General features: G+C 54.3%; 121 protein-coding genes, 1 tRNA gene, 1 rRNA gene, 1 other RNA gene, 10 pseudogenes and 1 riboswitch (2 of these 135 only partly in view). Of the genes and pseudogenes, 33 read left to right on the top strand and 101 right to left on the bottom strand.

Going from position 1 to position 112232, the window contains the following annotated elements; translation table 11 throughout:
* Positions 1–55: ribosomal RNA gene (locus A0V43_RS12470) — 16S ribosomal RNA — on the bottom strand; it reaches 1502 nt to the left of the window's first position.
* Positions 56–539: 484 nt separating this feature from the next.
* A complete protein-coding gene (locus tag A0V43_RS12475) occupies positions 540–707 on the bottom strand; it encodes a hypothetical protein (RefSeq protein ID WP_236930820.1) in 168 nt (55 codons plus the stop codon).
* A gap of 89 nt (positions 708–796) precedes the next feature.
* On the opposite strand from A0V43_RS12475, the gene A0V43_RS12480 reads away from it, so the two are divergent.
* Positions 797–1615: a protein-glutamine gamma-glutamyltransferase gene (locus A0V43_RS12480; protein WP_063193213.1), complete on the top strand. Its 819-nt coding sequence runs from the start codon at positions 797–799 to the stop codon at positions 1613–1615.
* Here the strand turns inward: A0V43_RS12480 and A0V43_RS12485 are convergent.
* Positions 1586–2494, bottom strand: coding sequence for a DMT family transporter (locus A0V43_RS12485; protein ID WP_063193863.1), 909 nt, complete (start codon positions 2492–2494; stop codon positions 1586–1588). The two genes, A0V43_RS12480 and A0V43_RS12485, sit on opposite strands and share 30 nt — an antisense overlap.
* A 117-nt stretch (positions 2495–2611) precedes the next feature.
* Between A0V43_RS12485 and A0V43_RS12490 the strand changes: the two genes are divergently transcribed.
* Complete coding sequence (locus A0V43_RS12490) at positions 2612–3289, top strand: MgtC/SapB family protein (protein WP_011232387.1); 678 nt, start codon at positions 2612–2614, stop codon at positions 3287–3289.
* 72 nt (positions 3290–3361) lie between these two features.
* Positions 3362–3434, top strand: a tRNA-Ala gene (locus A0V43_RS12495).
* Between the two features lie 231 nt (positions 3435–3665).
* On the opposite strand, the pseudogene A0V43_RS12500 reads toward A0V43_RS12495, so the two are convergent.
* Both A0V43_RS12500 and A0V43_RS21020 read right to left on the bottom strand, forming a co-directional pair.
* Positions 3666–4037 (bottom strand): annotated as a pseudogene (locus A0V43_RS12500) (DnaD domain protein); the annotation flags it as partial.
* Complete coding sequence (locus A0V43_RS21020; RefSeq protein WP_373278108.1) at positions 4037–4195, bottom strand: hypothetical protein; 159 nt, start codon at positions 4193–4195, stop codon at positions 4037–4039. The gene A0V43_RS21020 and the pseudogene A0V43_RS12500, both read right to left, overlap by 1 nt.
* Positions 4196–4445: 250 nt before the next feature.
* On the opposite strand from A0V43_RS21020, the gene A0V43_RS12505 reads away from it, so the two are divergent.
* Positions 4446–5327, top strand: a complete 882-nt coding sequence (locus tag A0V43_RS12505) for a thermonuclease family protein (RefSeq protein ID WP_063193864.1) — start codon at positions 4446–4448, stop codon at positions 5325–5327.
* 199 nt (positions 5328–5526) lie between these two features.
* Here A0V43_RS12505 and A0V43_RS12510 read toward each other — a convergent pair whose 3' ends face one another.
* Both A0V43_RS12510 and A0V43_RS12515 read right to left on the bottom strand, forming a co-directional pair.
* The gene (locus A0V43_RS12510; RefSeq protein WP_063193215.1) at positions 5527–5778 is read right to left on the bottom strand and encodes a hypothetical protein; all 252 of its coding nucleotides are present in this window, start codon (positions 5776–5778) and stop codon (positions 5527–5529) included.
* A 56-nt stretch (positions 5779–5834) separates the two neighbouring features.
* Positions 5835–6335 (bottom strand): GNAT family N-acetyltransferase, encoded by a 501-nt coding sequence (locus tag A0V43_RS12515; protein WP_128578028.1) that lies wholly within the window; start codon positions 6333–6335, stop codon positions 5835–5837.
* 72 nt (positions 6336–6407) lie between these two features.
* Here A0V43_RS12515 and A0V43_RS12520 point away from each other — a divergent pair, with 72 nt between their 5' ends.
* On the top strand, positions 6408–7607 hold the full coding sequence (locus A0V43_RS12520) for an MFS transporter (protein ID WP_236930821.1): 1200 nt from the start codon (positions 6408–6410) through the stop codon (positions 7605–7607).
* A 272-nt stretch (positions 7608–7879) separates the two neighbouring features.
* Here A0V43_RS12520 and A0V43_RS12525 read toward each other — a convergent pair whose 3' ends face one another.
* Complete coding sequence (locus A0V43_RS12525; protein ID WP_013144368.1) at positions 7880–8068, bottom strand: H-type small acid-soluble spore protein; 189 nt, start codon at positions 8066–8068, stop codon at positions 7880–7882.
* A 112-nt stretch (positions 8069–8180) separates the two neighbouring features.
* On the opposite strand from A0V43_RS12525, the gene A0V43_RS12530 reads away from it, so the two are divergent.
* A complete protein-coding gene (locus A0V43_RS12530) occupies positions 8181–9176 on the top strand; it encodes a potassium channel family protein (protein WP_063193217.1) in 996 nt (331 codons plus the stop codon).
* On the opposite strand, the gene A0V43_RS12535 is transcribed toward A0V43_RS12530, so the two are convergent.
* The 3 genes from A0V43_RS12535 to A0V43_RS12545 all read right to left on the bottom strand — a co-directional run bounded on the left by A0V43_RS12535 (position 9173) and on the right by A0V43_RS12545 (position 12879).
* A complete protein-coding gene (locus tag A0V43_RS12535) occupies positions 9173–9577 on the bottom strand; it encodes a YugN-like family protein (protein WP_013144366.1) in 405 nt (134 codons plus the stop codon). The genes A0V43_RS12530 and A0V43_RS12535 overlap by 4 nt on opposite strands.
* A gap of 275 nt (positions 9578–9852) precedes the next feature.
* Positions 9853–11202 (bottom strand): glucose-6-phosphate isomerase, encoded by a 1350-nt coding sequence (locus A0V43_RS12540; RefSeq protein WP_063193218.1) that lies wholly within the window; start codon positions 11200–11202, stop codon positions 9853–9855.
* 513 nt (positions 11203–11715) lie between these two features.
* Entirely contained in the window at positions 11716–12879 is a 1164-nt protein-coding gene (locus A0V43_RS12545; protein WP_013144365.1) for an iron-containing alcohol dehydrogenase, read from the bottom strand.
* A gap of 148 nt (positions 12880–13027) precedes the next feature.
* Here A0V43_RS12545 and A0V43_RS12550 point away from each other — a divergent pair, with 148 nt between their 5' ends.
* Positions 13028–13261 (top strand): DUF378 domain-containing protein, encoded by a 234-nt coding sequence (locus tag A0V43_RS12550; protein WP_011232397.1) that lies wholly within the window; start codon positions 13028–13030, stop codon positions 13259–13261.
* 106 nt (positions 13262–13367) lie between these two features.
* Here A0V43_RS12550 and yugI read toward each other — a convergent pair whose 3' ends face one another.
* The 4 genes from yugI to A0V43_RS12570 form a co-directional block, all read right to left on the bottom strand.
* Entirely contained in the window at positions 13368–13733 is a 366-nt protein-coding gene (gene yugI, locus A0V43_RS12555; protein WP_013144364.1) for a S1 domain-containing post-transcriptional regulator GSP13, read from the bottom strand.
* 104 nt (positions 13734–13837) lie between these two features.
* Positions 13838–15010 (bottom strand): aminotransferase, encoded by a 1173-nt coding sequence (locus tag A0V43_RS12560; RefSeq protein WP_063193219.1) that lies wholly within the window; start codon positions 15008–15010, stop codon positions 13838–13840.
* Entirely contained in the window at positions 15007–15507 is a 501-nt protein-coding gene (locus A0V43_RS12565) for an Lrp/AsnC family transcriptional regulator (protein WP_013144362.1), read from the bottom strand. The genes A0V43_RS12560 and A0V43_RS12565 overlap by 4 nt, the downstream gene beginning before the upstream one ends.
* A 54-nt stretch (positions 15508–15561) precedes the next feature.
* Complete coding sequence (locus tag A0V43_RS12570; RefSeq protein ID WP_013524508.1) at positions 15562–15825, bottom strand: YugE family protein; 264 nt, start codon at positions 15823–15825, stop codon at positions 15562–15564.
* A 154-nt stretch (positions 15826–15979) separates the two neighbouring features.
* Here A0V43_RS12570 and A0V43_RS12575 point away from each other — a divergent pair, with 154 nt between their 5' ends.
* Positions 15980–17140: a MalY/PatB family protein gene (locus tag A0V43_RS12575; RefSeq protein WP_063193866.1), complete on the top strand. Its 1161-nt coding sequence runs from the start codon at positions 15980–15982 to the stop codon at positions 17138–17140.
* A gap of 245 nt (positions 17141–17385) precedes the next feature.
* Here the strand turns inward: A0V43_RS12575 and A0V43_RS12580 are convergent, their stop codons facing one another.
* From A0V43_RS12580 to kapD, 3 genes are all read right to left on the bottom strand, one after another.
* Positions 17386–17910 carry a superoxide dismutase family protein gene (locus tag A0V43_RS12580; RefSeq protein ID WP_013524510.1) on the bottom strand — a complete coding sequence of 175 codons (525 nt, stop codon included), beginning with the start codon at positions 17908–17910 and terminating at the stop codon, positions 17386–17388.
* 55 nt (positions 17911–17965) lie between these two features.
* Positions 17966–18181 (bottom strand): hypothetical protein, encoded by a 216-nt coding sequence (locus A0V43_RS12585; protein WP_063193220.1) that lies wholly within the window; start codon positions 18179–18181, stop codon positions 17966–17968.
* A gap of 76 nt (positions 18182–18257) precedes the next feature.
* Positions 18258–18878 carry a 3'-5' exonuclease KapD gene (kapD, locus tag A0V43_RS12590; protein ID WP_063193221.1) on the bottom strand — a complete coding sequence of 207 codons (621 nt, stop codon included), beginning with the start codon at positions 18876–18878 and terminating at the stop codon, positions 18258–18260.
* 369 nt (positions 18879–19247) lie between these two features.
* Between kapD and A0V43_RS12595 the strand changes: the two genes are divergently transcribed.
* From A0V43_RS12595 to tnpA, 4 genes and pseudogenes are all read left to right on the top strand, one after another.
* Complete coding sequence (locus A0V43_RS12595; protein ID WP_060788707.1) at positions 19248–19685, top strand: hypothetical protein; 438 nt, start codon at positions 19248–19250, stop codon at positions 19683–19685.
* A 20-nt stretch (positions 19686–19705) separates the two neighbouring features.
* Positions 19706–21028 carry an ArsB/NhaD family transporter gene (locus tag A0V43_RS12600; RefSeq protein WP_063193222.1) on the top strand — a complete coding sequence of 441 codons (1323 nt, stop codon included), beginning with the start codon at positions 19706–19708 and terminating at the stop codon, positions 21026–21028.
* A 185-nt stretch (positions 21029–21213) separates the two neighbouring features.
* Positions 21214–21564: a YuzC family spore coat inner layer protein gene (locus tag A0V43_RS12605; RefSeq protein ID WP_063193867.1), complete on the top strand. Its 351-nt coding sequence runs from the start codon at positions 21214–21216 to the stop codon at positions 21562–21564.
* A gap of 895 nt (positions 21565–22459) precedes the next feature.
* Positions 22460–22864, top strand: a pseudogene (gene tnpA / locus A0V43_RS19190) (IS200/IS605 family transposase).
* Here tnpA and A0V43_RS12610 read toward each other — a convergent pair.
* Positions 22861–23739 carry an IS982 family transposase gene (locus A0V43_RS12610; RefSeq protein WP_063193223.1) on the bottom strand — a complete coding sequence of 293 codons (879 nt, stop codon included), beginning with the start codon at positions 23737–23739 and terminating at the stop codon, positions 22861–22863. The pseudogene tnpA and the gene A0V43_RS12610 sit on opposite strands and share 4 nt — an antisense overlap.
* Positions 23740–23879: 140 nt before the next feature.
* Here A0V43_RS12610 and A0V43_RS12615 point away from each other — a divergent pair, with 140 nt between their 5' ends.
* Entirely contained in the window at positions 23880–24989 is a 1110-nt protein-coding gene (locus tag A0V43_RS12615) for an RNA-guided endonuclease InsQ/TnpB family protein (RefSeq protein WP_063193224.1), read from the top strand.
* Between the two features lie 707 nt (positions 24990–25696).
* Here the strand turns inward: A0V43_RS12615 and A0V43_RS19825 are convergent.
* Both A0V43_RS19825 and A0V43_RS19830 read right to left on the bottom strand, forming a co-directional pair.
* On the bottom strand, positions 25697–25945 hold the full coding sequence (locus A0V43_RS19825) for a hypothetical protein (RefSeq protein ID WP_164834620.1): 249 nt from the start codon (positions 25943–25945) through the stop codon (positions 25697–25699).
* Entirely contained in the window at positions 25926–26084 is a 159-nt protein-coding gene (locus tag A0V43_RS19830; protein WP_164834621.1) for a hypothetical protein, read from the bottom strand. Before A0V43_RS19830 ends, A0V43_RS19825 begins: the two co-directional genes overlap by 20 nt.
* A 171-nt stretch (positions 26085–26255) precedes the next feature.
* On the opposite strand from A0V43_RS19830, the gene A0V43_RS12620 reads away from it, so the two are divergent.
* A complete protein-coding gene (locus A0V43_RS12620; protein WP_063193225.1) occupies positions 26256–26861 on the top strand; it encodes a biotin transporter BioY in 606 nt (201 codons plus the stop codon).
* A gap of 96 nt (positions 26862–26957) precedes the next feature.
* On the opposite strand, the gene A0V43_RS12625 is transcribed toward A0V43_RS12620, so the two are convergent.
* From A0V43_RS12625 to A0V43_RS12635, 3 genes are all read right to left on the bottom strand, one after another.
* Complete coding sequence (locus A0V43_RS12625; RefSeq protein ID WP_063193226.1) at positions 26958–27956, bottom strand: inorganic phosphate transporter; 999 nt, start codon at positions 27954–27956, stop codon at positions 26958–26960.
* Between the two features lie 18 nt (positions 27957–27974).
* Positions 27975–28595, bottom strand: a complete 621-nt coding sequence (locus A0V43_RS12630) for a DUF47 domain-containing protein (protein WP_063193227.1) — start codon at positions 28593–28595, stop codon at positions 27975–27977.
* Between the two features lie 274 nt (positions 28596–28869).
* Positions 28870–30363, bottom strand: coding sequence for a leucyl aminopeptidase (locus A0V43_RS12635; RefSeq protein WP_063193228.1), 1494 nt, complete (start codon positions 30361–30363; stop codon positions 28870–28872).
* Positions 30364–30546: 183 nt separating this feature from the next.
* Between A0V43_RS12635 and A0V43_RS12640 the strand changes: the two genes are divergently transcribed.
* Positions 30547–31356, top strand: coding sequence for a cobalamin-binding protein (locus A0V43_RS12640; protein ID WP_063193229.1), 810 nt, complete (start codon positions 30547–30549; stop codon positions 31354–31356).
* A gap of 17 nt (positions 31357–31373) precedes the next feature.
* Here the strand turns inward: A0V43_RS12640 and A0V43_RS12645 are convergent, their stop codons facing one another.
* From A0V43_RS12645 to A0V43_RS12660, 5 genes are all read right to left on the bottom strand, one after another.
* The gene (locus A0V43_RS12645; protein ID WP_013524522.1) at positions 31374–32012 is read right to left on the bottom strand and encodes a 3D domain-containing protein; all 639 of its coding nucleotides are present in this window, start codon (positions 32010–32012) and stop codon (positions 31374–31376) included.
* Between the two features lie 357 nt (positions 32013–32369).
* The gene (locus A0V43_RS12650; RefSeq protein ID WP_063193230.1) at positions 32370–32693 is read right to left on the bottom strand and encodes a YuiB family protein; all 324 of its coding nucleotides are present in this window, start codon (positions 32691–32693) and stop codon (positions 32370–32372) included.
* A gap of 126 nt (positions 32694–32819) precedes the next feature.
* Positions 32820–32957 carry a YuiA family protein gene (locus A0V43_RS19835; protein ID WP_013144343.1) on the bottom strand — a complete coding sequence of 46 codons (138 nt, stop codon included), beginning with the start codon at positions 32955–32957 and terminating at the stop codon, positions 32820–32822.
* 123 nt (positions 32958–33080) lie between these two features.
* Positions 33081–33584 (bottom strand): NUDIX domain-containing protein, encoded by a 504-nt coding sequence (locus tag A0V43_RS12655; protein ID WP_053915003.1) that lies wholly within the window; start codon positions 33582–33584, stop codon positions 33081–33083.
* Positions 33585–33703: 119 nt separating this feature from the next.
* Entirely contained in the window at positions 33704–34927 is a 1224-nt protein-coding gene (locus A0V43_RS12660; protein ID WP_063193231.1) for an NAD(P)/FAD-dependent oxidoreductase, read from the bottom strand.
* Positions 34928–35208: 281 nt separating this feature from the next.
* Between A0V43_RS12660 and A0V43_RS12665 the strand changes: the two genes are divergently transcribed.
* Complete coding sequence (locus A0V43_RS12665) at positions 35209–36207, top strand: NAD(P)/FAD-dependent oxidoreductase (RefSeq protein ID WP_206501566.1); 999 nt, start codon at positions 35209–35211, stop codon at positions 36205–36207.
* Positions 36208–36370: 163 nt separating this feature from the next.
* Here the strand turns inward: A0V43_RS12665 and A0V43_RS12670 are convergent, their stop codons facing one another.
* The 4 genes and pseudogenes from A0V43_RS12670 to A0V43_RS12685 all read right to left on the bottom strand — a co-directional run bounded on the left by A0V43_RS12670 (position 36371) and on the right by A0V43_RS12685 (position 38632).
* Complete coding sequence (locus tag A0V43_RS12670) at positions 36371–36673, bottom strand: LapA family protein (protein ID WP_063193233.1); 303 nt, start codon at positions 36671–36673, stop codon at positions 36371–36373.
* 208 nt (positions 36674–36881) lie between these two features.
* The gene (locus tag A0V43_RS12675) at positions 36882–37247 is read right to left on the bottom strand and encodes a HesB/IscA family protein (protein WP_060788229.1); all 366 of its coding nucleotides are present in this window, start codon (positions 37245–37247) and stop codon (positions 36882–36884) included.
* A gap of 141 nt (positions 37248–37388) precedes the next feature.
* Positions 37389–38260: pseudogene (gene dapF, locus A0V43_RS12680) on the bottom strand (diaminopimelate epimerase).
* Positions 38261–38392: 132 nt separating this feature from the next.
* Positions 38393–38632: a YuzB family protein gene (locus A0V43_RS12685; RefSeq protein WP_063193234.1), complete on the bottom strand. Its 240-nt coding sequence runs from the start codon at positions 38630–38632 to the stop codon at positions 38393–38395.
* 169 nt (positions 38633–38801) lie between these two features.
* Here A0V43_RS12685 and A0V43_RS12690 point away from each other — a divergent pair, with 169 nt between their 5' ends.
* Entirely contained in the window at positions 38802–39872 is a 1071-nt protein-coding gene (locus tag A0V43_RS12690) for an NAD(P)/FAD-dependent oxidoreductase (RefSeq protein WP_011232429.1), read from the top strand.
* A 38-nt stretch (positions 39873–39910) separates the two neighbouring features.
* Here the strand turns inward: A0V43_RS12690 and A0V43_RS12695 are convergent, their stop codons facing one another.
* Positions 39911–40264, bottom strand: a complete 354-nt coding sequence (locus A0V43_RS12695; protein WP_015375727.1) for a YuzD family protein — start codon at positions 40262–40264, stop codon at positions 39911–39913.
* 84 nt (positions 40265–40348) lie between these two features.
* On the opposite strand from A0V43_RS12695, the gene A0V43_RS12700 reads away from it, so the two are divergent.
* Positions 40349–40591, top strand: coding sequence for a NifU family protein (locus A0V43_RS12700; RefSeq protein WP_011232431.1), 243 nt, complete (start codon positions 40349–40351; stop codon positions 40589–40591).
* Positions 40592–40827: 236 nt separating this feature from the next.
* Here the strand turns inward: A0V43_RS12700 and thrB are convergent.
* The 6 genes and pseudogenes from thrB to A0V43_RS19840 all read right to left on the bottom strand — a co-directional run bounded on the left by thrB (position 40828) and on the right by A0V43_RS19840 (position 46430).
* Positions 40828–41741 (bottom strand): annotated as a pseudogene (thrB, locus tag A0V43_RS12710) (homoserine kinase).
* Entirely contained in the window at positions 41738–42799 is a 1062-nt protein-coding gene (gene thrC, locus A0V43_RS12715) for a threonine synthase (RefSeq protein ID WP_053413984.1), read from the bottom strand. Before thrC ends, thrB begins: the two are co-directional and overlap by 4 nt.
* Positions 42799–44097, bottom strand: a complete 1299-nt coding sequence (locus A0V43_RS12720) for a homoserine dehydrogenase (protein WP_011232434.1) — start codon at positions 44095–44097, stop codon at positions 42799–42801. Before A0V43_RS12720 ends, thrC begins: the two co-directional genes overlap by 1 nt.
* Positions 44098–44189: 92 nt before the next feature.
* Positions 44190–45164, bottom strand: a complete 975-nt coding sequence (locus A0V43_RS12725) for a 2-hydroxyacid dehydrogenase (protein WP_063193236.1) — start codon at positions 45162–45164, stop codon at positions 44190–44192.
* A gap of 144 nt (positions 45165–45308) precedes the next feature.
* Positions 45309–46309, bottom strand: a pseudogene (gene yutH / locus A0V43_RS12730) (spore coat putative kinase YutH).
* On the bottom strand, positions 46290–46430 hold the full coding sequence (locus A0V43_RS19840; protein WP_020753748.1) for a hypothetical protein: 141 nt from the start codon (positions 46428–46430) through the stop codon (positions 46290–46292). Before A0V43_RS19840 ends, yutH begins: the two are co-directional and overlap by 20 nt.
* Before the next feature lie 174 nt (positions 46431–46604).
* Between A0V43_RS19840 and A0V43_RS12735 the strand changes: the two genes are divergently transcribed.
* Entirely contained in the window at positions 46605–47102 is a 498-nt protein-coding gene (locus A0V43_RS12735) for a phosphatidylglycerophosphatase A family protein (protein WP_063193237.1), read from the top strand.
* A gap of 83 nt (positions 47103–47185) precedes the next feature.
* Here the strand turns inward: A0V43_RS12735 and A0V43_RS12740 are convergent, their stop codons facing one another.
* Together A0V43_RS12740 and hepT are read right to left on the bottom strand one after the other, a co-directional pair.
* Positions 47186–47956, bottom strand: coding sequence for a TIGR01457 family HAD-type hydrolase (locus tag A0V43_RS12740; RefSeq protein WP_011232438.1), 771 nt, complete (start codon positions 47954–47956; stop codon positions 47186–47188).
* Positions 47957–47980: 24 nt separating this feature from the next.
* Positions 47981–48418 carry a type VII toxin-antitoxin system HepT family RNase toxin gene (hepT, locus tag A0V43_RS12745; protein WP_011232439.1) on the bottom strand — a complete coding sequence of 146 codons (438 nt, stop codon included), beginning with the start codon at positions 48416–48418 and terminating at the stop codon, positions 47981–47983.
* A 98-nt stretch (positions 48419–48516) separates the two neighbouring features.
* Between hepT and A0V43_RS12750 the strand changes: the two genes are divergently transcribed.
* Together A0V43_RS12750 and A0V43_RS12755 are read left to right on the top strand one after the other, a co-directional pair.
* Complete coding sequence (locus A0V43_RS12750; RefSeq protein ID WP_011232440.1) at positions 48517–48789, top strand: DUF3055 domain-containing protein; 273 nt, start codon at positions 48517–48519, stop codon at positions 48787–48789.
* 58 nt (positions 48790–48847) lie between these two features.
* Positions 48848–49132, top strand: coding sequence for a hypothetical protein (locus A0V43_RS12755; RefSeq protein ID WP_063193238.1), 285 nt, complete (start codon positions 48848–48850; stop codon positions 49130–49132).
* Between the two features lie 38 nt (positions 49133–49170).
* Here the strand turns inward: A0V43_RS12755 and A0V43_RS12760 are convergent, their stop codons facing one another.
* On the bottom strand, positions 49171–49446 hold the full coding sequence (locus A0V43_RS12760; protein WP_013144326.1) for a YutD family protein: 276 nt from the start codon (positions 49444–49446) through the stop codon (positions 49171–49173).
* Between the two features lie 112 nt (positions 49447–49558).
* On the opposite strand from A0V43_RS12760, the gene A0V43_RS12765 reads away from it, so the two are divergent.
* A complete protein-coding gene (locus tag A0V43_RS12765; protein ID WP_033004697.1) occupies positions 49559–50245 on the top strand; it encodes a YhcN/YlaJ family sporulation lipoprotein in 687 nt (228 codons plus the stop codon).
* A gap of 122 nt (positions 50246–50367) precedes the next feature.
* Here A0V43_RS12765 and lipA read toward each other — a convergent pair whose 3' ends face one another.
* Positions 50368–51264, bottom strand: coding sequence for a lipoyl synthase (lipA, locus tag A0V43_RS12770; RefSeq protein WP_015375731.1), 897 nt, complete (start codon positions 51262–51264; stop codon positions 50368–50370).
* A 166-nt stretch (positions 51265–51430) separates the two neighbouring features.
* Here lipA and A0V43_RS12775 point away from each other — a divergent pair, with 166 nt between their 5' ends.
* The gene (locus A0V43_RS12775) at positions 51431–52420 is read left to right on the top strand and encodes a M23 family metallopeptidase (RefSeq protein WP_063193239.1); all 990 of its coding nucleotides are present in this window, start codon (positions 51431–51433) and stop codon (positions 52418–52420) included.
* A gap of 330 nt (positions 52421–52750) precedes the next feature.
* On the opposite strand, the gene A0V43_RS12780 is transcribed toward A0V43_RS12775, so the two are convergent.
* From A0V43_RS12780 to A0V43_RS12825, 11 genes and pseudogenes are all read right to left on the bottom strand, one after another.
* Positions 52751–53458 (bottom strand): ABC transporter ATP-binding protein, encoded by a 708-nt coding sequence (locus A0V43_RS12780; protein WP_063193240.1) that lies wholly within the window; start codon positions 53456–53458, stop codon positions 52751–52753.
* A 1-nt stretch (position 53459) separates the two neighbouring features.
* On the bottom strand, positions 53460–54239 hold the full coding sequence (locus A0V43_RS12785) for an ABC transporter ATP-binding protein (RefSeq protein WP_063193241.1): 780 nt from the start codon (positions 54237–54239) through the stop codon (positions 53460–53462).
* Positions 54214–55188 carry a branched-chain amino acid ABC transporter permease gene (locus A0V43_RS12790; RefSeq protein WP_063193242.1) on the bottom strand — a complete coding sequence of 325 codons (975 nt, stop codon included), beginning with the start codon at positions 55186–55188 and terminating at the stop codon, positions 54214–54216. Before A0V43_RS12790 ends, A0V43_RS12785 begins: the two co-directional genes overlap by 26 nt.
* A 16-nt stretch (positions 55189–55204) precedes the next feature.
* The gene (locus A0V43_RS21025) at positions 55205–55345 is read right to left on the bottom strand and encodes a hypothetical protein (RefSeq protein ID WP_442899723.1); all 141 of its coding nucleotides are present in this window, start codon (positions 55343–55345) and stop codon (positions 55205–55207) included.
* A gap of 35 nt (positions 55346–55380) precedes the next feature.
* A pseudogene (locus tag A0V43_RS12795) lies at positions 55381–56171 on the bottom strand (branched-chain amino acid ABC transporter permease); the annotation flags it as partial.
* A 15-nt stretch (positions 56172–56186) separates the two neighbouring features.
* A complete protein-coding gene (locus tag A0V43_RS12800; RefSeq protein ID WP_063193868.1) occupies positions 56187–57383 on the bottom strand; it encodes an ABC transporter substrate-binding protein in 1197 nt (398 codons plus the stop codon).
* A 609-nt stretch (positions 57384–57992) separates the two neighbouring features.
* Positions 57993–58739 (bottom strand): sporulation protein YunB, encoded by a 747-nt coding sequence (yunB, locus tag A0V43_RS12805; protein WP_063193243.1) that lies wholly within the window; start codon positions 58737–58739, stop codon positions 57993–57995.
* Positions 58740–58791: 52 nt separating this feature from the next.
* Positions 58792–59094 carry a YunC family protein gene (locus A0V43_RS12810; RefSeq protein ID WP_011232452.1) on the bottom strand — a complete coding sequence of 101 codons (303 nt, stop codon included), beginning with the start codon at positions 59092–59094 and terminating at the stop codon, positions 58792–58794.
* A 61-nt stretch (positions 59095–59155) separates the two neighbouring features.
* On the bottom strand, positions 59156–60538 hold the full coding sequence (locus tag A0V43_RS12815) for a bifunctional metallophosphatase/5'-nucleotidase (protein WP_063193869.1): 1383 nt from the start codon (positions 60536–60538) through the stop codon (positions 59156–59158).
* 20 nt (positions 60539–60558) lie between these two features.
* The gene (locus A0V43_RS12820; RefSeq protein ID WP_015375740.1) at positions 60559–61446 is read right to left on the bottom strand and encodes a sulfite exporter TauE/SafE family protein; all 888 of its coding nucleotides are present in this window, start codon (positions 61444–61446) and stop codon (positions 60559–60561) included.
* Between the two features lie 18 nt (positions 61447–61464).
* Positions 61465–62313 carry a DUF72 domain-containing protein gene (locus A0V43_RS12825; protein ID WP_063193244.1) on the bottom strand — a complete coding sequence of 283 codons (849 nt, stop codon included), beginning with the start codon at positions 62311–62313 and terminating at the stop codon, positions 61465–61467.
* Between the two features lie 185 nt (positions 62314–62498).
* Between A0V43_RS12825 and A0V43_RS12830 the strand changes: the two genes are divergently transcribed.
* A complete protein-coding gene (locus tag A0V43_RS12830; protein ID WP_015375742.1) occupies positions 62499–63131 on the top strand; it encodes a LysE family translocator in 633 nt (210 codons plus the stop codon).
* Between the two features lie 256 nt (positions 63132–63387).
* Here the strand turns inward: A0V43_RS12830 and sufB are convergent, their stop codons facing one another.
* From sufB to A0V43_RS12865, 7 genes are all read right to left on the bottom strand, one after another.
* Positions 63388–64785 carry a Fe-S cluster assembly protein SufB gene (gene sufB / locus A0V43_RS12835; protein ID WP_011232461.1) on the bottom strand — a complete coding sequence of 466 codons (1398 nt, stop codon included), beginning with the start codon at positions 64783–64785 and terminating at the stop codon, positions 63388–63390.
* 22 nt (positions 64786–64807) lie between these two features.
* The gene (gene sufU, locus A0V43_RS12840) at positions 64808–65242 is read right to left on the bottom strand and encodes a Fe-S cluster assembly sulfur transfer protein SufU (RefSeq protein WP_015375744.1); all 435 of its coding nucleotides are present in this window, start codon (positions 65240–65242) and stop codon (positions 64808–64810) included.
* Positions 65232–66452, bottom strand: coding sequence for a cysteine desulfurase (locus A0V43_RS12845; protein ID WP_063193245.1), 1221 nt, complete (start codon positions 66450–66452; stop codon positions 65232–65234). The genes sufU and A0V43_RS12845 overlap by 11 nt, the downstream gene beginning before the upstream one ends.
* On the bottom strand, positions 66449–67759 hold the full coding sequence (sufD, locus tag A0V43_RS12850) for a Fe-S cluster assembly protein SufD (RefSeq protein ID WP_063193246.1): 1311 nt from the start codon (positions 67757–67759) through the stop codon (positions 66449–66451). Before sufD ends, A0V43_RS12845 begins: the two co-directional genes overlap by 4 nt.
* 17 nt (positions 67760–67776) lie before the next feature.
* Positions 67777–68556, bottom strand: a complete 780-nt coding sequence (gene sufC, locus A0V43_RS12855) for a Fe-S cluster assembly ATPase SufC (RefSeq protein WP_011232465.1) — start codon at positions 68554–68556, stop codon at positions 67777–67779.
* A 233-nt stretch (positions 68557–68789) separates the two neighbouring features.
* Positions 68790–69152 (bottom strand): carboxymuconolactone decarboxylase family protein, encoded by a 363-nt coding sequence (locus tag A0V43_RS12860; RefSeq protein WP_063193247.1) that lies wholly within the window; start codon positions 69150–69152, stop codon positions 68790–68792.
* Positions 69153–69549: 397 nt separating this feature from the next.
* Entirely contained in the window at positions 69550–70830 is a 1281-nt protein-coding gene (locus tag A0V43_RS12865) for an IS110 family RNA-guided transposase (protein WP_063192197.1), read from the bottom strand.
* A 270-nt stretch (positions 70831–71100) separates the two neighbouring features.
* Here A0V43_RS12865 and A0V43_RS12870 point away from each other — a divergent pair, with 270 nt between their 5' ends.
* The gene (locus tag A0V43_RS12870; protein WP_063193248.1) at positions 71101–71292 is read left to right on the top strand and encodes a hypothetical protein; all 192 of its coding nucleotides are present in this window, start codon (positions 71101–71103) and stop codon (positions 71290–71292) included.
* Positions 71293–71397: 105 nt separating this feature from the next.
* Here the strand turns inward: A0V43_RS12870 and A0V43_RS12875 are convergent.
* The 12 genes and pseudogenes from A0V43_RS12875 to A0V43_RS12930 form a co-directional block, all read right to left on the bottom strand.
* Positions 71398–72251 (bottom strand): annotated as a pseudogene (locus A0V43_RS12875) (MetQ/NlpA family ABC transporter substrate-binding protein).
* Between the two features lie 14 nt (positions 72252–72265).
* On the bottom strand, positions 72266–72934 hold the full coding sequence (locus A0V43_RS12880) for a methionine ABC transporter permease (protein ID WP_020961126.1): 669 nt from the start codon (positions 72932–72934) through the stop codon (positions 72266–72268).
* Positions 72924–73952 (bottom strand): methionine ABC transporter ATP-binding protein, encoded by a 1029-nt coding sequence (locus tag A0V43_RS12885; RefSeq protein WP_063193249.1) that lies wholly within the window; start codon positions 73950–73952, stop codon positions 72924–72926. Before A0V43_RS12885 ends, A0V43_RS12880 begins: the two co-directional genes overlap by 11 nt.
* A gap of 87 nt (positions 73953–74039) precedes the next feature.
* Positions 74040–74149, bottom strand: a riboswitch (SAM riboswitch).
* 74 nt (positions 74150–74223) lie between these two features.
* Positions 74224–74571 carry a hypothetical protein gene (locus tag A0V43_RS12890; protein WP_063193250.1) on the bottom strand — a complete coding sequence of 116 codons (348 nt, stop codon included), beginning with the start codon at positions 74569–74571 and terminating at the stop codon, positions 74224–74226.
* A gap of 145 nt (positions 74572–74716) precedes the next feature.
* On the bottom strand, positions 74717–75034 hold the full coding sequence (locus A0V43_RS12895) for a thioredoxin family protein (protein WP_063193251.1): 318 nt from the start codon (positions 75032–75034) through the stop codon (positions 74717–74719).
* On the bottom strand, positions 75031–75390 hold the full coding sequence (locus A0V43_RS12900; RefSeq protein ID WP_063193252.1) for a toprim domain-containing protein: 360 nt from the start codon (positions 75388–75390) through the stop codon (positions 75031–75033). Before A0V43_RS12900 ends, A0V43_RS12895 begins: the two co-directional genes overlap by 4 nt.
* A 97-nt stretch (positions 75391–75487) precedes the next feature.
* The gene (locus tag A0V43_RS12905; RefSeq protein WP_063193253.1) at positions 75488–75721 is read right to left on the bottom strand and encodes a YusG family protein; all 234 of its coding nucleotides are present in this window, start codon (positions 75719–75721) and stop codon (positions 75488–75490) included.
* A gap of 75 nt (positions 75722–75796) precedes the next feature.
* Positions 75797–76180, bottom strand: coding sequence for a glycine cleavage system protein GcvH (gcvH, locus tag A0V43_RS12910; RefSeq protein WP_063193254.1), 384 nt, complete (start codon positions 76178–76180; stop codon positions 75797–75799).
* Positions 76181–76278: 98 nt separating this feature from the next.
* Positions 76279–76644, bottom strand: a complete 366-nt coding sequence (locus A0V43_RS12915) for an arsenate reductase family protein (RefSeq protein ID WP_063193255.1) — start codon at positions 76642–76644, stop codon at positions 76279–76281.
* Positions 76645–76709: 65 nt separating this feature from the next.
* The gene (locus A0V43_RS12920; RefSeq protein ID WP_063193256.1) at positions 76710–78494 is read right to left on the bottom strand and encodes an acyl-CoA dehydrogenase family protein; all 1785 of its coding nucleotides are present in this window, start codon (positions 78492–78494) and stop codon (positions 76710–76712) included.
* A gap of 136 nt (positions 78495–78630) precedes the next feature.
* Positions 78631–79803, bottom strand: coding sequence for an acetyl-CoA C-acetyltransferase (locus A0V43_RS12925; protein ID WP_063193257.1), 1173 nt, complete (start codon positions 79801–79803; stop codon positions 78631–78633).
* Positions 79804–79829: 26 nt separating this feature from the next.
* The gene (locus A0V43_RS12930; protein WP_063193258.1) at positions 79830–82217 is read right to left on the bottom strand and encodes a 3-hydroxyacyl-CoA dehydrogenase/enoyl-CoA hydratase family protein; all 2388 of its coding nucleotides are present in this window, start codon (positions 82215–82217) and stop codon (positions 79830–79832) included.
* 182 nt (positions 82218–82399) lie between these two features.
* Between A0V43_RS12930 and A0V43_RS19210 the strand changes: the two genes are divergently transcribed.
* Complete coding sequence (locus A0V43_RS19210; RefSeq protein ID WP_015375753.1) at positions 82400–82549, top strand: YuzL family protein; 150 nt, start codon at positions 82400–82402, stop codon at positions 82547–82549.
* A 227-nt stretch (positions 82550–82776) separates the two neighbouring features.
* On the opposite strand, the gene A0V43_RS12935 is transcribed toward A0V43_RS19210, so the two are convergent.
* Positions 82777–83694 carry a proline dehydrogenase family protein gene (locus A0V43_RS12935; protein ID WP_063193259.1) on the bottom strand — a complete coding sequence of 306 codons (918 nt, stop codon included), beginning with the start codon at positions 83692–83694 and terminating at the stop codon, positions 82777–82779.
* A gap of 164 nt (positions 83695–83858) precedes the next feature.
* On the opposite strand from A0V43_RS12935, the gene A0V43_RS12940 reads away from it, so the two are divergent.
* Together A0V43_RS12940 and A0V43_RS12945 are read left to right on the top strand one after the other, a co-directional pair.
* The gene (locus A0V43_RS12940) at positions 83859–84116 is read left to right on the top strand and encodes a hypothetical protein (RefSeq protein ID WP_063193260.1); all 258 of its coding nucleotides are present in this window, start codon (positions 83859–83861) and stop codon (positions 84114–84116) included.
* A gap of 15 nt (positions 84117–84131) precedes the next feature.
* Positions 84132–84467, top strand: coding sequence for a spore coat protein (locus A0V43_RS12945; RefSeq protein ID WP_020755111.1), 336 nt, complete (start codon positions 84132–84134; stop codon positions 84465–84467).
* A 214-nt stretch (positions 84468–84681) separates the two neighbouring features.
* Here the strand turns inward: A0V43_RS12945 and A0V43_RS19845 are convergent, their stop codons facing one another.
* From A0V43_RS19845 to A0V43_RS12970, 6 genes are all read right to left on the bottom strand, one after another.
* Positions 84682–84822 (bottom strand): hypothetical protein, encoded by a 141-nt coding sequence (locus A0V43_RS19845; protein ID WP_164834593.1) that lies wholly within the window; start codon positions 84820–84822, stop codon positions 84682–84684.
* A gap of 96 nt (positions 84823–84918) precedes the next feature.
* On the bottom strand, positions 84919–85131 hold the full coding sequence (locus tag A0V43_RS12950) for a hypothetical protein (RefSeq protein ID WP_063193261.1): 213 nt from the start codon (positions 85129–85131) through the stop codon (positions 84919–84921).
* 232 nt (positions 85132–85363) lie between these two features.
* Positions 85364–86743 (bottom strand): adenosylmethionine--8-amino-7-oxononanoate transaminase, encoded by a 1380-nt coding sequence (gene bioA, locus A0V43_RS12955; RefSeq protein ID WP_063193262.1) that lies wholly within the window; start codon positions 86741–86743, stop codon positions 85364–85366.
* Positions 86733–87449 carry a dethiobiotin synthase gene (bioD, locus tag A0V43_RS12960; protein WP_063193263.1) on the bottom strand — a complete coding sequence of 239 codons (717 nt, stop codon included), beginning with the start codon at positions 87447–87449 and terminating at the stop codon, positions 86733–86735. Before bioD ends, bioA begins: the two co-directional genes overlap by 11 nt.
* Positions 87450–87453: 4 nt before the next feature.
* Positions 87454–88017, bottom strand: a complete 564-nt coding sequence (locus A0V43_RS12965; RefSeq protein WP_013144290.1) for a biotin transporter BioY — start codon at positions 88015–88017, stop codon at positions 87454–87456.
* 177 nt (positions 88018–88194) lie between these two features.
* Positions 88195–90027: a pyruvate kinase gene (locus A0V43_RS12970; RefSeq protein WP_236930824.1), complete on the bottom strand. Its 1833-nt coding sequence runs from the start codon at positions 90025–90027 to the stop codon at positions 88195–88197.
* A gap of 400 nt (positions 90028–90427) precedes the next feature.
* On the opposite strand from A0V43_RS12970, the gene A0V43_RS12975 reads away from it, so the two are divergent.
* A complete protein-coding gene (locus A0V43_RS12975; protein WP_013144288.1) occupies positions 90428–90991 on the top strand; it encodes an FAD-dependent oxidoreductase in 564 nt (187 codons plus the stop codon).
* A gap of 136 nt (positions 90992–91127) precedes the next feature.
* On the opposite strand, the gene A0V43_RS12980 is transcribed toward A0V43_RS12975, so the two are convergent.
* The 9 genes and pseudogenes from A0V43_RS12980 to hpaB form a co-directional block, all read right to left on the bottom strand.
* Positions 91128–91595, bottom strand: a complete 468-nt coding sequence (locus A0V43_RS12980; protein ID WP_063193870.1) for a flavin reductase family protein — start codon at positions 91593–91595, stop codon at positions 91128–91130.
* 267 nt (positions 91596–91862) lie between these two features.
* Positions 91863–92510, bottom strand: coding sequence for a GntR family transcriptional regulator (locus A0V43_RS12985; protein WP_015375765.1), 648 nt, complete (start codon positions 92508–92510; stop codon positions 91863–91865).
* 39 nt (positions 92511–92549) lie between these two features.
* The gene (gene hpaE / locus A0V43_RS12990) at positions 92550–94061 is read right to left on the bottom strand and encodes a 5-carboxymethyl-2-hydroxymuconate semialdehyde dehydrogenase (protein ID WP_063193265.1); all 1512 of its coding nucleotides are present in this window, start codon (positions 94059–94061) and stop codon (positions 92550–92552) included.
* 16 nt (positions 94062–94077) lie between these two features.
* Positions 94078–94464: a 5-carboxymethyl-2-hydroxymuconate Delta-isomerase gene (locus A0V43_RS12995; protein ID WP_063193266.1), complete on the bottom strand. Its 387-nt coding sequence runs from the start codon at positions 94462–94464 to the stop codon at positions 94078–94080.
* 17 nt (positions 94465–94481) lie between these two features.
* Positions 94482–95219 (bottom strand): fumarylacetoacetate hydrolase family protein, encoded by a 738-nt coding sequence (locus A0V43_RS13000; protein ID WP_063193267.1) that lies wholly within the window; start codon positions 95217–95219, stop codon positions 94482–94484.
* Entirely contained in the window at positions 95216–95998 is a 783-nt protein-coding gene (locus tag A0V43_RS13005; protein WP_063193268.1) for a fumarylacetoacetate hydrolase family protein, read from the bottom strand. Before A0V43_RS13005 ends, A0V43_RS13000 begins: the two co-directional genes overlap by 4 nt.
* Positions 95999–96017: 19 nt before the next feature.
* Positions 96018–96944, bottom strand: a complete 927-nt coding sequence (gene hpaI / locus A0V43_RS13010) for a 2,4-dihydroxyhept-2-ene-1,7-dioic acid aldolase (protein ID WP_063193269.1) — start codon at positions 96942–96944, stop codon at positions 96018–96020.
* A 129-nt stretch (positions 96945–97073) separates the two neighbouring features.
* Positions 97074–98057, bottom strand: a complete 984-nt coding sequence (gene hpaD / locus A0V43_RS13015; protein WP_063193270.1) for a 3,4-dihydroxyphenylacetate 2,3-dioxygenase — start codon at positions 98055–98057, stop codon at positions 97074–97076.
* A gap of 285 nt (positions 98058–98342) precedes the next feature.
* Positions 98343–99820, bottom strand: a pseudogene (gene hpaB / locus A0V43_RS13020) (4-hydroxyphenylacetate 3-monooxygenase, oxygenase component).
* Positions 99821–99975: 155 nt separating this feature from the next.
* Between hpaB and A0V43_RS13025 the strand changes: the two are divergent.
* Positions 99976–100890 (top strand): annotated as a pseudogene (locus A0V43_RS13025) (LysR family transcriptional regulator).
* Positions 100891–101017: 127 nt separating this feature from the next.
* Here the strand turns inward: A0V43_RS13025 and A0V43_RS13030 are convergent.
* From A0V43_RS13030 to A0V43_RS20525, 5 genes and pseudogenes are all read right to left on the bottom strand, one after another.
* Positions 101018–101917: a manganese catalase family protein gene (locus tag A0V43_RS13030; RefSeq protein WP_063193271.1), complete on the bottom strand. Its 900-nt coding sequence runs from the start codon at positions 101915–101917 to the stop codon at positions 101018–101020.
* Between the two features lie 21 nt (positions 101918–101938).
* Entirely contained in the window at positions 101939–102175 is a 237-nt protein-coding gene (locus A0V43_RS13035; RefSeq protein WP_011232507.1) for a YuzF family protein, read from the bottom strand.
* 143 nt (positions 102176–102318) lie between these two features.
* A pseudogene (locus A0V43_RS20730) lies at positions 102319–103687 on the bottom strand (PepSY-associated TM helix domain-containing protein).
* Positions 103688–103811: 124 nt separating this feature from the next.
* Complete coding sequence (locus A0V43_RS13045; RefSeq protein ID WP_236930825.1) at positions 103812–104741, bottom strand: helix-turn-helix domain-containing protein; 930 nt, start codon at positions 104739–104741, stop codon at positions 103812–103814.
* Positions 104723–104986, bottom strand: coding sequence for a hypothetical protein (locus A0V43_RS20525; protein WP_236930826.1), 264 nt, complete (start codon positions 104984–104986; stop codon positions 104723–104725). The genes A0V43_RS13045 and A0V43_RS20525 overlap by 19 nt, the downstream gene beginning before the upstream one ends.
* A gap of 204 nt (positions 104987–105190) precedes the next feature.
* On the opposite strand from A0V43_RS20525, the gene A0V43_RS13050 reads away from it, so the two are divergent.
* Together A0V43_RS13050 and A0V43_RS13055 are read left to right on the top strand one after the other, a co-directional pair.
* Positions 105191–105781, top strand: coding sequence for a DUF6230 family protein (locus A0V43_RS13050; RefSeq protein ID WP_015375775.1), 591 nt, complete (start codon positions 105191–105193; stop codon positions 105779–105781).
* A gap of 21 nt (positions 105782–105802) precedes the next feature.
* Positions 105803–106228 carry a DUF6114 domain-containing protein gene (locus A0V43_RS13055; protein ID WP_013144270.1) on the top strand — a complete coding sequence of 142 codons (426 nt, stop codon included), beginning with the start codon at positions 105803–105805 and terminating at the stop codon, positions 106226–106228.
* Positions 106229–106677: 449 nt separating this feature from the next.
* Here A0V43_RS13055 and ssrA read toward each other — a convergent pair.
* From ssrA to secG, 5 genes are all read right to left on the bottom strand, one after another.
* Positions 106678–107028: a transfer-messenger RNA gene (gene ssrA / locus A0V43_RS13060) on the bottom strand.
* A gap of 310 nt (positions 107029–107338) precedes the next feature.
* Positions 107339–107806, bottom strand: coding sequence for an SsrA-binding protein SmpB (gene smpB / locus A0V43_RS13065; RefSeq protein WP_013144268.1), 468 nt, complete (start codon positions 107804–107806; stop codon positions 107339–107341).
* A 79-nt stretch (positions 107807–107885) separates the two neighbouring features.
* On the bottom strand, positions 107886–110162 hold the full coding sequence (gene rnr / locus A0V43_RS13070) for a ribonuclease R (protein WP_063193272.1): 2277 nt from the start codon (positions 110160–110162) through the stop codon (positions 107886–107888).
* Positions 110163–110184: 22 nt separating this feature from the next.
* The gene (gene estA / locus A0V43_RS13075) at positions 110185–110925 is read right to left on the bottom strand and encodes a carboxylesterase (RefSeq protein ID WP_033004594.1); all 741 of its coding nucleotides are present in this window, start codon (positions 110923–110925) and stop codon (positions 110185–110187) included.
* Positions 110926–110999: 74 nt separating this feature from the next.
* Positions 111000–111236 (bottom strand): preprotein translocase subunit SecG, encoded by a 237-nt coding sequence (gene secG, locus A0V43_RS13080; RefSeq protein ID WP_033008932.1) that lies wholly within the window; start codon positions 111234–111236, stop codon positions 111000–111002.
* Between the two features lie 496 nt (positions 111237–111732).
* On the opposite strand from secG, the gene A0V43_RS13085 reads away from it, so the two are divergent.
* Entirely contained in the window at positions 111733–111948 is a 216-nt protein-coding gene (locus A0V43_RS13085; RefSeq protein ID WP_063193273.1) for a hypothetical protein, read from the top strand.
* A 101-nt stretch (positions 111949–112049) separates the two neighbouring features.
* Here A0V43_RS13085 and A0V43_RS13090 read toward each other — a convergent pair whose 3' ends face one another.
* Positions 112050–112232 carry the 3' end of a carboxylesterase/lipase family protein gene (locus A0V43_RS13090; RefSeq protein ID WP_063193274.1) on the bottom strand. 1314 nt of this gene lie beyond the right edge of the window, so 183 of the gene's 1497 nt are visible here — the last part of the coding sequence; its start codon lies off the right edge, out of view — the gene reads right to left on this strand; the stop codon is at positions 112050–112052.

Below are 112232 nucleotides of genomic sequence, written 5' to 3' on the forward strand. Positions count from 1 at the left end.
TGTATTAGGCACGCCGCCAGCGTTCGTCCTGAGCCAGGATCAAACTCTCCAAAGAAAGTTGATTGGCTTTTCGGATTGTCCAGCTTCGGCCGCTATCGGCTCGCGACGCTTCGTGTCCCGCTTTGGCGGGCTAAGCCCGCTCGCGGGCCTCTCTGCGCGTTTCGCCGATAGGCAAGCGGCCTCCACTTTTCTATTACGCTTCGTTTCGTTCAGTTTTCAAGGAACAAGCTTTCGACTGTTTTGTCTCTCTCAAACAGCTCTTTTATGTTAGCATAACATCTTTTTCGATGTCAACTGCTTTTTTTGCTTCGCATCGCTGTCAAACAACCTCTTCGATCAGCGACGTTTTCTAATATACCACCTTAACTCGAAAAAAGCAATACCTTTTTTAAAAAAATTTTAGGACGCGCTGATCCATCCCCGTTCCCTCTTCTCCATCCCACAGGAAAGCGTTCTTTTCCTAAAAAAGGGGAATGAACACCGGCGCGAGTGCATACATTTTTTCTATGGCATCGCTATATAGATGCGATTGGACGCTTTCACATCGACGGCTTTTGCAGAGCGACTGGATGGACTGTCAGGCGACCGAACAACGCCGCTTCCAGCCCCACGCCTGGGTCTGTGAAGCAGGTAGTCGTTCCGTCTTCCGCCGCGCCAAGGTGCGGCGAAGAAGACGACGGTTTGCCTCGGGCGGTCGAAATAGGCAAGCGACTTTTTTCGTCAAGGACGTGGAGAACTTTTCCGTTTTGCATCTATATCGTTGTTGCGATCCTTTCATCAAGGAGGCTTCTTCACTTTGATTCGCGTGTTGTCACCAATCAACTTTGACGTTTCGAGTTCGTTTTCGCTTCCGGCCAGCGAACAACGAATCTTAGATGCCCTTGTTTCCTCGCCTAAGTTGTATACGTATGCAAATAAACACCAGCTTCGATTTGAAATCGCCTTGCGCGACCGCATTGTTCGGGCGGCGGGCGAGTTGGCGAAAAGCCGGGCGCGGTTTGCCATTTTCCGTTTTTCGCGCTGCAACAGCGATTTCTGGACGCGGGACGAGCGCGGCGGCTTCCGTCTTCGTCCAGATGTCACGGCTTCCGAAGCGATTCAGGACATTTTTGTCCATAGCGAGCGATACGCGTTTGAATGCGCGACCGCGATCGTCATCGTGTTCTACAAAGCCGTGCTTGACGTAATCGATCCAGCGGCATTCAACCGGCTGTTTGCGGATTTGCTGCTGTATGACTGGCATACCGACCGGGATCTTGGCATTCAAACAAAAAAAGATGAACACTTTCTCCCCGGAGATTGCCTCTATTTCAAAAACCCGGAATTCGATCCGCTGACGCCGCAATGGCAAGGGGAAAATACGATCTACTTGGGCGACGGGTTGTTTTACGGACACGGCATCGGCATTCAGACGGCAGACGGCATTATCGCCGCCCTCAATCGAAAGCGAAAGCAGGGGGCGACGAAATCGGCTTACCTGCTTCCCGATATCACACAAGTCGATTTCGCTTATTTGTCCCAATTCGCTCGCCGCCTCGATGAATTCCGCCTGCCGATCCGCCGCTCTTCGTTGATCGTCGGAACGTTAGGGTCCGCTACGTTCTTGCACCGTTAGCGGACCTTTTTCGCTTTTCTCCCACAAATACAGGGCGATTCCTGTTAAAATAAAAATACCGCCGATCCATTGAAACGGACGGATCGGTTCGCCAAACAGCCAGTAGGCCAAGGCGGAAGCGCCGATCGGTTCAAATAAAATCGCCATCGACACCGTCGAGGCGCTGACCCATTTGACCGCCCAGTTCATCACCGAATGGCCGAGCAGCGTTGGAATGACGGCGAGAGCGAGAAAACAAAGCCAATCCGTCAGCTGATACGCCGTCAGCGAAAGGCGAAACAGCATCGCGTACAGCCACAACACCGCCGCGCTGATGCCATAGACGATATAGGTATACGTCATCAATGACAACCGTTGGCGCACCTCTTGGCCGAACAGCCAATACGCTGTGACAAACGCGCACGAAAGCAGCGCCAATCCATCGCCGTACAGCGCTTGGCCGCTGACGCGGAAGTCTCCCCAGCTGATGAGAACGCTGCCGATAATGGCCAACACCGCGCTCCCGACCGCGCCGACGGTCAACCGTTCGCGGAAAAACAACGCGCCGCCTGCGAAGGCAAACAGCGGCTGCAGCGTCACAAGCACGACCGAGCTGGCGACGGAGGTATAGTCAAGCGATTCAAACCAAAGGATAAAATGAAAGGCAAGCAAAACCCCAGAACAGAGCGAAAATAGCCAATCGCGCCGAGAGATGCCTCGGAGTTCGTTTCGATGCTGGAGGAACAACGGCGTCATGATGACAACGGTCAAAAAGAGCCGATAAAAGGCGATCACCGCAGACGGCGCCTGCGACCATTTGACGAAAATGGCGGATGTTGACACGGCAAGCGCACCGATGAATAGAGCGGCATAAGCCTTGATGGTGCTTGGCGGCTTCATTCGTTTTCCTCCCCTTGTCTCGGTCAAGCGCAGTTCTTGGCCGCCGTTTTCACGCCGGGCGAAAACAGGCGTCATCAGGCGTTTTCTTTCATTATACCATGAACGAGGTGAGAAGCGATGATGTTTGATCCGTTCCTCAAACTAGGGATTTCCGCCATTCTCGGGCTGATCATTGGGCTGGAACGGGAATTGAAGCGAAAACCGGTCGGGTTGAAAACGTGCCTTGTCATTTCCATTTCCAGCTGCTTGCTTACCATCGTTTCGATCGAATCGGCGTACGTCTTTCCGCTCAAAGACCATATTACGATGGACCCGCTTCGACTGGCGGCGCAAATTGTGTCCGGAGTTGGGTTCCTAGGAGCGGGCGTCATTTTGCGCCGCGGCAACGACAGCATCACCGGGCTGACGACCGCCGCGATCATTTGGGGGGCGGCAGGGATTGGAGTGGCGGTCGGCGCAGGCTTCTATTGGGAATCGGCGTTCGGCGTCGCGCTTCTCATTGTCAGTGTGGAACTCATTCCGTTTTTGATCAATTTTTTCGGACCGAAGCAGCTGCGCGAAAAAGAGGTGCTGCTGCAAATCACCGTAGCGGACGCCAAAAACATTACAAAGGTCATCGACCATTTAAAACAACAGGACATCAATATCAAAACGATGCGCATTAAAGATGTTGAAGAGAATGAACATTTGCTGAAACTAAGAGCCGTCATTGACCAAAAGCGCTCGACCGCCGAACTTTACTACGTCATCCGCTCCATTGACGATGTCGTGCACGTTGATATTGAAAGCGGGTGATCAAAAAAGGATTGCAATTGTCCGCATCCATATATATAATGGGACATGGACAGATCATCCATATCCTTTTTTGGGGCATTAGCTCAGTTGGGAGAGCGTCGTGCTGGCAGCGCGAAGGTCACCGGTTCGAGCCCGGTATGCTCCATTTGCCAAACCCTTGCCGTGCAAGGGTTTTTTATTTTCGTTTCGGAAGATGGCGATGAGCCATCTCCCTGTGAACAAATTCCCAAAAGAAGCCTCCCACCATCTAAACGTGAAGGGGCGCCAGCACCAGTGAACGACCTGACTGAACTTCAAAGCGTGGGGCACACGGGAGATCGCTCGGTTCACGTCCCGTCATGAGATGAGACTGCTCGGGCTCTTACGCCCTTCGGCTTCATCCGTCCAGGTTGGTTTTGTATTTTTTCAGACGTTCCTCGAGCTCTCGGCGCGCCTGCTCAACGTCAAAGTCGTCGTCTTCCGGCTGGCTGTAATCCATCTTCAGCCAATCCGGCACGATCTCGGTGCGGATCGGTTTCCGCATCGTTCTCCCGCCATCGGATGAAGGCGGGGCGGATCGCTGCTTCATCCGCTGTTCCCGAAACGCCAACCGCGCGGCGCGCACTTCGTCCACGGTGCGGTACCCTTTCTCCGTACAATCGCGCAAAATCGTGTCCACGTACACCCACCGTTTGGCGCCGTTTTCCACCGCGATTTTCAATGCTTCCAACACCAATTCCTCGGACGCATCGTCCACCCACGCATTGATCACGTGTTGTACACCCACTTATAGCCGTCATGGACGTTTTCGCTTTTCTTGAGCCAATAATGCAGCTGCTGAACAACGATGCTTTCGTTCAACCCGATCGCCAAAGCGAGCTGCGGCAAAATGACCAACGGTTGATCATCGAAAAGCAAGTTGGACATGTCATCCTCTCCCCCTCAAACATCCTTGATTGACGAGATGTTTCCTCATCGTTCCACTTTTTTGATAAACTTTATCGTGAACGAACGCAAATCGCCTAACAGCGCGATAACGGCCATATTGGCTTGATTTTTCGCTGAAAAACGGCAAAAACCGGCATAACATGTGCGATCGTGTGCTGAAACCCATCCATTGCGGACATCCGGTTCTTGTTCAAGAGGAAGAAATGTTTTTCGAGTGGAGGGATCGTTTTTGAAACGAATGGTCATATTCTTGTTTTGTTTCCTGTTGATGTTCCCGATTTCCGCTTTTGCCCACCCTGGCGAGCTTGATGAGTTGGGCGGGCACTTCCGCGGCAGCGACTGCGTGTATTTGCTCCATGAGCCGACTGCGCTGGCGAAGCAGGCGAAAACGAAACAAGAGCTTGTCCAACTTATTCAGAAATACAACGGCAATGAACGATGCAAGCGGCATCTCACCCCAGAACGAATCGACCTGGACGGCCATACGCTGGGGAAGAAAGAAGATCGTTCTACGTTGCGCCTTGGCCGCACCTACCCGGCTGAATTGGTCGAGTGCATCGACGGCGATACGGCGAAGTTTCGCGTCAACGGCCATGTATACACGACGAGGTTTTTGTTCATTGATACGCCGGAGAGCACGATCCAAGTCGAACCGTATGGGAAAGAAGCAAGCCGGTTTACATGTTCCCGCTTGCATCAAGGGAACATTTTGCTTGAGACCGACGGAGACGCGCTGTTTGACAAATACCAGCGGCTGCTCGCCTGGGTGTGGGTCGGCAAGCGCCTGCTGCAAGAAGACCTCGCCAAAGCCGGACTTGTCGAAGACTTTTATGACTATGGCGATTACAAATACGAAGCGCGCGTCCGCAAGGCGTACGAGGAGGCGAAACGAACCGGAGCGGGCATGTACGGCAAGCGTGCCGCTGGAGAGAGGGAGGGGGCAGGGACGGAAACGCGGCCGCAGACGAAGGAAAAGACGGCCAAGACCGATCACCCGCCGGCTTTGGAGAACAAAACGCCGCTCGAACGATCCGGCCGTCCGGTTCTTTATACGCTGCTTGGCCTAGCGGCGGCCGCCGCGCTCTATTGGCTCATCCGCCGGTTGACATGATCAACGGCCGGTGATGGAACGAATATCAGGCTTTGCAACAATGTTTTTTCAAATAAAAAAAACCTTGCAGCGCCGCAGTTTCATCCCTTGAACTTTCTCACGCACGAATCTGTCGCCACCCTTCCGGGGAAAAGAAAAAGCCTGTCCCCAGCGGGCAGGCCTTTTCTTCAACGTTTTCATCTTGTGTTTTCTCTCTCCCTCATTGCCTCGGCAATAGCTCTTCAATGCCATCTCGACCGTTTTCCATCGACGCCGGCGCCGAATCGAGCCGCCGAAATCCGTATTGTTCAAGGCGCATGATTTGTTGGTCGGTCAAATCGGTGTACGCGATGACAGACGGCGTGCCGGACGATTTGTAAATCAAATTGCCGGTCACCGGGCATTGAAACGCGTCAGCGACAAATCCTTCCCCATCTTGGATCGTAAACAGCCGAATCGGCATGACGTTCATATCCTTCCCTCTTTCCGTTCATCCTCATTACTTATGACTTCCCCGCCTCCCCCATTCTATACAAGCCGTTTGCCGACAATGACCAAATCGCGTTCCACGCCGTCCAATTCCGCCACGCGCGGAAAATATCCCCATCGTTCAAATCCGAAGCGGGAGAAAAGCCGCAAACTTGGTTCATTATGCGCAAAAATAAAGCCGAGCAGCGTCTTGATCCCCAGTTCGGGCGCCCGTTCGACCGCCCGCTCGAGCAGCTTCGCCCCAAGCCCCCGGCCGCGATGCGTTTCGGCGATATAAATGCTTACCTCCGCCGTATGGCGGTACGCCGGGCGGCCGTAAAACGACTGAAAGCTGAGCCAGGCGCAAACCGCGCCGTCGTCCTCGACGACCCAAAGCGGACGATGGTGCGGGTCGTGATCCTCAAACCACGCCCGCCTGCTGTCAACCGACACAGGCTCCAAGTCCGCCGTCACCATCCGGCTCGGGATCGTTTCATTATAAATGCGGACAATGTGCGGCAAATCTTCCATCGTCGCATCGCGGATCAACCATGATTCCATTCTCATCCCCACCTTTTCTCGATAAGCATTTCGTTTCCAAAAACGAAAAAAGCAGGAGTATAATCATAACATATGGACTGGCAAAGAAAGGGGAAAGAGATGAAGCGCCAGCTTGTCGTCTATCTTGTGTCGCTCGCCGCGTTTCTCGGCCCGTTTACGCAAACGATTTACACTCCTATTTTACCAGAAGTGCGGGAGGCGTTTGCGACTTCTTCGTTTTTGATCAACTTGACGATTTCCATTTTCACGTTCTTCCTGGCGATGATGCAAATCGTCTATGGTCCGCTCACCGACCGGAAAGGACGGAGGACGGTGCTGCTTGGCGGCATCGTCATCTACATCGCCGCTTCGCTCGGCTGTTTTTTCTCAACATCCATTTATGCGCTCTTGTTTTTCCGCGCCTTGCAAGCCGTTGGCATCGCGGCCGGGTCGGTCGTCGCCGCCACGGTCATCGGCGACTTGTTCACCGGCAAAGAGCGCGGGCGGGCGATGGGGACGTTTCAAATGATGGTCTCACTTGGCCCTGTCGTCGGGCCGATCGTCGGCGGCTTTTTGGCAGAGCATTTTCCATTTCGCACCGTCTTTTTGGCGCTCGTGGCCGTCGGCGGCTTAGTTGGTGCCGGCAATTTCCTGCTGCTGAAGGAAACGAAACCGGAAACGGCCGTTTCGTCCCCGTTTCGCCTCTCCGACTTCGCTTCAGTGCTCCGCCGCGCCGGGTCGTCGATCGTTCTGCTTGGATTTGTTCAATATTACTCGCTGTATAATTTTCTCGTCTTTTTGCCCAGCATCTTGACGGATCGGTACGGTCTGTCGGCGCAGGAAAAAGGGACGGTGTACTTGGCGATGTCGTCCATGATCGTCATCGGCAGCTTCCTCGGCGGGCGCCTTCAAGGACGCTTCCCGGAGCGGCGCATCCTCTTGGCGGCATCGTACTTGACCGTGCTGTCCATTTTCTTTTTCTTGATCGCAGCCCAACGATCGCTTTCGCTGCTTGTTTTGGCCATCGCCTTGTTCGGCTTGTTTTTAGGCCTTTCGCTCCCGGTGCAAACAACTGTGCTGACGAACGTCTTTCAGGCGAACCGCTCGACAGCGATCGGCGTGTACAACTTTTTCCGCTATATGGGCATGGCGTTCGGACCGATGATCGGCAGCGCGCTGTTTGCCGTTGGAGGGTATCATCTCGTCTACGGAATGGATGATCTTCTCTTTTTCGCCTGCGCCTTGCTGTTGACAGTACGTGTTGCCCGGACGCACCGCCAATCCGCTGTCTGACAAAACGAAGCCGCTTGCCCGACATGTTGTTCGGCAAGCGGCAGATTTCCTCGTCTTTCGCTCCATCAACGTTTCATCTGATGTCTACGTCCTTGCATCGACTCCTTCTGATTGTCGTCTGAAAAGCCGTCTTGTTCACGAAACAGACGGCGAACAACAACCGTTTTCTTGCGGGCCGCCCGGACGCTTCATGCCGGAAAACGCCTTTACTCGAACCAAGCGCGCTCGGGAAACGCAAGAAGGCTCCCGCGCTGTCAGCCGGCCTCCCCTTTTCACTCCCGCTCTTCCGTCAATTCCGAAACCGGCACATCCCGGCGCTCATGAAGCCGCCCGTCGCGCAAATGGACGGTCGCCGTCTGTTTTTCTTCATCATACCCGTCAATCCATACCGATACGCCGTTGTAATACACCGGAATATCGGCAGGAGAAGAAACGATTTGTTTGACACGGTTCATATCCATGACCACTGTCCCCTTTCTCTCATGTTCCGTTTCCTAGTATGGGAAAAAACAGGAATGTTTATGCAAAAACGGCTCACACTAAAAAAAGACAAAAGCAAAAGAGGGGTGGACGATGAAAACAAGAAACGTGCTGTTATCGTATTGGCGCTGGCCGCCCGTGCTTCGCCTGTTTGTCTCGGCGAGCGCGTTGATCGTGTTGTTTGGCGCGCTGATGCGCTTCATTGAACCAGAGACGTTCCGCACGGTGTTCGACGGCGTGTGGTGGGCGATCGTGACCGCGGCGACAATCGGCTACGGCGACATCGTCCCGAAAACGGTCGCCGGAAAACTCGCGGCCATTGGGCTTATCATCCTTGGCACCGGCATCCTCACTGCTTATTTCGCTTCCGTCTCCGCCGCGGCCGCCGCCCGGGAAACCGCCTTTACAAGCGGCCAGCTCCCGTATACAGGGGGCGGCCATGCAGTGATCGTCGGCTGGAACGAGAGGGCGCGCGAGGTGCTCTTTCGCCTCTCGCGGCACGACGCCTCCATGCGTTTCGTCCTCATCGACGCCACCGTTCCGTCCCACCCGCTTCTAGACGCGCCGGTTCATTTCATTAAAGGAACGGCAAGCGACGATGCGGTGCTGGAGAAGGCCAATATTCAAGAAGCGCGTTTTTTGCTCATCACCGCCGATCCGCATAAAGCGGAATCGGAAGCCGATAAAGATACGATTGTCACGCTGCTTGCCGCCAAAAGCCTCAACCCGTCGGTGTACGCCATCGTGGAAATCCTAACGGGCCGAAACGTCCAGAACGCCTTCCGCGCCGGGGCGGATGAGGTGATTCAGACAAACTTGCTGGCGAGTTTCGCCATGGCTGCCAGCCTTCGCTCGCCGGGCGCCGCCAGCGTGTGGGAGACGGCGCTTTACCGCCTGGACGGACAGACGCTCTGCCTTCTCGAACCAGACGAACAGCAAATCGGCCAGCCATTCGCCGCCGTTCAACAGCAGCTGTTCAAGCAAAACGTGACGTTGCTTGGCGTCATCCACGGAGATCACGGAGCGATTTCCGTTGCACCGGACCGCCCGATTCAACAAAGCGACCGCCTGTTTGTGCTTGCCCCTTAATCGAGCAGGCGGCGCTCCAGCTCTTGGACAAGCGCCTTTCCGACGGAAATGTATCGCTCGGGTACGGTCGCATCCGGGTCTTGCGGCTCGGCAAACTGATTGAATGAGGCGCTGATGTTGCCGACATCGGCGAAATCATCGATGCCCCGTTGGTATTTATGCGCAAGCAAAAACGGCCGCCCAAGCTCCACCGTCGTTCCGTGCGAATCAAGCTGCCCGTCGACCGCCCGAAACGGCACGCGCAAAAACTGGTAGCCCGCGTCATCGGCGATTTTGTAGTCGAAATAGCCGTGATCGTAGTCCCACCCGCCGCCGATTGTATATCCCATTGGTTTTAATTGCTCTTCCAAATGGTACAGTTGAAATTGTTTCCCTTCCAAACGCGATGGCATTTCAATCATGCACAATCCCTCCTTTCTTTTATCGTTTCCCGTTTGGCAGGGATTATTTGTCCGCGGCAGCTTCAGACGCTTGGCGAAAAACGGCAGGGAGCAATAAACCCTCGTCCGGGCATTGTGAGGCCGGACGATCCGGTATGTATAACAAAACACCTCTTCCCCCGCAAAAGGGAAGAGGCGCTTTTTCCGTCGTTCCGTCCGCCGTTTCGGGCGCGACTCGGGTCGAGCCGCGAGTCATCTCCTCCGAGAAAACAGCAGCTTGGCGATGGAACACGTTGTTATTTCAACCGTTTCTCCAGTTCTTCCTTCAGCTGCTCATAGCCTGGTTTGCCTAAGAGGGCGAACATGTTCTTTTTGTATGCTTCCACTCCCGGTTGGTCAAATGGATTCACCCCGAGCAAGTAGCCGCTCATGGCGCATGCTTTTTCAAAGAAGTAGACGAGGTAGCCGAACGTATATTCATCGAGCTTCGGCAACGTGATGACCAAGTTCGGCACGCCGCCGTCCGTATGGGCGAGCAGCGTCCCTTCGAACGCTTTTGTGTTGACGAAATCAACCGTTTTTCCCGCCAAATAGTTCAGTCCGTCAAGGTCGTTTTCTTCGGCTTCAATGATCAGCTCATGACGCGGTTCTTCCAGCTTCAACACTGTTTCAAACAAATCGCGGCGCCCTTCTTGAATGTATTGGCCGAGCGAATGCAAATCGGTCGAGAAATCAGCGGAAGCCGGGTAAATGCCTTTTTGATCCTTCCCTTCGCTTTCGCCGAACAGCTGCTTCCACCATTCGGCGAAATAGTGCAGCGCTGGTTCGTAGTTGACGAGCAGCTCGATCGTTTTCCCTTTGTTGTACAAAATGTTGCGGATGGCGGCGTATTGGTAAGCGGCGTTTTCCTCAAGCTCCGAGGAGCTGAAATCGTCGCGCGCTTTGGCCGCTCCTTCCATCATGGCGTTAATATCCGCGCCGCTTGCGGCAATCGGCAGCAGCCCGACCGCCGTCAGCACCGAGTAGCGGCCGCCGATGTCATCCGGAATGACAAACGTCTCGTACCCTTCCTCATTGGCGAGCGTCCGAAGCGCGCCGCGCTTGCTGTCGGTCGTCGCGTAAATGCGGCGGCGCGCTTCCTCTTTGCCGTATTTCTCCTCAAGCAGCTTGCGGAAAATGCGGAAGGCGATCGCCGGCTCGGTCGTCGTCCCCGATTTGGAAATGACGTTGATCGAGAAGTCTTTCCCTTCCAAGAAATCGATGACGTCTTTCATATACGTCGAGCTGATGTTGTTGCCGACAAAAATGATTTGCGGCGTTTTCCGCTTTTCTTTTGGCAGGGCGTTGTAAAACGAATGGTGCAGCATCTCGATCGCCGCCCGCGCGCCAAGGTACGAGCCGCCGATGCCGATGACGACAAGAACATCAGAGTCCGATTGGATTTTGTTCGCCGCCTCCTTGATGCGCGCGAATTCTTCTTTGTCATAGTCGACCGGCCAGTCAAGCCAGCCTAAAAAGTCGCTTCCAACACCGGTTTTTTCATGAAGCGAATGATGCGCGACTTTCACGGCATCGCGCAAGTATGTAAGCTCATGTTCACCAAAAAAGGCGAGCGCTTTCGAATAGTCAAAGCGAATGTGGGTCATCGATTTCCGCCTCCCCTTCAAGAATCATTGCCTTCTTTCACTTTAGCGGAATAAACAAGGGAAATCAAGCAGCCCACCTTTTTGGAAACGGATTCATTTTTCGCCATGTTCGCCGCGCCGATTTCCTTGCGTAACGTCTGGAGGGATGGTGATGCAACGAAAAAGACAGCTTATCCCAGCCATTTTTCAATTAGAGAAACCTTGTGAAATCGGCTCTCTTTTCTGATGAAACGCCGCCGATTTGCGAACAAAACTCGTTTTTCACCCGCCTTCTAGGGGGCTCAGGCTGCTCGCCTCAAGAAACGTAATCAACGTTGTGCTTTTTCCTCATTCGAGAACCATGGATTTGAGCGAGGCGGCTGTTTTTCGCGCCCTCCTCCCTTTCCACCGTCCTGCGGGATCGGGAGCACGCCCAGGCAAACCAAGAAAATAGGAAAAGCGCCAGCTCAGGCAGATTCCGTCGCCGAGCCGGCGCCATCATCGATCGATTCGCGAAGCCGCCGCATCGCCTCATTAAAGGGAAGCGCGCAAAATGGCGAGCACATCATCGCGGTTCAATGTTTTGAAACGGCCGAACTCGCCAAACGCCATCGCTTTATCGGCCATCAGCTCCAAGTTTTCCTCGCCGATGCCATAGTCCGCAAGCCGCGACGGCGCCCCGAGGCTCGACCAGAACTCGCGCAGCCGCTCGATGCCTTCAAGCGCCACATCGCGCTCGGATTTGCCCGCCGGATCGACATCGAACACACGCACCGCGAGCTGGGCGAAACGGCTGACGTTTTCATCGAGCACATGCTTCATCCAGTTCGGGAACAAAATCGCCAATCCCCCGGCGTGCGGGATGTCATACACGGCGGAAACGGCATGCTCAATATTGTGCGTCGCCCAGTCGCCGCGGACGCCCATTTGCAAGAAACCGTTTAAGGCGATCGTGCCCGAGTACATGATCGTCTCGCGCAGCTCGTAGTTTTCCAAATCGTTGATCAGTTTGGGCGCCGTTTCGATCACGGTTTTCAACACCGCTTCGCACATCCGGTCTTGCAATGGCGTGTTCGGCGTATGATGGAAATATTGCTCAAACACATGCGACATCATATCGACAATGCCGTAAACCGTATGGTCTTTCGGAACGGTCATCGTATACGTCGGATCCAAAATCGAAAATTGCGGGAACGTAAACGGGCTGCCCCAGCCGTATTTTTCTTTCGTCTCCCAGTTTGTGATCACCGAGCCGGAATTCATCTCCGACCCAGTGGCCGCCAGCGTCAAGACGACGCCGAACGGCAGGGCGCCGGTGACGGGCGCTTTTTTCGTGATAAACTCCCACGGATCGCCATCGAATTTCGCCCCGGCGGCGATCGCTTTCGTGCAGTCGATGACGCTGCCGCCGCCAACCGCCAGCAAAAACTCGACGCCTTCCCGTTTGCAAATGTCCACCCCTTTTCTTACGGTCGAGACGCGCGGGTTCGGTTCGACGCCTGGCAGTTCGATGACCTCGGCGCCAATGTTCCCCAATATCTTCATCACTTCATCATACAGTCCGTTTCGTTTGATGCTGCCGCCGCCATACACGAGCAGCACTTTCTTGCCGTAGCGCGGCACTTCTTCTTTGAGCCGTTCGAGCTGCCCTTTTCCGAAAATCAGTTTCGTCGGGTTGCGGAAAATAAACTCTTGCATATGGATGCCCTCCTTTTCCTGAATCTATTATGGCAGCGCCTGCCACCGGTTGTAAAGCCAACTGCTTTGGCGGCAAACGATGCATATTTTTCACGACTGCGATTCATCCTATAAGTTGAAAAGAAATTTTCCAAAGGAGGCAAACAAGATGGGAGCATTGCAGCGCATTGCGCTATTGTTGACCATTATCGGCGCCATTAACTGGGGACTAATCGGCTTTTTCCAATTTGACTTAGTCGCCGCCATTTTCGGCGGCCAAGACTCCGTTTGGTCGCGCATCATCTACAGCTTGGTCGGCATCGCCGGCTTGATCAACTTGGCGCTGCTGTTCAAACCGGCCGAAGAGCTTGGGCGCACTGAACCGAAAACATCGCGCACATGACGGAAAACCATTGGGACACTCACCGCCTGACGGTGGGTGTCTTATTTTTTTGCGCCTCTCCCGGCCTCAAAGCGTCATGGACTCTCACCGTTTGGGGCGCACAGGGTTATGGTTTCGGCCAATTTTCTTTCTTGGACTGCTCAATCCATTCGCGCAGTTTTTCCTTCAACGGGCGAAACCCCGACTTGAGCGGCATTTTCATGCGCATATGGCGTTTTTCCTTTTCCCCGGCAGGTTCGAGCGCCTTTAGGGACAGGCTCGCCCTCCTCGCCTTTCGATCGACGTCCAACACCTTGACCGTCACTTCATCCCCGACATGGACGTAATCGCGCACATCTTTCACAAATTGATGGGAAATTTCAGAAATATGGATCAACCCTTGCATGCCGTCCTCAAGCTGGACGAACGCGCCATACGGCTGAATGCCCGTCACCTTCCCTTTCACGATCGCTCCTCGTTTGATCGTTGACAAGCGAAACACTCCTATTGATGAATTTCGTCTATGTTTCTGTATTATAACATAGACCGACAGCAAACCCCAAAAAAAGATGTCCCGCCGACGGCGGAACATCCCAGTTACAGGCGCGCCAAAAACCGTTTCATTCGCTTAAGGGCTTCTTGCAGCTGTTCGAGCGATGATGCGTATGAACAGCGGATATAGCCTTCCCCGCTTTGGCCGAAAACGTTGCCGGGGACGACCGCCACTTTTTCTTCGATGAGCAGCCGCTCAGCAAACTGCTCCGACGTCAAACCGGTCGGCTTGATGGACGGGAAAGCGTAAAACGCACCGCCCGGCAAATGGCACGGCAGCCCGATTTCATTGAGCGAGGCGACGAAATAGTTGCGCCGCCGCCGGTAGCTGTTGCGCATCTCGGCGACATCGCGCTCTCCGCTGCGAAGCGCCTCAAGCGCCCCATATTGCGCCATTGTCGGCGCGCACATCATGGCATACTGATGGATTTTCAACATCGCCTGCAAAATCTCATCCGGCGCTGCCGCAAACCCGAGCCGCCATCCGGTCATCGCAAACCCTTTGGAAAAGCCGGAAATCAAAATCGTCCGCTCGCGCATGCCGCTAACAGCGGCCATGCTCGTGTACTCTCCTTCATACGTCAGCTCGGCGTAAATTTCATCGGCAATGACGAGCAAATCGTGTTCATGGGCTACACGGGCGATCGCTTCAAGCTCCGTGCGGCTCTGCACCGTTCCGGTCGGGTTGTTCGGCGAGCAGATGATGACCGCCTTCGTCCGCTCGGTGATCGCCCGTTCAAGGTGCGCCGGATTGAGCTGAAACTGGTCTTCGCCAGACGTGCAAACAGCCACCGGCTTCCCGCCCGCGAGCACGACAAGCGGCTCGTAGGCGACAAAACTCGGTTCGACGATGATCACTTCATCGCCCGGGTTGATGATCGCCCTAAGCGCCAAGTCGATGGCTTGGCTCGCCCCGACCGTCACTAAAATTTCTGTCTCCGGACAGTAGTCGACATGAAACTTGCGGCGCAAATAAGCGGCGATTTCTTGGCGGAGCTCCAAGAGCCCGGCGTTGGCCGTATACGACGTATAGCCTTGCTCGAGCGACAAAATGCTCGCTTCGCGAATGCTCCAGGACGTGACAAAATCCGGCTCGCCGACGCCGAGCGAAATGACGCCATCCATGGTGGAAGCAAGGTCGAAAAAGCGGCGGATGCCGGATGGTTTCAAGCCCGCAACCGTTTCCGACACGTACGTTTTTCTCGTTTGCGGCTTCATGGCGACACCACGATGCGGCGATCTTGATCTCCTTGGTCAAAGACGATGCCATCGTGTTTGTATTTTTTCAAAATGAAATGGGTCGTCGTTGAAATGACAGAATCGAGCGTCGACAGTTTTTCCGATACAAATTGGGCGATTTCCGCCATCGAACGCCCTTCGATCACGACCGATAAGTCGTAGGCGCCGGACATTAAGTACACCGATTTCACTTCCGGGAATCGGTAAATGCGTTCCGCCACCTCGTCAAAGCCGACACCGCGCTTTGGGGTCACCTTGACGTCGATCATCGCCGTCACTCCTTCGCGGCCGTCCGCCTTCCGCCAGTCAATGAGCGCCGTATATTGGACGATCACTTTCGCCTCTTCTAACTTTTTGACGAGCGCTTCCGTTTCTTCGACCGGCAAATCGATCATCTTCGCCAGCACATCGATCGGCGTTCGTGCATCTTTTTCTAATATTTCGATAATTTCCAGCTCTTTTTCGCTCAATTTCACGCAGCATCCCTCCATTTCATCGGTCGGTTTCGCCAAACCGGCCGCCTGTCGTCATCACGGGAGCGGACAGGACGCCGCTTGCTTCAGCTCAAGCAGCCGGCGGGCGAGTTTTAGGCAGTGGGGAAAAGGAATCGGCTCGTCAAAGGCGAATTCATATATGGACTGAATGCGGGCGGCCAACGTGCGGGCGTCTTCCGTCTCATACACCGCCTGGAGCACGCTGGCCGCCTCGACGTCGTAGGCGTCTTTTCCAAGGCCAAACGGGTCCCAGGCGCCGATCCATTCAAGAAGAAGCCGATTCAACTGTTGTCCGTCCATGCCGCCGCCATCCACCTTCTTTCTTGATGCTATGATATAACCCATTATAAGCCATCGATTCGAAAAAAAGAAGGGAGAAGATGCAACAATGTTTCCATTCGATGAAGGGAAAGGACCGCATCGTTCGCGTGCTGAGAAAGGAGAAGGCGCGATCATGTTTCCGTTCGACCGCGTCATCGACCGCCGGGGCACGCTGTCGGTGAAATGGGATGACGTTCATCGCGTGTTCGGCCGCGAAGACGTATGGCCAATGTGGGTCGCCGATATGGATTTTCCCGCGCCGAAAGAAGTGCAAGAAGCGCTGCGGCAACGGGTGGAGCACGGCGTGTTCGGCTACACCGTGATTCCCGATTCACTCAAAGAAGCGGTGTGCCAATGGCTTGAACGCCGTCATGACTGGACGATCGATCCGTCTTGGCTCGTGTTTGCCCACGGCGTTGTGCCGGCGGTCGCCGCCGCCATCGAAGCGTTTTCCGAACCAGGGGATCGCATCATCGTTTTTTCCCCGGTCTACCGGCCGCTGTTTGATCTCGTCCGCCGTCATGACCGCACGCTTCTGTTCAGTCCGCTGCGCCTTGAGGAAGACAACTATGCGATCGACTGGGACGACTTGGAGCGAAAGCTGCCCGATGCCAAACTTCTCATCCTTTGCCATCCACACAACCCGGGAGGCAAATCATGGACAAAAGAAGAACTCGAACGGCTGGGAGAACTTTGCCTCAAGCACGGCGTCTTCGTCCTTTCCGACGAAATCCACGCCGATTTGACGCTCCCGCCAGCCAAACACACGCCGTTTGCCTCGCTCCACCCAGAGCTGGCCGCGCAAAGCGCCACGTTCCGCGCGCCGACGAAAACGTTCAACCTCGCCGGCTTGCAGGCGGCGGAAGTCATCCTTCCCGACGAATCGCGGCGCCGGGCGTTCCGCCGCGTCCAGCAGCGGCACGGCTTTTTTACGCTGAATGCGTTCGCCATCGTCGGAGCGGAAGCGGCCTACCGCCATGGCGGACCGTGGCTTGACGCCTTGCTTGATTACTTGCGGCAAAACATCGACATGACCGCTGCCTATTTAGCGGAACACTTGCCGCCGCTCCGCGTGATCCGGCCGCAAGCGACGTATCTCGTTTGGATCGACTGCCGCGGCCTTGGCCTTTCCGAGGCGGAGCTGAAGCGTCGGCTCCTTGAAAAAGGAAAACTCGCCGTCGAATTCGGCAGCAAATTCGGTCCCGAAGGCGTCGGCTTCATCCGTTTGAATATCGCCTGCCCGCGCCCGACGCTGGAGGAAGGGCTGCGGCGGCTGGCGGCGGCGCTAGGCTAGCTTTGCGCCAAAGAAGAGCGGCCAAGCGGATGGCGAAAGGGAAAAGAAGCAGCGCCGAATCCGTTGCGGGGTTCCTCCATCCATGTAAACCAAAAGAGCAAATGAAGCCAAACGATCGTTCCTTTCCGTTCTCTGTTCTGCCAACCATGTGCAGCAGAAGCCGTGCGACCGCCAGTTTCTCGCATTTCCCATGCGAAGCGCTACCCTGGCCACGTGAAACAGGGGCCCGCGCGCGAGCCCCTGTTTCACGACGACTTGATTTCCCCGCAGGCGATCCGTCCGCCGGCGTCTCCCGCCGGCTGGGTCATGCCGTCGTCTTTCTTGGCGTGAATGACAATCGATGTTCCGTCTTTTGTAAGCAGCGAGCCTTTCTCTCCTTCTTTCAGCGTCACATTGGGCGCCGTCAGCTCGACGTTGACCGTGCCGTCATCCTTCACAATAATGTTCGGCAAATCGCCGGCATGCGCCCCCTCCGGGTGTAAAAGGCCGTGCTTTTTCCCATCCGGATTGTAATGACCGCCGGCCGATTGGAAATCGGGGGGTTTGCAGCTTCCGTTTTCATGGATGTGAATGGCGTGCTCTCCCGGCGGGAGGCCTTCCAAGTCAAGCTTCAGCCGCACCCCTTCCGCCTGTTCAGTCAACTCGATCGTACCGATCGAATCGCCGTCCGCATTGATCATCTCCACCGTCCGGCTCGTTCCATTCTCTTGGCCGCAGCCGGACAACACGAGCGCTGCAGCGAACACCACACCGTACGTTTTTCGCAACACGAACCACCCTCCAGCATCACTTGTTATCCGCCAGTATTGCCGGAGGGTGGCTCGTTTATACTCCGGGCGGCTCCTTCCGTTCCTCTCGTTTTCCAAGCAGCTGTTCTTCGAGCCGCTTCGCTTCCTTCTCCTGCCGCCGGGAGATAACGATGATGAGCCGCATCGTGAACACCGCCATCAAGAAAAAGACAGCAAACGAAATGGCTGCGGGAATGTATTCACGTTTGTCTTCCGGAAAGTACAAAAATAAATTCAGCACCGATGGCCACATAAGGAAACAACCTTTCTGCCTAAAAAATCGTCCACTTTCTATTATAACATAAAAAAGCCGCCGCCAACGCAGCAGGCTATAAAGCGAATTTTTTTCGCAGCTGGGTCAAATCAATCCGTTCTCCAATCGTCGGTGGCTTTGTCTTCGCCAAATATTTTTTGTCGTTTTCCACCAGCCGGAAAATCGTATACGCGGTGAACGCATCATCGAGCGCGCAATGGGCTTTTCCAACCGCCTCATTGCCGTACTCTTGCACCGCCTTGCGCAGGGCGGTTTGATTTTTGTTGCCGAAAAACCGCTTATACTCCATGGCTAAATCACGATGCTCGCCAGTGAATGGGAATTCGACTTGCGCGGATTGGCAGTTTTCCCGGAGCACTTTCATATCCATGCTCCCCCACGTCATCACTGTCGTCGGGCGTTCGCGGTCATATTGCCGAAGCAAGGAAACCAACTCATAAAAACTCATTCCGCGGTCAATTTGTTCTTGGGTGATGTCGAGAAACGACTTGCACCGTTCCGTGAGTTGCGGAAAGCGGAGCGGCTTCACATAGGAAGAAAATTGGCCGATGATCTGATCGTCCACAACCGCGACAAGGCCGACTTCAATAATTTCCGGGCAAAACCCGTTCGGGTTTGTTTTCGTCTCCGGCATCGTAAATTCAAAATCGAGAAACAAATATTGCGGGCTGTCCATCGTCGCTTCCCCCTTTCCGGCACGCTGCTGCCGTCCGTCTTACTATTATTATATCACGCAGAAGCGATTGTTTATTTCTTTTTTCAGAAAATGGCGAAAAAGAGGCGGATGACGGAGGAATCAACGACAGCCTTGGCGAAAAAAAGAAGGGCGGATAGACGCTTCCCATTCAAGCCAATCGTTTTTTCTTCCCCATCCTCTATAAGATCGGCGAAAAACAATCATTTCCCCTAAACCGATGGTTCTTGAGTGAAGAGAAGAGCAGCATTTATAAGGTTGATCCATTTAAGAAACGCTATTGTTGAGCCGCATTTCCTGTTAAATCACCAGACTTCTATGATATGATCAAGAAAAAAGAGGGTGGATGGAATGAAAAATGTCGTGATTCATCAGATTGTCACATGGATTTTCACCGAAGACCAACTGCGGGCGTATTGGAAAAAACAGAAGAAGAACCTTCCGTTCAGCGGGCTGACGGACCGTCAGTACATGAAACTGGCTGAAGACATGCTTGAACATTCCTCACACAGCCAGCTCGAGCAGCACTTGCTCGGCGGCAGGTGGCGTACGAAGGAGGAAGCGGAAGGAGCCATCCTCGCCGAAGACGAATCGCGCGATGACAGACATGTCGAGGTCATTGACACCGACGCCCCGGCTGAACCGAAACGGCGGATGCTGATCGATCGGGTACGCGAAATTCCTTGTCCGCATTGTTCCTTTACGTTTTACGTCCGTGAAGCCTCGAGCGAGCGCCGCGACTGGACATGCCCAGCGTGTGGGAGCGGTTTTCACGACATGACGACATAACTGGAAAGGGAGGAGTACAAATGGATCATACTGCTGCACATGTGTCAAACGTTCAGTATTATTTCGCCATTGCTGTTTTCTTGATTACATACGCTATGATCATCTCGGAAAAAATTCACCGGGCGGTCATCGCCCTGCTCGGAGCGGCGCTGATGGTCATCTTCGGCATCGTCGACACCGAGAAAGCGTTCTCCCACCATATTGAATGGGGAACGATCACGTTGCTGATCGGAATGATGATTTTAGTCGGCATCACAAGCAAATCCGGTTTTTTTCAATATATGGCCATTAAAGCGGCCAAGCTCGCAAAAGGCCGCCCGGTCCGCATTTTAATCATGCTTTCACTGTTGACCGGACTGCTGTCGGCGTTTTTGGACAACGTGACCACCGTGCTGCTTGTCGTGCCGGTGACGTTCTCCATTACGCGCATACTTCAAGTGAACCCGGTGCCGTACTTAATCTCCGAAGTGCTGTTGTCGAACATCGGCGGCACGGCAACATTGATCGGCGACCCGCCAAACATTATGATCGGCTCGGCGAACAAGCATCTCGACTTCAATGCCTTTTTGTTCAACTTGACGCCGATCGTCGTCGTGATCGCCATCATCACGGTCGCGCTGCTTGCGTTCATTTACCGAAAGCAACTGAAAACCGATCCAACGTTGATCCAAAAGCTGATGGAGCTTCGCGATGCCGACTACATTCAAGACGCCAAACTGATGCGCAAATCGGTCGCCGTGCTCGGGCTGACCATCCTTGGCTTTATTCTTCATTCCGTCATTCATGTCGATGCGGCCGTCATCGCCATGACCGGGGCGGTCGCGCTCATGCTCATCGCCGTGCCGGAGCACGAAATCGAGGATGTCTTCCATTCGATCGAATGGGGCACGATTTTCTTTTTCGCTGGACTGTTCGTCTTGGTCGGCGGGCTTGTTGACATCGGCCTGATCAAATCATTGGCGGAAAAAACGCTTGAGATCACCGGAGGCGATATTTCCACAGCCGCCTATTTCATCCTTTGGTTGTCCGGCATCGCTTCGGCGACGATCGACAACATTCCGTTTGTCGCCACGATGATCCCGCTCATTCAAGATATGGCGGTCGGCATGGGGCTGTCTCCTGACGCTCCGCAAATTGACGTGCTGTGGTGGGCCTTGTCGCTCGGCGCCTGCCTCGGCGGGAACGGGACGCTCATCGGCGCCTCGGCGAACGTCATTGTCGCCGGCATCGCTTCGCGCGAAGGACATGGCTTTACGTACGTTGATTTTTTGAAAATCGGCGCGCCGCTCACGCTCATCGCCTTGCTTTTGTCGCATGCCTATTTATGGCTGCGCTATTTGTAGCGTCCCGCCTGCGCAATGCATAAAGAAGGAGCGAAATGTGTACGAGGAACAACAAACTCAAACAATTGAACAGCTGCGCAATGCATAAAGAAGGAGCGAAATCGCCGCTTGGCTTCGCTCCTTTTTGGCTGTTTGCACATATCGTAATATCGGATTCCATTTTCGGAAAGGAGGCGCAAGCAGCCATGTTCACCCCGTTCCCGCGGATGCCGGCCGGCCCGTACCCTCCGATCGACCCGGCGCTCTTTTCCCAGTCCGCCACTACGGCGCAGACGCTGATGAACGATGCTGCCACCGTTTTGAAAAAACTGGCCGAGTCCCGTTCGTTCGCGGCCTCGGTCATGTCGGCCGCCCAAGAAGGAAAAACGGAGGAAGTGAAACGCCTCATCCGCTCGCTCGGCATCCGCTCGAAAACCGATGTGTATTTCAATCCCGACGGCATCCGCCTGACGTTGTCGCCGCCGCCCGGTTCGTTCCCGTGCTGCCAGCTTGCCATCGGCTTGCGCTGGAACGTGTTTTCGCCTTTTCACGGATAGCCTTCGCCATCGCGGCGGCGGGCGAAAAGGAAAAAACGGCCGTCAAGCAGCCTTCTCTCTTCGCATTCGCCGCTTTGGCGGCTGCCAACATCTGTTCACGACGGTCGCATCCGGCGCGACAGCGCCGCTTCCAGACGATGCACAGCGCTGGAAGCGGTGTTGTCGTTGGCGCCTTGCTGGGCCAGAAGCTCCTTTCACACCAAAACGGTTCTCGCCGCCGACCTTCGTGAAAGAAAAAAAGACAGCGATCGTCCCATCGCCGTCTGGCGCCTAAACAAACTTGCCGGGCACCAACGCCCGGCGTCCCCTTTCGTTCACATTGCGCATCCGATTACGTGCGTCGATAGATGATATCCCCGACAATGATCGTGATCAACGAAATCAACCATCGTCATCTTGACCGCCTTGTAGTCTAAAGAGCGCAACACTTGTTCTTCAAACATGTAGACGAAAAAGAACATGACCATCAGCATGGCAACAAACAAGACAAACATTTTTTTCGATTCATGGAAACCGGTTCTCCTTCATCAGAATGCATCCAACATACAGGCTTTCTCTATATTCTCCTTATAGAACGGAACAAACAGACGAATTGTCGTTCTGTCGGCCGAATCCGCCACATCCATTTTATTCGCCTTCGGTTAGGCAGGATGACTTGAACCTTTTGCATAATCGCTACTTTTTCGTTTGAATATGGTTTTTAATCTCATTTAACAATTTCATGATTTCCTCATTTTGTTGTGTCACTCTTTTTAACATCTTTCCGAAAGAAGTCTCCCACTTCTAAACGAAGTGAAAGTGGGAGATGAATTTCGGTTAGGTATAGCCTAAAATTGTCTCTTTTTTGTGTGTTATGATATAATCAGTTTTAGAAAAATGAAAGGCTGTTGTATCAATGAAATTAGACAATAATAACCATTCAGTGTTCCTATTGTATTATCATCTTGTGCTGGTTGTAAAATATCGCAGACCAGTGATTGATGATACCATATCTGACTATGCAAAAGATATGTTTGTGAGATTGGGTAAAAATTACAATATTTCCTTGGTCGAATGGAATCACGATATGGACCATGTGCATATTTTGTTCAAAGCACATCCAAATCGTGAATGATCCAAGTTCATCAATGCCTATAAAAGTGCAAGTTCTCGACTGATCAAAAAGCATTTTCCGCAAGTGAAAAGAAAACTGTGGAAAGAATATTTTTGGTCAAGAAGCTTTTGCCTGCTTACAACGGGTGGTGCGCCCATTGAAGTAATAAAAAAATATATAGAACCCGTGGTGCTAGTTGAGTCTTAACGCTCAACTAGCCCAAGAACAACAAGCGAGTAAGCCAGTAAAATACCATCCAGTGCCGTTTCAAATCCAGAAACCGAGTTCGCTCGAATCTCGGTGATCCGATACGAATCGACTAAAATCGAAAACACGGTTTCCACCACTTTACGTTTTCGCTTCATCCACTGTTTCCATGCGTCCGATTGGCGAATTCGCTGATTTTTTCGAACGGGCGTCCAAAAAGCGACTCGGTGCTCTTCGTACAGCTTCTTTTGCAGCTTTTGGCTGATATACCCTTTGTCACCGAGGTTATACGGATGTGGAATTTGCGTCATGACGGTTTCAGCGGCCACCCGGTCGTGACAAGACGCTTCGGTGACAACATATCCCATCGGAAGCCCTTGGTCGGTGACCTGCAGGTGAAGTTTCCACCCATAGAAAGTGACCCTTTTGGAAGCACAATAGCCAATATCGGCAATTCCACGGAATCGTTTGACGCGATGCATTCGAGCTGAATGACACAGCTCGATCGGCAAGCTGTCCACGACTGCATACGCATGGTGTTGCCCACGCTTGGCTAGCTGGTGCCGAATCCACTTGATCGCAAAGCTAAGCGCTCGGCAGCGACGGTTGTACCGAGAACGCTCAGGGAATAAGTCCTTGGGAAACAAATTCCCAATCACAAACCGATGCCAAGCCCGTTCGGAAGTGAAGCCCAACAACTTTCCAAGGACATGGATGGTGATGATGACTTCGTCTTTCTGTTTCAACAAATGACGATTTCGACGTTGAAGAGGAATCTGGATACTCGATAGTTGAGCCGATACAAAAAGCAAAATCGATGCATATTGTTTTTGAAGTTTGACACGATCTGTTGTAAAATGAAAGTGCTCTTGCATGGGAACCTCTCCTTTTGATGTTTGGTTGCACTTTCATTTTAAGGAGTTCCTCATGCAAGGGCTATTTTTTATGCTTGTCTGATTTTATCTAGCACCACGGGTATATAGAAAATCAAGGTATGAAGTGATGTGGTGTCGATATGGCAAACAAAGCCTATCAGTTCCGTCTGTACCCAACAAAAGAACAAGAACAACGGCTCGCCAAAACCTTCGGCTGTGTCCGTTTCGTTTACAACAAAATGCTTGAAGAGCGCATACAAATGTTTGAAAAGTTCAAGGACGATCAAGAATCCTTGAAACAGCAAACATTTCCGACCCCTGCCAAGTACAAAAAGGAATTTCCTTGGCTAAAAGAAGTGGACAGCCTTGCGCTGGCAAACGCCCAATTGAATTTGCAGAAAGCGTTTCAACACTTCTTTTCCGGCCGCGCTGGATTTCCCAAGTTCAAAAACCGCAAGGCGAAACAGTCGTACACCACAAATGTGGTGAATGGCAACATCAAGCTTTCAGATGGCTATATCAAGCTGCCCAAACTGAAATGGATCAAGCTCAAGCAACACCGGGAGATTCCTGCCCACCATATCATCAAGGCTTGTACGATCACGAAAACCAAAACAGGAAAATACTATATTTCTATCCTCACAGAGTACGAACATCAACCTGCCCCAAAAGCAGTACAAACGGTGGTTGGGCTTGACTTTTCCATGAGTACGCTGTATGTCGATAGCGAGGGTAAGAGAGCCAATTATCCTCGATTCTATCGCAAAGCATTGGAAACATTAGCGAAAGAACAGCGTAAATGGTCTCGTAAAAAGAAAGGCTCGAATCGTTGGCACAAACAGCGTCTGAAAGTAGCGAAGCTGCATGAGAAAATTGCCAACCAGCGCAAGGACTTTCTGCATAAGGAGTCGCACAAATTAGCGAAACGGTATGATTGCGTGGTCATCGAAGACCTCAACATGAAAGGGATGTCACAAGCCCTCCATTTCGGTCAAGGCGTTCATGACAACGGCTGGGGCATGTTCACCACTTTCCTTCAGTACAAGCTGGCCGAACAGGGGAAGAAGCTGATCAAAATCGACAAATGGTTCCCCTCGTCCAAAACGTGTTCGTGCTGCGGTCGAGTCAAGGAGTCTCTATCGCTTTCTGAACGGACATTCCGCTGTGAATGTGGATTCGAGAGCGACAGGGACGTCAATGCGGCCATCAATATCAAACATGAGGGCATGAAACGATTGGCGATCGTCTAATTTGTCCTCGAACCGTGGGGCACACGGGGATCGCTCGGTCAACTTCCCATCATGAGATGGGATTACCCGAGAAGCCCCCACCTCTAAGCGAAGCGTAGGTGGTGGGAGTATGTCACATCTTTGGTTGCAAAAAGAACATAGTAAACCACGAAAACGAACAAACCGATCAAAAACAATACAATCAAAACGATCTCTAACAAATTGAGTTCACCCTTTATTTATTCTGAAAAGAGTAAATCCTCCAGAAGGCTGGTGATTTAACAGAAAATGCGGTTCAATCATGCCACTTCTCAAGTTGAGAAACCTTATAAATGTTCCTCTTCTCGCCACTCAAGAATCATCGGTTCAGGGGAAATGGGTGTTTTTCACCGGCCTTCCAGGTAATTATTAATTATTTTATGGTCTGTGTGGGTTTTTCATAGAACTTTTGACGCTACCTCAGTTCCTTACCAAGTACACGTTATGGTAAACCAACTACATATTGGCTCTTCACCACAAAGTGTACTTGACAAAGAAAGACGATTATGATAGAGAAAATCAAAACAGCATTTTTCCTTTTTATACCACACATCTCTTTGAGCAACATTGCTATCATGTTTGTCTTTAAAAGTCAAGTGCATCTTTTGGTGATGAACCTACATATTTACAATTATAATTTTACTGGAAATTAAAAAAAGGAACTTTATCACCATATCAAAAATAGGTATTTATTCATAAAAATCAATAAATTCATTTTCTTCTATTCTTTTCATGCCGAAAAACCCATTGAAAAACGAGCACGGCATCCGAGCCGGCAGCATTTTATCAGAACGACAAGACCACTCTAAGGGAACACGATTGGGAGGCGGCCATCTTTTTTCGCTCGATCCCCCGGCTTTTTCGAGGCGCGGAGCGGTCCAAGACGTTTTTCTTTCCCATCCATCCGCGCCCCTTCTTTCACGCATTGCCGTTTTCATCCATGGGCTGCCGCCTCCCGATTTCGGCTGGGGTGCGCAAATCGTAGCCGTCGCCGTGTTTGCTTGTGTGGATGATGTCTTCGTTCGCCCCGATTTTGCTCGCCCGCTTCAGCTCCTCATCCGGCACGAACCGATCCATGGACAAGACCTCCTTTCACGCTCCTCGCCGCGTTGTCCGCATGAAGCGCTCGAGGAGCCATTTTTCTTATCATTCCCCTAGCCGCTTGATCATCCGCCGAAAAAAGAGGATTGACAGCCTAGCGGTTGTTCGGTACGATTTTGTTAACGAAACAAAAAAAGGGGTTTACATATGGAACGACGGAGTTCCCTTCGACCGATTGACATGACGCTCGCCGCCATGTTCGTCGCCTTGATGGCGATCGGGGCGAACATTACGTCGTGGGCGCCGTTTTTGGTCGTCGGCGGTGTTCCGATTACACTGCAGACGTTTTTCTGCGTCTTGGCCGGAGCGGTGCTCGGGCGGCGGCTCGGTGCGGTGGCCATGATTGTGTACATGCTCGTCGGACTTGCCGGCGTGCCGGTGTTTGCCAAATTCAGCGGCGGACTATCGATGATTTTCCAGCCGACATTTGGCTTCATTCTTTCTTTTATCGTTGCCGCTTATGCGACCGGATGGATTATCAACCGCGGCCCGCAGCCGGCGTCCAAGGTCCGTTTCATCACCGCCGCCTTGGTCGGCATGGTCATCAACTATGTCATCGGCACGAACTGGATGTACATGGCGTACAAACTATGGGCAGAGGCGCCGGAAGGGCTTTCGTACGGCATGGTGTGGGGCTGGATGCTCGCCCCGCTGCCAAAAGACATTTTGTTGTCGATCGCAGCCGGCGTGATCGCCCCGCGCCTTTGCCGGGCGATCGGACGCTCTTCCGCCGCGGACCGTCCGGCGGCCTGACCGAAAGGGGCCAGCCAAAACGAGAACGTTTCTGAAGCTTGCGGCATACGGCAATGAGAAAGGGTGTCCTGAATTTTTTGGGACACCCTTTTGGCATTAGAAAAACAGCCGGAGAATTTGGTATACAAATCCGGCAATGAGTGCGGAGATTGGCAACGTGATGATCCACGTCATGACAATGCGGCGGGCGACGCCCCATTTGACGCCTTTCACCCGTTGGGCGGCGCCGACCCCCATGATGGCCGAGGAAATGACGTGCGTCGTACTGACTGGCAAATGCAACAACGTGGCGGAAAAAATGACGAGCGCCGAGGATAAGTCCGCTGCCGCCCCATTGACAGGGCGGATTTTCATAATTTTTCCACCGACCGTTTTGATGATCTTCCATCCGCCGACAGCCGTCCCCAATCCCATGGCTAAGGCGGCAGAAATGCGCACCCATTCCGGCACGACATCTGAGTGGTGCATTTCGGCAGCGATCAGCGCCATCGTAATGATGCCCATCGTTTTTTGGGCGTCATTCGTTCCATGCGTATACGCCTGCAATGCAGCCGTTACAACTTGAAATAGACGAAACCCTTTGGTTGTTCTTGTTAAATTGGCGTCTTTAAATAAGAAACGAAACAAACTCATAATGACAAACCCAACACCCATCGCCAAAAATGGAGAAATAATCAATGATTCCAAAATTTTAAGAAAACCTTGGTAGTGGATTACATCCCAGCCAGCGGCGGAAATGGCTGCCCCAGCGACCGAACCGATGAGTGCATGCGACGAACTGCTCGGGATTCCGTAGTACCAAGTAATCAAGTTCCATGCAATGGCGGCGGCCAGCGCTGCCAAAATGACGAGAGAACCGTTCTCAAGGGTGAATGGATCGACAATGTCTTTCGTAATCGTTTTCGCGACGCCGGTAAAGGTGAGCGCGCCGATAAAGTTCATCGTCGCAGCCAAAATAATGGCTTGACGCGGCGTGAGCGCCCTTGTTGACACCGATGTGGCAATGGCGTTGGCCGTATCATGGAAGCCGTTGATAAAGTCAAACGCCAATGCGAAAATGACGATGCAGATCGTTAAAATCAGGATCGTATCCATAAACACAGCGTCCCCTTTTTATGCGTTGCGCATGATAATCGTCTCTAACGTATTGGCGACATCTTCACAACTGTCGGCAATCTCTTCGAGCATTTCGTAAAGCTCTTTGTATTGAATGAGTTTAATCGGGTCTTTTTGCGTCACAAACAAGTTTTTAATCGACGCGCGCAAAATTTCGTCGCACTTCGTTTCATAGTCCTTGATTTTAATGGCATGTTGGCGCATATCGAGCAATTTTTTGTTCGCAAGCAGTTCGAGGGCGTGAACAATTTCAATCGTGCTTTGATAAATATAGTCAAAAAACTTCACCATATGTTCATCGATGTCCGTGAACGAAAACATTTCAAACCGCGCCGAACATTGCTCAAACCCGTCAAGCACATCATCCATTTTCATCGCCAACTGGTGGATGTCTTCCCGCTCGATCGGCGTGATGAACGTTTTGTTTAACTGAACGACAAGCTCATGAATGAACGAATCGCCTTTCCGTTCGTACTCTTTCATGACGCGGGCGAACTCTTTTAAGTCGCTGACATTTCGAATTTGATACTCAACAAAATATTGCGCCGCTTCCTTCACATTTTCCGAAATCGTAAACAACATGTCGAAGAAAACGTCTTTTTTCGGTGAAAAAATCATATTTTACACCCTCCATTTGCGAAATCAAAATCACCGCTACTTATTGTAACAATTTACACACCATTTACAATACGACAACAAAAAACTTTACACGAAATTTACACCACATTTACATTTTGTTCGCTTTTCTGGCGAATGCACTATGTAGCATGCCAAACAAAAGCCGAAGCTATGCACGTCCGCTTCGGCTCGTTCGCTGCCGGCATACCCCGCCCTCACACTTGGCGCCTCTGCACCAAGGCAGCGCCTGTCGATCGGCCTGCCGGCGTTCGTTTTATTCAAACCGCTCGACAAACGCGATGAGCGTGCGCACCATTACGCCTGTCGCCCCAGCCGGACCGAGGTCGCCGTCTTTCTTTGCAGTCGCCGTTCCGGCAATGTCCAAATGCACCCACGGGGTGTCTTCGGCAAACTCGCCGATGAACGCCCCGCCCATAATGGCGTGCCCTTCCCGCCCCGGAGAATTGTTCAAGTCGGCGATTTTGCTGCTTCGCACCCGCTCGCGGTCGTTTTCTGTAATGGGCAGCCGCCAAATGAACTCTCCGGTTTCCATCGACGCTTCAAGCAATTGCTCAAACAGCGCTTCATTGTTCGTCATCGCGCCCGTTTTGTCCGTGCCCAGGGCGACGATCACCCCGCCCGTCAACGTGGCGACATCGATGATATAGCTGGCGCCGTGCTGTTTCGCATAGGTCACCGCATCGGCCAAAATGAGCCGTCCTTCCGCATCCGTGTTTTTCACTTCAATCGTTTTTCCCGACAAGGAGGTAATGACATCATCCGGCTTGAACGCCCCGCCGCTGATCATATTATCGGTCGCCGGAATGACGGCGAGCACGTTTTGTTCCGGCCGCAGTTCGCCGATTGCTTCCATCGCCCCGAGCACCGCCGCCGCGCCGGCCATATCGGTTTTCATGTCGACCATGCCATCGCGCGGCTTCAAACAATAGCCGCCCGTATCGAACGTCACCCCTTTGCCGACGAGGGCGATCACGTCTTCCCACTCGTCTTTTCCTTGGTATTTTAAGACGATCAGTTTGGGCGGCTGTTTCGAGCCTTGATTGACGGCCAAAAGCGCTCCCATGCCGAGCCGCTCCATGTCTTCTTTCTCCAAAACTTCATAATCAAAATCGTACCGGTCAGCGAGCTTCACGGCATAATCAGCCAAATCCGACGCCGTCAGCAAATTCCCCGGCGTATTGACAAGCGTGCGCGCCGAATTCGTCGCCTTCCCGTATACCGAGCCGACAAACAAGCTCGCTTCAATTTCCACCGCTTCGGCCGCCGTGTAGACGATGAGCGATTCGAACTGGTAGTCCGGTTCTGACTTTTTCTGCTTATACCCAGGGAATTCATACGTCGCCAAATGATAGGCTTCCGCCAAGGCGTGCGCCGCTTCGTTTCCATCGACGACCTCGGTCGTAAACGTGTCCAGCGCGACCGCCGCTTTCGTCCGCTTCGCCTGCTTCAACGCGCGAAACAGCTTGCCGAACGCTTCGCGCAAGCGCGCAAACGTCAACTCTTCTTTTTTGCCGAGACCGACGAAATACAGCCGCTTCGCCCCCATCGGCAAAAATGGATGAACGGTGGCGATGCGCCCCCGCTTCGCGGAAATATCGCCTTCTTTCTGCAGTTCCGACAGCCGTCCGCCAAGACGGGCATCGTATTCGCCGGCAAGGCCGCTCCATGAATTCGCTCCTTCAAACAAACCGATGACAAGCGCTTCATCCCGTTCCTCTGCCGACGGCAACGGTTTTACGGTAAACATCGTCTCATCCCTTTCCGTGTTGATTCATTCCCACATTCATTATAGCGAAGCAAAACGATTCTTTCGACTATCTAAATTTCTCTCTTTGCGTTCACCCAAAAAAATCAGCCGAAACGGACAGGAAATCACGCAAGGCAAGGCGAATCCGTAATCATCACGATGATGTAGAAAGGACCGACGCTGATGAGAATCGTTTCCCTTTGTCCAAGCAACACCGAACTGCTCGCCTATCTCGGCCGCCTTGGCGATGTCGCCGCCGTCGACGATTCGTCCGACTGGCCGCCTGAGGTGAAGCAGCTGCCGAAAGTCGGGCCGGATCTGCGCATTGATATGGATCAAGTCGAGACGCTCAAACCGGATCTCGTCGTCGCCTCCTTAAGCGTGCCCGGCATGGAGCGCAACGTCGAGGAGCTCAAACGGCGCGGGCTCCCGCATCTCGTCTTGGCGCCAAATTCGCTCGATGACATTGCCAACGACCTTCTTCGGCTTGGCGAGGCGCTTGGCGAAACGAAAAAAGCGGCCGAACTCGTCCGCCGCTATCGCGAGTTTCTCGCTGAATACCGCGAGCGAGCCGCATCGGCTGAACCGTCCCGCCTTTATTGGGAATGGTGGCCGCGGCCGATCTTCACACCGGGCGGCGCCAACTGGCTGAGCGAACTAAGTGAGCTCGCCGGCGGGCGCAACATTTTCTCCGACATCCCGCAAGCGAGCGTTCAAACGGAATGGGACGACGTTCTCGCCCGCAACCCGTCGCACATCTTGCTCGTTTGGGTCGGCGTGCAGACAAAAAAAATGAGCCCGAAAGCCGTCACGGCGCGCCCGAATGCCCAACAGGCCGAGGCGGTCCGCACCGGGAACATCCACATTTTAGAAGAATCGCTCTATTGCCGCCCGTCTCCGCGCCTCTTGGTCGGATTAAAAAAATTGGCGCCGCTTTTGCATCCGGCGCTGTTTCCTCCCGCCGACGACAGCGATCCGCTCCTTGGCGGCTGACGGGCGGGAGCCCTCCTTTAACTTTTCGATTCCAAATATTGCTGCCGGAACACTTGCATCGTTTCATCTTCGTTCAGCCGCTTCAACTCCTCTTCCGACAGCGTGCCGTCCCCTTTTTGGATAATGTACACTTGCACTTTCCTTTTTCCCCAATATTTATAGACATCTTCCACGGTTTCGTAATATAAATCAAGACGATGGCCTTTGATCGCCCCGCCTTTGTCGGCGACGACGCCGAATCCGTATCCAGGGATGAACAAAATCGTGCCGATCGGAAAGATCGATAAATCGGCAGCAATCGTCGAATACAGGTCGCGCTTGACGCGGACGCCGGAGTAGGTGATGCCATACTCAGGGTGATCGGGCGTTTTCCCGGTCGATTCAATGCCGGCTGTATAGCCGGTGGCGACCACTTCAACGGATGGATATTTTGACCAGTCAAAATGATCCTCAAGCCGCAAAACGGAGCGGCCCCCGTTTTTCGCGAGCTCTTTCATTCCCCAAATGGGCTGATGATCCATCGATAAAGCGCTCGGAAAGGGATGGAGGACCGTCTTCGCGTCAACCCCGGAAACGGACTCGAATGTCGCCAAGAGCGCCGCCAAAAACAGCAGCGTCATCGCGGTTCGGCGCACGAACTGCCTAAACCCATTCAATGCTCTCAACTCCTCTCACACCTCTATTTATCTCCATCCAAAATCGAAATATTCATTGCGAAGACGGCAAAAAACGAACAAGCCGCCAGCTTCATCACGTCGGTGAACGGCTTTGGCGCAAGCATCCTCGGCAACGGCTATTGCCCGACACATCCGCTCCGCACAAACGCCATCATCAGCCTGTCCGCCAAAAAGAGTCCTCACCGCAACATATACTGGACAAGCGATATCGTTTCCGGAGCAAGGATGCCGAAGTCATTGCTGAATTTTCCCTGCAAGAGGGCATGTTCTGAAAAAATCAAGCGCCGCTTCCGACGAAAAGCCAAAAAAAAAACGCCTCTGCAGGGCAGAGACTCTTTAAAACATTTGATACCCTTTCGCCCGCAGCGTGCGGATCGCCCATCCGGCGCAAAGAGCGCCGGCAAAGCCGCTTGACAAAATCAACAGATCCGCCGCCGCCAGCGAAGTGATTTTCCGGCCGAGCGCGGCGAACGCCTCGGACGGCGCGGTGAAATAGCGCGTCAACGGCACATCATCAATAATGAAAACCGCAATCAACGGAAAGCAGACCGCCAAAATCCACGTCATGCGCAAAATCATGTTCAACAAAAAACCAATGCCAAAAAACAAAACGAAAAACAATACCATCGAAATCAATACGACTGGCAAACTCATTTGCATCCGCCCTTCACCTCCCGTACACCCGTTTTCAGTGTACTGGATCGGGCGGATGACCGTCAATGTTCATTCTCTTCTTCATGATCGCCTGATTGTTTCCAAACGATGTTTCATATCCTCAGACGAACGTCAATGGTCGTCATCCTCTTCGCCATCGCTTCCCGTTCCTTGGCAACTGTAGCACGTTTCCGATCCGCCCAAAAGCAGCTGAACGTATCCATGCCCCTCGCAGTACGGGCAGTCGTTTATGGTCCATGTTTTTGTCATCGATGTTCCCCTCCGTTTCTTTTTTGTTAATATATCAAAATTTTCTGTAAAAACAAACGGCGATTCTCCCCCATTTTCGTCCGTGTAAGCGGATACATCTTTCGATCGCTTTTATTTTCTTGACTATTCTTTCAATTTCGATGATTCGAAGTAAAGGCGGTATTTCGTGTAGCCGAACGGATCGCCGGGATTGAGTCCATCATGCAGCGAAAGGGAATCAAGCGGCTCGAGCGCCAACAAATAGCGAAGCAAGCCTGATGTGTTCGGATCATTCTGAAGCGCCGTTTTGCTTAAAAACGCGGCGGCATACAGCTCATCCGTCTGCACGACGATGTCGCGCGAGAGCGGGCGCAACAGAAAAATCGCCATATTGTCGCTGATCTCCCCAGCGATGACGCCGGTGCGCAAGCCAAGAAGCGCGACCGGTTCGGCGTCGATCCCCGTTTCTTCCTTCACTTCCCGAACCGCCGCCTCATCGAGCATTTCCCCCGGCTGGACGAACCCGGCCGGCAGCGACCATTTGCCTTTTAGCCCGCTGTATTTTTTCTTGACAACGAGCCATTCCCCGCTCTCGTTTATGACCAGTCCGGCCGCCGCAATCCAAACGTTTCCTCGTTTGTTGTCCATCGTCCTCATCCTTTTCTCCCTATCTTTATGCACTGTTTGTATTTCGACAATCGAGCGGCGGATCCCTGTTTCGTTGCCATGCAAAAAGCTCCCGCCATCACGGGAGCTTTTTGGATCGATTAGAAAAATTTAAATTTGCCTTTTTTCATCACAAGCGACGAACCGCCGATCAAATACAGGGCGCGGTTGTCAATCACTTTTTTCATGAAGCTCGCTTTGGCGCCCCACAGCTTTTTGCCGAACACGACGCCGATGGCATCATCATGGCCAAGCGAGCAAACCGTCCCTTTAATATCCGGCTTAAACGGCTCCAGCTCCCCTCGTCCACGGATGAGCACCGCCAAGTTTTTCGCACACAGCTGGCCTTCTTGCATGGCGATTTGCGCCGTCGGCGGATACGGGCGGTTCGTTTCTTCATCAATCACGAGCGAACAGTCGCCGACGACGAAAATGTCTTCATGCCCCGGGACACGCAAGTACGGGTCCACTTTAATGCGCGCCCGCGCCGCTTCAAATCCAGATTCCTCGATGACACGGCTGCCGCGCACGCCGGCCGCCCAAATGACTGTGCCGGCTTTAATTTCCTCGACATCATCACCTTTGGCGACAATGATGCCATCCGGCGTGCATTCCTTAATCGCCGTGCCGATTCGAAACTCGACTCCTTTGCGCTCAAGCTGGCTGACCGCGTACTCGACGAGCTCCGGATCGAAGCCCGGCAGCGCCGTGGGCGCCGCCTCCACGCAAATGATGCGCACTTTGTGCGGGTCGATGTCATACTCGCGGCACAGCTCCGGCATCCGGTTGGCGAGCTCGCCTAAAAATTCAATGCCGGTAAATCCCGCCCCGCCGACGACGATCGTCAATCGCTCCTCTTTCTTTTCCTCTTCCGCGTTGTACGTCGCAAACTGGTATTCGATATGTTCGCGGATTTGCCGCGCGGCGTCGACATTGGCGATCGAAAATGCGTATTCCTTCAACCCTTTGATGCCGAACGTTTCTGATTCAAACCCAAGGGCAATGACGAGATAATCGTACGTCAGCTCGCCGTTTTCAAGCAGCACTTTCTTTTCATTTGGAATGATTTTCGTCACCGTATCTTGGATGAATTTCACTTTGTTCCGGTCGATGACATCGCGGATCGGATAGCGGACACGGTCATGATGCAGCGTCCCAGCCGACGCCTCATGAAGCCATGTCGTCTCATAATGGTAATCGTGCTTGTTGACGAGCGTAATGTTCGCTTCGTTCACGCCGATGAGCTTTTGCAGGCGAACGGTCGTCATCAACCCGCCATAGCCAGCGCCTAAAATGACAACGTTTGGCTTTCTCACCTGAATCACTTCCACCCTTTTTAATTTTTTTCCACACGTTTCTTATAGCTTTTGCTGCGGCCCCCGTTTTTATTGAGCAAAATTTGTGAAATACTTCACGTTCCTTGCCAAAAAAATGTCGGGAGACTGTCACAAAACGTTAACAATTTCTCCACTCATCATATTAGTCCTTTTTCTTTCCCATTTCAAGACTTTTTTCGCCGTTTTGTCCTAAAAAATTTCTTTCGTTTGGACAGCGTCGATTTATGGTAAGATAGAGTTGTGCAGCCATCCATTTCATGCAGGGAGGGATGTTGATGAAAGAAGATCGCACGATGTATGACGTCACGATCATCGGCGGCGGGCCGACCGGGATGTTTGCCGCGTTTTACGGCGGCTTGCGGCAAATGAAAGTCAAAATTATCGAAAGCCTTCCGCAGCTTGGAGGGCAGCTGGCCGCGTTATATCCGGAAAAATACATATATGATGTCGCCGGATTTCCGAAAGTGCGCGCCCAAGAGCTTGTCAACCAGCTGAAAGAGCAGATGGACCTATTTTCGCCGACCGTCTGCCTAAACGAGTCGGTCGACACGCTCGAAAAGCAGGAGGACGGAACGTTTAAACTCGTCACCAATCAACAAATCCATTATTCGAAAACGGTCATTATCACCGCCGGAAACGGCGCCTTTCAGCCGCGTCGGCTCGAAATCGAAAGCGCTTCCCGCTATGAAGGAAAAAACTTGCATTACTTCATCAACGACTTGGAGCAGTTTTCCGGAAAGCGCGTGCTCGTCTGCGGCGGCGGCGACTCGGCTGTTGACTGGTCGCTCATGCTCGAACCGATCGCCCAAAGCGTCACGATTGTGCACCGCCGCGACAAGTTCCGCGCCCATGAACATAGCGTCGAGCAGCTCAAGAAGTCCAGCGTGCAAGTGAAAACGCCGTTTGTGCCCGTTGAACTCGTCGGCGATGAACACGCCATCCGCCAAGTCATCCTCGAGCATGTGAAAGAAGGAACGAAAGAAACGGTCGATGTCGACGCCGTCATTGTCAACTACGGCTTTATTTCTTCGCTTGGCCCGATCAAAAACTGGGGGCTTGACATCGAAAAAAATGCGATCAAAGTCAACTCGCGGATGGAAACGAACATCCCCGGCGTGTATGCGGCGGGCGACATTTGCACGTACGACGGAAAAATCAAGCTGATCGCCTGCGGCTTTGGCGAAGCGCCGATCGCCATCAGCAGCGCGAAAACGTTCATCGATCCGACGGCGCGGATGCAGCCGGCGCACTCGACATCGCTGTTTTAATGGCGCTCCGTCGGGAAAACAAGCGGAAGCGAAGGGGGCGCTCGGCATTTCGCCTTAACGCCGCATCCCGACTGATTGGAGCCATTCGTATAGCCCGCCCCGTCCACACCCGTTTTTCAAGCAAAAGGCGCCCCCTCTTTGTTGGGGGCGCCTTGCTCGTGCCTCATCCCTCTCGCTCCAGCGAAACCGACTCGTCATCATGATTCCCAGCCTTGTTTTTCGTCCATTCCTCCCGCTCTCTCTCAAGCAACTTCACCTGCCGGCGCAGGCTGAACAAACGCACCCATCCGAGCATGCCGACGACAAGGCCGCCAAGGGCGGCTGAACCTAAAATGACGATAATGAGCGGCAAGCGGGTTTCGCCGACTAAATAATGGATCGTCACCTGCTCGACATTCGCCACCGCCAGCAGCGCCACAAAGAGCGCCAAGACAAGCGCCAAGATGACATTGATTTGTCCTTTCATCGTTTCTCCTCCTTTGGCGCTCCCGAAAAGGCCGATGTTGGAGCGCGGCCGTTTTCCCCAATTTCGTGAGGGAAAGACCACCCTTCCAACATTTCGCCAATCGGTGCACGCCCGCGTTTTCAACCGGCCTTCTCAAGGAGCCCGACGATCATGGCAAGGCAGGCCGTTTGCCTCTGCCGGGCGGATGGAGGTCAACCTGTCCGTCCGCTTAGCATTGCTCCGGCGTGCCGGCATTGGTCGCTGTGCGGAACGAGGAGCCGCAGCCGCATGTCGCAATGGCATTCGGATTGTTGATCGTAAACCCACCGCCAAGCAGCGACTGTTTATAGTCGATGACCGTTCCGCGCAAAATCGGCGCGCTGTCGCGGTCCACCAAAATTTTGATGCCGTGTTGCTCAAATTCGATGTCATCCTCACGCCGCTCATGGTCAAACCCCATGCCGTACGACAACCCGCTGCAGCCGCCGCCATGGACGCCGACGCGCAAGTACGCGCCCTCTTCTCCCTGCTCTTTCATCATATCTTTGATTTGAAACGCTGCCGCTTCTGTCAGCGTAATAACTGCCTCTGCCATCCATGATCCCTCCTTTAACGGTTGACACTGGCCAAACAGCTTGGCCGTTTTTCGACCGATTCGCCCGACGACTCGGATAGGGCGAATCGTCTTGAATGGCTCCCTCTTCCCTTATAGTATACCGTCTTCGCCTTTCGGTGCTCAACCGTTCCGCCCGCCTCGGTAGTAATAAACGCCGGTGCACACGGTCTCCGCCGGACCGGTCATGCGCACGCGCCCGTCGTGCCCCCATACGATCGTTAAATCGCCGCCGGCCAAATGGACGACCGTTTCCTCCCCGCGCACTGTTTTGCCGTTTAACACCGAAGCGACGACCGCCGCGCACGCTCCGGTCCCGCACGCCTGCGTCACGCCGGAGCCGCGCTCCCAGACGCGGAAATGAAGCTCGCGCTCGTTCACCACTTCGACAAACTCGACGTTCACCCCTTCCGGAAAGCGCGGATCTTTTTCGACGAGCGGGCCAAGCGTCGTCACCGGCGCACGGCGGATGTCGTCGACGTAAAAGATCACATGCGGGTTGCCCATGGACACCGCCGTCATTTCATATTCGCCCCAGCGATGGCAAACGGCTCGGCGACGACTCGTTCCGCTTTTGGTCCAACCATCGGAATGGCGCTGCGCTCAAGGCGCGGCTCGCCCATATCGACCGTCACGCTTGTCACTTCGCCATCTGCTACTGCAACACGGGCTTCGACAAGCCCGGAGAGCGTTTCAATCAAAAAGGTGCGGTCGCGGACGATGCCGTGCTCGTACGCGTATTTCGCCACGCAGCGCAAGCCGTTGCCGCAGTTTTTCCCTTCCGAGCCGTCGCTGTTAAAAATGCGCATTTTGAGTGGCGCTTTCTCCGATGGACAAATGAGAATCAAGCCATCGGAGCCGATACCTGTGTGGACATCGGCGACGCTGCGGGCGATCGCCGGCAGCTCCTCCTCGGGCAATGTTTCGCGGAACAAGTCGACGTATATGTAACTATTACCCAATCCGTGCATTTTCGTAAACGAAAAAGAACGCACATGACTCCCTCCTGAACATTTTTTGCGCTTCGCATGTATAATGGCGGCATATCCTGGGCACAATGGGAATATCCCCGTTTTTTCATTATACATTGAAGAGGATGCCGCATCGCGGACATCCTCCTTTTTTCGTTAAAACATTGGGTTTTCCTCGAGATGCCGATAAATATTTTCCACGAGCTGCTCGGGCGTTTCGCCGCTGACAAACTCGCCGTTGACGAGCGCAAACAGCGTTTCCGCGCAGCGTGTGCAATAGCTTAAGCAACTGTATTCCATGATGTCCAAGTTCGGATCCCTTTCCAACATTTCCATTGCTTTGTACGACCCGCTGGCTAAGTTGCTGATGCAAAATTCGATGATGGGCAACATCATATGCGGTTCACCTTCCTCTTCCCATCGTAGCGGTTTTCCGGCGCGGCGTCAATGGACATGCTCGTTCGATCGAGGAAGCGGAAAAATGATTGTTCTTTTGTCACAAATTCGTTATACTTTTCTATGGCATTGCCGGCTTTCGAAACTCGTCAAAAGGGGATTTTTCACGATGAGACAACTTGTATTGCTTGGCGGAGGATACGGCAATATGCGCATTTTGCAGCGCCTCCTCCCGGACGAATTGCCAAACGACATTCATATTATCCTCATCGACCGCGTTCCGTACCATTGTTTAAAAACGGAATATTACGCCTTGGCCGCGGGAACGGTCAGCGACCATCACATCCGCGTCCCGTTTCCGGAACATCCGCAGCTTGTGTACCAATTCGGCGAAGTCGTCTCGATTGATCTCGACCAGCAGCTCGTCCATTTAAAGGATGGGAGCAGCGTCCGCTACGATGATGTCGTGATCGGATTGGGCTGCGAAGACAAATACCACGGGGTGCCGGGCGCCGAGGCGCATACGTACAGCATCCAGTCGATCGATAAGGCGCGCGCCGCCTATGAAGCGCTGAACAATTTGCCGCCGAAAGCGACGGTCGGCATCGTCGGCGCGGGATTGAGCGGCGTCGAACTGGCCAGCGAACTGGCGGAGAGCCGTCCGGACTTGCACATTAAGCTGTTTGACCGCGGTGAGCGCATTTTGCCGATGTTTCCGAAACGGTTGAGCGATTATGTGGAAGGATGGTTCGTGGAACACAAGGTGGAAATCGTCCGCAACTCCAACGTCACGAAAGTCGAACCTGGCGTCTTGTACAACCACGACGAACCGGTCAAGTGCGACGTCATCGTCTGGACGGCCGGCATTCAGCCCAACCGCGTCGTCCGCGAACTGAATGTCGAAAAGGACAAGCAAGGCCGCGTCGTGCTGACGAAGCGCCATCACATTCCCGGCTATGAAAACGCCTACGTCGTCGGCGACTGTGCGAGCCTGCCGCATTCCCCGAGCGCCCAGCTCGCTGAAGCGCAAGCCGAGCAAATCGTCCAAGTGCTGCAAAAGCGGTGGAACGGAGAAGAACCACCGAGCGAATTCCCGCCGATCAAATTAAAAGGCATTCTCGGCTCGCTCGGCAAAAAGCACGGCTTCGGCTTGCTCGCCGACCGCCCGCTCACCGGCCGGGTGCCGCGTTTGTTGAAATCAGGCATTTTGTGGATGTACAAGCATCACCATGGGTATTGATAGCACAACTGACCCTTATTCGATGAAAAAGGCGGAGTTCATTCCGCCTTTTTCCCTTCCGGCGCCGACGGTTGATACCCAAATTTTTCCATTTCTGCACAAATCGCCTTGAGCCGCGGGTTGCCTTCGGCGACGACGTTTCCTTCGATCACCACCACCGGGTACACCCAATCTTCTTCGACGATCGTCTGCGCGAGCTCCCGCTTCTCCTCATCATCGGCCGGCGGCGCAAAAATGTCGACGTACGTCATCACAAACGGCTGATCCGGATACTTGCGGCGCAGCGCGGCCTCGAGCCACTCGTACGTTTCTTTCGACGACGGCAGCTGCACGCATGCCGGGCAAATGACGTCAGCCCCGTACACACAAATTTCAACCGGCTTGAATGTCATCGTTGTCACCCTTTGCAAAAGCAAAATTTATCATTAGATTTTTTTTGTCACCATGATTATAATAAAAACTAAGGAAAGGAGTCGATGGAAATGACGGATCAAGAAATCAAAGAACAAGTGCAAGAAGTGTTGGATAAACTGCGTCCGTTCCTGCTTCGCGACGGCGGCGACTGCGAACTCGTCGATGTCGAAGACGGCGTCGTGAAACTTCGCCTCCTCGGCGCGTGCGGCAGCTGCCCGAGCTCGACGATTACGCTCAAAGCCGGAATTGAGCGCGCCTTGTTTGAAGAAGTGCCGGGCGTCGTCGAAGTGGAACAAGTGTTTTAATATGAAAAATCCGAACAGCGGCCGCTGTTCGGATTTTTTTATCGCCAGCGGGGCGGCGAGCCGACGGGGAGGCTTTTGATGGGCAGCCACAACCCGCCTGATCGGGCGCTTCTCCGTTTTCGTTTCCTTCCAATTGTGCAAGGAAAACCGTCATATCGTTCGCCCGCTCCCAAGCGCGGCGGCGAAACGGCCAGGCCGCTGAACGAACTTCTGTTCGCGCTGGCGCCCAAGAAGGTTCAAGCTTCAAGCGCCAGCTTGTAGACGCAGCTGCCGCGCGGCTCGACGGAAAGACGCGCGATGTCGCACGTCGGAAAATGCGGGCGCAGCCGGCGCGCGAGCCGCTCTCCTTGGCCCGGTTCGGCAAAGACGAGCACCGTCGGCCCCGCTCCGCTCAGCGCTGCACCGATCGCTCCGTATTCAAGAGCGAGCGCCTCGGCCCGCTCGAGTTCCGGAACGAGCTGTCTCCGATACGGCTGATGGAACAGATCGGCGGCCATCATCCGGCCGGCAAGCTTCCAGTTTTTCGTGAGCAACGCGGCGACGAGAACGTTGCTGACGGCGCTCGCCTCGACCGCCCTCTCTCTCGTCCATTGTTCCGGCAGCTGCCCGCGCGCTTTTTTCGTTTCCAGTTCATACTCGGGAATAATGGCGACAAGCTCTACATCCAATTCGGGAATATGGACGACATCCACGCCCGCCTCGCGGCAGCAGCCGATGACAAGCCCCCGTACAACGAGGCGCCGACATTGTCCGGATGTCCTTCGTATCGAGTCGCCAACTCCATCTTTTGCTCGCGCGGCAACTGAAGCCCAAGCAACGCGTCGGCGAGCTCAATGCCGGCGACGACCGCCGCCGCGCTGCTCCCGAGCCCGCGCGTAAACGGAATGTCGCTGTACACATCGACCGCACAGCTTGGCAGCCGGCGGCCGTAAACGTCCGCCGTCTCCGCCGCCACTTGGTACACCAAATTGTCCGTCCCGCGCGGAATACCGCTCACTTCCGCTGTCTTTGGCGCAAACGACCACGCATCCGCCAAGCGGACGTCAAGCGTCAAATAGCGATTGACCGCGAGCCCAATCGAGTCAAATCCTGGACCTAGGTTCGCCGTGCTTCCCGGAACGACGATCTTCAACATCTCGTCTTCTTTCATGCCCGGACAACCCCTTGCAAATGCTCCAAGACAACTTGTTCATCGTTCGGCAGCACGATCGGTTCGATCGCCGCGGTCTCCAAGGCGATGGCCGGGTCTTTCAATCCGTTGCCAGTGAGAACCGCGACGACGAGGCTGCCGCGTTCGATTTCGTTCCGTTCGCGCTGCTTGATCACCCCGGCGATCGCCGCGCATGACGCCGGTTCGGCAAAAATGCCTTCCGTCCGGGCGAGCCGCTTGTAGGCGGCCAAAATTTCTGCGTCGCTCACCTCATCAATTTTCCCGCGCGACTCGCTCGCCGCCTCGACCGCTTTGTCCCAGCTCGCCGGATTGCCGATGCGGATCGCGGTCGCCACCGTCTCCGGCTGTTCAATCACCCGGTTGCGGACGATCGCCGCCGCTCCTTCCGCTTCAAAGCCGCGCATTTGCGGCAAGCCCGTTCCTTTCGCTCCATGGTACTCCTTAAACCCTTTCCAATAGGCGGTGATGTTGCCGGCGTTGCCGACTGGAATGGCGAGCACGTCCGGGGCGCGCCCAAGCTGGTCGCACACTTCAAACGCCGCCGTTTTTTGCCCTTCGATCCGGTACGGATTGACCGAGTTGACGAGCGTAATCGGCGCCGTTTCGCTCAACCGGCGCACCATCTTCAGCGCCTCGTCAAAGTTGCCGTCAATCGCAAAAATTTCCGCGCCATACATGGCGGCTTGCGCCAACTTGCCGAGAGCGATCTTGCCGTTCGGAACGACGACGAGGCAGCGCATGCCGGCGCGCGCCGCATAGGCGGCCGCTGAAGCCGATGTATTGCCGGTTGAGGCGCAGATGATCGTATGGCTTCCTTCCTCTTTCGCCTTGGCCACCGCCATCACCATGCCGCGGTCTTTAAACGAACCGGTCGGATTCGCCCCTTCGACCTTGACATAGAGCGCAATGCCGAGCTCCTCCGACAAGCGCGGCAGCGGGATGAGCGGCGTATTCCCTTCGCAAAGCGACAGCCTCGGCGTCGCCGCAGAGAGCGGCAAAAACTCGCCGTAGGCGTCAAGCAGCCCTTTCCATGCCATTACCGTTTCTCTCCTTCCACTCGATACGAGCTTTGCACCCGTTCGACGATTTCCAAATCGCCGAGCTGCTGCAAAATGTCTTCGTAGTCTTGCTGCGAAGCGTCATGCGTGACGATGACGATTTCCGCCAGGCCATCCTCTTTCAGCGGCAATTGCAAAATTTTCTCAAAGCTCACCCCGCGCTCGGAAAACAGCGTCGTAATTTTGGCAAACGCGCCGACCTGGTCTTTGACGTGAATGCGCAAAAAGTATTTCGAGAAAATTTCCGCCGGCGTCTTCAACTGCTTTTCATATTGCGGCGCGACGGCATAGCGGCCGTTGACGCCAAGGCGCATATTTTTCATCACCGCGACCAAGTCGGAGACAACCGCCGTCGCCGTCGGCAAGCTCCCGGCCCCCGGCCCGTAAAACATCGTCTCTCCGACCGCTTCGCCGTATACGTACACCGCATTGTATTCGTTGTGTACGGACGCCAACGGATGCGAATCCGGCAAAAACGTCGGCTGGACGCTCACCTCGACCTTCTGCCCGTCGCGCTGGGCGATGCCGATCAATTTCATCGTGTAGCCGAGCCGCTTCCCGTAGTTCAAGTCTTCCTCCGTCACTTGGGTGATGCCTTTCACTTGCACATCGTCCAAGTCGATGTCCATTGAAAAGCCAAGGCGGGCCAAAATCGCCATTTTCCGCGCCGCATCCAGCCCTTCGACGTCTGACGTCGGATCGGCTTCCGCAAACCCGAGCGCCTGCGCTTCGGCGAGCACGTCCTCATAGGAAGCGCCGTTTTGCGACATTTTCGTCAAAATGTAGTTCGTCGTCCCATTCACAATGCCCATGAGCTTCGTAATCCGGTCCGACGCCAAGCCGTCGACCAAGCTGCGCAAAATCGGAATGCCGCCGGCGACGCTCGCTTCATAAAACAAATCGCAGCGGTATTCCGCCGCCACCCGAAGCAGCTCCGACCCGTAGACGGCCATTAAGTCTTTATTGGCGGTCACGACATGCTTCCCTTGGCGCAGCGCCCGCAATAGCAGCTCTTTTGTCTCCTCAATGCCGCCCATCACTTCGATGATGACATCAATGTCCGGATCGTCAATCACCTCAGCCGCACTCGTCGTAAGGAGCGACGGGTCAACGGCGACATCACGCGGTTTCTGTACATCCCGGACAAGGATTTTTTTCACCTTCACCGGGCAGCCAACCTGATGCATCAACTTTTCCTGATGGTTTTCAATAATTTTGACCACGCCGCTCCCGACCGTTCCTAATCCTAACAATCCGACCAAAATTGGTTTTTCCATGATTCCCGCCCCTTCTGTTTACGTACAGTAGACATTTGTATTTTTATAGTAGACATTATAAAAGACGATCGGCCATTTGGCAATGAAAATTTTTACGAGATCCGGTTTACCGGCGTCAACGGCGGCCGTCCTTCGAGCACGGCAAGGATGTTGTCGCGCGCCAATGTCATCATGGCGCGCCGCGTTTCGTACGTGGCGCTGCCGATATGCGGCAAGGCGACGACGTTCGGAAGCGAAACGAGCGGATGATCGGCCGCGACCGGTTCGTGTTCAAACACATCCAATCCCGCCGCGGCGATCTCCCCGCCGACCAGCGCCTCATACAGCGCCTGTTCATCGACGACCGCTCCGCGCGCCGCGTTAATGAAAATCGCGGACTTCTTCATTTGCCGGAACGCCTCGCGGTTGAACAAATGGCGCGTCTCGGAGGTGAGCGGCGTCAAGCAGACGACAAAATCGCTCTCCGCCAGCAAGTCGGCAAACGGGCGGTAGACGGCGCCAAGCTTCTCTTCCGCCTCCGGACGGCGGGAGCGGTTGTAATACAGAATGTTCATGTCAAACCCCTTCGCCCGTTTCGCCACCGCCTGGCCGATGTTCCCCATGCCGACGATGCCGATCGTTTTATGATGGACATCGGCGCCCGCAAGCAAAAACGGGCTCCAGCTTTTCCATTTTCCTTCCTTCAAAAATTCAGCCGCTTCCACGAGGCGGCGGGCGGTGGCCAATAAAAGCGCAAACGTCAAATCGGCCGTCGTATCGGTCAATACATCGGGTGTATTGCAAACGAGAATGCCGCGATGGGTCGCCGCCGCTACATCAATGTTATCGTAGCCGACGCCCATATTGGCGACGACTCGGAGCGCCGAACCGGCGGACAAGACGTCTTCATCGATCGGATCAGACACCATCGGCAAGATGGCCGTCGCCCGTTTCGCCTTTTCCACGAGCACATCGCGCGGCACGGCCATATCTTCATGGGGCCACATCTCTACTTCAGCGATGGCCAAAAGCGGCGCGACCACGTCCTCGGGCAATTTTCGCGTAATGAATACATACGGCTTCGTCATGGTGCAGCCTCCCGCATCGTTTTTTCTAAATCTTATCACAACTTTGGCCGAAAAAAAACGGGAAGTTGTCCTTAGGGTTTAACGGCAGGGAAGCGGTCGTTTTTTCGTTTGGGCCAAAAAAAGCGGGAAGCTGTCTTCCCTGCGTTACGCCGGCGGCAGCCACTCGACCGCCGGCAGGCGGATGCGGTTCGAGATGCCGGCGATCTTGGCAAACGAAGCCAAAAACCGCTCGTACTCGTGCGATCGATCGAGCAAGCGCCGCAACTCCCCCTCCCGCCTTGTCCGTTCGCTCTCATCCACAGCGATATAATATGCCTCGACACATTCAAAATAGGAAAGCGGAAACAACAACCTGGCGTAAACAAGCCGCCACGCAAACGGCGACAGCGGCGCCGCATGTTCATACTCTTGAAAAAACTGCCGCACCGCCCGCTGACAGCCAAGTCCGCTCTTTTCGTACAAATGGCGCACCCATTCCGCCAAATCGCGGGCGCAATGGTCATACACCCAGTCGGTCGGCAGCTTCGCTTCTCCCCCCCAACCCACTTCGCCTCGGGGAGACGCTCATGGCAAAATGCCGCGTAATCGATGCGCCCTGGTTCTTCGTCAATCTCCGTGTCCGCCACGTATTGCACCGCGTTTTCCGCCAAGCCTAAATAATACGGGAACGATTCGATAAACAGACGATCAAACAGCGACGACGGCCCGGAAGCGAGCTTGCTCGACCAAAACGCCTCCATTTGATCGATCCGCTTCGCCCACAGCTCCCGCCATTGGCCGATGCGCCGGCAGGCGACGATCGGCCATGGACATGTTCTCCCGCATTCATGCATCACCGCCAATTCCCTTCCGAGCGAACGAAAGCGAGCCGCCGGAAGCGGAGCGCGAACGAGCGCCAACGGCTGTCCATTATAGGAAGCGATATACGTTCCGGACGTCGTTTTGACCAGTTCTCCGACGCCGTCCACTCCTTTTGCCCGCAAATAGCGGCTCATTTGCTGGCGCTCTTCCATTTCCGCTTCGCTTTGCCCATCGGCGGGAACGAGCAAAAAACGCTCCTGCCGATGCCAAAAGGCCGCATGCCGTCCGCTTCGCTCCAACCTCTCGACGCGCATGCCATACTGTTCACGCACCCATTCTTCCATCGCCGCGCCTCCTTTTTCCTTTTTGCCGAAACCAGTCATTCCGCTCGTTCCACACCTTCATCTCATCGCCGCCCCATCGATGAGCCGATTCCGCCTCCGCTCCAGCATGAAACGGCCCCATTCACGCGCCTATGCTGATCAGCCAGCGCATGGCCGCGGAAAAAGAGGGCTACTTTTTATATATGACAGCGGGCGCCAAAAAAGCCGATGAGCATTTTTCTTTATATGACGGACTGATTTATGACATGATACATATATATAGAAAACGACTTTCTAAAAGAAACAGGTGAAGTTCATGAGCGAATTCATGATGAACAATCTGGAACAAACGGCTCGGCGCTGGCTTGAGGAACGGGGGGTGACCGTGGAAAAAATTGCGGAGCTCGTTTATTACTTGCAATCAAAATATCATCCCGATTTAACGATGGAGGAGTGCATCGAAAACGTCAACCGCGTCATTTCGAAACGCGAAGTGCAAAATGCGATTCTAACCGGCATCCAATTGGATAAACTCGCCGAAGACGGTCGGCTCGATGAACCGCTGCAGTCGATCATCCGCCGCGATGAAGGGCTGTATGGCGTCGACGAAATTTTGGCGCTGTCAATCGTCAATGTGTACGGATCGATCGGGTTTACGAACTACGGATATATCGATAAGCAAAAACCGGGCATTTTGCAATATTTAAATGATAAATCGACCGGCAAATGCAACACGTTTTTGGACGACATTGTCGGCGCCATCGCCGCGGCGGCGTCAAGCCGCCTGGCGCATCGGGCCGCCAATGCCGAGTAACGCCGGCGCTGCCCATGCGCGCCCTCCATCCGCGCCGAGCAACATGAAACGCCGCCTTGCCTTTTTTGGCAAAGCGGCGTTGTTTACAAGCGGTCAAGCCATTCCAAAAGCGAATCGGCCGTATACGTCGGCATCCGTTCGTAGCGGGCGAGCATTTCTTTTGTCGTAACGCCCGTATGGACTAAAAGCGTATCGATGCCAGCGTTCATGCCGGCTAAAATGTCGGTTTCATAATAGTCGCCGATCATCAGCACGTCCTCCTTCGGGACGCCGAGCACTTTGAGCGCCTGCTCCATAATGATTTTTTCCGGCTTGCCGATAAATGTCGGCTTCACCTGCGTCGATACGGCGACGACCGACGTCAGCGCCCCGTTGCCCGGAAGCAGCCCTCGCTCCGTCGGCAAAGCGATGTCGCCGTTGGTTGAGATGAACATCGCTCCATTTCGGACAGCGAGACAAGCGACAGCGAACTTTTCGTATGTAATTTGCCGGTCAATCCCGATGACGACGACATCCGCATCTTCGCCGGCCAAGCGGAATCCTTTGTCCGCCAAGGCGGTTTGGAGCCCTTCTTCACCGATCACATACACGGAAGCATCCGGTTTCTTTTCAAAAATGTAATTCGCCGTCGCCTGGCTTGTCGTAAACACATGCTTCTCCTCCGCCGGCACGCCGAACGAACGCAATTTTTCCGCCACTTGCGCCGGTGTGCGCGACGAATTGTTCGTGACAAACAAATACGGAATGCCGCGGCGGTGCAGCTCGTTGACAAACGTACGCGCCTCAGCGATGCATTCGGTGCCGCGGTACATCGTCCCGTCCAAATCGATGAGGTAGCCGTTGTATCGTTTCAATGCATCCGCTCTCCTTTCCCGCCATCAATTGCGAAACGCCGACACCGGGCCGAGCTCGTTTTCAAGGTAAGCGCGCACCGCCTTCGGATACGCCTCAAGCGCCGGCAAATGTTCGTTCAGATCGGCGAGCAATTTCGCGTGATCGACGCGCGCATATTCGTGCACAAGCATTTTCCGATGGGCGATGAACGCTTTCAATCGGTCGGCATCCGCCGGCGAGATCACCTGTTCGTCAGCCAAAATGTCGATGATGTCGTTGTAGCTGCCTGGGTCGCGCATAATAAACCCATCGATCATGGCGTTGCCGACGTCCAACACCGCCTCGATGACGATATGAGCGATCCGTTCGAGCGCCAATTGCCGAAGCGGCTCGTCCCATCGCTCCTCGGCCTTGTAACGGTCCAGCATTTGTTCCATGTAGCTGAGCGTTTCTTCCAGTTTTTTGCGATCGACAAAATACATCCGTCATCCCTCCTCGTTCCTTTGTGCGATTTTCTGTCTCCCGTTTTCGCCGCCTGTCTGCTATGATGGACATAGACGAAAAAACAGGAGGGGCTCAAATGATGGGCGAACGGTTTTATTTATACGACGACACCGTCGAAGCGGCCGTCCGCTTCGTCAGTTTTGTCGGCGAGCGGCAGCGGTTTGATTTGGCGCTCATCGAAACGGATCGTTTTTACGGGAAGTGGCTCGTGCTCGATTTGCAAAGCAACCGCTTTGCCATTCTCGGGCGCGACGATTTGGAGGAGCCAGGCTATATCGAGCACGCTTACCAGCTTCATGAACAAGATGCCAACGATTTGCGCGCCTTTTTGGAGGAGTATCTCTCATAACCTTCCTCGGTTTCGGGCATCTTATGAAACAGCCCACGAACGAAGGAAGGTGAGACGAATGGCGGAACGGGAAACATACGCCGATTTTTCCATCGTCGAGAAACAGCGCAATTTCTTGACCGCCGAAGAGTTCCCAGAAGGGCCGTACGGCTCGCCGCGCCGCGACGACGCGCCGGTCGAAAACAAAAGCACGCCTTGGAAGGAAGGCCAGCGGTATTACAGCGCCTTCAACTACGAGTTTAAATCGTTCCACCAAAACATTCCAAGGCGCGACCCAGCCGCCCACCCGCCGCACGACGATCCGCATCAGAGCGAACAGTTTCCGTACAACGAAGGCGAATGACGAGGCAGCCGCTCGCGGCAAGCGGGCGGCTGCCGTGCTTACCGTTTCACCTTGCGCAGCACAAAATACGCGCAGCCGAAGTTGCAATATTCATACAAATATTCGGACAACGTGCTGATTTTCGTATCGTACGTCGCTTTTTGGTTATGGTCGTCAAAAAACCCGCGCAACCGGAGTTGGTTGTATCCCCAATCCCCGACAATGTAGTCGTACTTCGCCAAAATGTCCGCATATCGGGCGCGAAAGGCTTCTTCATTAAAGGCGTTTTTCACATTTTCCACCAGTTCGTAACAATGATTGTTAATGCAAATCACTGTTCTCACCTCGCCTTTCCACTTCCATCATAAACGATGCATCGCCCCCAATCAATTACTGTCATCAAACCATCATCCGTGTGCCACCCTAAAAGCGAAGGGGGTGCTGACGATGAGACGACCATGGTTGGCCGTTATGTTCGGAACGGCCGTCGCCCTAGCCGGCTGCGCACAGACGGCCGAGGACGACAACACCGATATTTACAAGCGGAGCGGCAACACGATCAATGTGACCGACCGCAACGAGCTGTACAATGAAAACGGGGTGCCCAACGGCGATGACACGCCGATGAACAACTTCGGCTACGTCCGCCATCAAAAAAGCCCGATCCTCGGCGATGCAAACGGCTATAACGACATGCCGTCCTTCAACCGCGAGAAAGCGGCTGATTTAATCAGCAAATTGTGCACCCAGCTACCGGGCGTCAAAGACGTCGCCACGCTCGTCACGGATGAGGAAGTGCTCGTCGTGTATGACGCGGACACGAACAATCGGCAGCAAACGGCCGATCAAGTGAAAAAAACAGCGCTTTCCGTCGTTCCACGCTACTACCATGTGTATGTCGCCGACAATCCGCAGCTGATGAAGGACATTGAGCGCTTCGGGCGCCTTGATTCGAACACGCGCAACATCGACCAAATTCTCGATGCGACGATTCAGCGGATGTTGAAATATCCGCAAGGGAAAAAACTAAGCGACGGGGAAAATGAAAACGGCGAAATGATCAACGAAACAAACGATGAATTAGACCGCGATTTCCGCGACGGCACGCCGCGGGCGACGAAAGCGGGGCGCTAGGGAAAAGAAACGGTCTGCCTTCTTGATGAAAGGCATGACCGTTTCTTCGCGTTCATCCGGCCGGGATGATGCTTTCAGCCGCTGAAACAACGCTTGCTTGCTTTCGCGCCGTTCGTTGGATGTTACGCTTTCAACTGCCGCGCTTTCGCCGCCTCGCTCACCTGCTCATCGGCATGGTACGACGAGCGGACGAGCGGCCCCGCTTCACAATGGCTGAACCCTTTGCTCAACGCGATTTCTTTCAGCTCTTGAAACTCATCCGGATGGTAATATTTGACGACCTTCAAATGTTTTTTCGTCGGCTGCAAATACTGGCCGATCGTCAAAATGTCGACATGGTTGGCGCGCAAGTCATCCATCGCTTCCATGATTTCCTCTTTCGTTTCCCCAAGGCCGACCATGATGCTCGATTTCGTCGGAATGTCCGGCTGCAATTCTTTCGCGCGCCGCAAAAACTCAAGCGAACGTTCGTACGTCGCGCGGGCGCGCACCCTTGGAGTCAAGCGGCGCACCGTTTCGATGTTATGGTTTAAAATGTCAGGGCGGGCATCCATCAAAATTTTCAAGTTTTCATACACCCCGCCCATATCCGACGGCAGCACCTCGATCGTCGTAAACGGGTTTTTCCGGCGGATGGCGCGCACTGTTTCGGCGAATACCGCCGCCCCGCCGTCTTTTAGGTCATCGCGGGCGACGGCGGTGACGACGACGTGTTTCAAGTTCATGATGCGCACCGATTCCGCGACGCGTTCCGGCTCCTGCCAATCGAGCTCGGTCGGCAGCCCGGTTTTGACGGCGCAAAAGCGGCAGGCGCGCGTGCAGACGCTGCCTAAAATCATAAACGTCGCCGTCCGCCGTACGGCCCAGCATTCGTGAATGTTTGGGCACTTCGCTTCCTCGCAAACGGTATGTAAACGGTTTTCCCGCATCAGCTTCTTTAAACCGATATAATTCTCGTTCGTGTTCAACTTGATTTTCAACCAGTCCGGCTTGCGGACGTGTTCTTCTTTCGTCGCCATCGTTCTCACTCCACTTGTCGATGATTGTTCATTTCTCATTATAATGAAAAGCGCAGGAAAACACAAAAAAATCGTCCATCAGACGATTTTCCTCCTTTTAACATTTATGAAATTCCCGTTTCTCCCCAAACTAAACATATGAAACAGGCGGAAAGGGGGAATACGCGTGCATCGATGGCTTGCCGCCATATCGGCGGCAGCGATGCTGTGGATCGCCGCCGGCGCGGCTTCGGCGGGGGAACAGGAAGAAGCGGTGTATGAAAAGCGAATGGAGCTGTACAAAAAGGCCGAGGCCGTTTCCTTGATCCCGTGGTATTACTTTGCGGCCATTGACCAGTATGAGCGAAACGTCCGGCAAGTGCGCCGCGACTTGCCCAAACCGACCGGCGTTCTCGGCATTTATATGAAGCCGGAAATATGGGCCGGGCCGCTGAACAAAAACCCGCATGATACAGACCCGTTCACCATCTCCCAGTTTGGAGGCCTCGGCGTGGACGGAGACGGCGACGGCTATGCGCGGGCGGATGACGATGACGATGTGATCATGGCCATGGCCCGCTATTTGCAGACGTACGGCATCGATCACCGCCATATCAAAATCGCGCTTTGGAACTATTACCAACGCGCCAAAACCGTCGACTTGATTTTAGGAAAGGCGAGAATTTATAAAAAGTATCAGACGTTGAAATTGGACAACCACGTGTTTCCGCTTCCGCTAGGGGCCAATTACAGCTACCGCGATACATGGGGGGATGCGCGCGGCTGGGGCGGGCGGCGCATTCATGAAGGAACCGACATTTTCGCCGGCTACGGCGTTCCGGTGCGCTCGACGTGCTATGGCATCGTCGAGCTGAAAGGGTGGAACAAATACGGCGGCTGGCGCATCGGCATCCGCGACATCAACAACACGTACCATTACTTTGCCCATTTGAACGGCTTCGCCGCCGATCTTCGCGAGGGGCAAATCGTCGAGCCGGGGACGATCATCGGTTCGGTCGGCAGCTCTGGCTACGGTCCGCCCGGCACGGCGGGGAAATTTCCGCCCCATCTTCACTACGGCATGTACAAAGACAACGGCTATACCGAATGGGCGTTTGACCCGTACCCGCACTTAAAAGCATGGGAGTGGGCCGAGCGGCAACAACGGCGCCGCTAGCCGCGCGGGGGCTGGCGCGACGGGGTTCTCTCCGCCAACGCCAGCCGCCCAAATAAGCGGCATGTTTTTTCAAGAGCAGAGACGTCCCGGACGCCGATGTTTCCCGTCCGTCCATCCCAGCCGGCGTTCGCCGGCCGAAACGGTCAAGAAAAAGAGGGTGTCCCAAAAGGATGGGGACGCCCTCTTCCGTCTCCATATATGCGTGCTGACCGCTTCTTTATGTTGTGCCTATCTTAAAGACAGACGGCTTTTTGGGTCAGCCTCTTTTTTTCCACGGCAGCACAACCGTCCTAAACCGCTTTCCGCTGACGTTCTTCCGCCTATCGCTTCTCAACGCCCACCCAAATACGCCTGCTTCACCTGCTCGCTCGCCTGCAGCTCGCTCGCCGTTCCCGACAAGACGACGCGCCCCGATTCAAGGACATAGGCGCGATGGGCGATGGAGAGCGCCATATGGGCGTTTTGTTCGACAAGCAAAATCGTCGTCCCCGACTCGTTGATTTCCTGAATGATGCGGAAAATCGTTTTGACCAAAAGCGGCGCGAGCCCCATCGACGGTTCGTCAAGCAAGAGCAGCTTCGGGCGCGCCATGAGCGCACGGCCGATGGCGAGCATCTGCTGCTCGCCGCCCGAAAGCGTGCCGGCCAGCTGCTTGCGCCGCTCCTCGAGGCGCGGGAACAGCTGAAAGACTTTGGCAAAGTCTTGTTGAATGCCGTCTTTGTCTTTGCGCAAAAACGCGCCAAGCTCCAAGTTTTCCTCGACCGTCATATTGGCGAACACGCGCCGCCCTTCCGGCACGTGGGAAATGCCTTGCTTGACGATCGTTTGCGCCGCCTTGCCGGCGATCGAGGCTCCCTCATACACGATGTCGCCGTTTTTCGGCCTAAGCAGCCCGGAAATGGTTTTCAGAAGCGTCGTTTTCCCCGCGCCGTTCGCCCCGATCAGCGTGACGATCTCGCCTTTGTTCACCTCAAGCGATACGCCTTTTAAGGCATGAATGTTGCCGTAAAACACATCGATTGCCTCCACTTTCAACACGTCACGACACCTCCTCGCCAAGGTAAGCCTCGATCACTTTCGGGTTGCTGCGCACTTGTTCCGGCGTGCCTTCGGCGATCAGCTGGCCGTGATCCAACACGTAAATGCGCTCGCATATGCCCATCACAAGCGACATGTCATGCTCAATCAACAAAATCGTCAACGCAAACCGTTCGCGAATGAACGCAATCAACTTCATCAATTCTTTCGTTTCTTGCGGGTTCATGCCGGCGGCCGGCTCGTCAAGCAAAAGCACTTTTGGCTGCGCCGCCAGCGCCCGAGCGATCTCAAGCCGGCGCTGCTGGCCGTACGGCAAGTTTTTCGCCTTCTCGTGCATGACGCCGTCAAGCTGAAAAATTTTCAAAAACTCGATCGCCTTTTCTTCCATTTCCTTTTCACCGCGGAAATGGGACGGGAGGCGGAGAATGGAGCTCGCGATCGAATGGCGGGCGTGCGCATGGTAGGCGACTTTCACGTTGTCGAGCACCGACAGCTCGCCGAACAGGCGAATGTTTTGAAACGTCCGGCTGATCCCTTTGTGCGTAATTTTATACGGCGGCAGTCCGTTCAACGTCTCGCCGTCAAGCATAATCCGCCCGTCAGTCGGCACATACACGCCCGTCAATAAGTTAAACAGCGTCGTTTTCCCCGCGCCGTTCGGGCCGATGAGCCCGACAAGCTCCCCTTGATATAGCTCCATCGTCACACCGGAGAGCGCCTTCAGCCCGCCAAACTGGATGCCGACGTTTTCTGCCTTAAGCAACGGTGTTTTTGCCGCCATGATTCATTCCTCCCTGCGCTGCCTTCCGCCATTTGAAGAGCGAAGATAGTTCTTTCGTCCCCATCAGCCCGGTTGGACGGTACAGCATCACCAAAATCAAGACGATGCTGTAAATGATCATCCGCGTTTCCGGATAGTTTTGCAAGAACGTCGAAACGATCGTCAGCAGCACCGCCGCCACCACCGCGCCGGATAGGCTGCCGAGCCCGCCGAGCACGACGAAAATCAAGATGTCGAACGATTTCAGGAAGCCAAAGTTCGACGGCTGAATGATGTAAAAGTGATGGGCGTACAGCGCTCCGGCGATGCCGGCGAAAAACGAACCGATCGCAAACGCCGCCACTTTGTAATACGTCGTGTTGATCCCCATGGCATCGGCGGCGATTTCATCTTCGCGGATCGAGATGCACGCCCGCCCGTGCGTCGAATTCGTGAAGTTGGCGATCACCAAAATGGTGGCAAACAAGCAGGCGAACACCCATGGCCATGTCGTCATATGCGTCACCGTCATGCCGCTCGCCCCGCCGACGTAATCGATGTTCAAGAGCGCAATGCGGACGATTTCGCCAAACCCAAGCGTGGCGATCGCCAAGTAATCGCCTTTTAAACGCAGGCTCGGCACGCCGATGATGAGGCCGGCGAGCGCCGCCGCCACCCCAGCGGTCAAGACGCCGACCGCAAACGGCAGCTGCAGCTTCATCGTCATAATCGCGGAGGCATAGGCGCCAACGGCGAAAAAACCGGCATGGCCAATGGAAAATTGTCCGGTGATCCCGATAATTAAATGAAGGCTGACGGCCAAAATGACATTAATCGCTATAAAAAAGAGGGTATTCACATAAAAGATGTTTAACGTTCCGCTTGCGATCAGCCACTCGACAACAACGAAAAAGGAGAAGGCCAGTATGACGGAAACCCAAAATCCACGCGTCCGCTTCCAAGTTGCCATTGTTCCCTACCATCCTTTACACTTTTTCTCGTACGTTCTTGCCAAACAATCCGGCCGGCCGGAAAATGAGGATGAGAATTAAAATGACAAACGCCGCTCCGTCGCGCCAAAGCGAGTAGCCGAGCCCGCTGACGAGCGATTCGATGACGCCAAGCAAAAGCCCCCGACCATCGCTCCCGGAATGATGCCGATTCCGCCCAACACGGCGGCGACAAACGCTTTTAATCCGGGAAGAATGCCCATCAATGGCTCGATTTTTGTATAATAAATGCCGAAAATAACGCCTGCCGCCCCGCAAGCGCCGAACCGATGGCGAACGTGGCCGAAATCGTATTGTCGACATTAATCCCCATCAACCGGGCCGCTTCCGCATCATGGGAAACAGCACGCATCGCCTTCCCGATTTTTGTCCGGTGAACAATGAACTGAAGAAGGACCATCAAAACGAGGGACGTGCCGAGGATGAACAGCGACTGGCTGCTGATGACAATCCCAAACAGCTCCAAGTTCCGATCCGGAAGCAATGTGCTCGGATACGCTTCCGGCTGCGCCCCGCGCAAATAAATCGTGACGTACTCAATCAAGAGCGATACGCCGATCGCCGTAATAAGCACCGCGATGCGCGCCGCATTGCGCAGCGGCTTGTACGCAATCCGCTCAATGACTACCCCGAGCACGGCGCAGGCGGCCATCGCCAACAACAGCGCCGGAACAAAGCCGACGTGAAGCATCGTCACAGCATAAAACCCGACGAATGAACCAATCATAAAGACGTCGCCATGGGCGAAGTTAATGAGCCGGACGATGCCATACACCATCGTATAGCCAAGCGCGATGAGCGCATAAATGCTGCCTAGCGAAATGCCGTTGACCAGCTGTTGAATGAGTTCCATGATTGCACGCTCCTTAACGAAAACTCGTCGTTGGCCAAAAGAAATGCCGGATGGGAGGGCGCCCCTTAGGGGCCTCCCCTGTCCACGCATCCATCCAGCCTTTTATTACGGATTCACTTTTGTTTTAAATTGCTGCTGCCCGTCTTTGTATTCCAAAATAATAGCCGATTTGACAGGATTGTGGTTTTGATCGACCGTAAATGTTCCCGTGACAAGCTGCAAATCTTTCGTTTGCGCCAGCGCGTCTTTAATTTTCACCGGATCGGCGCTGCCGGCCCGCTTAATGGCATCGGCCAGGAAGTAGGCTGTATCATAGCCAAGAGCGTTGAACGCATCCGGCGCTTTATTGTATTTCGCTTTAAAGGCTTTCACAAACTCTTGAATTTTCGGATCCGGGTCGCCCGACGAATAATGGTTCGTAATGTACGTATTGTTCAACGCGTCTTTGCCGGCGATCTCGACCAGCTTCGGCGAATCCCAGCCGTCGCCGCCCATGATCGGCACGTTCAAGCCAAGCTCGCGCGCCTGCTTGACGATGAGGCCGACTTCTTCATAATAGCCCGGCAGGAAAATGAATTCCGGATTTTTGGATTTAATGCGCGTCAGCGTCGCACGGAAATCAGTGTCTTTCGCCACATACGCTTCTTCAGAGACGATTTGGCCGCCGCCAGCTGTAAATGTGTCTTTAAATGAAGCCGCCAGCCCTTTCGAATAATCGCTCGCGCTGTCGATCAAAACAGCCGCCTTTTTTACTTTCAAGTCGTTCAGCGCAAATTTGGCCGCCACCGTTCCCTGGAACGGGTCGATAAAGCACGTCCGGAAGACGAACTCGTTCACTTTGCCATCTTTGACGGTCACCGTTTCGCTCGTCCCAGACGGTGTAATAATCGGAACTTTATTGTCATTGGCAATTTGCACTTGAGCGAGCGTGTTCGTGCTCGTCGCCGAGCCGATGATGGCGACGACTTTATCCTGGCTGATCAGCTTGATCGCGCCGTTTGTCGCTTCGGCCGCTTCCGATTTGTTGTCTACTTTGACAAGCTCCAACTTTTTGCCGTTGATTCCTTCTTTGTTGATTTCCTCAAACGCCAGCTCTACTCCTTCGGCGATCGACTGTCCATACGAAGCGACCCCGCCGGAGAGCTCAAGGTTGGCGCCGATTTTAATCGCATCGCCGCCCCCGCCTCCGCCGCCGTTTCCGCCTGAAGAACCGCCGCTTTGCTGGTTGCCGCCGCAGCCGGCCAAAAGACCTGCCGTCAGCATCAATGAGAAAAAGACACCTGCTGCTCTTTTTTTCTTCATTTCTTGTTCCCCCATTGTTCAAAATGTTCTGTCACCAGAGCGCACACCTTTCTCTGCATACTATATCGACAGAGCCCGTCTGCCTTGTGCGCTCGTCCGCCGCGCCGGATGGCGCCGCAAACTGATGCATGCCTTCCGATGCCGGCCGTTCATTCCCCTTTCAAACTGCTATGTAAATAATAAAACTATTTTCAATTTAATATAATATTACAAAATTCGAACCAACTCGTCTAGTTGTTTTCTATTTGAAAAACAAAAAAGCTGTTTCCTCTTGACAAACGCCAGAGAAACAGCCAAAGCCCCTTCGCCGGGAAGAACACTTTTTTTGCATAACGTTTCCATGTTTCTGTCAAAACCATTCCCAACGGCTGACGCGGGCATCCGTCAACCTAACGGAACTATATAGATGCAATTTGAAGCTTTACCATTTGCAGCTTTTACCGAGTATTTGGTCGACTGTCGGGTGACCGAACAACGCCGCTTAAAGACCCATATATGGGGCTGTGAAGCAGGCGGTTGTTCGATCCTTCGAAAGTCGAACGAGAACGATCGATTTAGGAAGATGACAGTCGCCGGCCTTTTAGAGGCGCGCATTGACAGCCTTTCCCACTACCGATTCGGAAGCTGGATGGACGGGCCGAGCGGGCCGCCGTTTTTGTTGTAAAACTGCGGCACTTCTCCCGGAATAAAGCGCATCACAACTGGAATATCTGTTGTCACATTGGAAATTTTCGAGGCAAACGGAATGACGACTTGGATGTCGACCGATACATGAATATCAATTTCAATAAAAAAACTGTTAATATCATAAGCTCGAATTTCTTTCGTCACTTCCGAGTCGACATTGCCAACGATCTGAAACTGCACCGGAATGCGCGGGCCGAGGTTGGCCAAGAGGGCATTATCCGTGATTTTTCCAAGCGGAATGTAATAAATGATGCCGCGGCTGTCTCCCGTTCCGGACTCGACTTCGGGAAGGACCATCCGTTCAAGCCGTCCTTCTGTCGCCGCCTTTAAGCTTTCCATCACATGATCATCCGTCTCCGATAAGATGCGATTGATCACCGCGGTGTCAAAATCGACCGACACAATTTTGCCGCTTTCGTCCTTTTGAACCGTGACCAGCTGCCGAAATTCAGGGTTGTCTTTTTGAAACTGCTGCTCAATGGCGTTATTGATCACCAAGTTAGCAATCCGCTTCGTTTCCGTTTCCGCAATCTCCATGAGCACCGGCTTAATGCCTTTATTGACAATCCAAAGGCTTGCCGCCGTCGAGAACATAAAAAAAACGAACGTCAATAAAAACACGTAGCGGAACGGGAGCGGCCCCTTCCGCACGAATCGGGGGCGCAACAAAATGAAATCCCTCCTTTACAAGCTATATGTATGCTTGCAAGGAGGGATTTTTTCACCGCATTTTCAACAGCGCCTCTCTTCCTTTCATTCCCTCTTCAATGCCGAGCTCCAAAGCGGCGACTGTCACCGATTCCAGCGGCGCCTCAAGCAGCTGTTCAATCGTGCGCACCCCGACCGCCCGCCCGGCGATAATGCCGCGGTCGCGCAATTTCTCATTCAACAGCGCCACATCGAGCGCCCCGCACATAATGTACCCTTTTTCACCCGCCACCGCCAACAAATTCGTTTTCGGCAGCTGGACGGACACAGCAATAAACGGATGCCCGTCAATGATGATTGGCTTCACTTCGACCATCGCCGCAGTCACTCTCCTTTCCATACTCCAATGTATGAAGCATGGAAAAAGAAGTGCCTGCCTATTGGGCCAATTTCCAAGCGAGAAGATCGCGCAAAAACTCCGGCATGTAATACGTTTTTTCCGCCGCCCGCTGAATTTGCGGATAAAAGTGGCCGATCGCAAACATATCGGTCGTCGCCACCTCATACGTGCGCTCGGGATTGAGCGGCTCGCCGTTGATCATAATGCGGCGGATATGCCATTGGCCGTCCTCCTCGAGCCCGGCCTCGATGTCCACGCCGTCGTACACCATTTCCCCCATCACTTCGCCGCGGAAGCCAAACCCTTTAAAACGCAAATGCTTCATCCGTTCAGTATTGGCCTCAAGGATAATCTCTTTGAGCTCCGCGCCGCGCAGCTTCACCTTGCACGGGTTGAGCGGATGCGGGCAAATGCGATGCAAATCTTTTTTCGTCACCGGTCCTCTCGCAAGCGGCGCAAGCAGCACGCCGGCGTTCACCATCCCGATGTCCGCTTGGCACCACTCACGCAAAGCGGAAGCAAGCAAATTCGCGAGCGGCGATGGGGCGAACCAGTCAAGCGGCAAGTCATCATGGAGCACGGCGACTTGTTCCGCTTCAAGCCGCGCCAAACTTTCCTGCTCAAGACAAACAAGATGGCGCTCGACCGCCTCGGAGCGGGGCAATGGTTCGACATCCACGACCGTCGCGGATGCCCTGGACAGCCGGTTTTGGTCAATCTCCAGCTTGACCACCCCAACATATTTTCCGTATTTCCCCGCCGCGCAAAGCAGTGTTTGATTCAATGTTTTTCCTTCTAGAAACACATGGTGGGTGTGAGCGCCTAAAATAATGTCCACGCCTGGGATCGTCGCAGCAATTTTTTCATCCTCATTCACCCCAAGATGGGACAGCACAACGACGCAATCGGCCTTTTGCCTCACTTCCTCCACCGCCGCTGCCAACATGTCAAACGGCGGAACGATCTTCCAGCCGAGCAGCTCGTAAAAGTGAGAAAACGGAGCGGTGGCGCCAACCACCCCAATGCGAAACGTCTCCGTCGCCGGGATGACGACATACGGAAGCGCCCAATGCGGCCGCACGCCATCGCGGCGAAACAAATTGGCGACCACGACCGGAAACCGAGCCTGTTCGTACAACGTATCCAGTTCATCATGATCAAGGGTGATCCCTTCGTTGTTGCCGATCGTCACCGCATCATAGCCAAGATCGTTCAACAAGTCCACATTCGCCTTCCCCCGCGTCGCCTCGGTAATCGGGTGCACGCGATCGAGAAAATCGCCGACATCAAACAAAAGCATCGCCTCGTTGCGCGCGCGATGCTCCCTTCTCCGTTCTGACAAAAAGCGGGCGATTTGCGGCCAATGTTCAAAATGGCTGTGCACGTCGTTCGTATGGTAAATATAAATAGTTTGCTTCAAAACGCGCGCCCCTCCTTCCATTACGCCAAACTTCCCCATACAAGCCGGGCCCCGAGCAGCACAAGCACTAGCCGCAGCACGACGACAAGCGTCCGGCTTGGCATCCGCTTATTGATCCACGCTCCGGTTTTCGCGCCGATCCATACGCCGGGAATGAGGGCAAGGGCAAACGACCATTGCACGTTTCCCATCGCGACATGGGTGAGAGAGCCGACGAGCGAGGACAAAAAAATCATCAACATCGACGTGGCGACCGCCACATGGGGCGGAAAGCGAAACAGCACGATCATCGCCGGCACCATGAGCGAGCCGCCGCCAATGCCAAACAGCCCGCCGAAAAAGCCGACGACAAACGCGATGGCGACCGCCATGAGCGGCTGATAGCCGTATGTGAACACCTCACCGTTTCGGTCCGTGTACGTTCGCACAACACGCCGTTTCCACCACGGCGCCGGCCGCGCCTGCTCCGCCGCCGTTCGTTCGACCCCGTTTTCTTTCGCCGCCGCCGTCTCGTCAGCCGAACGCTTCGTTTTCTTTTGACTGAGCGACAAAAAGAGCGACATGGCGATTAAAAACAGCCCAAAATACAATGAAAAATGAGCGGCGCTCAGCGTATTGTTCACCCAAGCGCCGATGACCGCCCCGGGAACGCTGCCAAGACAAAAGAGCAAGCCGCTTTGATAGTCGACCATTTTGTCTTTCATATACGACAATGTGGACGATAAGCCATTGAAAATAATGACGACAAGCGACGTGCCGACCGCGACCTGCGGCGTCACCGCCGACAGCCAGCCGAGCGCGCCGAAAAACAGAAGCGCCGGCACGATGATCACCCCGCCGCCAAGGCCGGCCAAGCTGCCCACCGTCCCCGCGATAAAGCCGATCAAAAAAAGCAACATATACGCCATTTTGTCTCTCCCCCCGCTTCAAAACAAACCAAGCTGCCGCGGCGCAAGGCCCGTGTACTCAATGCCAAGCAAATCGATCAATTGTTTGGCGTTGTCAGCGGCGTCGCCGCCGGAGTTGTTGTTGAACAGCACGTAAATCTGTTTTGTTTTTTGCTTTAATGTCTCGATATGGCGCGCCCACTCGCGCAGCTCGCGCTCGTTGTATCGATACAAGTAGCGGACCGCCCGCCAGTTCTCGCCGGCCGTCGCCCTGTTCCAGCCATAGACGTTGCGCCCGTGCAGGCGGATGAGCGTCTTTTCCCGGTCGGTCGGATGCAAAACGGTCGGCACCGACCCTTCCCCCGCCTGCGGCTCGTCGCAAATGCTGTGGATCCAGCCTTCTTCTTCCATGAAGCGCAGCGTTTTGTCATAAAAGCGCGGCGAAAACCACGATTGGTGCCGAAATTCGAGCGCCGCCGGCACCTCCCCCATCCGCGCTTTCACCCAGCGCAAGTACGCCACGTGCTCGCGCCGGCAGTCAAACCACGGCGGAAACTGAAACAGCACCATCGCCAATTTCCCCGCTTCCTGAAACGGCGCGATCGAGTCCAAAAACGCGGCGAACATCGCTTCCTTGCTTTCATATGGAATCGGGCCGCGCTCATGCCCGGTCATTCCTTGGTATGCCTTCACGATAAACTGAAACGACGGCGGCGTCTCGCGAATCCACTTTTCCACGTTCGAACGCGGCTGAATGGCGTAAAAGTACGAATCGACCTCGACTGTCGGAAAATGAGCCGCGTATTCCAGCAACTTGTCTTTGGCCGCAAGACCTGGTGGGTACAAGCTGTCATGATCCCCCCAGCCGGTCAGTCCGATGTAAATCATATCAATCACCAATTCGTTCGATTTCCAGCTATCTTCACTATATCATATGTGCCACCTCCAGGAAATAAAAATGACCGCCGTCCCATCAAAGAGCAGCGGCGGTTCAGAACGTCCAGATTTACAACCGAGGAACCGTTGCGATACAATGGTAACCATCGGAACATTCTGATAATGGGGGGCTTCCGATGATTCATCTGTACCCGTTTCTTCTCTTATCGATATTTTTGATTGTGCTGCCCGGCCCCGACACGGCGGTGGTGACCAAAAACACGATTTCCGCCGGGAAGATCGGCGGCTTGAAAACCGCACTAGGGGTTTGCTGCGCCTTGTTTCTCCACACCGCCGCGGCGTCGCTCGGGCTTTCCGCCGTCATCATGCAATCTGCCCTGCTGTTTTCGATCCTGAAGTATGTGGGGGCTGTGTACTTAACGTATTTAGGGGTCAAGGCATTATATGGAGTCATAAAAAAAGGCGAAGCCCTAGGTGTGGAAACGGATGTCAATAGCGGAGAAAAACAGCCCGCCTGCTTCCGGCAAGGGTTTCTCACCGATTTTTTGAACCCGAAGGTGGCGGCTTTTTTCTTAACGTTTTTGCCGCAGTTCGTGGCGCCCGGCGCGCACTCCTTCGCTCCGTTTCTCCTAATGGGGGCGGCTTATACGGCGATGACCGCGATATGGTTTTTGTTTTACATTTCCTTCATCCATTATATCAGCGACTTCATGAAGCGGCCGAAAACGAAGAAATGGATCGAAGGCATCACGGGCGCGGTGATGATCGGGTTCGGCATCAAATTGGCGCTTGAAAAAGTGCAGCGCTAAACAGGAAGACTGAGCGCGGCTGAACAGATCCGCCTGGCATGTGAGATCAATGACAGGGGAGCGCCCAAAAAAGAGCGCTCCCCTAAAAACATGCTCCCATGAGGGAGGAAATGGCCTGCAGGGCGGCCTTGACGCTTCCAGAGACCACCGGAGAGAATAAGCGCCGGCCGCTCCCTTGTTTTGCCCTGCGTCGATCATGTGGGCGTTTTGTGGGGGAAGCACCCCAAGCGAACGCTCCACCCTTGATTCATCAAGCTTACCCAATGCTTCCTTCCATCTCGAATTTGATCAAGCGGTTCATCTCGACCGCGTATTCCATCGGCAGCTCCCTTGTAAACGGCTCGATGAAGCCCATGACGATCATTTCCGTCGCTTCCTGCTCGGAAATGCCGCGGCTCATCAAGTAGAACAGCTGCTCTTCCGACACTTTCGACACTTTCGCTTCGTGTTCGAGCGACACGTTGTCGTTTAAAATTTCGTTGTACGGAATCGTGTCCGATGTCGACTGATTGTCGAGAATGAGCGTATCGCATTCGATGTTCGAGCGCGAGCCGGACGCTTTGCGGCCGAAATGGACCATGCCGCGATACGTCACCTTGCCGCCTTGTTTCGAGATCGACTTCGAGACGATCGTCGACGACGTATTCGGCGCCAGATGGATCATTTTCGCCCCGGCGTCTTGGTGCTGCCCTTTGCCGGCGATGGCAATCGACAGTGTCAAGCCGCGCGCTCCTTCGCCTTTTAAAATGACGGCCGGGTATTTCATCGTCAGCTTCGAGCCGATGTTGCCGTCGATCCATTCCATCGTCGCGTTTTCTTCGCAGACGGCGCGCTTCGTCACCAAGTTGAAGACGTTGTTCGCCCAGTTTTGGATCGTCGTGTAGCGGCAGTACGCGCCTTTTTTGACGATGATTTCCACAACCGCGCTATGGAGCGAGTTCGTCGTGTAAATCGGCGCCGTGCAGCCTTCGACGTAATGGACGTGCGCCCCTTCGTCGACGATGATGAGCGTCCGTTCAAACTGCCCCATGTTTTCCGAGTTGATGCGGAAGTACGCCTGAAGCGGCGTATCGACTTTGACGCCTTTCGGGACGTAGATAAACGAACCGCCTGACCAGACGGCCGAGTTCAAGGCCGCAAATTTGTTGTCCGTCGGCGGCACGACTTTGGCAAAATACTCGCGGAACAAGTCTTCGTTTTCCTTCAGCGCCGAGTCGGTGTCTTTAAAGATGACACCGAGTTTTTCGAGGTCTTCTTTCATGTTGTGGTAGACGACCTCGGATTCATATTGCGCCGAGACGCCGGCCAAATATTTTTGTTCCGCCTCTGGAATCCCTAATTTATCGAACGTCGCTTTGATCTCCGCCGGCACTTCATCCCATGAGCGGCCCGATTTTTCCGTCGGTTTGACGTAGTACGTAATTTCATCGAAATCGAGGCTTGACAAGTCGCCGCCCCATTGCGGCATCGGTTTGCTGTAGAAGATGTCGAGCGCTTTTAAGCGGAACTCGAGCATCCATTGCGGTTCGTTTTTCATCCGCGAAATTTCTTCGACGACTTCACGCGTCAAGCCGCGCTGGGCGCGGAAGACGGAGACGTCCTTGTCGACGAAGCCGTACTTGTATTCACCGATTTCCGGTGCTTTTTTCGCCATCTCGGTTCACCTTCCTTTAGACTTAGTGGTGATGCAGTCCTTTTTCGAGCGCTTTCCACGCGAGCGTCGCGCATTTGATGCGGGCCGGAAACTTGGAAACGCCTTGGAGCGCTTCGATGTCGCCAAGGTCGACGGAATCGTCGTACTCTTTCCCTTGGATCATGTCGGAAAAAATGTGGGCGAGCCGAAGCGCTTCTTCCACCGTTTTCCCTTTGATCGCCTGCGTCATCATCGACGCCGACGACATCGAAATCGAACAGCCTTCCCCTTCAAATTTGACGTCGGCGACTTTTCCGTCTTCAACTTTCATCGTCAAGTGGATGCGGTCGCCGCACGTCGGGTTGTTCATGTTGACATCGACGTTCGTGCCCTCAAGCACCCCGCGGTTGCGCGGGTTTTTATAATGATCCATAATGACTTGGCGGTAAAGCTGATCCAACGGATGGTTAGAAGACATGGCTGAAGTACTCCTTCGCTTTCTGTAATGCGGCGATGAACCGGTCGATTTCCTCTTTCGTATTGTAAAGGTAAAAGCTCGCCCGGGCGGTCGCCGTCACGCCGAGCCATTTCATGAGCGGCTGGGCGCAATGGTGGCCGGCGCGGATGGCAATCCCCTCGGCGTCCAAGACGGTCGCCACATCGTGCGGATGCACCCCTTCGATGTTAAACGTCACAAGCCCCGCCCGTTCTTTCGGGCCATAGACGGTGACGCCTTCGATGTCAGCCAGCCGTTCGAGCGCGTATTGCGCCAGCTCGTGCTCATGGGCGGCAATGGCGTCCAAGCCGACTTGTTCAAGGAAATCGATCGCCGCGCCAAGGCCGATCGCCCCGGCGATGATCGGCGTGCCGCCTTCAAACTTCCACGGCAGCTCTTTCCACGTCGAGTCGTACAGCTCGACAAAATCGATCATTTCGCCGCCGAACTCGACCGGCTCCATCTGCTCAAGCCATTTCTTTTTGCCATATAATACGCCGATTCCCGTCGGCCCGCACATTTTATGGCCGGAAAAGGCGAGAAAATCGCAATCAAGTTCTTGGACATCGACCTTCATATGCGGAGCGCTTTGCGCCGCATCGACGACGACGACCGCGCCGCGCTCATGGGCGATGCGGGCGATCTCCCGCACCGGGTTGATCGTCCCAAGCACGTTCGATACATGAGCAATGGCGACAATCTTCGCTGCTTCGGTGACGGTCGCCTCGACATCGCGCAGATCGATCGTGCCGTCTTCCTGCATTGGAATGTATTTTAACGTCGCCCCCGTTTGCTTCGCCAGCTGCTGCCACGGAATCAAGTTGCTGTGATGCTCCATGTACGTGATGACGATCTCGTCGCCTTCTTTGACGTTGGCGCGCCCGTAGCTGGAGGCGACCAAATTAAGCGATGCCGTCGTGCCACGCGTAAAGATGATTTCCTGCGCCGATTGGGCGTTTAAAAACCGCCGCACTTTTTCGCGCGCGCCTTCGTACGCATCGGTCGCCTTCGTCCCGAGCGTATGGACGCCGCGGTGGACGTTCGAGTTGTACTCGCGGTAATAGCGGTCAAGCGCCTCAATCACCGGCAGCGGCTTTTGCGATGTCGCCGCGCTGTCGAAATAAACGAGCGGATGGCCGTTGACGTTCTGATGCAAAATCGGAAACAACGCGCGAATGTCGTTTACATTCATGATTGAACTTTCCTTTCAATCACTTCAATTAATTGGTTTTTCACGCCTTCAATCGGAATTGCTTCGACGACCGGCGCCAAAAAGCCGTGGATGATGAGCCGTTCCGCGTCGCGTCTCGGAATGCCGCGGCTCATTAAGTAATACAATTGGATCGGGTCAACGCGCCCGACAGAAGCGGCGTGGCCGGCCATGACGTCGTCTTCGTCAATCAACAAAATCGGGTTCGCATCGCCGCGCGCTTTTTCGCTCAACATCAAGACGCGCGACTCCTGCTCGGCGTTCGATTTTGACGCGCCGTGCTCAATTTTGCCGATGCCGTTGAAAATCGAGGTCGCGCTGTCGCGGACAACACCGTGCTTCAAAATTGTCCCTTCTGTATGCTTGCCGTAATGGATGACGCTCGTCGTAAAGTTTTGCACTTGCTCGCCGCGGCTGACCGCGACCGTTTTCGTATCGCCGAACGAGCCGTCGCCGACAAGGCGGGTGATGTTCTCGGAGACCGTATTGCCGTCATTCATCAGCCCGAGCGCCCATTCGATCCGTCCATCGCGCCCGGCGATGCCGCGCCGATTGACATACGTCGTGGTGCCTTTGGCCAAATGGTCGACAGCGGCGAAAAAGACGCTTGCGTTCGCTTGAGCAAACACCTCGGCGACCACATTAACGACCGCGTTTCCTTCGCGGCTCGCCGATATATAGTTTTCGACAAACACGACGCGGCTGTTGTCTTCCGCCACGACGATGACATGGTTAAACAAGGCGATGTCGTCTTCGTCTTGAATATAGACTGCCTGAAGCGGCGTTTCAATCTCCACATTTTTCGGGACATAGACAAACACACCGCCGTTGAGCAGCGCCGCATGGAGCGCGGCAAGGCGGTGCTCATCCGGCTTGACCGCCGTCATCAAATAGTTTTTCAGCAAGTCGCCATGCTCGCGCGCTGCGGTGAAGATGTCGGTGAAAATGACGCCCTTCTCCTTCAACTCATCGGACAGCGACACATACGCCGGCGTATGGTTGCGCTGCACGTACAAATTTTTCGTTCCTTCGCCGGCTTGCATGAGCGCCTTGACCGCTTCAGGCAAGTCATCGAGGCCGGCATATGGCGCACTGTCAACGGCATGGCGTGAGAAGCCAGTGAAGTTCCAATTGTCGATTTTCGTTTTCTCCGGTTTCGGAAGCGGCAGCCGCTCCGCCAACCGAAGCGCCTCAAGGCGCCGCTCGGTCAGCCAGCCCGGTTCGCCGCGTCCGCTTGAGAACGTGCGGATGTAGGTTTCATCGAATGGGATTTTCGTTTCTGTCGCCATAGTCCTCCTCCTAACGCTTACGCTTCTTGTCCGACCGTTTCGTCTTCGATGCCGAGTTCTTTTTTGATCCAGTCGTACCCTTCCGCCTCAAGCCGCTGCGCCAGCTCCGGACCGCCGGACTTGACGATGCGCCCTTGCATCATGACATGCACATAATCCGGGGTGATGTAGTTGAGCAGCCGCTGGTAGTGGGTGATGATCAAACAGCCGAACTCGCTGCTGCGCATTTCGTTGACGCCTTTGGCGACGATTTTGAGCGCGTCGATATCGAGGCCGGAGTCGATCTCGTCCAAAATGGCGATTTTCGGCTCAAGCATCATCAGCTGCAAAATTTCGTTCCGCTTTTTCTCCCCGCCCGAGAATCCTTCATTCAAATAGCGGTGCGCCATATCCGGATTCATTTCCAAAAACGCCATTTTTTCATCGAGCTTGCGGATGAATTTCATAAGCGAAATTTCGTTGCCTTCGCCAAGGCGGGCGTTGATCGCCGCGCGCAAAAAGTCGGCGTTCGTCACCCCGCTGATTTCACTCGGATATTGCATCGCCAAAAACAGGCCGGCGCGCGCCCGCTCGTCGACTTCCATCTCGAGGACGTCCTGGCCGTCGAGCGTCACCGATCCTTCTGTCACTTCATATTTTGGATGGCCCATAATGGCCGATGCCAACGTCGACTTCCCCGTTCCGTTCGGGCCCATGATGGCGTGGATTTCCCCACCTTTGACTTCCAAGTCCACTCCTTTTAAAATTTCCTTTCCCTCCACGGCGACGTGGAGATTGCGAATCGTCAATACCGCCATGCAGCATACCTCCAATTCTCAATTGAGAGTCAATTCGCTCGCTTGTCTTCTAGCGATCGCTCATTCTCATTTTATTCTCATTACAATTTTATAACAAATGAAAACTGCCTGCAACTTCCCTGCTCTGTTTTTCACGATGGCCGTGTGAAAAACCGCATCTTTTATTTATTTTACACGAAAACCGCAAGCTTGTACGAGTTTTTGCAAAAAAAGACCCCGTTTTTTTCCGGAGTCTAGTGAGCGGTCCGCAGCTCGCGGAGGCATTCCTGCACGAGCGTCACCGCCTGGCTCATCGCCGCCCCGCCGCCAAACGCGGCTGCGACCGCGCATGCTTCCAAAATTTCCTGTTCCGACGCTCCTTCGTCAAGGCATCCTTTCGTATGGTAAATCGTGCAATACTCGTCTTGCGCCGCCAGGCTGATGCCGAGGGCGATTAATTGTTTTTCTTTTTTCGACAGCGCCCCCTCGGCAAAGCACGCTTCCGTAAACGCGTTAAACCGCTCGGCTACGTTCGGAAGTTTTTGGGTGAACGCCCCTATCCCTTCTTTGTAGCGGTGAAGGGCGGATTCGACCGATGCATGTGCTTCGCTGTTCATGATCGTTTTCCTCCCTCTAGAAATGTTGATTTATCAAGGCTTTTCGGCCCCTCAGGGGTGTCCAAAAAATATTTTTCGACAAAATCCCTTACATTCTTTTTCAGTTTTGTGGATATCTTACAGACCTAGGGTGCGCTTCGCGGCCACGGCTGGACATATTTTCCTGCCGTGGGAGGAAGCGTATTCGATGCACCCTTTGGATCTCCGCGTCGCTGATGAGGACGAACCCTCCCATGTCTCCGGGCGTCTTTGCGCCAACATTCCCTCGTTCGGTCTCGTCATCAGGCGGAGGCCGGCCAAGCTCCTTTGGGGACTCAAGGTCGAATGGATACAATCACGCCAGCTTCTCCGGTGTCATCCTGTTGTCCAACGATTCTTCCGTTCGCAGGGGGAGGCCTTAGGCCGCCCGTTGCACCTGGGACAAGACGTCCTGTTTCATTCGCTCCGCGTCAAAGGCTTGTTTCTTCGTACAAATCGCAAACAGCACATTCAACAGCTTCCGGCACAAGGCGACGATGGACTGCTTTCCGGTCAGCGGATTGACGGGGCGGGTCGTATAATACTCATGCAGCTCGCGAAACGCCTCGTTGTGCCGAATCAGCGGAATCATCGCCCGAAACAGCACCGATCGCAGCCGTTTCCGTCCCCGTTTGGAGATGTGCTTTTGCCCTTTGCGCTGGCCGGAGGAGTTCTCCTTGAGCGTCAGGCCCGCCAACTTCACCAATTGACGCGGGTCCCGATAGTGGGCGAAGCTGCCGATCTCCGCCAGCAGATCGATGATCGTGGCGTCTCCCAACCCGTCGACCGTTTTCAGCCATTGATACTCCATCGTCGTTTGAACCAACGCCTTCAACTCGGCGTCCAACGCGGCGATCTCAGCCTCCAATTGGCGGTATCGGCGGACGAGCGCGGCGATCTCAAACCGGGCCATCGTCGTCCCTTCCGTCACCCCAATCGAGTCCTTCGCGGCGTTGATCAACGCCTGAATTTTGGCCTTCTGCGGGCATTTCAGCCCTTCGCTTTGCCGGTACACCTCAAGAAGCTCCTCCACCGTCCGGCCGGCCATATCGGCTGGAAGCGGCGTCCACTCCAGCACCGAAAGCGCCGTTTTCCCCAGGTCGCGAAACACCGTCCAAAACTCTGGAAAATATCGGTCGGTCCAGCGGACGATCGCGTTTTTCACCGCCGTCTGTTCCTTGCGGAGCTTCTCTTTGAGCGTGCTCCCGACGCGCAAATCGGCTTCGATCTCGTGCAGCAGCCGGGGGACGAGGAATCGTCCGTCTTTCGCCAGTCTGGCGATGACTAGGGCGTCTTTGGCGTCATGTTTCGTCGGCAGGTTGTCATCGAGTTCTTTCGACCGGCACACATGCGCCGGATTGACCATGACCAACGGGATCTCGTGCTCCTCAAGGAAGTAGGCGAGGTTCAACCAGTAGTGCCCGGTCGGCTCCACCGCGACGATCACCTCTGACTTCCCGAACGCTTGCATCGCCTCCTGAATCGCTTCATACAGCTGGCGAAAGCCCTCTTTCGACTGGAAGATCGGGAACGATTTGCGAAGCACACGCCCCCGGTCATCCACGAAGCAGGCGTAGTGGGTTCGTTTCGCGATATCGATGCCCACCACAAGCGTTTGTTCGGTGACTTGATCAATTTTATAGTTTTGTGTACAATTCATCTGAAGTCCTCCTTGGTATGGTGAGTGATGTGTTTGACACCCCTGCATCATACCAAGAGGGCTTTTTTTGATCAAGTCCCCGGAAAAGCTCCTAACGGGAATGCTCCTTTTTTTGTTTATCCGCTGTTAGTATGCATGAAGGAAAACGAAATTAAACAACGAATGGTATTGAAAGCGTGTGGAAACAGCACCGTTTCGCCAACATCGACGGAATGTCATGATGAAAACGAATGGTTCTGTTCCACTTCCATCATCATAGGAAAGGGGGCAATGCCATTGATTCGTTGGGTTGTCTTTGCCTTAACCGCCGCTTTCGCTTCGTTTTTGGCATGGATCATCATCGGCAGCATTCTCGATGAACACGGGGACGTCATCTTCAGTTTAACGACAGTGGTCGCCCTGCAAAACTGCGTCATCATCGTCATGCTCGCCGCCGTACTGGCGCGTTTGAACAACCGATGAAGCGCGGGAAAACAGACCGGCCGCGGCGTCTCTCCATCCAAAACGGTTTTGAACTTTCGGGCGGCTCTTTTTTGTGCAAAAAATAACGGAAGCGATTCGCTTCCGTTATTGATTGTTTGTCGCCGCTGGAATGACGGCGCCGTGGTATTTTTCTTTGATGAAATCTTGAATTTCTTTCGATTGCAGCACTTCGACAAGCGTTTTGATTTCTTTCCGGTTTTCATCGCCTTTGCGCACCGCAATAATGTTCACATACGGATTGTTTTTCGGCGACTCCACGGCGATCGGGTCTTTCGCCGGATCCAAACCGGCGTCAAGCGCATAGTTGGCGTTGATCAGCACCGCATCGCCTTCGCCGTTTTTGTAAATTTGCGGCAGAAGTCCAGCATCGACGTCCGCTTTAAATTTCAAATGTTTCGGGTTTTCGACGATGTCGTTGACCGTCGCTTTCGTTTTATCGATGCCCGGTTTCAATTTAATGAGCCCTTTTTCTTGCAGCATCGACAAAATGCGGCCATGGTCGGCGACTGAGTTGCTCATGATGATCGTTGCGCCATCCGGCAGCTCTTCAATGCTTTTGTATTTTTTGGAATACAGGCCGATCGGCTCAATGTGAATGCCGCCGGCGTTGACGAAATTATAGCCGTGTTCTTTCATTTGCGATTCCAAGTACGGAATGTGTTGGAAGTAGTTGGCGTCAATTTCTTTATCAGCCAACGCTTTGTTCGGCAAGATGTAATCTTGGAACGTAATGATCTCCAAGTCGATGCCTTTTTCTTTCAAAATCGGTTTCGCTTTTTCCAAAATTTCCGCGTGCGGCACGTTCGACGCGCCGACTTTCAGTTTCACCAATTCGCCGTCTTTGCCCCCTCGGCCGCGTTGTTGTTGTCGTTGCCACCGCACGCCGCCAAAGCGAAGACAAGAACAGCAGCGAACAGGGCGCCAAGCCATTTTTTCATCGTTTTCTTCCTCCTTATCGTTTATCAATTTTGGAAGTGACAACGTCACCGATCAACTGAATGACAAAGACAATGACGAGCACCAACACGGTCGCGACAAACGTCACATCGTTATGGCTGCGCTGGAATCCTTCCAAATACGCCAAGTTCCCAAGCCCGCCGGCGCCGATGGCTCCAGCCATCGCCGTATAGCTGACGAGCGACACGGCCGTCACCGTAATGCCGGAGACGAGCGCCGGCAACGATTCCGGCAGCAGCACTTTCCAAATGATCGTCCACGTTGAGGCGCCCATCGCTTGGGCTGCTTCGATGACGCCTTTGTCGATTTCGCGAAGGGCAATCTCCACCATGCGGGCGTAAAACGGCGCGGCCCCAATGACCAAAGCCGGCAGCGCCGCATTGGCGCCAAGCATCGTCCCAACAAGCCAGGTGGTAAACGGAATGAGCAAAATGATCAAAATAATAAACGGAATGGAGCGGAAAATGTTCACAAACGCCGCAATCACGGTATTGACAAACCGGTTTTCCCATAGGTTGCCCTTCGCTGTCAAAAATAGAAGCAAGCCAAGAACGATTCCGAGGACGAAAGTGGCCGCCACCGCCACCCCGGTCATGTACAGCGTCTCGACCGTCGCCGCCCACATCGTCTCCCATTGCACGTTCGGCAGGAGGTTAGCGAGCATCGTGAATCACCTCCACCGCCACTTGCTGGCGTTGAATATAGTCAAGCGCCCGGTCGATTTCATCCCTCGCCCCGTCGATGTGCACAAACAGCACCCCATAAGCGCCTTGATGGGTTTGCGAAATTTTCCCTTGCAAAATATTCATATCGACGGCAAATTGCCGCACGACCTGGCTGATGAGCGGCTGGCCGGCCGCCGCGCCGACGAACGTCAACTGCGCGATTATCCCGTTCGGGTATTGGCCAAACAGATGCGAAACCGCTTCTTCCGTCTCTTCCGGCTCGACGAGCTGCTTGACGAACCGCTTCGTGATCGGCTGCTGCGGGTTGCGGAACACGTGCAGCACTTCGCCCTGCTCAACGATTCGACCGTTTTCCATCACGGCGACGCGGTCGCAAATTTTGCGGATGACGTGCATCTCATGGGTGATGAGCACAATCGTCAGCCCGAGGCGCTTGTTAATGTCAACGAGCAAGTCCAAAATCGCATCGGTCGTCTGCGGGTCGAGCGCCGATGTCGCCTCGTCGCAAAGCAGCACTTTCGGGTTGTTGGCGAGCGCCCGGGCGATGCCGACGCGCTGCTTTTGTCCCCCGCTCAGCTGCGACGGGTAGGCATCCTCGCGCCCGGAAAGGCCGACAAGCTCGATCAATTCATCCACCCGCTTGTTCCGCTCCTCTTTCGGAACGCCGGCAATTTCAAGCGGAAAGGCAATGTTTTCCCTGACTGTGCGAGACCAAAGCAAGTTGAAGTGCTGAAAAATCATCCCGATTTCTTGGCGCGCCTTGCGCAGCTCCCGCCCTTTCACGCGCGTCATATCGCGCCCGGCGACGACCACCCGGCCCTTCGTCGGCTTCTCGAGCCCATTGAGCAAGCGGATGAGCGTGCTTTTCCCCGCGCCGCTGTAGCCGATAATGCCGAAAATTTCTCCTTCGCGAATCTCAAGCGACACATTGTCGACGGCCGTGACTGAGCCGTTGGCCGCTTGATAGATTTTTGTCACTTGTTCGAGTGTAATCATCGTTTCACCTTCCTTCCCAAGCGGCAGAGCGCAAAAAGAAAACCTTTCTGCCCGCAGAGAACAGAAAGGTATTGTGCACCATTCCGTCTCTTATCTCTCAAAGCAGGCCGCTTTGTGTGAATTGGCACCATTTCAGCGCACGCGCTGACGGTTGCCGGGCTTCATTGGGCACATCCCTCCACCTCTCTTGATAAGAGCGCAACAATCGCCTATGCAATTGATTTACGAATGTGATTGTATCACCGCTTGTCGAACGCTGTCAACAATTTTTTCACCCAACATGCCGATACGGTTTAGCCAAATGGAGGAGCGATTCAAGAAGCAACAGCTGACGGAAGCTTCCTGACACGTGCACTTCTTGCAGGCGGACGAGCTGCTGCAGCTTCAGTTCGCCGTTCAGCAAGGACGCGAGCGCTTCTTTGGAGCCGCGCACGGTCAATGTTTTCCGTTCATCGTGTTCCATCCCTAAAGCGGCTGGTTCCTTGCCGATCAACAGCAAGGCGGTTTCATCCCCACTTTCAAACCGAACACACAGCTGCTCATCCGGCAAAATCGGCATCAAATGACGCAACGCTTGCATCCGTTCCACGAACTGCCCGACTAATTCACGCATTTCCATGGATATCCCCTCCCCCATTTTTATTTTTTCACTTCCACCTGAAGAGGAGAAATCCTTTACAAAAATCTCGACAACCCGTTGACGAACGAGCGCCGTTTTTGTCATTTCCCAAGAAATGTGTCAAACAGCGTCAAAAAAAGGCGAATCACTTGACCGGCAAGCGTGCTTGAATCACTTCGTACAAATACGGAACGGAATGAAAGGCATACCACTTGCCTGCGATCGCTCCATCCTGAAAAAGAAGCAGGCAAGGAACGCTTTCAATTTTCCACTCAGCCGCTCGTTCGGGAATATAGTTGATGTCCGTTTCGTAAAACGGAAGCGCCGGAAACAACTTCTCCACCACCACAAGCATCCGCCGCGCCAGCTGGCACGTGCCGCACAGCGGGGTGTACAAGTAAAGGGCGAGAAGCGGCTCGCCTTCCACCACTCGCTTGACATCGTTTCGATCGATCGCGTTCACTCGCCTCTCCCTTTCATCAGCAATTCGATGCGGACGTCGAAATCGGCGCGCAGCAACACTTGCGCCAAGTGCCAAATCGGAGCAGCCGCCACTTCACGGTACGCCCGGTCAATGTAAAGATGCTCCGATTCTGGAAGCATGCGGCGAAACTGCCGGCGCAATTTTTCTCCCGCCTCATCGGCATCCGCCAACAAGTACACATCATATCCTTCCAGCTCATCAGCCCATTCTTCCAGGCGCGCGTCGCTGATCGTGCCGTTTGTGCAAAGGATGATGACAGGCTCTTTCAGGACGGCCGCCACCTTTTGCTTGTCCGATCGCCCTTCCACAATGATGACTTTTTCCACGCGTTGCATGTCCGACCCACCTTACTTCGAAAGGTGATACGATATTGTATGCCTTGCGCCGGCGAAAGGTGGAAAAAGAAAAGCAACGGCATCGCACCGTTGCCTGTCAACACCAGCCCGCTTCCCCGTCGCAGTCGACATATTTTTGGTTCGGTTCAACGGTAGCGGTCACCTGCTTGAAAATTCGCCCGTTTTGTTCGGTATACCCATTTTTCAACGGGACGGCCGCCGGAAGCGGAAGGCGCCCGATGAGCTCTCCTTCCTCGTACAACTCCAGCGAGCGGCCGTTCAGTTTGCCGATGATCCGGTCCGTGACATCCATGTGCTTCGTTTGCAGCATCGCGAGCACCCCTTTTTTCAATCAAATTCCGGTATGTATAGAGTGCCCGAATCGAAGCGAAGATTGCAGGAACGTTTATCCTTCGTTGATCATGGCCTCGTATTGTTCCGCCGTCAACAAATTGTCGATTTCGCTCAAATCGTTCGGTTTGACGACGATCATCCATGCTTTGTCATATGGCGATTCGTTTACGTACTCTGGATGGTCGTTCAACGCCTCATTCACTTCCACGACCGTGCCGCTGATCGGCGCATATAATTCCGAGACCGTTTTCACCGATTCAACGCTGCCGAACGGCTCGTTCGCCACAACCTCCGCGCCGACTTCCGGCAGCTCGACAAAGACAATGTCGCCAAGCTCTGATTGGGCGTAATCCGTAATGCCGACGCGCACGTTCTCTCCTTCCACGCGCACCCATTCATGCTCCTTTGTGTAACGAAGTTCTTTCGGCGTGTTCATCGAATCCCTCCATCGCAGCAAAATCAAAATATGTTCTTCTTCATCATAACCGATTTTTCAATAAAACTCACTGTCTTGACGCGATTTTGCAAAAAATTTTATGCCTTCTTGGCGAAAAACGCCTCGTAGTCTTGTTCGCGAAAGCCCACGACGACCCGCTCGCCGTCCGTCAAAATCGGCCGTTTGACCAACATCCCGTCCGAGGCGAGCCAATCGAGCATCTCGTCTTCCGATGCGCGGTCGAGCTTGTCCTTCAAGCCAAGCTCGCGGTATTTCATGCCGCTCGTATTAAAAAATTTTTTGAGCGGCAGCCCGCTTTTTCGGTGCAGGTCAGCGAGCTCTTCTTTCGTCAGCGGTTCGTCGACCAAATGCACTGTTTGCACCTCAATGCCGTGTTCATCGAGCCAACGCTTCGCCTTCCGGCACGTTCCGCATTTTGGATACCAATACAACATATACGCCATCGCCATTCCTCCCTGTCAAGACATAAAGAAGAAGCACCAGGCAGTCTGCCTGGCACTTCCCATTATCACACAATATACCGTTCGGCTTCAATGAGCGCGGCGGCCGCTTCGCGTTTTTTCGCGATCACGTTGATCGGCGTATGGCGCGTCAGCCGGCGGAGCGCGGCGAGCATCATCCGCAGCGTGTCGCCTTGTTCGACGGCGACAAGCGTTTCTTTCGCATGCGCCTCAATTTCATTGAACGCCTCTTGGCAGAAAATTTGCGTGTACAGCCATTTTTGTTTGTTTTTCTCCTCACCGCTCGCCTGAATCGCTTTTTCCGTGCGCAAGAGCGCGGATTCCATCGCGTAAACGTTCGAGACAATGTCCGCGATGTTCACAAGCACTTCTTGCTCTTCTTCAATGCGCTGGCCGTATTTTTGCGCCGCTAAGCCGGCGACCATCAAGGCGATTTTTTTCGCGTTGCGCACCAAATATTTCTCTTGTTCGAGCGCGCCCGTTCCCGGTTCTTCGGCCGTCATCATCATCAGCTCTTCTTGCAGCTGCTGCGCTTTTTGGAAGAGCGGCAGCTCGCCTTTTACCGCCTTTTTCAAATACATGCCCGGAACGAGCAAGCGGTTGATTTCGTTCGTCCCCTCGAAAATGCGGTTGATGCGCGAATCGCGGTAGGCTCGCTCAATTTCGTATTCCTGCATGAAGCCGTAGCCGCCGTGGATTTGCACGCCTTCGTCCACGATGTAATCGAGCACCTCGGTCGCGAAAAACTTGTTCAGCGAGCACTCGATCGCGTATTCGGCGATCGATTTCGCCACTTCCTTGCCGTCTTTCGCTTTTTCCGCATCAAGCAGGCCCATCCGTTCATCAAACAAGCCGACCGTACGGTACACCGAGCTTTCCGCCGCATACAGGCGCGACGCCATCGTCGCGAATTTTTCCTGCGTCAACGTAAACTGTGAAATCGGGCGTTTGAATTGCTGGCGCTGATTGGCGTATTTGAGCGTGATCTCCAACGCCCGCTTCGCGCCGCCGACCGCCCCTAACCCAAGCTTGTAGCGGCCGATGTTCAAAATGTTGAAGGCGATGACATGGCCTTTTCCGATTTCACCGAGCACGTTTTCTTTCGGCACCGGCACATCTTGCAAAATGAGCGTTCTTGTCGACGAGCTTTTAATCCCCATTTTCTTTTCTTCCGGACCAGTTGAAACGCCCGGGAAGTCGCGTTCCACGATGAACGCGGTGAAATGTTCGCCGTCGACTTTTGCATAGACGACAAACACATCAGCAAAACCGGAGTTGGTGATCCATTGTTTTTCGCCGTTTAAAATGTAATGCGTGCCTTCCGCGTTTAATCTCGCCGTCGTTTTCGCGCCGAGGGCGTCCGAACCCGAGCCAGGCTCCGTCAAGGCGTAGGCGGCGATTTTTTCGCCGGTCGCTAAATACGGCAAATATTTTTGTTTTTGTTCTTCCGTGCCAAACAACACAATCGGCAGCGAGCCAATCCCGACGTGCGCCCCGTGCGAAATGGCAAAACCGCCGGCCGGCGCCATTTTTTCTGCAATGATGGCCGAGCTGACTTTATCTAGGCCCAAACCGCCGTATTCTTCCGGAATGTCAGCGCTTAACAAGCCGAGCTCGCCCGCTTTGCGAAGCAATTTCACGGAACGGTCAAACTCGTGGTTTTCCAAATACTCGAGCTGCGGGAGCACTTCATTGTTGACATACTCTTCCGTCGTTTTGGCAATCATATGATGCTCGTCGGTGAAATCTTCCGGCGTAAAGACACGCTCGGCCGGAATGTCTTCAATCAAAAAGCTGCCGCCTTTGATCGCTTCTTCCATCGTTTTGGCCATCGTTGATTTCCTCCCCGAAAGATGATTGATGATCCGGGCGGCAACGCCGCCCGGGAAATAGACGTTCCATGCAGCCGGGCAAATGCGGATGCATGCCTCGCGCGAGCTGATGAAGCCCGCTTGATGTCAGCTGCCGCTACAGCAGCTCAAACACGCCGGCCGCGCCCATGCCGCCGCCGATGCACATCGTCACAATGCCGAACTGCACGTTGCGGCGCCGCATTTCGTAAAGCAAAGACAAGGTCAGCTTCGCGCCCGTGCAACCGAGCGGGTGGCCTAGAGCAATCGCCCCGCCGTTGACGTTGACAATGTCTTCATCCAATCCAAGTTCGCGGATGACTTGGATCGATTGCGAGGCGAACGCTTCGTTCAGCTCGATCAAACCGATGTCGGACAGCTCAAGGCCGGCCAGCTTCAACGCTTTCGGCACCGCCGCGACCGGGCCGATCCCCATCACTTCCGGCGGCACGCCGGCGACGGCAAACGAGCGGAACTTGCCGAGCGGCTTCAAGCCGAGCGACTCCGCTTTTTCGCGGTCCATCACCATGACCGCCGCCGCCCCGTCGCTCATTTGCGACGCGTTGCCGGCGGTGACGGTGCCGTTTACCGCAAACGCCGGCCGCAGTTTCGCGAGCGTTTCCATATTCGTGTCCGGGCGCACGCCTTCATCTTGTGTAAAGACGACTTTCTCCTCAACGAGTTTGTTGCCTTCTACTTTGCGCACCGTCACCTCGACCGGCACGATTTCTTCATTGAATTTTCCTTCGGCAATCGCCTTGGCGGCGCGCTGGTGGCTGCGCACCGCGAACGCGTCTTGGTCCTCGCGGCTGACGCCGTATTGTTTCGCCACTTGCTCGGCCGTGTGCCCCATCGACATGTAGTATTCCGGCGCTTCTTCCGCCAAGCGGGCGTTCGGGCGGACGACATGCCCCATCATCGGCACCATGCTCATCGATTCGACCCCGCCGGCGATGACCGTATCGGAATGGCCGAGCATCACCCGTTCCGCCGCATAGGCGATCGCCTGCAAACCGGACGAGCAATACCGGTTGATCGTGATCGCCGGCACGGTATACGGCAGCCCGGCGAGCGCGCCGATGTTGCGGGCGATGTTCAATCCTTGCTCCGCCTCCGGCATGGCGCACCCGATAATCAAGTCGTCAATGTTTCCTTCATAGTTCCCCGCGCGCTTGATCGTTTCTTTGACGACGAGCGCCCCTAAATCATCCGGCCGCACGTGGGCGAGCGTTCCTTTTTTCGCTTTGCCGACCGGTGTGCGCGCACCTGCGACAATGACCGCTTCTCTCACGCCAATCCCCCTTGATCTCCTCCGCTTTAGTTGCGGAGCGGTTTTCCTTTCACAAGCATATGCTGCATGCGCGCTTGCGTCTTCGGCTCGCCGATGAGGCTCAAAAACGCCTCGCGCTCGAGATCGAGCAAATATTGCTCGTCGACTTCCGTTCCGTACGGCACTTTGCCGCCGGCTAGAACATACGCCAATTTTTTCGCGATTTTCAAATCGTGCTCGCTGATGTAGCCGGAATGGAACATCGACTGCGCCCCAAGCAGCATGGCGGCATAGCCGCTTTCGCCGGCCACCGGCACTTTCTTCCTTACAGGAGGCCGGTACCCTTCCTCATACATCGAGAGCACCGCCTGTTTCGCTTCATACAGCAGATGGTCGCCGTTCATCGTGATGCCGTCGCGGTGATTCAAGAAGCCAAGCTCGCGCGCTTCCGCCGCTGACGTCGACACTTTCGCCATGGCGATCGTTTCAAATACGCTGGCCGCGATTTTGACGTAGTCGACGTCCACGCCGCGCGGCAGGCTGTTCAACCGTTTGATGTACAGCTCCTTGTTGCCGCCGCCGCCCGGAATCAAGCCGACGCCGACTTCGACAAGCCCGATGTACGTCTCGGCCGCCGCTTGGATGCGCGAAGCCGCCAAGCTCACTTCCGCCCCGCCGCCTAACGTCATGGCAAACGGCGCGACGACGACCGGCTTCGGGTTGTATTTCATTTTGAGAAGCGCTTGCTGGAACTGGCGAACGGCAAGTTCCAATTCAAAAAAGTTTTCGTCTTGCGCCTCCATGAGCATCATCGCCAAGTTCGCGCCGACGCAGAAGTTTTTCCCTTGGTTGCCGATGACGAGCCCTTTGTAGTTGCGGTTGACTTCCTCAAGCGCCTCGTTGATCATTTGGACAATATCGGCGCCAATCGCGTTGTTCGGCGAATGGAACTCCAGAAGCGCCACGTCGTCGCCGAGGTCAATGAGGCTGGCGCCGGCATTTTTCTTGATGACGCCGCGCGCCTCCTTCAGCCGGCGGATGTGGATGACTTTTTCGTTTTCTTCTACTGTTTTATACCCGCCCAGCGCATAATAGAACAGCCGGCCGTTTTCCGTTTTATAGAACGATGTGGCTCCGTCGGCGAGCATGTCCGTGATCCACGACGGGATGTCGCGCCCTTCCGCCTGCATTTTGCGCACCGACTTCTCGAGGCCGATCGCATCCCACAGTTCAAACGGACCTTGCTCCCAGCCGAACCCCCACTTCATCGCCCGGTCGATCGCCACGATGTCGTCAGCGATTTCGCCGACTAGACGCGCCGTATACAGCAACGTCGGCGCGATGATGTTCCAAAGGAGCGTTCCCGCGCGGTCGCCGTCCGCATAGACGAGCGTTTGCAACTTGGCGGCCGTTCCTTTCGCCTGCTTCGCCATTTCCACCGCCGGGGTGACGAGCTTTTTGCGCGGCTCGTATTGCATCGTGACGTAGTTCAGCTCGAGAATGTCTTTTCCTTGCTTGAGGAAAAACCCTTGTCCAGATTTGCTGCCGAGCCAGCCGTTTTCAAGCATCGTGTTCATAAACTCCGGCACGCGGAACGCCTCTTTTTCTTCCCCTTCGACGTTTTCATACACATTGTTGGCGACATGCACGAACGTATCGAGCCCGACGACGTCAAGCGTGCGGAACGTCGCGCTTTTCGGCCGGCCGATGAGCGGCCCCGTCACCGAATCGACCTCGCCGACGCTGTAGCCGCCTTGCATCATCTCGCGGACGGTGACAAGCAACCCATACGTGCCGATCCGGTTGGCGATGAAGTTCGGCGTATCTTTCGCCATGACGACGCCTTTGCCGAGCACGTCTTCGCCGAACGATTTCATATAGGCGACCACATCCGAATCCGTATGCTCCGTCGGGATGATCTCAAGCAGCTTCAAATAGCGAGGCGGATTGAAGAAATGCGTGCCTAAAAAGTGTTTTTTGAAATCATCCGAACGCCCCTCCGCCATCGCAGCGATCGAGATGCCGGATGTGTTTGAGCTGACGATCGCCCCCGGCGTCCGCACCTCGTCGACGCGAGCGAAGACTTCTTTTTTCACTTCCAGCTTTTCAACGACCGCTTCAATGATCCAATCGACTTCCGCGAGCCGGTGGAAGTCATCCTCGAAGTTGCCCGTTTCAATCAAAGCGATGTTGTCTTTGGACATGAGCGGCGCCGGTTTTTGCTTGAGCAGCCTTTCCAACGCCTGATTGGCGAGGCGGTTGCGCACTTGTTTATGCTCGAGCGTCCAACCTTTTGCTTCTTCCTCTTTCGTCAATTCCCGCGGCACGATATCCAACAGCAGCGTCGGAATGCCGACGTTCGCCAAATGGGCGGCAATGCCCGAACCCATGACGCCGGACCCAAGCACCGCGGCGCGCCGAATGCGTTTTGCCATTTCGGTTCCCCCTCACACCATTGAATGAATCATCATTCATTTTTCGGCGAAAAAAATAGCCGTGAAAACGTTCTCTATATTCAATATATAGTATGTTGGTAATTTTCGCAATATATTTGCGCATATTTTTTTCACATCGAGGCCGTTCTTTCATCCATACTAACAAACAGGAGGTGAAGACGATGGCCCGGCTGAAAAAAAATCCGTCTGAACGCGGCGTCAGCGCCGCAAGCGTCAAAGGAAACGCCGGCCCGACGGTCGAAGCCGACGGCGGCGGCAAACGGACAAGCCAAAACCAGCAGTACAAAAAGCACAACATGCAAGGGAGCTGACGCCCACATCGTCAGCTCCCGCCTGTCATAGCTGCAGATATAGGGAAAAGCAAAGAAAGGCCGCACGATCTGAACGGCCTTTCCCTCAAATGACCGCCCGACGCCTCGGGATATGCAGCGGCCATGGTTTAAAATGGAAACCGACTTCATGGCCGCTCGCTGGATGCCTGTCCTCTTCTGCGCCCGAACGCTCAGCGGCCGCCGGCGTTTTCCCCTGTTTTGCGCCCCTACTTGCGGAGGATGCCTTTTAAAACAAACGCCACGTTGGCCGGCCGTTCGGCGAGCCGGCGCATAAAATAGCCATACCAGTCCGTGCCGTACGGAACGTACACGCGCATCGTATATCCTTCGCGCGCCAGCTCGAGTTGGCGCTCCGGGCGGATGCCGTACAGCATTTGGAATTCAAACTGGCTGTTGGGAATGTTGTATTCTTTGACGAGCTGCTTCGTATATTCGATGATGGCGTCGTCATGCGTCGCCACCGCCGTATAGTTGCCGTTTAGCAAATGCATTTTAATGATCTTCTTAAAGTTCTCATCGACATCTTTTTTATCCGGAAACGCCACTTCAGGCGGCTCTTTGTACGCTCCTTTGACGAGCCGCAAGTTCGGGCGGTACGGCTTTAAATCTTCAATGTCTTGTTCCGTCCGGTACAAATACGCCTGCAGCACCGTGCCGACGTTGTCGTATTCTTTTTTCAACATTTTAAAAATGTCCAGCGTCTTTTGGCAGCGCGAATAGTCTTCCATATCGATCGTCACAAACACGCCGCTCTGTTTTGCCGCATCCAAAATGCGGCGCATGTTGCGCATGACAAGCTCATCGGAAATATCAAGCCCCATCGATGTCATTTTCAGCGACAGCTGCGAGTTCAACTTCTCCCGGCTGATCGCCTCAATCGCCTCCAAGCAATGGCGCGCCATCTCATTCGCTTCCTGCTCATTGTCGACAAACTCACCCAAATAGTCGACCGTGACCGCCAATCCTTTTTCGTTCAGCTGGCGGATGACGCGCACTGCTTCCTCGATCGTTTCGCCGGCGACAAACCGTGAAGCGCCGAAGCGAAGGCCGTATCGTTTCGCCCATTTCGTCAATGTTTTATTTTTCGATAAGAACAGGAAAAAATCGCGCATCAACTGCTCCACTGTTGCAAGCCTCCTTGTATGGAAACGCATTCACCATTCTTATTGTACCATGTTTCAATTCAATTGAATATGTTTTTTCCCCACGGTTTATTTTTTATATGCGCATAATTTTCCACTCTCTGCACAATCTACAAGCGAACAACCGACGAAAGGAGCGAACAACGATGCAACAGCAACCACAAATGAACCCGCAGGCGGCGATGCCCGAGCCGCCGCAAATGGTGTCCACAAAAGACGCCATGTATTTTTCCGACATGATGTCGTGGAACTTGCTCGCGGCGAAAAAAGCGCACTTTTTCGCCTCACAATGCCGAGACCCTGAAGTGGTGCAGGCGATCGAGCGCGCTGGACAGATGCATCAGCGCCATTACGACATAATTTTGCGCCATTTGCAAACTCCGCCGCAGCCGCCGGTGATGTGAAAGGAGGAACGATGCATGAACACGAAACAAGTGCAAAATCCGGAGATGCAAGTGCCGAAAACGCCGCAAATGAACGAACGCGATTTTCTAAACGACATGTTGACAACAGAAAAATACATGACGTTGTCATACAGCGTGTACTTGCATGAAGCGAGCAACCAACCGTTATATCAAGATATGATGAATATTTTCACTGAAACGCAAAACTGTCAGCGCGACTTGTACAATTTGATGTTCAAAAAAGGATGGTACAAGCTTGAAGCCGCCGATCCGCAAAAGCTTCAGCAAACGTACCAGCAGTTCCAAGGGTATACGAATCAGCTCCCTTATCAACGAAATGCCATGCAATAACAAAACGAGGGATGTCCGAACAGCAGGAGGACATCCTCTTTCTCAATCCGTTAAGAAGACCGGGTGCAGAAAGGGGAGAAAAGGATGGCAGCGCCATCCGAATCGGTACGGAGCATGCTGCAAACAGCGGACGTCCGCATCCGCGACACCGGGATCATTGAATAAGCATCCCTTCTTGTTCCACAGGGATGCTTATTCTTTCATGAATAGACGATTAATACCACCAGCCTGGATACGGCGGGTATGGCGGATACGGCGGATAAAAGGGCCGCGGAGCCAACGCGCCGCCGAGCAGTCCGCCCAAGAAGCCGCCGACAAATGGGGCGCCAAACAACAATCCTGGAAATAGCATCATTCCTTCTCCTTTCCCCAAAGCTAGAATGCTACACTTTATTCATATGCAACAACAAGAAAAGAGGGTGGGCCGTCCGCCCACCCTTCGCCTGTTTTCTCACCACCAAATCGGGCCATACCACCACGGATAGAAAAACGGCGGGACCAATGCGCTCCCAAGCAAGCCGCCTAAAAAGCCACCGAAAAATGGAGCGCCAAAAAACGGAGCGCCGAAGAAAAACGGGCGCGGCCGCCAAAACCCAAAGCCCCATGGCCGCCAAAAGCCCCACGGCCGCCAAATGCGCTCATCCGCCACTTGGAGATGGCTCATCTTTCTTCCCCCCTTCCGCTTTGCTTTAGTCCCACTGTATGCAGGAAAAACGCCCGCTGCTTAGGCCAGTACCTAGAAGGCTGGTGAAAAACGGCGATTTCTCCCAAATCATCGATCCGTGAATGCAAAGGAAGGCTTCTTTCTAAAAGATATTTTCATTAAAGGAAATTATTTTCTCTTATTTCTAGTATATTCTAAAAACAAAAACAGGCGGCTGTCCGCCGCCTCCCGCTTATACAAGCTCCGCCTGCACTTGATCGTACAAACAGACGATCGAATCGAACAAAATACGCACCGCCTCAGCCATTTCGTCTTCGCTCATGGAGAGAACCGGAATGAACGTCAACACCGGGCCGAGCGGACGGATGACAAGCCCCCTCCGGCGCGCTTCGAGGATGATCCGGTGCTCCACCATGGCCGCGCGCGGAAAGACTTCTTTCGTTCTTCGGTCTTTCACGATTTCAATGCCGCACATCAAGCCTTTTTGCCGGATGTCGCCGACAATCGGAATTTCATACAACCGCTCAAGCCATTCGGCCAGCCGGCGCGCCTTCCGCTTGACGCTGTCAATCAAGCCGCGTTTTTCGATGAGCTCGATGTTTTTCAGCGCAACGGAACAAGTGAGCTGGTTTCCCGTGTACGTATGGCCGTGGTAAAACGTTTTGTCTTCGTCCACATCGCCCAGAAATGCCGCATAAATCTCTTCCGTGACCAGTGTGGCCGCGAGCGGCAAATATCCTCCCGTGATCCCTTTCCCAAGGCAGACAAGATCAGGCTTCACCTCTTCCTGCTCACAAGCGAACATCGTGCCGGTGCGGCCAAAGCCGACGGCGACCTCGTCGCAAATGAAGAGCACCCCATACCGGCGGCAAAGCCTTTCCACTCCTTTTAAAAACCCGCGCGGATGGACGATGATCCCCGCCGCTCCTTGCACAAGCGGCTCGATGACAACCGCGGCGATTTGATCGTGCTGCTCCTCAAGCACCCGTTCCAGCTCGCGCAAACAATAGCAGACGATCTCCTGCTCGCTTCCGTATTCATCCATACGGTACACGTACGGCGACGGCACTTCGATCCGCTTAAACAAAAGCGGCGCAAAAATACGGTGGAACGTTTCCATGCCGCCAACGCTCACCGCCCCGACCGTATCGCCGTGGTACGCTTCCTTCAACGAGACAAACTTGTTCTTCTTCGCATATTGGACCGGGTCGATGTTTTTCCAATACTGATAGGCGATCTTGAGCGCGATTTCCACCGCCGCCGCCCCGGTATCGGAATAAAACACTTTTGACATGTGCGGCCAATATTCAAGCAGCCGTTTGGCCAACAAAATCGACGGCACATTCGCCGAACCAAGCAATGTCGAATGGGCAATTTTCTCCAATTGCTCGCGAAGCGCCGCATTCAGCTCCGGATCGTTATGGCCGTGGACATTGACCCATAGCGACGCATAGCCGTCCAAGTACCGGTTGCCGTCGACATCGTACAAATAGCTTCCTTGTCCGCGTTCGATGATCAGCGGACGTTCTTTCGCATACTGCTTCATTTGCGTAAATGGATGCCAGACGTACTGCTTGTCCCACTGTTCCAATTGCTCGTAGCTATACGCCAACGCTAAGCACCTCCAGCAATTGTTTCGCCTTTCCTTGTTCGATCCAACGCTGAGCTAAGGTTTCCAGTTCCCGCCTTGAGACTGCAGGAAGGAGCGGCACGACCGCCAGCACCGGCAGCCGAAGCAAGGCGGCGATCGTTTCGACATTGTTTCGGTGGATAATCTCCTGCTCCTGAAACTGATTGAACATCAGGCCAAGCAGGCGGATGCCTTGTGCGTTCGCATAGGCTGCCGTCGTCACCGCGTGATGAATCGCACCAAGGCTTGAGAGCGACACGAGAATCGCCGGCACCTCATAGTCGCGGACAAAATCGCTCGTCATATACCATCGTCCATCGCGCTCGCACCACGGAACGGCCAACCCTCCCGCTCCTTCGACGAGCACCACATCATAGCGCTGCGTAAGCCATTCCAACCGTTCGGCCACCCTCTCTGGTTCGATGGACGTGCCGGTCAACTTCGCCGCTAAATGCGGCGACATCGCCGGTTCCATATAGTACATGCCTTCTGATGTCGGAATCTTCGCCACTCGTTCGTACCAATATTGTTCGGCAAACGACACCCCGTCTTCGGCCAGTCCAGTCTGAACCGGTTTAAACACGCCGACCTTCATCCCAAGCCGCTCCAGCGCCAACGCCACGATGGAAGTGACGACCGTTTTGCCGATTTCTGTTCCTGTTCCCGTCATGAAAATGGCTTGCCCCATTCTCTTATCCCCCCATCCCTCGAGTCATCATGATCGGTCGGACGCGCGGCCATACGCGCGCCGCCACGACGGAACAAACGGCGCAAAGCACGAGATCCCCCGGCACCGGAAGAAGAAAGCCGAACCATAGCGTTTGGCCGATGGAAAGCGGAGTCTCCGCGATCCATTTCATTGCTATGTACAGCCACGTGCAGCCAAACGCATACACGACGAACAATGCCGCCAAATTCGCCTTCCATATGTCCTGCGCTCTTGTCCATTGAAAGCGGTGCACAAGCGAGCCGCACGTATACGCTCCAGCAATGAAGCCAAGCAAGTACCCAAACGTCGGCTTCCAAATATAACCGAGCCCGCCTCCTTCCGCAAACACCGGTGCGCCCGCCAGCCCGATCAACACGTAAAGCATCTGGCTGAGCGCTCCTGTTCTTGGACCAAGCAGACATCCCGACAAATAGACTGCGGCGATTTGCAGCGTAAACGGCACATACGGCACCGGGATTTTGATGAATCCGCCGACCGCCGTCAGCGCGGCAAAAAAGGCTGCCCAAACAAAGGAACGGATGTGCACGTTTCCCCTCCTCTCCAAATATTTGTTTCTATTGTGCCTGATATGTTTTTTATTTGTCAACTTTATTTTTATATAGGTTTACATTTAGACAAAAAATACGGAGCCCCCTAACACAGCAGGACTCCTTTTTTGGCGCGGCTCATTTCTCAAACAGACGGCGGAAGCAGTGGCCAACGCTCACCCTTCATCCTCCCACAAGTTAAGCAGGTTCATCCGTTCGCCGTCCGTTTTCGGCATCGCCAGCGATCCACTCTGCCTCTCCTCCTTTTCCAACAACGACGACAATAAGCGCACCGCCTCCGCAATATGCCTTCCTTTGTTCAACATGATGCATTGCGCCTGTTTTCCAAGAAAAACATCTGAGATTTCCGCGCGCGACGGAATTCCCTTTTTCGCCATTTGTTCAAGCACTTGCGTCGCCCAAATGACCGGGATGTGAGCCGCCCGGCATAGCGCCAAAACGTCGTTCTGTGCGGCCGCAAGATGTTCAAATCCGATCTCCAGAGCCAAATCGCCGCGCGCAATCATCACACCAAACGCCGGAAACTTCAATCCCTCAAGCAAGATGCGAACGAAGTTATGAAGCGCCGCCCGCGTTTCGATTTTCGCGATCACCGGGAGAGAACCAGCCCCTTGTTCGGCAAGCAAATGATAAAGCTTTCGCAGGTCATGAGGGGCCTGAACAAACGACAGCCCGACGATATCCGCCCATCTCGCGATGAACGGAATCCATTCAAGGTCGCGGTCGGTGAGCGGCGGAACCGTCAAATGGAGAAACGAATCGGGAAGATGGATGCCCGTTCCTTGCTTAATCGCTTTTCGCTTTCCGCCATCGGCAACGACTTTGGCCTCTACATGCCGCTCGTGCACTTTCACGACCCGCGCTGCAATTTGGCCGTCGTTCAAATAAAGGCGGTCTCCCGCCCGCACATTGCGCCACGCTTTCGCCAACGTCGTCGTCATTTTCACACCGCAGCCATTCTGCGCCTGTGCAAACGCAGCGTCATCGAAATAAATATACAGCGGTGTACCGACCGTGACAAACGCTTTCATTGGAATGAACAAAACAGAACATAGAGTGAAAGAAGCCGACCCGCGCCGCAGTTTCATCCCTTTTTGCACATAGGCCGTCCGCGAAAGAAGAACTTTAAAACAAGACGGCGCGATTTGTTCAGTGACCCGAAGTTTTCGTTTTTTTCCGCGCACATCGGTAAACAGCAGTTCATCCCCTTCTTCGACGGTCGCTCCGTCCTCAGCCGTCAACTGCCACAAGAATGAAACATCGCGGGGGAGCGGAGACGGCGGCGGGGAAGAAGAGAAGGAAATGAGGCCGAAGAGCGGCTCCATTGGCTCTCCATATAGATTTTTCTTCACAGAGAGCTTCATCGGCCCCGCGTTGACCGCCAAGCGGTCGACCCGGATTTTTGGCCCCGGCAGATCCATGTAAATGCGGCATCGCCTCCCCTGCAGCTGTGGCTCCAACTGCTTCTCGGCTTGACGAATGATGGCCACGAGCGCCTCCCACGTTTCCGGAGAACCGTAGGCGCAGTTGATGCGGGCGATGTCCATGCCATAAAGAAGCAGCCGCTCGATCAGCCCCGGCTCATCCACCCATGCCTCGTCCATCGTCACCATAATGCGTGTCGGCCGAACAGAACTTGGGCTTCCGAACACTGCCTCCGCCCGTTTATGAAGCAACTGTTTCGCTTCCTTTCTTGTCATCTTTCGAAGCTCCCATCCGCCATCAACCCGCGTGCGCAAATAGGCCAAAACTTGTTCGATCGCGTCGATGAGATGAGCCTCTTGCCCCTCGAGCCGCCATCCGGCGTCTTCCATCGCTTCACGCAAATCCGACGGCATATGCTCCCTCATATATAAGTAAGCAAGCAACTGATCCCGGCTCTCTTCATGGGATGGAAGAGGAAAATACTTCTGCTTTTGTCCCACCCACTCCGCCATCCCTCGGTGAAAGGCGGCCAAGCGGGCGCCCAAATCTCGTTTGTCGTGCATCAGCGGCACCAACCCTTGTGAAAAATACAGTTTTATTTTTATATATTCGCTGCTTTCGTAAATGAGAAGATAAAAAAACCGGCGCCATTCGCCGGTTGAATGCGACAGAAACAAGAAGCCGCTTTTCGCTGTATTATTTTTGCACGACAATTTTCATCCCGCATTGACAAAGCAGCGAATGTTTCAGCCGCCGCAACGGCTGACCGCACTGTTCACAAATGGCCGGTTTATTCACGCGTTTCCTCCCCTTTGCTGCGTGTTCGGTATCTATTATACACCTCAAATTATTTAAAGTAAATATAAAATGATAATAATTATAAAAAGCAGATCATTTGGCCTCTTTTTCCATTTGTGATAAGGTAATAATAGTGCCAATATTCAAAAGAAGGAGGGGTTCACCATGTACGACATCGCCATCATCGGCGCCGGGCCTGCGGGGGCAAGCGCTGCGATCTTCGCCGCCAAAGCCGGGAAGAAAACGGTCTTGTTTGACAGCGACAAAGGCATGACAAAGCGCGCTTGGGTGGAAAACCATTACGGGGTTCCGGAAATCAGCGGCCCGGAATTGGTGGAAACCGGGAAAAAGCAAGCCGCAAAATTCGGGGCGGAATTGGTGGAAACGCAAGTGACAAATGTGCAAAAAACAGACGGGGGATTCCGCCTTGAAACGGAAACCGGATCCTATGAAGCGAAACACGTCATCTTCGCCACCGGCGTCGCCACGGATCTCGCGGAAAAAATCGGCCTGCGCACCAAACCGGGCACGGAGCCGCGCATTAAAACGGTGATTGACGTCGACGCCAATGGCAAAACGAACATCGACGGCATTTGGGCGGCAGGGACGGTGGCCGGCGTCAGCGTTCATACGATCATCACGGCGGGCGACGGGGCGAAAGTCGCCATCAACGTCATCAGCGAACTGAACGGCGAACGGTACGTTGATCACGATGTATTGAAAAAATAACAACGAAGGTGTCCCAAACAGCGGGACACCTTTTCTAATAGCGCCATGGAAACGGCCGGGACGCAAGATGACGGGCTGAACTGCCTGTTGCGTCGTACCCGCATCGACATAGCGGCCCCGATCCATCCAAGGGCGCTTATTGTCCAATGCTCCGGTACTTCCCTTCAAAAAACAAGAGCGGGTCGCCCGGTTCGTCTTTCATGAAAATGTCGGTCACTTCCCCAAAGTAAAGCGTATGATCGCCGGCTACATGCGAGCTGTGGACATTGCATAAAATATTCGCCAACGCCTCCGGCAAAATCGGATGGCCGTTCACCCAATCAAACGAAACGGGGCGCTCTTCTTTCAACTGGCCGGCAAACAAGCGCGACAACTCCTCTTGATCGCGCCGCAAAATGTTGACGGCAAATTTCCCCGTTTGCTTGACAATGTCATGCATTCGCGCTTTATGGCCAATGGAGACGACGACAAGTTTCGGGTCGAGCGAAACGGACATAAACGCGTTCGCCGTCATTCCTTTCGCTTCCCCTTGAAAGTCGGTCGTCACGACCGTCACGCCGGTCGCAAATTTTCCCATGGCTCTGCGAAATGTACGATCATCCATACGGTTCTCCCATCCTTCCCTTTTCGTCATCAGCCGCCCTGCGCCTTCCGCTGGCGGTTGGGCGGCTTTCCTTCTTGATGTTTCCACACGACGGACGCTTCGTCCGACATCTTGCCTCTATGGCTAGGCCCCATTCATGCCGAAATGAGGGTCAAATCTACCCCCATCATAGCAGAAATAGGGGAAAGACACAACGACGATCTACCGCTGTCATCGGCGGCCCGCCGCTCCAAGGTATGCCTCCGCCACCCGCTCAGCGGAAGAAGATCAGCGCCGCCGCTTAAACGCTTCGGCGGTGTTGATTTTGTGTTGACGGACGTATTGTTCGATTTCATGCGGCGGCGCCTGTTCATGCAACAGACGGATGATCTCTCGATGTTCTTCGATCGATGCTTTCGCCCGCTGCGGGACAAACGTAAATCCGTACACGCGGATGCGCTTCATCCGCTGCCAAATTTGCTTGATTTGCTCTTCGAGGTAGGCGTTGCCGCAATGGGCGTAAATCAAGGAATGAAATTCATAGTTCAGCTCGCTGAACCGTTCCAGCTCCAGCTCTTCAAGCGCCCGCTCCATCCGTTCGTTCAACCGCTCAAGCTCGTTGATCGCCTCCTTCGTCAAATTGGCGGAGCCAAGCGCGGTCGCATAGCCTTCCAGCACAGCCAACACCGACAGCGTCTCGATATATTCTTTCTCGTTGATGTTGCTCACAACGGCGCCTGTATACGGCTTAAATTCGACAAGCCCTTCCGCCTCGAGCTGGCGGATCGCCTCGCGCACCGGGATGCTACTGAGTCCGAGCTCGCGGGCGATTTGATCGATGACGACGCGGTATCCCGGGCCATAGACGCCGTTTTCAATGCGGGAAAGAATATACTCGTAAGCCAATTGGGTTTTGTTTTTCGCTTTCGTTTCCATACGTTTATCATATACTAGATCATATACATTGACTAGTCGTTATGCCTGTTCGGCAGACAAGGCGGTCGGTTTCTCCCCCTTGCCGAACGCGGGGATCGGCGGATCGCCGACGGCGACGTGGACGACTTGCACTTCCGTATAGAAATCAAAGCTGTAATGCCCACCTTCGCGGCCGATGCCGCTGTATTTCGTCCCGCCAAACGGGATGCGCAAATCGCGGACGTTCGGTGAGTTGACCCACGCCATCCCGCTTTCGATCGCTTGGGCGACGCGGTGGCCGCGCTTCATATCGTTCGTCCAGACGTATGCCGCCAGCCCGTATTTCACATCGTTCGCCAGCCGTATCGCCTCTTCTTCATCCGCAAAGGACATGACCGCCATGACCGGTCCGAAAATCTCTTCCTGCGCCACCCTCATGCCGTTATGGCAACCAAGCAGCAACGTTGGCGGCACAAAGTTACCCCGCTCCAGCCCTTTCGGAACGCTGGGGGCATAGACGTCCGCCCCTTCCTGCTTGGCAATCTCAATATAGCGGTTCACCCTCTCCCAATGATCGCGGTGAATGAGCGGACCGAGTTCAGTCGCCGGGTTCATCGGGTCGCCGATGACGATGCGGTCGACGCGCTCTTTGAGCCGGGCGACAAATTCGTCGTAAATCGACTGTTCAAGCAAAAGCCGCGAGTTGGCCGTGCACCGTTCGCCATTGAGCGAAAACATCCCCCAAACCGCCGCATCGAGCGCCCGTTCGAGATCCGCATCGGCGAACACAATGAGAGGCGACTTGCCGCCGAGCTCCATCGATGTTTTTTTCAACGTTGCGGCGCTGTTGCGGATAATTTCCATGCCGGTCGTCGTCTCGCCGGTAAACGAGATGAGGCGCACATCCGGGTGGGCAACCAATGCGGCGCCCGCCGTTTCGCCAAACCCGTGCACGACGTTGAACACCCCGCGAGGCAGCCCGGCTTCATCGATGATTTCCGCCAGTTTATTCGCCGTCAACGGCGACCATTCGGCCGGCTTCAAGACGACGGTGTTGCCGGTCGCCAGCGCGGGAGCCACCTTCCACGTTTCCAGCATAAATGGCGTATTCCACGGCGTGATGAGCCCGGCGACGCCGACTGGTTTATAAACGGTATAGTTTAAAAACTGTCCATTCACATGGTACGCCTCGCCGACAAGGCGCGTCTTCACCATTTCCGCGTAAAAGCGGAAGTTTTCCGCCGCGCGGGCGGCTTGCTTTTTCGCCTGGCTGATCGGAATGCCGGTGTCGAGCGCCTCTAAATAGGCGATGTCATCCGCATATGTTTCAATCAGCTCGGCAATGCGGAACAAATAACGGAGCCTCTTTTCAACCGGCATCGTCCGCCACGGCCCGTGATCAAACGCCTCCTTTGCCGCCCGGACCGCTGCGTCGATGTCTTCTTTCCGCCCTTCGGCCACTTCGTTGATCGGTTTGTTCGTAAACGGATTGAGGTTGTCGAAATGCGCACCGGCTGCCCCTTCCACAAACTGCCCATTGATATAATGAAGCGCTTTTGGTTGCACTGCCATTCGTTTCCCCCTCCCGCTATGTCCGATAGCGCGCATGAATGTTGTTATGCTTGTACGTCCCCGCCTCGTTGAATTCATACAGCTCAAGCGACAGCGCCAAATAGCGTTTGGCGAACAGCGGGGCGAAATGGTCTTTCATCACGGCAAACAGTTCGGCGCCGACTTCTTTTTTTACCTGTTCCGGCCGCCCGGCGCCGATTTTGAGCGTCGCGTGCACAAACGCATCGTCTTCGGCCCCGTCGGCCACATAGTACTCGTCAAGGCGAATCGCGCGCGAGCGGATGCCGCCGACGGGAAACCAATCGCGCCGCTTGATCAGCACGCGGTGGACTTTTTCCAGCAATCCGCGAATGTCGGCTTCTTCACCGAGATTGGCCGTGTATTCCACAATAAAGTGCGGCATCCTCTCTCCCCCTTTGGCTAGGCGATGTAATTGACCAGCCGGCCGATGCGTTCGATTTCCGTCACGACTTCATCGCCGGGCTGGACGTTCACCGCCCCTTTCGGCGTGCCGGTCAACATGACGTCGCCCGGCGCGAGCGTCATGAATTCGGTGATGTACTCAAGCAAATACGGGATCGAAAAAATCATATCGCCCGTATATCCTTCCTGCACAACCGCCCCATTGACATACGTCCGCAAACGAAGCGCCATCGGATCGCCGACTTCGTCATGGCTGACGATCCATGGGCCGAGCGGCGTCGCCCGGTCGCGGTTTTTGACGCGGAAATTCGGCCGGTAATAATTTTCCAAGTAATCGCGGACTGCGTAATCGTTGGCAATGGTGTAGCCGGAAATGTAGTCGTACGCCTGTTCCGCCCTCACCCGGCGGGCCGGGCGGCCGATCACCACCGCAAGCTCGCATTCGTAATGCATCATGTTGACCCCCTCCGGGCGGACGGTGCGGCCGCGATGGCCGATGAGCGTATTTTTCCCTTTGAAAAATAAAAGCGGCTCTTTCGGCACAACAAAAGACAATTCGCCGGCATGCTCGGCATAATTCAATCCAAGCGCCACGATCACGCCCGGCTCCACCGGGGGAAGCCACATCACGTCAAGCTCCCCGACGATCGTTCCGTCCGGCAGGCGGAGGCGTCCATCATCAAGCGGCTCCGCTTCCGTCACGGTTCCGTTCCAGGCCACACGCGCCCGCTTCATTGTTCATCGCCTCCTTGTTCCGGGGCAATTTCGTTTTCCAGTGCGCCGATCCCGTCGATTTCAATGCGCACGACATCTCCCGCCGAAACGAGCGGCGCGTCGGCCGGCCAGCTGAAAAACAGCACATCGCCCGGGTAAAGGGTCATAAATTCGGTCACCTCAGCGAGCCATTGTTCGACCGGCCGGCGGAAACGGCTCGGATCGGCGCGCTGGACGATGCGGCCGTTGACGTAGACGCGCGCGGTGAGTGAAAAGAGCGGCGGCGCTTCCTCTTTCGGCACGATCCACGGGCCGACCGGGGCAAAGCCGTCGCGCGCCTGCTCCTTCACCGCCGGGCGGTAACGCTGCTTATGGGGAATGGAGAGATCATGGACGATCGTATAGCCGAATACAACATCGAGCGCCTGCTCGCACGGCACGCGCGCCGCCGTCCGTCCGATGACAATCCCGAGCGCCGGAGCCGCCTGAAGATGCTTCACCCCACGAGGCAGCAGCACCGGCCGCCGATGGGCGTTGATCGTGTTGGCCGGCTTCATATACAAAACCGGGCCCTCCGGCGGCTTTTCATACGGCGGGGCGTTCATTTCGGTTGACAACGCTTCCCACTCCTTTTCATCATTCAGCGCCACCCCGTACATCGCCCCGTCAACAGGCGCAGCCCATTCCCATTCATCGATGCGGTGCGTCCGATCGCCAAACGACACCGTTCCGCTCCAAGGATCCGCCTTCGCCTCAATCGCCCGCCCCATGCCGGCCAGGCGCAAGCGCACATTGACCATCTCTTCTCCTCCCACCCCGTTATGCCGTTTGGGATGGCTCTTCGGCCAGCAGTCCGTATTTGACGAGCGTGCGGCGGATTTGCCGCTGATGTTCTTCGCTTGGCAAATCGAGCGGCAGCCGGAGCTTCGGGGTGATTTTCCCCATCATGCCGAGCGCTGCTTTGACAGGGCCCGGATTCGTTTCAATAAACAGCACATCATTGAGCTCCATCAGTTCAAAATGAAGATCTTGCGCCCGCTTGATGTCGCCGGCAAACCAAGCGTCGTGCATCTCAGCCACTTTATGCGGCACGACGTTCGCCGTCGCGCTGATCGACCCCGCCCCGCCGATCGCCAGCATCGGATAGCACAACAGCTCGATGCCGGAAAAGAGAAGGAAATCGCGCCCGCAGTGCCACAGCACTCGGTTCACATGTTCAAAATCTTTGTTTGACTCCTTCACGCCAATAATGTTCGGACAATCTTCGGCCAGACGCGCCAACGTTTTGACTTCCAAATTGACCGCCGTCCGCCCCGGAATGTTGTAGACGATGATCGGAATGTCGACCGCCTCGGCCACCGCTTTAAAATGTTTATAGAGAGCAGCTTGAGACGAGCGGTTGTAATACGGGACGATGACCATCGCCGCATCGGCGCCAATCTCCTGCGCAAATTTAGTCAGCTCGATCGTTTCCGCATGGTTCGTCGATCCCGTCCCCGGCACGAACGGCACCCGACCCGCCGCCGCTTTTTTCGCCGTTTCCATCACCTGTTTCCGCTCGTCAAGCGTCAGCGAACTTGGCTCTCCCGACGTTCCCGTGACGGAAATGCCGTGCGTGCCGCTTTCAATATGCCAATCGATGAGCGCGGCGAGCGCCGCAAAATCCACGTTTCCTTCCTCATCAAACGGCGTGACGACCGGCGCGATTGAGCCGCGCAGCCGTTCTTTCGCCTCGCGGTATGCCATCCCTTCTCCCCTGTCGACTTGATTTTTCTGAATCTTATTTACATTTTACACAAAATCATATATGAAATCAATCATAAAATCATATATCATGATGATCGCGAAAACGGCCGGCAGAAAACGGCGGTCTTTCTAAATGAGAAAGGTCGGTTTCCGCTTCGCCAATGTCGGTTCGCTTGGCTCGATCGGCTGGCCGCTGTGAACGTCAAGAACGACGGACGCCTCTTCAAACCAGCTGTCCGGCGCCGCATGCCCCCAAAACGTCTGGCGCCTTGGATCATCCAAATCCCAGCGGATCGGCGGAAAATCGGGGTCACTCGTCAAATAATCGCCGTTATACAGCTCAATTCGGTGGCCATCCGGGTCGCGCAAATAGACAAAGAAGGCGTTCGACAATCCGTGGCGGCCCGGCCCGCGTTCAATGTTCGGCGCATATCCGGCCGCCGCCAGCACATCGCACGCATGGATCAGGCTGAGCGGGTCCGGCAGCCAAAACCCGATATGGTGAAGGCGCGGCCCTTTTCCGTTCATCAGCGCCAAATCGTGGACATTTTGCTTCCGGTGCAGCCATGCCGCCCAAAGTTTCCCATCCTCTGTTTCCGTATACTCTGAGCAGGCAAAGCCCAAACCATGGACATAAAAGTCGTACGCGTTCTTTACATCTCTAACCGCGCAGTTGAAATGATCGATGCGCTGCACGCGGGCGCCGCGGTGCAAGTCATACCGCTGCAAAAGCCGCTCTGTTTTCTCCATCTGGGCAAAAAACTCAAGCGGCAGCCCGGACGGATCTTGAACGCGAAATGCCCGACCGATGGCGTTTTGGCTTCCCGCTTCCAGCCATTTCGGCTGCAGCGTTTGCGCCGCAAACCATTCATAAAGCGCTTCCAATTCCTGCTCGGAACCGACTTTGTAGCCAAGCGCCTCGACCGCGGGGCGGGGCCCCTTTTTCAATAGAAGACTATGATGATGATATTCTTCAAGTCCACGCAAATACAGATGGCTCTCATCCGCTTCCGTCACGACAAACCCAAGCACCCGTTCGTAAAAATCGCGAGCGGCGGCCAAATCGGTCACATGCAACACCGCGCGGGCGCAGCGAATAATGGAAAATGTCATCACTCTCTTCCCCTTTCGCAATATTCCTCCATCTAGAGTCAGGCAGCCGACAGAAAGAATCTTTCTTTTCTGCTGGCGAACATGGAACAAAGCCCTTCCTTGTTGCTGGCCAACTCCCTTCGCTTCAAACATCTCACAGCATGCCCGGATCAGTCAGCTTGCGTGCCGCTATGCCCGCCTTTTTTCGATCGGCGGCAACCTTGGGAAACGCCGCAGCGGTCGATCCTCCGCCGCTCCTCAACCGTTCCAACGCCCGCCCGTGTTTGCGAGCGTCCAAATGAACGGTCAATGCTTGTTGTCAGAAGGAATGAACACGCTTTTGGCGCCGCGCAGAAATTCACGCACGAACTGTTTATACGGCTCTTTTTCGTAGCTGTCAAAATACGCCATCCCCATCCGAACGGGATCGCCGAAAAAGTAATATTCGTAATGCGTCTGTCGGGCTCCGAACGCGCTCATCGTGAGATCCCAGGCGAGCCGGAACAGCTGGACGCGTTCATAGCCGTCCACCGTCGCCCCTTGCATCGCGCGGCGGACGATATCGCCAATTTCTTCGTTGTCAAAGTCGGCTTCCGTCGGAATCGCCATCATGCCCGATGCCCCTAAAATGCGAATGATTTCCGCCAGGCGCGGATAAATGCGCGGATACCAGTTGCGCGCGGCATCAAGCGCGGCAAAATCCGGCGTCATCGTCCCCATCGGTCTGGCTTGGCGTTATGCTCAGCCCGGTACAGGTGGCTCTTCATCGTCTCGAGGACGAGCATGATTTCCGCCCCTTTATCTTTCACATGCTGGAACTCGCCGATGCCGATTGCTTCGATCAGACAAAGCGTGACGCCGAGCAAAAACTCCGTTTTGACGATGTTTTTCGCCACCACTTGATGGGACATATGAATGACCGCGTTCGTCTCACGGAACGTCCGGTTGCAAATCGAGGAATTGCCGCAAACAAACACGCGCTCCCACGGCACAAACACGTTTTCAAACGAAACGATGGCATCGCCCTCTTCAAAGCGGGACGCCAGCGGATGGTCCCACGAACTCCGCCCGTAGTCAAACGCCTCGCGGCAAATGAACTTCACGCCCGGCGTATTGTTCGGAATGGCAAAGGCGAGCGCGTACGGGTCTTCACCAGCTGTCGATTTTTTCACGGTTGATGGAAACACTAAAATTTCGTCCGTAATCCCGCCTTGCGTCGCCAACAGACGGATGCCGCTGACGATGATCCCGTCTTTTCGCCGTTCCACCAAATGGAGCGGCACATCGGCATCGTTTTGTTCATGAAGCGCCTTGGCGCGATTCATTTGCGGATGGATGAGCGTGTGCGTCAAGCTGATGTCGTTTTCACGCGCGTACTCATAGTAGTTTTTCGCGTTTTCGGCAAACATCGGATCGTCTTCGGCAAACAAATCGTTGGCGATGCCCATGGCCATGACTTCGGCATTCAAATAATCAGGCGAGCGCCCCATCATTCCGGCCGACATGCGCGCCCATTCTTGCGTCGCCTCGCGGCGGGCGATGAGCTCGTCAATGGTTGTCGGCTGAATGAACGTCATGCCGACGAGTTGCCCGGTTGTCGGCGACCGGTACAACATTTTCTCCGGCTTTTCATATTGCCGGTCGTAAAGCGCCGCCATCGAACGGACGACGTTGCAAAACGCCGGATGAACGGTGACATCCTCCACTTTTTCCCCGTGGATGTACACGCTGCTTTTCGCCCGCTTGAGCCGCTCCATATACTCCTGACCTGTTTTGGCCGGCATTTTCATTCCCCCGTTTTCACGTATAATAGATAAGGAAGCGCTATCATTCAGAATGTTCAAAATTAATATAACATATGATTTCATATATGAAAAATACAAAAATGATCAACCATCCTATACGAAAAAGATATGGAAGCAAGAGAGGAGGCACGGCCATGATCGATGTGAAGCAGCTGAAATACTTCGTCACGATTGCCGAAGAGGGGCAAATCACGAAAGCGGCGCAAAAGCTTCATATCGCCCAGCCGCCGCTCAGCCAGCAGCTGAAGCAGCTCGAAGAAGAGCTCGGCGTTCCTTTATTTGACCGGAAGGCGAAAAAAATGGAGCTCACCGCACCAGGCAAAGCGTTTTACGAAAAGGCGAAACGGCTGCTCGCCCAGCTTGATGACGCCGTAGCGGAAGTAAAAGAAATCGAAGAGGGAACGGCGGGAACGCTGTCGATCGGCTGCGTCAAATCGTGCTTTTACTATTTGGCCCAAGCAATCCGTCACTTCCATGAACAAGCTCCGAACGTGACCTTTCATCTCCGTGAAGGAGATACATTTTCCATTTGTCAGCTGCTTTACGAGCGGCGCATTGACATCGGCATCGTCCGCCTGCCGATCGACTCGGCTGATTACGACGTCATCCGTCTGCCCGGCGAACGTTATGTCGGCGTGTTGCCGGCGCAATGAAAAACCGGCCAACCCTCATTATGCATGCGCGATTTTGCGGATTGGCCGCTTCTCCTTCTCCACCGGGTGCACGGCGCCGGACAGTACGAGCGGGTCATCGAGGAATGCCGCCGTCATGGCTTTGAACCGAACGTTCTATGCGAATGCCCGGACGCGACCATATTGCTCTCCCTTGTCGCCCAAGGCCTTGGGGCCACCATTGTGCCGCAATCCACCGTAGCCTTGTTTCGCCTCCCTGGCATCAAGGTGCTGGAGATCATCGACTCTTCGATGACAGCGGAAGCCGCCGCCATCCTCGACCGACAACGGTATTTGCCGAAAAGCGCCCGAACATTCCTCGACGTGCTCCAAACCGTTGCCGCCCGCGCCGCCGGCGGACAACATGAAGAAAGATAGCGATTCCTCCAATCGTGGACGCTCAAGTGAAGGGAAAAAACAACATTGGCGTCATCTCTTCGTTGCGCCGCACTTTTTGTTCAACGACCGGCTTTCCAAAAAAAATCAGGCGCCGTTGGGCGCCTCATCACAACCCTGCCGACCGTTGCAGCCGCTTGGCGATTTCGAAAAAATCTTCGGCCGAAATCCCGGGGGCGAATTCTTCCGGCACTTCGTCCAAATCGGGGATCTCCCCACCTTGGGGCGCTCCTTCGACCACCTCGAGCGGCTGTCCATCGCTTGGATGGGTTCCTTGCCAAATGCGGACGATTTCTTTGTAATAGCGATCGCTGAACGTATAAAGCCGGCGGTGGACGCCTTGATCCTCATACTTTCTCGCCTCGTCGAACACACGGTTATCCAACTTCGGGATCGGCAGCAGTTTCGTCACATCGACCCCCGTAGCCACTTCGATCGCTTTGGCGTACGCCAAAATATGAACGCCGCCGCGCACAAGCAAGTAGCCGATCATCTCGCGGGCGGTAGGGTGGTCCGTCATTTCATAGACGCGCATTTTATGCGTGCGCGCTCCGCATTCAAGGAAAAAGTTGTGAAGCAAATCCAAAATCAAGTTGCCGCTGTTGAACACGTACTCCCCCGTCCACGCCTTCCCCATCGAATCGCCGGGAAACGCCGTCTGCGCCGTCGCGATAAAATGATACGTATTGCGCTTGTCTTTCGCATCCTTCATCGGCGCTGTATCCGGATCACCTGGATGGGTGGAGCCGGTCAAGCAAAGGTTGATCGCATTGGACACGAGCTCCACATGGCCAAACTCTTCGGCGGTGATGCTCGCCACCAACTCGTAAAACGGGCGCAGCTTCTTTTTTTGCCGAAAATTGAATGACTGAAACAAATAATTGTTTAACGTCGACATTTCTCCGAAACGGCCGCCAAGCAGCTCCTGAACAGCGGCAGCCGCATTGGGGTCCGCGTATTTGGGCTTCGGCAATTCAATCGCCAGCCGGTCGATCCGCTGAAATACCACGACTCTTTTCCTCCTTTTCCATTAATTGCTGAGGCGAACAGACACCACTTGCGCCAAGCGGATGTAATAAACCGCCTGATGCGCTGAGATGACGATATGGTCTGGCTTCACATCCCTCACCGTTCCTTGGATCGAACCGCGGACTGTTTCCACTACCACTTCTTTGCCGTTCAAAGCTTGGAAAGCGTGGTACACATACGGGTCAACCAAGGCAATAAGCTGCGGCGGCGAAGCATGGGACGCGTAGGGCTGGTTCATTCTCATTTCCTCCCTTTTGATGCGTTGAAGAAGATTCCCTTTTTATCCATATGCCGCCCCATGCAGAACATGACAAAAAACCCAACGTCGAGAAAAGAAAGCGGCCTGATGCTCAAGGACATTCAAGCCGCTTCCAAAGATGTTTACGCCGCGAGAAAGCGGCGAACGCTCGGAATCTTTTGCACCACAAAACGGTCAAACAGCCAAATCACAACGAGCGACAACGCAAACAGCGGCATCACGACCGCTGCGGCGATCATGCCGCCCACACCGTTTTCGCCGCTTGAGGATCCTTCACCCGCGCCGGAGCGCCGAAACCGTCTTTCGGCTTGCGCTTGCGCCACATCACAAAGCCGCTGACGCACAAAAACACAAGCCCGAGGCAAAAAACGAGATTGACGAGCTGATTGGCCAGCCCAAACAACCGCCCTTCATGGAACGCGATGCCAATCGTAATCGCTTTGGCCAATGCGCCGTAGTCGGAAAAGCGGACATCGCTCAGAACCCGTCCCGAATATTGGTCAATATGCAAGGTGGCGTTATCCCATGGCTTCGTCTTCGATGTCGCAACGGTAAACACCCCTTTTTCCCCTTGCGGCAGCGAAATGGTGAACGGCTTTTTCACCTTTTTCGCCTCCGCGATCGCATACACCTCATCGAGCGAAAGCGGGGCCGCCTTGCGCTTGCGAACAGAAGGCACAGGCAGTTGCTCCGCCGCCCATGGCACGTCTTGCGCCACTTCTTTGGTGACCACTTTCGATTCCGGCTTCGGTCCGAAGCTGAACGCAAACGGCGGATACCCGGTGTTTGTCGCCGTCGCCACCCGGTTGATGACCTCCCCATGACCCCTGTCCACGGCATCCCTGTCACAATGAGCAGCAAAATCCCGATGCTCATCCATACCCCGGTCACGGCATGCCAATCGCGCCAAGCCAACCGTTTTTTCGCCCGCCAGCGCGGCCAAAACGTCCCGAGAACAGAGAATGATTGCCGCGGCCACCAAAGATAGAGGCCCGTGGCCAACAAAATAAAGCCCCAACAAGCCGCCAGCTCTACAAAACGGTTGGCCGCCGTTCCGCCAATCAATAGCTCGCTGTGGATTTTTTTCGCGATTTCCGTCCAATTCTCATCCGCGCGCAATGTCCCTTGAATCTCCCCGGTATACGGATTGACAAAGGCAAACACCATTTCTCCTTTGTCCATCATCCCGATTTTCACGGTCCGATTCGCTTCTTTCTCAAGCGTCACAGAGACAACGGAATCATGCGGATATTTCTCCTTGACCCGTTCCGTCAGCTCAACGAGAGACAGCCTTTTTTCCCCAACCTTGTCCACCTCGTACAAATGGCCGTACAGAGCCGATTCGATCTGCGGCTTAAACAAATAGACGGCCCCGCTCAACGCCAAAATGATCAGAAACGGCGCAAAGATGATCCCGGCATAGAAATGCCACCTCCAGACCGCCGCATACATCGGCCGCTGTTTGTCCGCCGCCTTCACCGTTTGTTCCACAGTTTTCCCCCTGCCATGTTTTCATGTTTTTCAGTAGGCAGTATAGAACAAAACTGTGTCCAAACGGTGAGCAATCGGCGAAAATGGTGTGAAATGAAACGGCCGGACAGACCACTCCGCCTCGTCATCCAATCAACCCAAGACGCAGCGCTTTTGCCACCGCTTCCGTCCGATTTTTCGCGTTGAGTTTCCTTAAGGCGCTGGAAATGTAGTCGCGCACCGTAAATTCGCTCAAATAAAGCTGACAGGCCGCTTCCAATGTCGAGGCTCCGTCGGCGAGCAGCTTCAAAATCTCGATTTCTCTTGGCGACAAGGATTCCGCCATCCCTTCCCATTCTTTTTTTGGCGCCTTGATCCATTTCAACAGCAACTCCCCCGCGCTTTGGCCAAATTTCATCAGCGCGGGAAACAGGCGGCGGTCAACGGCAAAGAAGCGGCCCGGTCCGCGGTCGAGAACGACGCCTCCAATCATCCTCCCTTCCGTCGGCACATACACCGGAACGATCACCAGCGAGGCCAAACCGAACGGGCCCACATACAGGCGCGGAAACTGTTCGCTCGCCCTCGGCACATAAATCGGACGAAAATGGCGAAATTCATGCACTTCCGCTTTCAATTTCCCCACACTTTCTTTCAACATCGGAATGCTGTCCAATTCCACGCGCAAGCGCTGAATTTGCCCGTTGTCCACGCCATGCCCGTGCAGACCGATGGCTGTGCTCTCCTGATTGACAAATTGAAACAGAGCGCAGCGGCTGAAAGGAAGAAAATAGGAAAAACCAAAACAAATATGCGCCGCCGATTCCTCAAACGTCTGCGCCCGCAAAATCCATTCGTTGAACAAAATGACGGCGTCTTTCCACAAGGATTCTTTTTTCCACGAGGAATCGCGGCCGATTTTGAATGATTGCTCATTCATTTCATACAACAACCATTCATTCCATTTGAAAAACAAATACCGCACGGCTGGGTGCAGCGTAGCAGCCGCTGACGCATGCGCCTTCAACACTTGATGAACCGTATTTTCCATTAAATTTAGGGAAAATATGACCATCTCCGGATGAAACGCCGCAATGCGTTCGAGATGCCTATTCGCTGGGTGTTCGCCCCGTACGGGAGCAATCTTGCCTGAACGAATGCGCACAGCGTGGAAAACACCTCTTGAACCCGCGCATTCCGCTTGCCAAGCGCTTCGCCGATCCGCTTCCATTCCCGGTTCACTTCCCTTTCATACTGCCGCAAAATATCCGAAGCCTCTCTCAGCAGTCGAAACAAATGATTGTGCAATTCTGTTGACAAGGCAACGCCCCCCTTTTTTGGTCGACCGTGTTCCCTCACTATTGTATTTTCGCAACGCGTGCGTTGATTCCTTCTCCCCTCTGCGACGAAGACGGGAAAAAACCCTACAAATGTAGGGATTTTATTTTATTTGAATTATTTTAATATTTAATTAAATCTATATTTAAAGCGCTTTCAATTTATGTGAAGGGGAGAAGAATGTTCATGAATATGGCCAGCCAATCACTGATTGTAGGAGGGCACACAGCGAAAAAACCGTTGCTTCTCGCCTTGCTCGGAGGATTTTTTGCCCTCACTCTTATGTTGTCCGCCTTCGGGCTGACAGGCGTCGCCTATGCTGTACCAATCAGCGGGGTCGGCGAATTCACTGTTCAGTTTGACAAGCTAAACGGCAGCGGGTTTAAAATGTACGGCGGCGTGGCGGAAGCAGGCAATGCGCCGCAGACGCCGGTCTTCGTCAATGAAATGGATAAAGCGACGATTCAAGGTCTTCGGATTTCGAAAGACTTCCCGGCCTTGGGCATTCGCGTCGTCATTGTCGCGAGCGAGCCTGTCTCCATTGACGGCCTCGTGCAAAAAGCGACGCAAATCAACGGCAACATCTCCTTCGGCAGCTTGACGATGAAAGAAAGCTATGTCGGCGATACGAGCAACCCAGTCGAGAAAGCGGCCAAAGAATTCACACAAGGAGCCGACAGCATTACGATCGAAAACGGCGATATCAAAACCGTCTACTTATTCCAGCAAAAAGTGTCGCTGCCGGGCATGAAAGTGTACTTTGAAAAACTCAACTAATTTCAGTAAGGATGAGAAACATTGGGCATCATTCGTTCTAGCTGGCAGGCGTTCGGTCGCTGGCGGAAACGCCGCCCGTTTTGGGGGGCGACGTTTCTCTTGTTATCAAGCCTTGTGATTTTATGGATTCCGATGCAGCTATACGAAATTTCTCTCGTTCCCGGAAGCATGGTGTTCGCCGGCTTTTTCCTTGGCGGCATGGTCATGTTGATGGGGATTCTTTCCTACGCCATGCCGCGGCTATCCACCTTGCTCGGCATCATCGGTATGTTCAGTGCCATTCTGTCGATCATGGGCGCCTTGGGCGGCTTCTTAGTCGGCACCATTCTCGGCATCATCGGCGGGGCGCTTTGCATCGCTTGGCGCCCGCAATGGGCCGAAGCCGACACTCCTGCCGCTCATCGTGAAGCAGCGGCGGACAAAGAGCCATCCGCCGCAACCGACTAACAGGCGCCGATCGCTCGGCCGAACGAAGCGAAAGATTCGCTCGTTCGGCCTTCTTTTTTTATCTCTTTTTCCCGATCACGAATCCATTCATCATGAACAAACGAGGCGCATATTCATATTATGGGCCCATCATCGCTGCAGAACAAGATCGGCGCTAGAGCTGAGGCCGCCTCCGAAGATTCTAGGCATCCATCCTCGCGCCTAGATACACGCTGGAAGGATGCCCAAATGCCTCTTGTCCCTTTGGCATCAAGGGATGAGAGGCATTTTGTTTACTTAGTCACTGTCGAACTCGGTATACAATGCAAGGTAAAAACGCGGTGCAAAATTCGTGCAAAATTTTTTCGTATTCTATCGTTTTTTGGGGATTCCCAAAAAATGAAAAACGACTGCAAATGCAGTCGTATCAAGGGTTTCACAGTTTCTCGTCCGAACCGTTCGGATATCGGAAATGGAGACGGTGGGAGTCGAACCCACGTCCAGAGGCATCGCCACTTAAGCATCTACGAGCGTAGTCGGTATATTTCGCTTCGCCGTCCGTTCCGCCTACCGACAGGCCTCCCGGCGGCTAGCCTGGTTCGTCTCTTCCCTCATCCTCAGGCGGCGGATTTGGGCGTAGCCCGCTTCATATGAGCCCCTCGAACGCCACGCGGGCGATGGCGGGAGGAGCTAGCTGCAGCAATTAGGCAGCTAAAGCGTAGTTTTGTTTGCCAGTTATCTTTAGGTGACGTTTTTACGAGGACGTCCCCTCGGCTCGCCGCTTAAGCTCGACCTACCCCTGTCGAATCCGGATCGTCCCCGCGGTGCGAAGAGATCGGAACAGCTTAAGCATCGGATAACTGGCTGTTGCACTTTTTATTATACCATGGCAGTGCGCATTTGCAATGGGAATGTTTTCAATTCCGCCAAAAAACAGGATTTCCCTCGAACGGCGGGGGCGATGTTGGAAGACATCTTCTTTATTGTTTGAAACCATTCGTCCTGTCCCGGAAGCGCCCGCCATACGGACGGGGCTCGCCCGTTTCCAAACCCGCTGCGCGCACGGCCAATCAAGCCCGATGAGTCCAAGTTTCTCCTCGCGGCCAGCGCCCCAACCACCGCGGACTTCTTCTACAGCTTTTGCCGCTCGCGGAACGCCCGCTCGATTTCGCGCTGCGCTTCTTTCCGCTTCATGTCTTCCCGTTTGTCGTATTTTTTCTTCCCTTTGGCCACACCAAGCTCCACTTTGGCAAAGCCGTTTTTAATGTACAGCTTGAGCGGCACGAGCGTATACCCTTGCTCTTTCGTGTAGCCGATCAGCTTGTTGATTTCGCGGCGGTGCAACAAAAGCTTTCTCGTCCGCAGCGGATCGTGGTTGTAGCGGTTGCCTTGTTCGTACGGGCTGATATGCATGTTATGGAGAAACACTTCCCCTTTTTCCACTTTGGCGAACGAATCTTTCAAGTTCACCCGGCCGTTGCGGATCGATTTGATCTCCGTCCCTTGCAAAACGAGGCCCGCTTCATACGTTTCTTCGATGAAATAGTCGTGGTGCGCTTTTTTGTTTTGGGCGATCACTTTTCCTTCGCCTTTCGGCATCCGTTTTCCCCCTCCTCATCGGCGTTTCTTATTTTACCAAAAACGAAAAGGAAGGAAAAGCCGCCCGTTCGGCTTTTCCTCACCGTTTTTTCTTTTTCTTCTTTTTCGCCTTCGCGCTGCGGTTTGAGCCGCTTTGCGCTTTCGGCTCCGCCTTCGCTTTTCCTTTCTTTTGTTTTTTCCCTTCAATGACGACCGGAGCGGCTTTCGCTTTCAGGGGGCGGCGTCCCTTCATGCCGACGACTTCAAAATCGACGATCCGCTCGTCTTTGTTGACGTTGATGACGCGGACGGTGATTTCATCGCCGATGCGGTACATTTTCCCGGTCCGTTCGCCGATCAACGCGTAGTGGCGTTCGTCATAGCGGTAATAGTCGTCCGTTAAGTAGCTGACGTGCACCAAGCCTTCGATCGTGTTCGGCAGCTCAACGAACAAGCCGAAGTTCGTCACCGAGCTGATAATGCCGTCAAACTCCATCCCGATTTTGTCTTCCATAAACTCGGTTTTCTTCAGATCGTCCGTCTCCCGCTCCGCCTCAACGGCGCGCCGCTCCATATCGGAAGCGTGTTCCGCAATTTCAGGCAGCTTTTCCGCCCATTTTTGCTGGGTGTCAAGATCCATCTGGCCGTTAATGAGATACGTCCAGATCAACCGATGGACGATCAAATCCGGGTAGCGGCGGATCGGTGACGTAAAATGGGTGTAAAACTCGGTCGACAGGCCGTAATGGCCAAGGCTCTCGGCGTCATAGCGCGCCTGTTTCATCGACCGAAGCATGACGGTCGAGATCACCATTTCTTCCGGCTCGCCGCGCACCGCTTCGAGAATTTGCTGGAGGGCGCGCGGATGGATTTGGTTGCCCGTTCCTTTCACGACATAGCCGAAGTTCGTGATGAACTCTAAAAAGCGCTGCAGTTTTTCCGGCTTCGGATCCTCGTGAACACGGTAAATAAATGGCACGTTCAACCAATGGAAATGCTCAGCCACCGTTTCGTTCGCCGCCAGCATAAACTCTTCAATCAACCGCTCAGCGACCGACCGCTCGCGCAAGACGACATCGTACGGCTTGCCGTTTTCATCGACAAGCACCTTCGCCTCCTTAAAATCGAAATCAATCGCCCCGCGCTTTATCCGCTTTGCCCGCAAAATGTCGGCAAGCTCAGCCATCAGCTCAAACATCGGCACAAGCGGCGCATATTTTTCTCGCAAGGCTTCGTCTTTGTCAACGAGAATTTTATTGACATCGGAATACGTCATCCGTTCCGCCGTGCGGATGACGCTTGGGAAAATTTCATGGCGGACGACTTCTCCTTGCGGGGTGATTTCCATTTCGCACGAGAGCGTCAGCCGATCGACTTTCGGGTTGAGCGAGCAAATGCCGTTCGACAGCCGATGCGGGATCATCGGGATGACGCGGTCAACCAAATAAACGCTCGTGCCGCGTTCATACGCCTCGCGGTCAATAGGCGAGCCTTCCTCCACATAGTAGCTGACATCGGCGATATGAACGCCGAGCTTATAGTTGCCGTTTTCAAGCTTCGTCACCGTCACCGCATCGTCTAAGTCTTTCGCATCCTCGCCGTCAATGGTGACGATCATCTCGCCGCGCAAATCGCGGCGCCCTTCCAAATCTTTCTCCGTAATGACGTCCGGCACCCGGTTGGCGTGCTCGATCACGTCTTCTGGAAATTGAAGCGGAAGGCCGTATTTATAGATGATCGCCAAAATGTCGACGCCCGGGTCGTTTTTATGGCCAAGAATTTGCACGACTTCCCCTTCAGCGCTCATTCGTCCTTCCGGGTACGAGGTGAGCCGGACGACGACTTTATGCCCTTCGACCGCGCCGTTCGCCGCGTTTTTCGGGATGAAAATGTCATTGACGATCCGTTTGTCATCCGGGATGACAAAGCCGAAATATTTGCTTTCCGTGTACGTGCCGACGACCTCTTTCACCCCGCGCTCCAAAATGCGGACGATCGTTCCTTCGCGGCGCGCCCCGGATGAATCGGCTTGGACGCGCACAAGCACCGTGTCGCCATGCATCGCGTTTTTCAATTCGGACGGCGGGATGAAAATATCATCCAGTCCCGGCTCCTCCGGTGTGACAAACGCGAATCCTTTCGGGTGGCCGGTCACCTTGCCGCGCACGAGATTCATCCGCTCAGGCACGCCGTAGCGGTTGCTGCGCGTCCGAACGACAAGACCTTCTTCTTCCATGGCGACAAGTGTTTTGACAAACTCCTTGAATCCATCGGCATCCTCGATGCCAAACGCTTCTTCCAACTCTTCGACCGTCAGCGGCTTATACGCCTCATCGCGCATAAACGTTAAAATGCGTTCGGCCAACACATGATCCATTGGCCATCCCCTCCTTTCTCCATTACCAATCTAACGATTCAAGAAATGCATAAATATCTTCATGCAGCTGATCTTTTTCTTGATCAAGCGTAATCACATGGCCTGATTGCTCATACCATTTGATTTGTTTGACCGGCGATTCAATTTCGTTATAAATGATGTTCGCGCTGTCTGGATTGATCATCTCATCATGGCGCGCTTGGACGACGAACGTCGGCGCATAAACCAAATCAAGGTGGGCGCGCACATCGGCAATGAGTTCTTGCAAGGCTTTCAACGTCTTCATCGGCGTTTGTTTGAACCGTTCCATTTCCTGTTCAATTTGTTCCTCTGATTTCCCTTCCCGCTTTTTATACTCGCGCGCATACTCGAGCACGCCTTCGTACATCGTTTCCTCGCTTTTGATGTACATCGGCGCGCACATCGTCACAATGCCCTCTATAGGTACAGTGTAACCTAATTTCAATGAAAATACGCCTCCAAGCGACAGTCCGGCGACGGCGATTTTTTCGTAGCCCTTGTTTTTCAAAAACTGATAGCCGTTCATGACGTCTTGCCACCAATCATCCGGCCCGGTGTGGACGAGCTCCTCAGGCGGCACGCCGTGTCCTTTGTAAATCGGCGCATGGCACGTATAGCCTTTGGATTCTAAAAAACGCCCGAGCATCCGAACATCAGCGGAATTGCCGGTAAACCCATGCAACAGCAGCACCGCCCGCTCCCCGGCTTCAAAGAAAAACGGCTTCGGCGGAACAATTTTCATCATTCGTTCTCCTTCCTTTCTTGCTGAAATAGAAAAGGCAGCCCGCTTCCCTTTGGACCGCCCCCGTTTTTTGCTTATGATGGTTGGACATAAACAACAAGAATCGCCAACACAAAGAACAAAACGGCCAACACAACCGTCACGCGCTGAAACACCGCATCGAGCCCGCGCGCTTTCTGCTTCCCGAACAATTGCTCGGCGCCGCCGGTGATCGCCCCCGACAGCCCGGCGCTGCGGCCCGACTGCAGCAAGACAACCGCGATCAGCGCGATCGACACAATGACAAGCAGCGTCACAAGCAAGGCATGCATGCCTGACACCTCCAACGACCGACGTTGCAATAATTTCACTATACCATAGATCGCCGTTGGCGGCAACTGGCGGGCCTGTCTCAACACGACGAAAGCCTCCCATTCCTTTTTTGGTGAAACATGTAATCAAAATCATTGGATGGGAAAGCCCGTCATCCAAAAATCGAGAAGATGCGCAAATAGAGGAAATCGACGAAATCATTGACGAATGCCTGGCAAAAATCGCAACGTATCTGACCTGATCTGATCGGCCTGGAGGCAGCGAAAGAATGGAACGATGTTGAAGGAAAGACTACATTTCCTGTCTTTTCTAGAGGGCTAAATCGAAGGGATGGGGCCAAAAAATTCCCTGCCCCTCCCCTTTGGCATAGATGGGGGAGCGTTTCATCCTCCATCCGCTTGACGCTCCATGAATCGAGTGCGGTATGATCATTGTCGTCCGCCGCCGAAATACGTTACAATAGAAAGCAAATCGGCAACGACTGGAGGGACTTCAATGGCAAGACCGGACGAACGAGTCGTCATCGCGATTGACGGCTATCAATTCAAACGGGCGCGTGAGGCAAAGGAAGGGAAAATTTTCGTCACCTCGCCGATCGGGGCGAACTTTACGTTTGACATCAACGTCATGCGCAAGCTCATCGAGGCCATCGACCGCGACCCAGCGCTGGCGGAACAGTTCGGGCTTCCTTCTCAGGGCGCACACGAATAACAAAGGAACGGCGGTTGGCCGTTCCTTTGTTGGTTTAGCGGAGAGAGGCCGAAGCTCCATTTTTTTCACAGACGGCGGTGCTCCCTCACGAATCAAATCTTCTATCGTCCTTGCCATGCCGCCCGCTCGCGGCCGAACGGGTCGTCCTCGACATGGCTGGCGGCCGAAAAGACAAAGGCCGCCTTGCGCTCGCTCGTATACGCCGGCCATGCTTCCGGCAAGTGAGCACCGTTCGGGTCTCCGGTGCGGGCAAACGAGAGCCAAGCGTAATGCATTTCATTGGC

Origin of the sequence: Geobacillus sp. JS12, from assembly GCF_001592395.1 — a bacterium.
In the GTDB taxonomy this organism is placed as follows: domain Bacteria; phylum Bacillota; class Bacilli; order Bacillales; family Anoxybacillaceae; genus Geobacillus; species Geobacillus zalihae.

Bases quoted from the DNA above. Each gene is read 5' to 3' on its own strand.
- A0V43_RS12485 (WP_063193863.1), bottom strand. From the start codon at position 2,494: ATGAAGCCGCCAAGCACCATCAAGGCTTATGCCGCTCTATTCATCGGT.
- A0V43_RS12490 (WP_011232387.1), top strand. From the start codon at position 2,612: ATGATGTTTGATCCGTTCCTCAAACTAGGGATTTCCGCCATTCTCGGG.
- A0V43_RS21020 (WP_373278108.1), bottom strand. From the start codon at position 4,195: ATGTCCAACTTGCTTTTCGATGATCAACCGTTGGTCATTTTGCCGCAG.
- A0V43_RS12510 (WP_063193215.1), bottom strand. From the start codon at position 5,778: ATGAACGTCATGCCGATTCGGCTGTTTACGATCCAAGATGGGGAAGGA.
- A0V43_RS12515 (WP_128578028.1), bottom strand. From the start codon at position 6,335: ATGGAATCATGGTTGATCCGCGATGCGACGATGGAAGATTTGCCGCAC.
- A0V43_RS12520 (WP_236930821.1), top strand. From the start codon at position 6,408: ATGGACTGGCAAAGAAAGGGGAAAGAGATGAAGCGCCAGCTTGTCGTC.
- A0V43_RS12525 (WP_013144368.1), bottom strand. From the start codon at position 8,068: ATGGATATGAACCGTGTCAAACAAATCGTTTCTTCTCCTGCCGATATT.
- A0V43_RS12530 (WP_063193217.1), top strand. From the start codon at position 8,181: ATGAAAACAAGAAACGTGCTGTTATCGTATTGGCGCTGGCCGCCCGTG.
- A0V43_RS12535 (WP_013144366.1), bottom strand. From the start codon at position 9,577: ATGATTGAAATGCCATCGCGTTTGGAAGGGAAACAATTTCAACTGTAC.
- A0V43_RS12540 (WP_063193218.1), bottom strand. From the start codon at position 11,202: ATGACCCACATTCGCTTTGACTATTCGAAAGCGCTCGCCTTTTTTGGT.
- A0V43_RS12545 (WP_013144365.1), bottom strand. From the start codon at position 12,879: ATGCAAGAGTTTATTTTCCGCAACCCGACGAAACTGATTTTCGGAAAA.
- A0V43_RS12550 (WP_011232397.1), top strand. From the start codon at position 13,028: ATGGGAGCATTGCAGCGCATTGCGCTATTGTTGACCATTATCGGCGCC.
- A0V43_RS12560 (WP_063193219.1), bottom strand. From the start codon at position 15,010: ATGAAGCCGCAAACGAGAAAAACGTACGTGTCGGAAACGGTTGCGGGC.
- A0V43_RS12570 (WP_013524508.1), bottom strand. From the start codon at position 15,825: ATGGACGGACAACAGTTGAATCGGCTTCTTCTTGAATGGATCGGCGCC.
- A0V43_RS12575 (WP_063193866.1), top strand. From the start codon at position 15,980: ATGTTTCCGTTCGACCGCGTCATCGACCGCCGGGGCACGCTGTCGGTG.
- A0V43_RS12585 (WP_063193220.1), bottom strand. From the start codon at position 18,181: ATGTGGCCATCGGTGCTGAATTTATTTTTGTACTTTCCGGAAGACAAA.
- kapD (WP_063193221.1), bottom strand. From the start codon at position 18,878: ATGGACAGCCCGCAATATTTGTTTCTCGATTTTGAATTTACGATGCCG.
- A0V43_RS12595 (WP_060788707.1), top strand. From the start codon at position 19,248: ATGAAAAATGTCGTGATTCATCAGATTGTCACATGGATTTTCACCGAA.
- A0V43_RS12600 (WP_063193222.1), top strand. From the start codon at position 19,706: ATGGATCATACTGCTGCACATGTGTCAAACGTTCAGTATTATTTCGCC.
- A0V43_RS12605 (WP_063193867.1), top strand. From the start codon at position 21,214: ATGTTCACCCCGTTCCCGCGGATGCCGGCCGGCCCGTACCCTCCGATC.
- A0V43_RS12610 (WP_063193223.1), bottom strand. From the start codon at position 23,739: ATGCAAGAGCACTTTCATTTTACAACAGATCGTGTCAAACTTCAAAAA.
- A0V43_RS12615 (WP_063193224.1), top strand. From the start codon at position 23,880: ATGGCAAACAAAGCCTATCAGTTCCGTCTGTACCCAACAAAAGAACAA.
- A0V43_RS19825 (WP_164834620.1), bottom strand. From the start codon at position 25,945: ATGAAAACGGCAATGCGTGAAAGAAGGGGCGCGGATGGATGGGAAAGA.
- A0V43_RS19830 (WP_164834621.1), bottom strand. From the start codon at position 26,084: ATGGATCGGTTCGTGCCGGATGAGGAGCTGAAGCGGGCGAGCAAAATC.
- A0V43_RS12620 (WP_063193225.1), top strand. From the start codon at position 26,256: ATGGAACGACGGAGTTCCCTTCGACCGATTGACATGACGCTCGCCGCC.
- A0V43_RS12625 (WP_063193226.1), bottom strand. From the start codon at position 27,956: ATGGATACGATCCTGATTTTAACGATCTGCATCGTCATTTTCGCATTG.
- A0V43_RS12630 (WP_063193227.1), bottom strand. From the start codon at position 28,595: ATGATTTTTTCACCGAAAAAAGACGTTTTCTTCGACATGTTGTTTACG.
- A0V43_RS12635 (WP_063193228.1), bottom strand. From the start codon at position 30,363: ATGTTTACCGTAAAACCGTTGCCGTCGGCAGAGGAACGGGATGAAGCG.
- A0V43_RS12640 (WP_063193229.1), top strand. From the start codon at position 30,547: ATGAGAATCGTTTCCCTTTGTCCAAGCAACACCGAACTGCTCGCCTAT.
- A0V43_RS12650 (WP_063193230.1), bottom strand. From the start codon at position 32,693: ATGCAAATGAGTTTGCCAGTCGTATTGATTTCGATGGTATTGTTTTTC.
- A0V43_RS19835 (WP_013144343.1), bottom strand. From the start codon at position 32,957: ATGACAAAAACATGGACCATAAACGACTGCCCGTACTGCGAGGGGCAT.
- A0V43_RS12655 (WP_053915003.1), bottom strand. From the start codon at position 33,584: ATGGACAACAAACGAGGAAACGTTTGGATTGCGGCGGCCGGACTGGTC.
- A0V43_RS12665 (WP_206501566.1), top strand. From the start codon at position 35,209: ATGTTGATGAAAGAAGATCGCACGATGTATGACGTCACGATCATCGGC.
- A0V43_RS12670 (WP_063193233.1), bottom strand. From the start codon at position 36,673: ATGAAAGGACAAATCAATGTCATCTTGGCGCTTGTCTTGGCGCTCTTT.
- A0V43_RS12675 (WP_060788229.1), bottom strand. From the start codon at position 37,247: ATGGCAGAGGCAGTTATTACGCTGACAGAAGCGGCAGCGTTTCAAATC.
- A0V43_RS12685 (WP_063193234.1), bottom strand. From the start codon at position 38,632: ATGATGTTGCCCATCATCGAATTTTGCATCAGCAACTTAGCCAGCGGG.
- A0V43_RS12690 (WP_011232429.1), top strand. From the start codon at position 38,802: ATGAGACAACTTGTATTGCTTGGCGGAGGATACGGCAATATGCGCATT.
- A0V43_RS12695 (WP_015375727.1), bottom strand. From the start codon at position 40,264: ATGACATTCAAGCCGGTTGAAATTTGTGTGTACGGGGCTGACGTCATT.
- A0V43_RS12700 (WP_011232431.1), top strand. From the start codon at position 40,349: ATGGAAATGACGGATCAAGAAATCAAAGAACAAGTGCAAGAAGTGTTG.
- thrC (WP_053413984.1), bottom strand. From the start codon at position 42,799: ATGGCATGGAAAGGGCTGCTTGACGCCTACGGCGAGTTTTTGCCGCTC.
- A0V43_RS12720 (WP_011232434.1), bottom strand. From the start codon at position 44,097: ATGGAAAAACCAATTTTGGTCGGATTGTTAGGATTAGGAACGGTCGGG.
- A0V43_RS12725 (WP_063193236.1), bottom strand. From the start codon at position 45,164: ATGACGAAGCCGTATGTATTCATTACGCGAAAATTGCCCGAGGACGTG.
- A0V43_RS19840 (WP_020753748.1), bottom strand. From the start codon at position 46,430: ATGGGGCCGTTTCATGCTGGAGCGGAGGCGGAATCGGCTCATCGATGG.
- A0V43_RS12735 (WP_063193237.1), top strand. From the start codon at position 46,605: ATGAGCGAATTCATGATGAACAATCTGGAACAAACGGCTCGGCGCTGG.
- hepT (WP_011232439.1), bottom strand. From the start codon at position 48,418: ATGTATTTTGTCGATCGCAAAAAACTGGAAGAAACGCTCAGCTACATG.
- A0V43_RS12750 (WP_011232440.1), top strand. From the start codon at position 48,517: ATGATGGGCGAACGGTTTTATTTATACGACGACACCGTCGAAGCGGCC.
- A0V43_RS12755 (WP_063193238.1), top strand. From the start codon at position 48,848: ATGGCGGAACGGGAAACATACGCCGATTTTTCCATCGTCGAGAAACAG.
- A0V43_RS12765 (WP_033004697.1), top strand. From the start codon at position 49,559: ATGAGACGACCATGGTTGGCCGTTATGTTCGGAACGGCCGTCGCCCTA.
- lipA (WP_015375731.1), bottom strand. From the start codon at position 51,264: ATGGCGACGAAAGAAGAACACGTCCGCAAGCCGGACTGGTTGAAAATC.
- A0V43_RS12785 (WP_063193241.1), bottom strand. From the start codon at position 54,239: ATGGCGGCAAAAACACCGTTGCTTAAGGCAGAAAACGTCGGCATCCAG.
- A0V43_RS12790 (WP_063193242.1), bottom strand. From the start codon at position 55,188: ATGGCAACTTGGAAGCGGACGCGTGGATTTTGGGTTTCCGTCATACTG.
- A0V43_RS12800 (WP_063193868.1), bottom strand. From the start codon at position 57,383: ATGAAGAAAAAAAGAGCAGCAGGTGTCTTTTTCTCATTGATGCTGACG.
- A0V43_RS12810 (WP_011232452.1), bottom strand. From the start codon at position 59,094: ATGGTCGAAGTGAAGCCAATCATCATTGACGGGCATCCGTTTATTGCT.
- A0V43_RS12820 (WP_015375740.1), bottom strand. From the start codon at position 61,446: ATGGCGTATATGTTGCTTTTTTTGATCGGCTTTATCGCGGGGACGGTG.
- A0V43_RS12825 (WP_063193244.1), bottom strand. From the start codon at position 62,313: ATGATTTACATCGGACTGACCGGCTGGGGGGATCATGACAGCTTGTAC.
- A0V43_RS12830 (WP_015375742.1), top strand. From the start codon at position 62,499: ATGATTCATCTGTACCCGTTTCTTCTCTTATCGATATTTTTGATTGTG.
- sufB (WP_011232461.1), bottom strand. From the start codon at position 64,785: ATGGCGAAAAAAGCACCGGAAATCGGTGAATACAAGTACGGCTTCGTC.
- sufU (WP_015375744.1), bottom strand. From the start codon at position 65,242: ATGTCTTCTAACCATCCGTTGGATCAGCTTTACCGCCAAGTCATTATG.
- A0V43_RS12845 (WP_063193245.1), bottom strand. From the start codon at position 66,452: ATGAATGTAAACGACATTCGCGCGTTGTTTCCGATTTTGCATCAGAAC.
- sufD (WP_063193246.1), bottom strand. From the start codon at position 67,759: ATGGCGACAGAAACGAAAATCCCATTCGATGAAACCTACATCCGCACG.
- sufC (WP_011232465.1), bottom strand. From the start codon at position 68,556: ATGGCGGTATTGACGATTCGCAATCTCCACGTCGCCGTGGAGGGAAAG.
- A0V43_RS12860 (WP_063193247.1), bottom strand. From the start codon at position 69,152: ATGAACAGCGAAGCACATGCATCGGTCGAATCCGCCCTTCACCGCTAC.
- A0V43_RS12865 (WP_063192197.1), bottom strand. From the start codon at position 70,830: ATGAATTGTACACAAAACTATAAAATTGATCAAGTCACCGAACAAACG.
- A0V43_RS12870 (WP_063193248.1), top strand. From the start codon at position 71,101: ATGCCATTGATTCGTTGGGTTGTCTTTGCCTTAACCGCCGCTTTCGCT.
- A0V43_RS12880 (WP_020961126.1), bottom strand. From the start codon at position 72,934: ATGCTCGCTAACCTCCTGCCGAACGTGCAATGGGAGACGATGTGGGCG.
- A0V43_RS12885 (WP_063193249.1), bottom strand. From the start codon at position 73,952: ATGATTACACTCGAACAAGTGACAAAAATCTATCAAGCGGCCAACGGC.
- A0V43_RS12890 (WP_063193250.1), bottom strand. From the start codon at position 74,571: ATGGAAATGCGTGAATTAGTCGGGCAGTTCGTGGAACGGATGCAAGCG.
- A0V43_RS12900 (WP_063193252.1), bottom strand. From the start codon at position 75,390: ATGCAACGCGTGGAAAAAGTCATCATTGTGGAAGGGCGATCGGACAAG.
- A0V43_RS12905 (WP_063193253.1), bottom strand. From the start codon at position 75,721: ATGCTGCAAACGAAGCACATGGATGTCACGGACCGGATCATCGGCAAA.
- gcvH (WP_063193254.1), bottom strand. From the start codon at position 76,180: ATGAACACGCCGAAAGAACTTCGTTACACAAAGGAGCATGAATGGGTG.
- A0V43_RS12915 (WP_063193255.1), bottom strand. From the start codon at position 76,644: ATGGCGTATATGTTGTATTGGTATCCAAAATGCGGAACGTGCCGGAAG.
- A0V43_RS12920 (WP_063193256.1), bottom strand. From the start codon at position 78,494: ATGGCCAAAACGATGGAAGAAGCGATCAAAGGCGGCAGCTTTTTGATT.
- A0V43_RS12930 (WP_063193258.1), bottom strand. From the start codon at position 82,217: ATGGCAAAACGCATTCGGCGCGCCGCGGTGCTTGGGTCCGGCGTCATG.
- A0V43_RS19210 (WP_015375753.1), top strand. From the start codon at position 82,400: ATGGCCCGGCTGAAAAAAAATCCGTCTGAACGCGGCGTCAGCGCCGCA.
- A0V43_RS12940 (WP_063193260.1), top strand. From the start codon at position 83,859: ATGCAACAGCAACCACAAATGAACCCGCAGGCGGCGATGCCCGAGCCG.
- A0V43_RS12945 (WP_020755111.1), top strand. From the start codon at position 84,132: ATGAACACGAAACAAGTGCAAAATCCGGAGATGCAAGTGCCGAAAACG.
- A0V43_RS19845 (WP_164834593.1), bottom strand. From the start codon at position 84,822: ATGATGCTATTTCCAGGATTGTTGTTTGGCGCCCCATTTGTCGGCGGC.
- A0V43_RS12950 (WP_063193261.1), bottom strand. From the start codon at position 85,131: ATGAGCCATCTCCAAGTGGCGGATGAGCGCATTTGGCGGCCGTGGGGC.
- bioD (WP_063193263.1), bottom strand. From the start codon at position 87,449: ATGGGGCAAGCCATTTTCATGACGGGAACAGGAACAGAAATCGGCAAA.
- A0V43_RS12970 (WP_236930824.1), bottom strand. From the start codon at position 90,027: ATGCACGACAAACGAGATTTGGGCGCCCGCTTGGCCGCCTTTCACCGA.
- A0V43_RS12975 (WP_013144288.1), top strand. From the start codon at position 90,428: ATGTACGACATCGCCATCATCGGCGCCGGGCCTGCGGGGGCAAGCGCT.
- A0V43_RS12980 (WP_063193870.1), bottom strand. From the start codon at position 91,595: ATGGATGATCGTACATTTCGCAGAGCCATGGGAAAATTTGCGACCGGC.
- A0V43_RS12985 (WP_015375765.1), bottom strand. From the start codon at position 92,510: ATGGAAACGAAAGCGAAAAACAAAACCCAATTGGCTTACGAGTATATT.
- hpaE (WP_063193265.1), bottom strand. From the start codon at position 94,061: ATGGCAGTGCAACCAAAAGCGCTTCATTATATCAATGGGCAGTTTGTG.
- A0V43_RS12995 (WP_063193266.1), bottom strand. From the start codon at position 94,464: ATGCCGCACTTTATTGTGGAATACACGGCCAATCTCGGTGAAGAAGCC.
- A0V43_RS13000 (WP_063193267.1), bottom strand. From the start codon at position 95,219: ATGAAGCGGGCGCGTGTGGCCTGGAACGGAACCGTGACGGAAGCGGAG.
- A0V43_RS13005 (WP_063193268.1), bottom strand. From the start codon at position 95,998: ATGGTCAATGTGCGCTTGCGCCTGGCCGGCATGGGGCGGGCGATTGAG.
- hpaI (WP_063193269.1), bottom strand. From the start codon at position 96,944: ATGGCATACCGCGAGGCGAAAGAACGGCTGCGCGGCTCAATCGCGCCG.
- hpaD (WP_063193270.1), bottom strand. From the start codon at position 98,057: ATGACATTTTCCATTATTCGCTGCGCCCGCGCGGTGTTGCATGTGACC.
- A0V43_RS13035 (WP_011232507.1), bottom strand. From the start codon at position 102,175: ATGAACCAGCCCTACGCGTCCCATGCTTCGCCGCCGCAGCTTATTGCC.
- A0V43_RS13045 (WP_236930825.1), bottom strand. From the start codon at position 104,741: ATGGTCATATTTTCCCTAAATTTAATGGAAAATACGGTTCATCAAGTG.
- A0V43_RS13050 (WP_015375775.1), top strand. From the start codon at position 105,191: ATGAATATGGCCAGCCAATCACTGATTGTAGGAGGGCACACAGCGAAA.
- smpB (WP_013144268.1), bottom strand. From the start codon at position 107,806: ATGCCGAAAGGCGAAGGAAAAGTGATCGCCCAAAACAAAAAAGCGCAC.
- rnr (WP_063193272.1), bottom strand. From the start codon at position 110,162: ATGGATCATGTGTTGGCCGAACGCATTTTAACGTTTATGCGCGATGAG.
- estA (WP_033004594.1), bottom strand. From the start codon at position 110,925: ATGAAAATTGTTCCGCCGAAGCCGTTTTTCTTTGAAGCCGGGGAGCGG.
- secG (WP_033008932.1), bottom strand. From the start codon at position 111,236: ATGCATGCCTTGCTTGTGACGCTGCTTGTCATTGTGTCGATCGCGCTG.
- A0V43_RS13085 (WP_063193273.1), top strand. From the start codon at position 111,733: ATGGCAAGACCGGACGAACGAGTCGTCATCGCGATTGACGGCTATCAA.